Source organism: Streptacidiphilus sp. EB129 (assembly GCF_041262645.1).
GTDB lineage: Bacteria > Actinomycetota > Actinomycetes > Streptomycetales > Streptomycetaceae > Streptacidiphilus.
On the sequence record NZ_JBGCCS010000017.1, the window covers coordinates 57672 to 173014 of the forward strand.

Annotated in this window: 91 protein-coding genes, 1 tRNA gene and 1 pseudogene (2 of these 93 cut by a window edge); 31 read left to right on the forward strand and 62 right to left on the reverse strand. The window is 72.3% G+C overall.

Annotated features, from left to right (window positions below):
* On the forward strand, nucleotides 1-274 hold the end of the coding sequence (locus ABH925_RS21415; protein WP_370150215.1) for a glutamate synthase subunit beta. The gene continues 1190 nt to the left of window position 1, outside the view; the window shows 274 of its 1464 coding nt (coding positions 1191-1464); the start codon falls outside the window, past its left edge; it ends in the stop codon at nucleotides 272-274.
* Nucleotides 275-504: 230 nt separating this feature from the next.
* On the opposite strand, the gene ABH925_RS21420 is transcribed toward ABH925_RS21415, so the two are convergent.
* The 3 genes from ABH925_RS21420 to ABH925_RS21430 form a co-directional block, all read right to left on the reverse strand.
* On the reverse strand, nucleotides 505-2358 hold the full coding sequence (locus tag ABH925_RS21420; RefSeq protein ID WP_370150216.1) for a phospholipase C: 1854 nt from the start codon (nucleotides 2356-2358) through the stop codon (nucleotides 505-507).
* A 134-nt stretch (nucleotides 2359-2492) separates the two neighbouring features.
* The gene (gene efeB / locus ABH925_RS21425) at nucleotides 2493-3752 is read right to left on the reverse strand and encodes an iron uptake transporter deferrochelatase/peroxidase subunit (protein ID WP_370150218.1); all 1260 of its coding nucleotides are present in this window, start codon (nucleotides 3750-3752) and stop codon (nucleotides 2493-2495) included.
* Nucleotides 3749-4960: an imelysin family protein gene (locus ABH925_RS21430; protein ID WP_370150220.1), complete on the reverse strand. Its 1212-nt coding sequence runs from the start codon at nucleotides 4958-4960 to the stop codon at nucleotides 3749-3751. The genes efeB and ABH925_RS21430 overlap by 4 nt, the downstream gene beginning before the upstream one ends.
* Before the next feature lie 272 nt (nucleotides 4961-5232).
* On the opposite strand from ABH925_RS21430, the gene pyk reads away from it, so the two are divergent.
* Nucleotides 5233-6675, forward strand: coding sequence for a pyruvate kinase (pyk, locus tag ABH925_RS21435; RefSeq protein ID WP_370150221.1), 1443 nt, complete (start codon nucleotides 5233-5235; stop codon nucleotides 6673-6675).
* Between the two features lie 107 nt (nucleotides 6676-6782).
* Here pyk and ABH925_RS21440 read toward each other — a convergent pair whose 3' ends face one another.
* The 3 genes from ABH925_RS21440 to ABH925_RS21450 all read right to left on the reverse strand — a co-directional run bounded on the left by ABH925_RS21440 (nucleotide 6783) and on the right by ABH925_RS21450 (nucleotide 9745).
* Nucleotides 6783-8435, reverse strand: coding sequence for an APC family permease (locus ABH925_RS21440; protein WP_370150223.1), 1653 nt, complete (start codon nucleotides 8433-8435; stop codon nucleotides 6783-6785).
* Nucleotides 8436-8790: 355 nt separating this feature from the next.
* On the reverse strand, nucleotides 8791-9294 hold the full coding sequence (locus ABH925_RS21445) for a hypothetical protein (protein ID WP_370150225.1): 504 nt from the start codon (nucleotides 9292-9294) through the stop codon (nucleotides 8791-8793).
* Between the two features lie 376 nt (nucleotides 9295-9670).
* Nucleotides 9671-9745 (reverse strand) — tRNA-Leu (locus tag ABH925_RS21450).
* A 95-nt stretch (nucleotides 9746-9840) separates the two neighbouring features.
* Here ABH925_RS21450 and ABH925_RS21455 point away from each other — a divergent pair.
* Entirely contained in the window at nucleotides 9841-10497 is a 657-nt protein-coding gene (locus tag ABH925_RS21455) for an ANTAR domain-containing response regulator (RefSeq protein ID WP_370150227.1), read from the forward strand.
* Between the two features lie 116 nt (nucleotides 10498-10613).
* Here ABH925_RS21455 and ABH925_RS21460 read toward each other — a convergent pair whose 3' ends face one another.
* The 7 genes from ABH925_RS21460 to ABH925_RS21490 form a co-directional block, all read right to left on the reverse strand.
* On the reverse strand, nucleotides 10614-11330 hold the full coding sequence (locus tag ABH925_RS21460) for an ABC transporter ATP-binding protein (protein WP_370150228.1): 717 nt from the start codon (nucleotides 11328-11330) through the stop codon (nucleotides 10614-10616).
* Nucleotides 11327-12172: an ABC transporter ATP-binding protein gene (locus tag ABH925_RS21465; protein WP_370150230.1), complete on the reverse strand. Its 846-nt coding sequence runs from the start codon at nucleotides 12170-12172 to the stop codon at nucleotides 11327-11329. Before ABH925_RS21465 ends, ABH925_RS21460 begins: the two co-directional genes overlap by 4 nt.
* A gap of 5 nt (nucleotides 12173-12177) precedes the next feature.
* A complete protein-coding gene (locus ABH925_RS21470) occupies nucleotides 12178-13956 on the reverse strand; it encodes a branched-chain amino acid ABC transporter permease (RefSeq protein ID WP_370150232.1) in 1779 nt (592 codons plus the stop codon).
* The gene (locus ABH925_RS21475) at nucleotides 13953-14882 is read right to left on the reverse strand and encodes a branched-chain amino acid ABC transporter permease (protein WP_370150234.1); all 930 of its coding nucleotides are present in this window, start codon (nucleotides 14880-14882) and stop codon (nucleotides 13953-13955) included. Before ABH925_RS21475 ends, ABH925_RS21470 begins: the two co-directional genes overlap by 4 nt.
* A 121-nt stretch (nucleotides 14883-15003) precedes the next feature.
* Nucleotides 15004-16248: a branched-chain amino acid ABC transporter substrate-binding protein gene (locus ABH925_RS21480; RefSeq protein ID WP_370150235.1), complete on the reverse strand. Its 1245-nt coding sequence runs from the start codon at nucleotides 16246-16248 to the stop codon at nucleotides 15004-15006.
* 245 nt (nucleotides 16249-16493) lie between these two features.
* Entirely contained in the window at nucleotides 16494-17189 is a 696-nt protein-coding gene (locus ABH925_RS21485) for a hypothetical protein (protein ID WP_370150237.1), read from the reverse strand.
* A 146-nt stretch (nucleotides 17190-17335) separates the two neighbouring features.
* Nucleotides 17336-17803, reverse strand: coding sequence for a PaaI family thioesterase (locus tag ABH925_RS21490; RefSeq protein ID WP_370150239.1), 468 nt, complete (start codon nucleotides 17801-17803; stop codon nucleotides 17336-17338).
* 262 nt (nucleotides 17804-18065) lie between these two features.
* On the opposite strand from ABH925_RS21490, the gene polA reads away from it, so the two are divergent.
* The 3 genes from polA (at nucleotide 18066) to ABH925_RS21505 (ending at nucleotide 22141) form a co-directional block, all read left to right on the forward strand.
* Nucleotides 18066-20741: a DNA polymerase I gene (gene polA, locus ABH925_RS21495; protein ID WP_370150368.1), complete on the forward strand. Its 2676-nt coding sequence runs from the start codon at nucleotides 18066-18068 to the stop codon at nucleotides 20739-20741.
* Nucleotides 20742-20902: 161 nt separating this feature from the next.
* Nucleotides 20903-21037, forward strand: coding sequence for an SPW_0924 family protein (locus ABH925_RS21500; protein ID WP_370150240.1), 135 nt, complete (start codon nucleotides 20903-20905; stop codon nucleotides 21035-21037).
* A gap of 12 nt (nucleotides 21038-21049) precedes the next feature.
* A complete protein-coding gene (locus ABH925_RS21505) occupies nucleotides 21050-22141 on the forward strand; it encodes a DUF3068 domain-containing protein (protein ID WP_370150241.1) in 1092 nt (363 codons plus the stop codon).
* Here ABH925_RS21505 and ABH925_RS21510 read toward each other — a convergent pair.
* Nucleotides 22022-22900, reverse strand: coding sequence for a class I SAM-dependent methyltransferase (locus tag ABH925_RS21510; RefSeq protein WP_370150244.1), 879 nt, complete (start codon nucleotides 22898-22900; stop codon nucleotides 22022-22024). The two genes, ABH925_RS21505 and ABH925_RS21510, sit on opposite strands and share 120 nt — an antisense overlap.
* Nucleotides 22901-23271: 371 nt before the next feature.
* Between ABH925_RS21510 and rpsA the strand changes: the two genes are divergently transcribed.
* From rpsA to ABH925_RS21525, 3 genes are all read left to right on the forward strand, one after another.
* Nucleotides 23272-24789, forward strand: a complete 1518-nt coding sequence (rpsA, locus tag ABH925_RS21515) for a 30S ribosomal protein S1 (protein WP_370150245.1) — start codon at nucleotides 23272-23274, stop codon at nucleotides 24787-24789.
* Nucleotides 24790-24967: 178 nt separating this feature from the next.
* Entirely contained in the window at nucleotides 24968-25567 is a 600-nt protein-coding gene (gene coaE / locus ABH925_RS21520; protein ID WP_370150247.1) for a dephospho-CoA kinase, read from the forward strand.
* Between the two features lie 279 nt (nucleotides 25568-25846).
* On the forward strand, nucleotides 25847-27196 hold the full coding sequence (locus ABH925_RS21525; protein ID WP_370150249.1) for a nucleobase:cation symporter-2 family protein: 1350 nt from the start codon (nucleotides 25847-25849) through the stop codon (nucleotides 27194-27196).
* Nucleotides 27197-27279: 83 nt separating this feature from the next.
* Here ABH925_RS21525 and treZ read toward each other — a convergent pair whose 3' ends face one another.
* The 3 genes from treZ to glgX form a co-directional block, all read right to left on the reverse strand.
* Complete coding sequence (gene treZ, locus ABH925_RS21530) at nucleotides 27280-29019, reverse strand: malto-oligosyltrehalose trehalohydrolase (RefSeq protein ID WP_370150371.1); 1740 nt, start codon at nucleotides 29017-29019, stop codon at nucleotides 27280-27282.
* A 94-nt stretch (nucleotides 29020-29113) separates the two neighbouring features.
* Nucleotides 29114-31624, reverse strand: a complete 2511-nt coding sequence (gene treY / locus ABH925_RS21535; protein ID WP_370150374.1) for a malto-oligosyltrehalose synthase — start codon at nucleotides 31622-31624, stop codon at nucleotides 29114-29116.
* Nucleotides 31625-31787: 163 nt separating this feature from the next.
* Nucleotides 31788-33959, reverse strand: a complete 2172-nt coding sequence (gene glgX, locus ABH925_RS21540; protein WP_370150377.1) for a glycogen debranching protein GlgX — start codon at nucleotides 33957-33959, stop codon at nucleotides 31788-31790.
* Nucleotides 33960-34294: 335 nt separating this feature from the next.
* Here glgX and ABH925_RS21545 point away from each other — a divergent pair, with 335 nt between their 5' ends.
* Nucleotides 34295-35545, forward strand: coding sequence for an SAV2148 family HEPN domain-containing protein (locus ABH925_RS21545; RefSeq protein WP_370150380.1), 1251 nt, complete (start codon nucleotides 34295-34297; stop codon nucleotides 35543-35545).
* 159 nt (nucleotides 35546-35704) lie between these two features.
* Nucleotides 35705-36430 carry an exonuclease domain-containing protein gene (locus ABH925_RS21550; protein WP_370150251.1) on the forward strand — a complete coding sequence of 242 codons (726 nt, stop codon included), beginning with the start codon at nucleotides 35705-35707 and terminating at the stop codon, nucleotides 36428-36430.
* A gap of 51 nt (nucleotides 36431-36481) precedes the next feature.
* Here the strand turns inward: ABH925_RS21550 and ABH925_RS21555 are convergent, their stop codons facing one another.
* Entirely contained in the window at nucleotides 36482-38713 is a 2232-nt protein-coding gene (locus ABH925_RS21555) for an MMPL family transporter (RefSeq protein ID WP_370150383.1), read from the reverse strand.
* Nucleotides 38714-39193: 480 nt separating this feature from the next.
* On the opposite strand from ABH925_RS21555, the gene ABH925_RS21560 reads away from it, so the two are divergent.
* The gene (locus ABH925_RS21560) at nucleotides 39194-41371 is read left to right on the forward strand and encodes an MMPL family transporter (protein WP_370150252.1); all 2178 of its coding nucleotides are present in this window, start codon (nucleotides 39194-39196) and stop codon (nucleotides 41369-41371) included.
* A gap of 295 nt (nucleotides 41372-41666) precedes the next feature.
* Here ABH925_RS21560 and ABH925_RS21565 read toward each other — a convergent pair whose 3' ends face one another.
* The 16 genes from ABH925_RS21565 to ABH925_RS21640 form a co-directional block, all read right to left on the reverse strand.
* The gene (locus ABH925_RS21565; protein ID WP_370150254.1) at nucleotides 41667-42239 is read right to left on the reverse strand and encodes an RNA 2'-phosphotransferase; all 573 of its coding nucleotides are present in this window, start codon (nucleotides 42237-42239) and stop codon (nucleotides 41667-41669) included.
* A 186-nt stretch (nucleotides 42240-42425) separates the two neighbouring features.
* On the reverse strand, nucleotides 42426-43157 hold the full coding sequence (locus ABH925_RS21570) for a sirohydrochlorin chelatase (protein WP_370150386.1): 732 nt from the start codon (nucleotides 43155-43157) through the stop codon (nucleotides 42426-42428).
* 182 nt (nucleotides 43158-43339) lie between these two features.
* On the reverse strand, nucleotides 43340-44281 hold the full coding sequence (locus tag ABH925_RS21575) for an ABC transporter permease (RefSeq protein ID WP_370150256.1): 942 nt from the start codon (nucleotides 44279-44281) through the stop codon (nucleotides 43340-43342).
* Entirely contained in the window at nucleotides 44268-45068 is an 801-nt protein-coding gene (locus ABH925_RS21580) for an ABC transporter ATP-binding protein (RefSeq protein WP_370150258.1), read from the reverse strand. The genes ABH925_RS21575 and ABH925_RS21580 overlap by 14 nt, the downstream gene beginning before the upstream one ends.
* 123 nt (nucleotides 45069-45191) lie before the next feature.
* On the reverse strand, nucleotides 45192-46349 hold the full coding sequence (locus ABH925_RS21585) for an aliphatic sulfonate ABC transporter substrate-binding protein (protein ID WP_370150260.1): 1158 nt from the start codon (nucleotides 46347-46349) through the stop codon (nucleotides 45192-45194).
* Between the two features lie 141 nt (nucleotides 46350-46490).
* The gene (locus ABH925_RS21590; protein WP_370150262.1) at nucleotides 46491-46613 is read right to left on the reverse strand and encodes a hypothetical protein; all 123 of its coding nucleotides are present in this window, start codon (nucleotides 46611-46613) and stop codon (nucleotides 46491-46493) included.
* Nucleotides 46614-46675: 62 nt separating this feature from the next.
* A complete protein-coding gene (locus ABH925_RS21595) occupies nucleotides 46676-47986 on the reverse strand; it encodes a sulfate adenylyltransferase subunit 1 (RefSeq protein WP_370150264.1) in 1311 nt (436 codons plus the stop codon).
* A gap of 1 nt (nucleotide 47987) precedes the next feature.
* A complete protein-coding gene (cysD, locus tag ABH925_RS21600; RefSeq protein ID WP_370150266.1) occupies nucleotides 47988-48929 on the reverse strand; it encodes a sulfate adenylyltransferase subunit CysD in 942 nt (313 codons plus the stop codon).
* Nucleotides 48926-49507, reverse strand: coding sequence for an adenylyl-sulfate kinase (gene cysC / locus ABH925_RS21605; protein ID WP_370150268.1), 582 nt, complete (start codon nucleotides 49505-49507; stop codon nucleotides 48926-48928). The genes cysD and cysC overlap by 4 nt, the downstream gene beginning before the upstream one ends.
* 63 nt (nucleotides 49508-49570) lie before the next feature.
* Nucleotides 49571-50323 (reverse strand): phosphoadenylyl-sulfate reductase, encoded by a 753-nt coding sequence (locus ABH925_RS21610; protein WP_370150270.1) that lies wholly within the window; start codon nucleotides 50321-50323, stop codon nucleotides 49571-49573.
* Nucleotides 50307-50495, reverse strand: a complete 189-nt coding sequence (locus ABH925_RS21615; protein WP_370150271.1) for a hypothetical protein — start codon at nucleotides 50493-50495, stop codon at nucleotides 50307-50309. The genes ABH925_RS21610 and ABH925_RS21615 overlap by 17 nt, the downstream gene beginning before the upstream one ends.
* Nucleotides 50492-52201 (reverse strand): nitrite/sulfite reductase, encoded by a 1710-nt coding sequence (locus ABH925_RS21620; RefSeq protein ID WP_370150272.1) that lies wholly within the window; start codon nucleotides 52199-52201, stop codon nucleotides 50492-50494. The genes ABH925_RS21615 and ABH925_RS21620 overlap by 4 nt, the downstream gene beginning before the upstream one ends.
* Nucleotides 52202-52778: 577 nt before the next feature.
* Entirely contained in the window at nucleotides 52779-54677 is a 1899-nt protein-coding gene (locus tag ABH925_RS21625) for an SDR family oxidoreductase (protein ID WP_370150273.1), read from the reverse strand.
* On the reverse strand, nucleotides 54674-55546 hold the full coding sequence (locus tag ABH925_RS21630) for a M24 family metallopeptidase (protein WP_370150274.1): 873 nt from the start codon (nucleotides 55544-55546) through the stop codon (nucleotides 54674-54676). Before ABH925_RS21630 ends, ABH925_RS21625 begins: the two co-directional genes overlap by 4 nt.
* 4 nt (nucleotides 55547-55550) lie before the next feature.
* Nucleotides 55551-56633: a 2Fe-2S iron-sulfur cluster-binding protein gene (locus tag ABH925_RS21635; protein ID WP_370150275.1), complete on the reverse strand. Its 1083-nt coding sequence runs from the start codon at nucleotides 56631-56633 to the stop codon at nucleotides 55551-55553.
* 75 nt (nucleotides 56634-56708) lie between these two features.
* Complete coding sequence (locus tag ABH925_RS21640; protein WP_370150277.1) at nucleotides 56709-57596, reverse strand: metal-dependent hydrolase; 888 nt, start codon at nucleotides 57594-57596, stop codon at nucleotides 56709-56711.
* A 72-nt stretch (nucleotides 57597-57668) separates the two neighbouring features.
* On the opposite strand from ABH925_RS21640, the gene ABH925_RS21645 reads away from it, so the two are divergent.
* The 3 genes from ABH925_RS21645 to ABH925_RS21655 all read left to right on the forward strand — a co-directional run bounded on the left by ABH925_RS21645 (nucleotide 57669) and on the right by ABH925_RS21655 (nucleotide 61534).
* Nucleotides 57669-58334, forward strand: a complete 666-nt coding sequence (locus tag ABH925_RS21645; protein WP_370150279.1) for a TetR/AcrR family transcriptional regulator — start codon at nucleotides 57669-57671, stop codon at nucleotides 58332-58334.
* 160 nt (nucleotides 58335-58494) lie between these two features.
* Nucleotides 58495-59703: a YihY/virulence factor BrkB family protein gene (locus ABH925_RS21650; protein WP_370150281.1), complete on the forward strand. Its 1209-nt coding sequence runs from the start codon at nucleotides 58495-58497 to the stop codon at nucleotides 59701-59703.
* A 91-nt stretch (nucleotides 59704-59794) separates the two neighbouring features.
* The gene (locus ABH925_RS21655) at nucleotides 59795-61534 is read left to right on the forward strand and encodes a class I adenylate-forming enzyme family protein (RefSeq protein WP_370150283.1); all 1740 of its coding nucleotides are present in this window, start codon (nucleotides 59795-59797) and stop codon (nucleotides 61532-61534) included.
* Between the two features lie 79 nt (nucleotides 61535-61613).
* Here ABH925_RS21655 and ABH925_RS21660 read toward each other — a convergent pair whose 3' ends face one another.
* The 11 genes and pseudogenes from ABH925_RS21660 to ABH925_RS21710 all read right to left on the reverse strand — a co-directional run bounded on the left by ABH925_RS21660 (nucleotide 61614) and on the right by ABH925_RS21710 (nucleotide 77353).
* On the reverse strand, nucleotides 61614-63260 hold the full coding sequence (locus tag ABH925_RS21660; protein ID WP_370150284.1) for an APC family permease: 1647 nt from the start codon (nucleotides 63258-63260) through the stop codon (nucleotides 61614-61616).
* A gap of 150 nt (nucleotides 63261-63410) precedes the next feature.
* A complete protein-coding gene (locus tag ABH925_RS21665; RefSeq protein ID WP_370150286.1) occupies nucleotides 63411-64061 on the reverse strand; it encodes a class F sortase in 651 nt (216 codons plus the stop codon).
* The gene (locus ABH925_RS21670; RefSeq protein WP_370150289.1) at nucleotides 64051-64632 is read right to left on the reverse strand and encodes a hypothetical protein; all 582 of its coding nucleotides are present in this window, start codon (nucleotides 64630-64632) and stop codon (nucleotides 64051-64053) included. The genes ABH925_RS21665 and ABH925_RS21670 overlap by 11 nt, the downstream gene beginning before the upstream one ends.
* Before the next feature lie 251 nt (nucleotides 64633-64883).
* Nucleotides 64884-65255: pseudogene (locus ABH925_RS21675) on the reverse strand (transglycosylase family protein); the annotation flags it as partial.
* 459 nt (nucleotides 65256-65714) lie between these two features.
* Nucleotides 65715-68723, reverse strand: a complete 3009-nt coding sequence (gene fxsT, locus ABH925_RS21680; protein WP_370150290.1) for an FxSxx-COOH system tetratricopeptide repeat protein — start codon at nucleotides 68721-68723, stop codon at nucleotides 65715-65717.
* A gap of 74 nt (nucleotides 68724-68797) precedes the next feature.
* Nucleotides 68798-70057, reverse strand: coding sequence for an FxsB family cyclophane-forming radical SAM/SPASM peptide maturase (locus ABH925_RS21685; RefSeq protein WP_370150292.1), 1260 nt, complete (start codon nucleotides 70055-70057; stop codon nucleotides 68798-68800).
* A gap of 56 nt (nucleotides 70058-70113) precedes the next feature.
* Entirely contained in the window at nucleotides 70114-70455 is a 342-nt protein-coding gene (locus ABH925_RS21690) for a hypothetical protein (protein WP_370150293.1), read from the reverse strand.
* Between the two features lie 161 nt (nucleotides 70456-70616).
* Complete coding sequence (locus ABH925_RS21695; protein ID WP_370150294.1) at nucleotides 70617-73808, reverse strand: SAV_2336 N-terminal domain-related protein; 3192 nt, start codon at nucleotides 73806-73808, stop codon at nucleotides 70617-70619.
* Nucleotides 73809-73814: 6 nt separating this feature from the next.
* On the reverse strand, nucleotides 73815-74840 hold the full coding sequence (locus tag ABH925_RS21700) for an AAA family ATPase (RefSeq protein ID WP_370150296.1): 1026 nt from the start codon (nucleotides 74838-74840) through the stop codon (nucleotides 73815-73817).
* 112 nt (nucleotides 74841-74952) lie between these two features.
* Entirely contained in the window at nucleotides 74953-76845 is a 1893-nt protein-coding gene (locus ABH925_RS21705) for a trypsin-like peptidase domain-containing protein (RefSeq protein ID WP_370150298.1), read from the reverse strand.
* Nucleotides 76846-76852: 7 nt separating this feature from the next.
* On the reverse strand, nucleotides 76853-77353 hold the full coding sequence (locus ABH925_RS21710; RefSeq protein WP_370150300.1) for a CU044_2847 family protein: 501 nt from the start codon (nucleotides 77351-77353) through the stop codon (nucleotides 76853-76855).
* Nucleotides 77354-77708: 355 nt separating this feature from the next.
* On the opposite strand from ABH925_RS21710, the gene rsgA reads away from it, so the two are divergent.
* On the forward strand, nucleotides 77709-78806 hold the full coding sequence (gene rsgA, locus ABH925_RS21715; RefSeq protein WP_370150301.1) for a ribosome small subunit-dependent GTPase A: 1098 nt from the start codon (nucleotides 77709-77711) through the stop codon (nucleotides 78804-78806).
* 93 nt (nucleotides 78807-78899) lie between these two features.
* A complete protein-coding gene (locus tag ABH925_RS21720; RefSeq protein WP_370150302.1) occupies nucleotides 78900-79589 on the forward strand; it encodes a DUF4230 domain-containing protein in 690 nt (229 codons plus the stop codon).
* Nucleotides 79590-79603: 14 nt separating this feature from the next.
* Here the strand turns inward: ABH925_RS21720 and ABH925_RS21725 are convergent, their stop codons facing one another.
* On the reverse strand, nucleotides 79604-80095 hold the full coding sequence (locus ABH925_RS21725; protein WP_370150304.1) for a rhodanese-like domain-containing protein: 492 nt from the start codon (nucleotides 80093-80095) through the stop codon (nucleotides 79604-79606).
* Nucleotides 80096-80316: 221 nt separating this feature from the next.
* Here ABH925_RS21725 and ABH925_RS21730 point away from each other — a divergent pair, with 221 nt between their 5' ends.
* Both ABH925_RS21730 and ABH925_RS21735 read left to right on the forward strand, forming a co-directional pair.
* Entirely contained in the window at nucleotides 80317-81861 is a 1545-nt protein-coding gene (locus ABH925_RS21730; protein ID WP_370150306.1) for an AlkA N-terminal domain-containing protein, read from the forward strand.
* The gene (locus ABH925_RS21735; RefSeq protein WP_370150307.1) at nucleotides 81858-82355 is read left to right on the forward strand and encodes a methylated-DNA--[protein]-cysteine S-methyltransferase; all 498 of its coding nucleotides are present in this window, start codon (nucleotides 81858-81860) and stop codon (nucleotides 82353-82355) included. Before ABH925_RS21730 ends, ABH925_RS21735 begins: the two co-directional genes overlap by 4 nt.
* A 38-nt stretch (nucleotides 82356-82393) precedes the next feature.
* Here the strand turns inward: ABH925_RS21735 and ABH925_RS21740 are convergent, their stop codons facing one another.
* Together ABH925_RS21740 and ABH925_RS21745 are read right to left on the reverse strand one after the other, a co-directional pair.
* Complete coding sequence (locus tag ABH925_RS21740; RefSeq protein ID WP_370150310.1) at nucleotides 82394-82894, reverse strand: MarR family winged helix-turn-helix transcriptional regulator; 501 nt, start codon at nucleotides 82892-82894, stop codon at nucleotides 82394-82396.
* Nucleotides 82895-82936: 42 nt separating this feature from the next.
* The gene (locus ABH925_RS21745) at nucleotides 82937-84019 is read right to left on the reverse strand and encodes a helix-turn-helix transcriptional regulator (protein WP_370150311.1); all 1083 of its coding nucleotides are present in this window, start codon (nucleotides 84017-84019) and stop codon (nucleotides 82937-82939) included.
* A 274-nt stretch (nucleotides 84020-84293) separates the two neighbouring features.
* Between ABH925_RS21745 and ABH925_RS21750 the strand changes: the two genes are divergently transcribed.
* Nucleotides 84294-85892 carry a protein phosphatase 2C domain-containing protein gene (locus ABH925_RS21750; RefSeq protein WP_370150312.1) on the forward strand — a complete coding sequence of 533 codons (1599 nt, stop codon included), beginning with the start codon at nucleotides 84294-84296 and terminating at the stop codon, nucleotides 85890-85892.
* Between the two features lie 11 nt (nucleotides 85893-85903).
* On the opposite strand, the gene ABH925_RS21755 is transcribed toward ABH925_RS21750, so the two are convergent.
* On the reverse strand, nucleotides 85904-87007 hold the full coding sequence (locus tag ABH925_RS21755; protein WP_370150313.1) for a DUF4328 domain-containing protein: 1104 nt from the start codon (nucleotides 87005-87007) through the stop codon (nucleotides 85904-85906).
* Between the two features lie 184 nt (nucleotides 87008-87191).
* Nucleotides 87192-87731, reverse strand: a complete 540-nt coding sequence (locus ABH925_RS21760; protein ID WP_370150389.1) for a TetR family transcriptional regulator C-terminal domain-containing protein — start codon at nucleotides 87729-87731, stop codon at nucleotides 87192-87194.
* A 252-nt stretch (nucleotides 87732-87983) separates the two neighbouring features.
* Between ABH925_RS21760 and ABH925_RS21765 the strand changes: the two genes are divergently transcribed.
* A complete protein-coding gene (locus ABH925_RS21765) occupies nucleotides 87984-88274 on the forward strand; it encodes a hypothetical protein (RefSeq protein ID WP_370150315.1) in 291 nt (96 codons plus the stop codon).
* A 20-nt stretch (nucleotides 88275-88294) separates the two neighbouring features.
* On the opposite strand, the gene ABH925_RS21770 is transcribed toward ABH925_RS21765, so the two are convergent.
* Together ABH925_RS21770 and ABH925_RS21775 are read right to left on the reverse strand one after the other, a co-directional pair.
* Nucleotides 88295-89620, reverse strand: coding sequence for a DUF1501 domain-containing protein (locus ABH925_RS21770; RefSeq protein ID WP_370150317.1), 1326 nt, complete (start codon nucleotides 89618-89620; stop codon nucleotides 88295-88297).
* A 63-nt stretch (nucleotides 89621-89683) separates the two neighbouring features.
* The gene (locus ABH925_RS21775) at nucleotides 89684-91096 is read right to left on the reverse strand and encodes a DUF1800 family protein (protein ID WP_370150319.1); all 1413 of its coding nucleotides are present in this window, start codon (nucleotides 91094-91096) and stop codon (nucleotides 89684-89686) included.
* 293 nt (nucleotides 91097-91389) lie between these two features.
* Here ABH925_RS21775 and ABH925_RS21780 point away from each other — a divergent pair, with 293 nt between their 5' ends.
* From ABH925_RS21780 to ABH925_RS21795, 4 genes are all read left to right on the forward strand, one after another.
* Nucleotides 91390-94917: a DNA polymerase III subunit alpha gene (locus tag ABH925_RS21780; RefSeq protein WP_370150320.1), complete on the forward strand. Its 3528-nt coding sequence runs from the start codon at nucleotides 91390-91392 to the stop codon at nucleotides 94915-94917.
* Entirely contained in the window at nucleotides 94914-96620 is a 1707-nt protein-coding gene (locus ABH925_RS21785; RefSeq protein WP_370150321.1) for a hypothetical protein, read from the forward strand. The genes ABH925_RS21780 and ABH925_RS21785 overlap by 4 nt, the downstream gene beginning before the upstream one ends.
* A 7-nt stretch (nucleotides 96621-96627) precedes the next feature.
* Nucleotides 96628-96999, forward strand: coding sequence for a hypothetical protein (locus ABH925_RS21790; RefSeq protein WP_370150323.1), 372 nt, complete (start codon nucleotides 96628-96630; stop codon nucleotides 96997-96999).
* A gap of 325 nt (nucleotides 97000-97324) precedes the next feature.
* Nucleotides 97325-98089 (forward strand): hypothetical protein, encoded by a 765-nt coding sequence (locus tag ABH925_RS21795; RefSeq protein WP_370150324.1) that lies wholly within the window; start codon nucleotides 97325-97327, stop codon nucleotides 98087-98089.
* 152 nt (nucleotides 98090-98241) lie between these two features.
* Here ABH925_RS21795 and ligD (ABH925_RS21800) read toward each other — a convergent pair whose 3' ends face one another.
* On the reverse strand, nucleotides 98242-99132 hold the full coding sequence (gene ligD / locus ABH925_RS21800) for a non-homologous end-joining DNA ligase (protein WP_370150326.1): 891 nt from the start codon (nucleotides 99130-99132) through the stop codon (nucleotides 98242-98244).
* 47 nt (nucleotides 99133-99179) lie between these two features.
* Between ligD (ABH925_RS21800) and ABH925_RS21805 the strand changes: the two genes are divergently transcribed.
* Together ABH925_RS21805 and ligD (ABH925_RS21810) are read left to right on the forward strand one after the other, a co-directional pair.
* Nucleotides 99180-100283 carry a Ku protein gene (locus ABH925_RS21805; RefSeq protein ID WP_370150328.1) on the forward strand — a complete coding sequence of 368 codons (1104 nt, stop codon included), beginning with the start codon at nucleotides 99180-99182 and terminating at the stop codon, nucleotides 100281-100283.
* Nucleotides 100283-101278, forward strand: coding sequence for a non-homologous end-joining DNA ligase (gene ligD, locus ABH925_RS21810; RefSeq protein WP_370150392.1), 996 nt, complete (start codon nucleotides 100283-100285; stop codon nucleotides 101276-101278). Before ABH925_RS21805 ends, ligD (ABH925_RS21810) begins: the two co-directional genes overlap by 1 nt.
* 23 nt (nucleotides 101279-101301) lie before the next feature.
* Here ligD (ABH925_RS21810) and ABH925_RS21815 read toward each other — a convergent pair whose 3' ends face one another.
* A complete protein-coding gene (locus ABH925_RS21815) occupies nucleotides 101302-102141 on the reverse strand; it encodes a class I SAM-dependent methyltransferase (RefSeq protein WP_370150330.1) in 840 nt (279 codons plus the stop codon).
* Nucleotides 102142-102322: 181 nt separating this feature from the next.
* Between ABH925_RS21815 and ABH925_RS21820 the strand changes: the two genes are divergently transcribed.
* Nucleotides 102323-103057, forward strand: coding sequence for a DUF899 domain-containing protein (locus ABH925_RS21820; protein WP_370150331.1), 735 nt, complete (start codon nucleotides 102323-102325; stop codon nucleotides 103055-103057).
* A 74-nt stretch (nucleotides 103058-103131) separates the two neighbouring features.
* Here ABH925_RS21820 and ABH925_RS21825 read toward each other — a convergent pair whose 3' ends face one another.
* Complete coding sequence (locus ABH925_RS21825; RefSeq protein WP_370150333.1) at nucleotides 103132-103677, reverse strand: NUDIX hydrolase; 546 nt, start codon at nucleotides 103675-103677, stop codon at nucleotides 103132-103134.
* Nucleotides 103664-104947: a hypothetical protein gene (locus ABH925_RS21830; protein WP_370150334.1), complete on the reverse strand. Its 1284-nt coding sequence runs from the start codon at nucleotides 104945-104947 to the stop codon at nucleotides 103664-103666. The genes ABH925_RS21825 and ABH925_RS21830 overlap by 14 nt, the downstream gene beginning before the upstream one ends.
* 699 nt (nucleotides 104948-105646) lie before the next feature.
* Here ABH925_RS21830 and ABH925_RS21835 point away from each other — a divergent pair.
* Both ABH925_RS21835 and ABH925_RS21840 read left to right on the forward strand, forming a co-directional pair.
* A complete protein-coding gene (locus ABH925_RS21835; protein WP_370150336.1) occupies nucleotides 105647-105853 on the forward strand; it encodes a hypothetical protein in 207 nt (68 codons plus the stop codon).
* Nucleotides 105850-106254 (forward strand): hypothetical protein, encoded by a 405-nt coding sequence (locus tag ABH925_RS21840; RefSeq protein ID WP_370150337.1) that lies wholly within the window; start codon nucleotides 105850-105852, stop codon nucleotides 106252-106254. The genes ABH925_RS21835 and ABH925_RS21840 overlap by 4 nt, the downstream gene beginning before the upstream one ends.
* A 33-nt stretch (nucleotides 106255-106287) precedes the next feature.
* Here the strand turns inward: ABH925_RS21840 and ABH925_RS21845 are convergent, their stop codons facing one another.
* From ABH925_RS21845 to ureA, 3 genes are all read right to left on the reverse strand, one after another.
* Nucleotides 106288-107331 carry an agmatine/peptidylarginine deiminase gene (locus ABH925_RS21845; protein ID WP_370150395.1) on the reverse strand — a complete coding sequence of 348 codons (1044 nt, stop codon included), beginning with the start codon at nucleotides 107329-107331 and terminating at the stop codon, nucleotides 106288-106290.
* A 34-nt stretch (nucleotides 107332-107365) separates the two neighbouring features.
* The gene (locus ABH925_RS21850) at nucleotides 107366-109063 is read right to left on the reverse strand and encodes an urease subunit alpha (protein ID WP_370150397.1); all 1698 of its coding nucleotides are present in this window, start codon (nucleotides 109061-109063) and stop codon (nucleotides 107366-107368) included.
* A 62-nt stretch (nucleotides 109064-109125) separates the two neighbouring features.
* Nucleotides 109126-109875, reverse strand: a complete 750-nt coding sequence (gene ureA, locus ABH925_RS21855) for an urease subunit gamma (protein ID WP_370150338.1) — start codon at nucleotides 109873-109875, stop codon at nucleotides 109126-109128.
* Between the two features lie 289 nt (nucleotides 109876-110164).
* Here ureA and ABH925_RS21860 point away from each other — a divergent pair, with 289 nt between their 5' ends.
* On the forward strand, nucleotides 110165-112579 hold the full coding sequence (locus tag ABH925_RS21860; RefSeq protein ID WP_370150340.1) for a SpoIIE family protein phosphatase: 2415 nt from the start codon (nucleotides 110165-110167) through the stop codon (nucleotides 112577-112579).
* Here the strand turns inward: ABH925_RS21860 and ABH925_RS21865 are convergent.
* The 3 genes from ABH925_RS21865 to ABH925_RS21875 all read right to left on the reverse strand — a co-directional run.
* Complete coding sequence (locus tag ABH925_RS21865) at nucleotides 112570-113745, reverse strand: DUF2637 domain-containing protein (protein WP_370150342.1); 1176 nt, start codon at nucleotides 113743-113745, stop codon at nucleotides 112570-112572. The two genes, ABH925_RS21860 and ABH925_RS21865, sit on opposite strands and share 10 nt — an antisense overlap.
* Nucleotides 113746-113962: 217 nt before the next feature.
* A complete protein-coding gene (locus ABH925_RS21870) occupies nucleotides 113963-114682 on the reverse strand; it encodes a hypothetical protein (protein ID WP_370150399.1) in 720 nt (239 codons plus the stop codon).
* A gap of 278 nt (nucleotides 114683-114960) precedes the next feature.
* Nucleotides 114961-115343, reverse strand: partial view of a hypothetical protein gene (locus ABH925_RS21875; protein ID WP_370150343.1) — the final stretch only. The gene runs 499 nt beyond the window's last position; only the last 383 of its 882 coding nucleotides appear in the window; the start codon falls outside the window, past its right edge; its stop codon occupies nucleotides 114961-114963.

Consider the following 115343-nt stretch of genomic DNA (forward strand, 5'->3'; position numbering starts at 1 on the left):
CATGGGCTTCACCGGCACCGACGTCCGCAACGGTCTGGTCGAGCAGCTCGGCGTGGACCTGGACGCCCGCGGTAACGTGGGCCGTGACTCCCGGTTCGCCACCAACGTCGACGGCGTCTTCGTGGCCGGCGACGCCGGTCGCGGGCAGTCGCTCATCGTCTGGGCCATCGCCGAGGGCCGCTCCGCGGCCAAGGCCGTGGACAGCCACCTCTCCGGCCGCGCCTCCACGCTGCCGGCCCCGATCCGCCCGACGGACCGCCCGCTCACCGTGTGAGCGAGCGGCCCGCACGGGCTGCACCACCGCGACCCCGTCAGAGCCGCCGGATCGCCGCGGCAGGCACCTGCCTCTCGTCCCCGACCAAGGGAGAGGCAGGTGCCTCTTGGTTTGCACGCGTGTTCAGTTGCACGACCTCAGGGGCGCGAGGAACTGCGCTGCCAACCATGCACCTCCGTAGAGGGCTGGTCGCGCCGTTCCTCGCGCCCCTGTTGTGGTTGCGCGTGTGCTTAGGCGTTGGCCGCCTGGCGGCGGTTACGGTTGCGGCGGGAGACGGCGAAGCCGGTACCCACGGCGGCGAGTGCCGCGGCGCCCAGACCGGCCGAGGTCAGCGCCGACGAACCCGAGGACGGAACCGTCGCGGCCGTGTCCTGGACCGCGAAGCTGGTCACGGTGTCGCTGTCGTCACGGTGGTGGATCGGCTTCACCGACGCCACGGTGCCGTTGGTGTTCAGCAGCACCTGCTTGTTGTTCGGGTCGCCGAAGTCGAAGGCCGAGCCCAGCGAGCCGGCCTTCGCGTCGAACGACGCGTCACCCAGCCGCCCGGTGCGCCAGTTGTCCTCGATGAACTTGGTGATGGACGCCTGAGTGGTGAAGGTGTGGTCCACGTGGTTGGTCTTCGCGTAGGGCGAGATCACCAGCAGCGGCTGGCGCGGGCCCGGGCCGCAGCGGTCGGCGTAGCCGCCGGCCGCGGCCTTACCGGCCTGGCAGGCCGCGGCGTCCTGGGTGGTGTCGGTCGAGCCGTTGGTGGGCGTGTGGTAGACGTGGTCGTACCAGCCGTCCGAGTCGTCGTACGCGATCACCACGGCCGTGGAGGACCAGGACGGCGACTTCTGCAGCGCGTTGATCTCCTTGACCAGGAAGTTCTGCTCGTCGATCGGGTCGGAGTAGCCCGCGTGGCCGTCCTGGTACTCCGCCGCCTTCACGAAGCTGACCGCCGGCAACTGGTTCTTCGCCACGGCCTTGTCGAAGTACGACAGGTCGTAGTTGTGGTTGGCCTGGCCGTTGTGGCCGACCTCGGCCTGGCTGGCCGGGGCCACGTGGTGCGGGTTCGAGGTCGAGGCGTAGTACGCGAACGGGTTGTGGTGCGGGCTGTAGTCCTCGACCGCCGCGCCGCCCACGTTGGTGTGGGTGGTGCCGCCGCACTTGGCGTAGCTGCCGGCCGCACCGGTGTACGGGGTGCTCGGGGTGAAGCCGCCCTGGAACCAGCCCCAGGTCACGTTCTTGGCGTTGAGCAGGTCGCCGACGTTCTTGCCCTGCATCTCCGCCAGCGGGGAGCCGCTGGTGTGGTCGCCGTCCGCGCAGTCGTCGTAGGCCGGGTCCGGGTCGCCGATGACCGTGCCCACGCCCTGGGCGTTCGGCGAGTGCACCGTGTAGGAGTCCGGGGTCGGCGTCTGCACCGGGTTGGTGGTGCTGCCGGTGCCGCTCACCGAGATCACACCGTGGGTCTGACCCGCGATCAGGTTCAGCGCGCCGGGGGTCGAGGGACCGTAGGTGCTGCTGAAGGAGTTGTCCCCGAGGGTGTACTGCTGCGCGTAGTTCCACAGCGCCGTGGTGGTGTTGCCGTCGTAGTAGTCCATGGCCAGGCCGGGCGCGCCGAACAGGCCGCCGGAGCAGGTGTCCTTGGACGTCTTCTGCACGAACAGGTCGGCCTTGCCGCCGTCGTACGCCTGCTGCTCCGGCAGGTAGTTGTGGTTCTGGTCGCAGGTCATGACCTGCGAGGAGGTCAGCCGCTTCGGCGGGTACAGGTTCGGGTTCGTGGTCAGCAGGCCCGAGTTGACCAGGTTGTTGACCTGCTTCGCCGGGGTGTGCTTCGCCGCCGTGAAGGGAACCCCGTCGGTGTTGGCGGCCTGCGGGTAGGTCCCGAAGTAGTGGTCGAAGGACACGTTCTCGTCATAGAGCACCACCAGGTGCTTGATCGGCGTCGCCGTGGACGTGTGTCCAGGACGACCACCATGACCGTGGTCCGAACCGCCGCCCCAGGCCCACGCCGGGGACGTGCTCGCCACCGCGACCAGAGCCGCCGCACCCGCCAGGGCCGCCCAACGGGCGCCCCTCCTGCCACCGATCGTCGTACTCGCCATATCCAAGCCCCTCCGCAACAGCTGAAAACCGATCGCGCACTGTCCCGCATCCTCGGGCGCATGCACGACCACCCGAGTGCCCGGGGGTGTACGCCCGGTGAACGAGCGGAGACAACACGGTCAGCGCGCGTAGATCACGTCAGCAGACTGCTCCCGAACCAGTCCGAACCGTCCCTCACGCCCGGCAGGACGAAGAAGTACCCGCCGCCGAACGGCGTCACGTAGTCCACCAGCGGCTCCCCGGCCAACCGCTTCTGCACGGCCACGAACTGACGGTCCTGATCCTGCTGGAAGGAGCAGAACACCAGCCCCATGTCCAGGTTGCCGTTGCCGTCGGTGCCGCGGTCGTAGTTGTAGCCGCGGCGCAGCATCCGCAGCGCGTCCGACCCCGCGCCGCGCGGGTTGGCCAGCCGCATGTGACTGTCCATCGGGATCACGTCACCGGTCGGGTCGGCCGCGTAGTGCGGGGGATCCGACTCCACCCGGCCGTCCAGCGGCGCCCCGGAGTCCTTCTGCCGGCCGAACATCCGCTCCTGCTCGTTCAGCGACACCCGGTCCCAGAACTCCACCAGCATCCGGATCAGCCGCACCGCCAGGTAGGACCCGCCGGTGGCCCAGGCCGGCTCACCCAGCGACGGGACCACCCAGACCACCTGGTCCATGGTGCGGGCGCTGGTCACATCGGGGTTGGCGGTGCCGTCCCGGAAGCCCAGCAGGTTGCGCGGGGTCCCGGACGGGCGGGGCGGCGAGGCGAAGCCGTCGATCCGCCAGCGCACCTGCATCGCGCCGCGGGTGTGCTGCGCCAGGTCGCGCAGCGCGTGCGCGACGGTGTCCGCGTTGTCGGCGCAGAGCTGGAGCAGCAGGTCGCCCTGGCACCAGGCCGGATCCAGCTCGTCGTCGGCGAAGGCGGTCATCGGCCGCAGCCGCAGCGGCGCGTGGCCGGACAGCCCGAACCGCCCGTCGAACAGCGAGGAACCCACCGCCAGCGTCGCCGTCAGCCCGTCCGTGGGCAGTACCGGACCCAGCACCCCGGAGTCCGAGGGCGGCGCGGATATGCCCAGCGGCTCCGGCACCCCGCCGGTGGCCAGGAACCTCAGCCGGGTGGTCAGCGTGCGGAACAGCCCGGTCAGCCCGGCGCGGTCGGCCGCCGTCACGTCGAAGGCCACGAAGGCGGCGCAGCGCTGCTTGTCGGTCAGCACACCCGCCTGGTGCACCCCGTGGAAGGACGGCTCGGTGGTGCTGCTGTCGGCACCGGTGGGCTGCGCACCGCCGGCGGCGGCGGTTCCGGCCGACGCCGACACCGCGCCCGCCACCGTCGCACCCACCGCACCGGCCGCCACCGCGCTCCGCAGTACCGACCGACGGTCCACCCCGCCCGTTCCCCGTCCCGTCACGACGTCCTCCGCACATCACAGATCGCCGCCACCGGCGCCAGCTCCGTCACCAACTGCCCGAACACCGCGTTCAGCCGCTCCCGCCGGCCGGTCGGGAGACCGGACAGCGGCACCCCGCCCAGCCCGGCCAGCTCGCTGTCGGCCGCCGCCATCGCCGCGTCCAGCTGCGCCAGCCCCGGCAGCCGGGTCTGCAGCAGCGGCCGCAGCAGCGTCAGCGTCTCGGCCGTCCCCTGCAGGTTCGCCCGCGCGGTGGCCAGGCTGGACGCGCTGCCGAAGTCGGTCCGGCCGGTCAGCTCGAACTGGATGGTGTTCTCCACGATCTCGTGCGCCCGCAGCCCGAGGTCCTTGGGGTCCATCTGGGCCTGGGCCCAGGACGACTGCAGCGTCCGGACGTCGGTGGCCAGCTGCGCGGCGACCGGCCGCAGCGTGCCGGCCGGCTCCCCGTGCCACAGTCCGTACTCCAGCCGGTGGAAGCCGGTGAAGCCGGGGTCGGCCGTACCGCCGGGCAGGCCCCGGGTGGTCCCGTTGATGCTCCGGTCCAGATCGCCGAAGGTGCCGTAGGCGGCCCCCAGCCGCTCGTAGTCGAGATGCGCGGGCAGCCAGGCGGCGCGCGCGGCGGCCAGGTCGCCCCGGTCCACGGCTGCCCGCAGCGTGTCCACGTCGGCGATCAGCGACGGCAACTGCCGGGACACCCACGCCTGGTAGGCCAGCGTGGGAGGGATCAGGTCCTGCTGCGTCACCGGCACCACGGCGGGCCCGGAGCCGGCCCCGCCGGTCACCGTCACCGTGGGCCCGGTCACCGCGTCGGTGTCCTGCGGCAGGCACTGGAACCGGTAGCTGCCCGCGCCCAGCCGGACCGGCACCGGCCGGGTCCGCCCCGGGGCCAGCCCCTCCACCTCGGCCAGCACCGCGCCGGCCGTGGTCTCCAGATACGCGTCCTCGGCGGCGGTTCCGGTGTCGGTCAGGTCGAAGACCTGCAGTCCGGCGGCGGGCCGGGTCCAGCCCACCCCGCAGCTCCCCGGCGACACCTGGACCGCCGTGTGCGGAAGGCCGCTGTAGTCCGCGTCGGCGCCGCCGCCCGGGGCGCCGACGGCCGCCGCCGAGGCCCCGGCCGGTCCGGCGCCGCCGCCGTCCGCCACCGCGCCGATCCCGGCGGCGAGCAGCGCGGCCACCCCGCCGACCAGCACCAGCCGATTCCTGCTGACCACTCCGCACCCCGCCCGCTCTTCGTCCCGGCTGCCGCTCCGGCTGCTCGTCCCTGCTCGTCAGCGACTCGGGCACGATGGTAGGCAGGCCCGACCGGCGGCAGATACCGCAGAGCCCCAACCGCCCCGGACGTTCGCCCGCCGTTCATCCGCGCGCCCGCTGCGGGGGCGCGCCGGGGGCGCATCGAAGAGTTCAACCACCGGTCACGCACAGGCCATCTGACGCCCCATGAGCGCCTCTTCACTACTCACCGGTAAGACCTACGCTCGGAGTCATGCGCCGAGCAAAAATCGTCTGTACGCTAGGCCCCGCCACCGATTCGTACGATCAGATCAAGTCCCTGGTCGACGCCGGTATGGATGTGGCCCGCTTCAACCTGAGTCACGGCAGTCACGCCGAGCACGAGGAACGCTACCGTCGGGTCCGCAAGGCCGCCGACGAGACCGGCCGCAGCGTCGGTGTCCTCATCGACCTGCAGGGCCCCAAGATCCGCCTGGAGACCTTCGCCGAGGGCCCGGTCCTGCTGGAACGCGGTGACACGTTCACCATCACCACCGAGGACGTCCCCGGTGACCGCCACAGCTGCGGCACCACCTACAAGGGTCTGAGCGGGGACGTCAGCCCCGGCGAGCGGATCCTGGTCGACGACGGCAGGGTGTGCCTGCAGGTCACCGCCGTCGAGGGCCCCCGGGTGCGCTGCACCGTCCTTGAGGGCGGAATGGTCTCCGACCACAAGGGGCTCAACCTGCCCGGAGTCGCCGTCAGTGTCCCCGCGCTCAGCGACAAGGACGTCGCCGACCTGCGCTGGGGACTCCGCATCGGAGCCGACCTGGTCGCGCTCTCCTTCGTCCGCAGCGCCGCCGACATCGTCGACGTGCACGCGATCATGCGCGAGGAGGGACGCGTCGTCCCGGTCATCGCCAAGGTCGAGAAGCCACAGGCCGTCGAGAACCTCGACGGCATCGTCAACGCCTTCGACGGCGTCATGGTCGCCCGCGGCGACCTCGGCGTCGAGATGCCGCTGGAGCAGGTGCCCCTGGTCCAGAAGCGTGCCATCAAGCTGTGCCGCCGCAACGCCAAGCCGGTCATCGTGGCGACCCAGATGCTCGACTCCATGATCAACGCGTCCCGGCCGACCCGCGCCGAGGCCTCCGACGTCGCCAACGCCGTTCTGGACGGGGCGGACGCGGTGATGCTCTCCGGCGAGACCAGCGTCGGCAAGTACCCGACCGAGACCGTCCGCACCATGGCCCGCATCGTCTGCGCGGCCGAGGAGGACATCATCGAGGCCGGGCTGCCGCCGCTCACCGAGAGCAACAAGCCCCGTACCCAGGGCGGCGCGGTGGCCCGGGCGGCCGCCGAGATCGGTGACTTCCTCGGGGCCAGGTACCTGGTCGCGTTCACCCAGTCCGGTGACACCGCCCGCAGGCTCTCCCGCTACCGGTCACCCATTCCGGTGCTCGCCTTCACCTACGAGCCGGCCGTGCGCAGCCAACTCTCGCTCAGCTGGGGCGTGGAGACCTTCATGGGCCCGCTCGTCGACACCACCGACGAGATGGTCGAGCAGGTCGACGCCGCGCTGCTGGCCATCGGGCGCTGCGAGCCGGGCGACATCGTCGTGATCACGGCGGGCTCCCCGCCGGGGCTGGCCGGTTCCACCAACCTGGTCCGGGTGCACCACGTCGGCGAGGACGACCACCCCGCCAACCGCCACTGACCGCTGCGCGGGAGCCGCACCGCGCGGGGGGTGCAGGAGCGGAAAGGGCAGGGCCCGGCCGGTGGAGGATCCCACCGGCCGGGCCCTGCCGTCGTTCCCACGGTCCGTCAGTGGCCGCCCTCGTCGACGACGGTGACGTCCGCGATGTTCCGCTCGATCTCCTCGGTCCGCAGACCCACCGCCATCGCCCAGTAGTAGATGGCCAGCGAGAACACCGCGACGATCCCCATGTCCCACCAGAGCGGGATGTTGTTGGTGGCGCCGCAGCCCGGGTTGGTGCAGAAGCCGCCCTGCCATGAGACGACGCCCATCCCGACCAGGTAGACCGGCAGCCACTGCGCCGCCCGCCAGTCCAGCTGCGGGGCGTTCGGCAGCTGCTTGGCCCGGGCGTACATCGCGTAGGAGCCGAGCAGCACGTAGCCGATGACGATGGCCACGCCGAGCCGCCACAGGGTGTCCCAGCCGGCCCAGTAGATGATCAGGCTGGCGACGACGAACGACAGCGGGGAGATCACCCGGCCGCCGGGCAGGCGGTAGGGGCGCTCCCAGTTGGGCAGCTGCCGCTCCATCACCCCGTAGGCGAGCGGCGCGCCGGCGTACATCAGCACGCTGGCCGAGGTGATGAAGCTGACCAGCTGGTGCCAGCTCGGGAACGGCAGGAAGCAGATCACGCCGGTGACGAAGGCGATGATCAGGCCGAACCAGGGCACGCCGCGCTTGTCGGTCGCCTCGAACAGCTGCGGGGCGTAGCCGTTGCGGCTCAGCCCGTAGGAGATCCGCGAGGTGGAGGTGGTGTAGATCAGGCCGGTGCCGCCGGGGGAGATCACCGCGTCCAGGTAGAGGATCGTGGCCAGCCAGCCGAGGCTGACGATCGTCGCCAGGCCGGCGAACGGACCGCTGATCCCGGCGTAGGCGAGGTTGGCCCAGCCGTGGACGAAGGTGGAGCCGGGCAGCGCGCCGATGTACACCACCTGCAGCAGGATGTAGATCACCGCGCCGATGGCCACCGAGCCGAGGACCGCCAGCGGGATGTCCTTCTTCGGGTTGCGGCTCTCCCCGGACAGCTGGATCGCCTGCTCGAAGCCCAGCAGGGCGAAGATGATGCCGCTGGTGCTGATCGCCTCCAGGATGCCCTTCGCGCCGAACGGGGCGAAGCCCTTCGAGGTGAAGTTGCTGCCGTGGAAGTGCGTGATCGCCAGGACGAAGATGGTGAACAGCGGGATCGCGATCTTCCACCAGGTCGCCGCGCTGTTGGTGTGGGCCAGCAGCCTGATCCCGAGGAAGTTGACCGCCACGAACACGGCCATCAGCAGCAGTGCGACGAGGAAGCCGGACGCGGTCAGCGTCCCGTTGGCGTTCTGGAAGCCGGAGGCCCAGGACCAGTGCTGGGCGTAGCCGATCATGGCCTCGACCTCGATCGGCGCCACGGTGGCGGCCTGCAGCCAGGAGAACCAGCCGAAGGACATCCCGGCCAGTCCGCCGAAGGCGTAGTGCGGGTAACGCGCGGTGCCGCCGGCCACCGGGAACATCCCGCCCAGCTCGGCGTGGACCAGCGCGAGCAGGACGATCGCGACCGCGCCGATCACCCAGGAGATGATCGCCGCGGGGCCCGCGACGACGACGGCCTCCTTCGCTCCGAAGAGCCATCCGGATCCGATGATCGATCCGACGGATGCCCACATCAGCCCGATCAGGCCGACTTCGCGGCGCAGGCTGCGGCCGGTTTCGGTGGGCGGGGACGTGTGGTCAGTGATTGCCATGAGCGAGAGCCCCTCGACTATTCGGCAGGTCGGTGAGAGTGGCCCCAAGGTTAAGGCTGAATGACGCCCACGCATAGACAGCTGTACTGAATAGATACGTTCTTAGGGAAGTTTTCACATCCGCAGTACAGGAGATTCGCAGTCCTGGTCAACCCCTGTAGGGTTCGACATCTGTGCTGGTCCAGGCCTTGGATGGATGCGACGATGCTGAGAGTTAGAATCAATCCAATATTTGAGGATTACTTGAGCTTAATCGCCGGCGTGGGCCTCTGGAATGCCATCCATTCCTATGATCGCATCGCGATAATGCACCGCCGGAACGGTTTAACTACCGCTTGGTAGTCCTGACTGGCCGTCAGTACTTCGCCCCGATGTGCTCATCCATCAGCTCCACCGAGGCGCGCCTTGCGACGGAGTTGTTCCAGTCGTTGGCCTGCTTCCACTCGGCGCCGACTGCCTCCAGGGTGTCCGTGAAGAGGCGCCGGATGTCGTTGGACTTGTTGGTGAAGAAGTAGCGCGGGTACTCGTAGCGTCGAACCCCTGTGGTCAGCCTCCGGGTGGTCCAGTTGGTCACTCTGGCTCCGTCCGAGTGGATGAGGCCGCGAAGGAGGTCCCATGGGTGCTCGCTGACGATCTGCTCTTGCCACGGTTCCAGGGCTGTGCGCTGGAGGTCCTTCCGTCCGGGCCCGTGCTGGGGGAACAGGCAGGGAAGGTGCTTGGAGTAGACCTTGACTCCGGTGCAGCCTCGGACCTTCACTCGGCATACCGAGTTGTGCGGCAGGACGGCGCGGATCGCGGCCTCGGCTGCGTCCATCAGGCCCGGCCAGGTGTTCGAGCAGGCGATTGACAGGTTGCCCACCCGATGCTGTTTCGGGAAGGCGATGTGGCCATCGCCCAGGTAGAGGCCCAGCAGGTAAGAACAGGCAGGCCTGTCCAGCTCGTCTCGGTCGCAGCGATGACAGCTTGACCGATGCGCTCCCGGGAGTTGGCCGCGCCTGGCGCGGTCCTGGTGAAGCCACCAACCGATGGTTCCGGCGGGGATGTTGAACTGCCGTGCCACGGCAGCGCTTGGCTGCCCGTCACGGACGAGTGCCATCGCCTGCATGCGTGTTTGGATGTCGTACGCAGGGGCGATCCTGTCGTAGGGTGCGCCGGGCCTTGCTCAGAATGCGAGACGAGCGCTCGATGTGATGAAGATCGCCAACTTGCTGACGCCCTTCGAATCGAAGGAAAGGTGCCCCGAGTCGGATTCGAACCGACACTGTATGGGTTTTGAATCCATTGCCTGCTGCCAATTGGGCTACCGGGGCCTGCAGAACGAAGGTCATGACCTTCACTCTGTGACCCAAACATACCGTGTCTGGGTAGGCTCGTGCACGCAACCCCCGCGTCAACGAGGAGCACCGTGACCGCCGACGACGAGCAGCATGAGCAGCATGTCCCGCCGACGACGACCCGTGTGGTCATCGCCGAGGATGAGGCCCTGATCCGGCTGGACCTCAAGGAGATGCTGGAGGAGGAGGGCTACACCGTCGTCGGTGAGGCGGGAGACGGCGCCGAGGCCGTGAAGCTCGCCACCGAGCTCCGCCCGGACCTGGTCATTCTCGATGTGAAGATGCCGATCCTGGACGGCCTCTCGGCCGCCGAGCAGATCCACGAGGCGCACATCGCCCCGACGCTGATGCTCACCGCCTTCTCGCAGCGCGAGCTGGTGGACCGGGCCAGGGACGCCGGCGCGATGGCCTACATCGTCAAGCCGTTCAACAAGAGCGACCTGGTTCCGGCCATCGAGATGGCCGTTTCCCGCTACAGCGAGATCCGTGCGCTGGAGGCGGAGATCGCCGACCTGAGCCTGCGTCTGGACACCCGCAAGCTGGTGGACCGGGCCAAGAGCGTGCTGCAGACCAAGTTCGGGCTGACCGAGCCGGCGGCGTTCCGCTGGATCCAGAAGACCTCGATGGACCGCCGGATGACCATGAAGGCCGTGGCCGAGGCCGTCATCGAGGAGGGCGCGGCCCAGGACGCCAAGAAGAAGGCCCCGGAGAACCCCGCCGGGGCGTGACCGGATACCGGCCCGGCCCGGCCAGGTGCGGACATGCGTGGAGGGGCGGGAGCCGACCAGCTCCCGCCCCTCCGCACGTCCGACGTGGCGTCAGTCCTCGCGCCTGGTCCTCCCGGTCAGTCCTCGCCGAGGTAGGCCTTGCGGACCGACTCGTCGGTGAGCAGCTCGGCGCCCGGCCCGGACAGCACGATCCGGCCGACCTCCATGACGTGGCCGGTGTCCGCGAGCGACAGCGCCGCCTGGGCGTTCTGCTCGACCAGCAGGATGGTGGTGCCCTGCTCGCGCAGCTCGACGATGGTCGCCATGATCTTCTGCATCATGATCGGCGAGAGCCCCATCGACGGCTCGTCCAGCATCAGCAGCTTCGGACGCGACATCAGCGCCCTGCCCATCGCGAGCATCTGCTGCTCACCGCCGGACAGGGTGCCCGCGGCCTGCTTTCGGCGCTCCCCGAGGATCGGGAACAGGTCGTAGGCACGCTGGATGTCCGCCTGGATGCCGTCCTGGTCCTTCCGCAGGAAGGCGCCGAGGAGCAGGTTCTCCTCGATCGTCATCCTCGGGAAGATGTGCCGGCCTTCCGGGGAGTGCGCCAGGCCCAGCGACACGATCTTGTGCGCGGGGACGGCGCCCAGCGGCTGCCCGTCGAAGCGGATGCTGCCGCCGACCGGCTTGAGCAGCCCGGACAGGGTACGCAGGGTGGTGGTCTTGCCGGCGCCGTTGGTGCCGATCAGGGTGACCACCTGGCCGGCCTCGACGGTGAAGGAGATGCCCTTGACCGCTTCGATCTTGCCGTAGGCGACGCGGAGGTCCTCGACCTCCAGAAGGGCGGTCACTGCTGCTCCTCGGTGGTGCGGGAGGGGGTCTCCTCGTAGGGGGTGCCCAGGTACGCGGCGACGACGCGCTCGTCGGCCTGGACCACGTCGCTGGTGCCCTCGACCAGTTTCTGACCCTGGACCAGGACGGCGACGCGGTCGCAGAGGTTGAAGATGAAGCGCATGTCGTGCTCGATGACCAGGACCGAGATGCCCTTGTCCCGGATCGCGAAGACCAGTTCCTCGGTGACCCGGGTCTCCTGCGGGTTCATCCCGGCGGTGGGCTCGTCCAGCAGCAGCAGCCCGGGCTCGCTGGCGAGCGCGCGGGCGATCTCCAGCTTGCGCTGCTCGCCGTAGGGGAGGTTGCGGGCCAGGTGCTGGGCCTTGGCCGCCAGTCCGGTGAACTCCAGGAGTTCCATGGCCTTCTCGCGGGCCTCGGCCTCCTGCCGGTGGTAGCCGGGACCGCGCACGATCGCGGCGATGATGCCCTGCCGCATCCGGGTGTGCCGGCCGACCAGGACGTTCTCCAGGACGGTCATGTTGTGGAACAGCCGGATGTTCTGGAAGGTGCGGGCCATGCCGGCCTGGGTGACCTTGAACGGCTTGGGCGGCAGGACGGCGCCCTTGTAGCTGACGCTGCCCTCGGTCGGGACGTACAGACCGGTGAGGCAGTTGAAGAAGGTGGTCTTGCCCGCGCCATTGGGACCGATGAGTCCGATGATCTCACCGGTGTTGACCGTGAGGTCGACGTTGTTGACCGCGGTGAGGCCGCCGAAGCGCATGATCACGCCGCGGGCTTCGAGCAGTGGGGTGCCGGGTGCGGGGGCGTTGTCGGTGGCGGGTGCGATGGTGGTGTCGGTCATGGGAGTCACGCCCCTGCCGTGCTGAGTTCGGGTGTGGCGGGCTCGTCTGCCTCGTGGAACTCCAGCTGGTTGCGCCGGCTGGCGATGATGCCCTCGGGGCGGAAGCGCATGAACAGGATCAGCGCGATGCCGAACATCAGCAGCTGGTAGCTCTGCAGGAACTCCAGCTTGGCCTGCAGCAGGTAGAACAGCGAGGCACCGACCAGCGGGCCGGGGACGGTGCCCATCCCGCCGATCACGACGGCGGCCAGCAGGAAGGCGGAGTTGGGCGGTACCGGCCCGGCGAAGACGAACGGGTCGGGCACCACACTGAAGTTCACGTGCGCCATGACGGTTCCGGCGAGGCCGGCCAGGGTGGCGCCGAGGGCGAAGGCCAGCAGCTTGAAGCGGAAGGCGTTGATGCCCATGGCGGTGGCCGCGGTCTCGTCCTCGCGGATGGCCACCCAGGCGCGGCCGATCCGGGAGTTGCTGGAGCGGCTGAAGACCAGCACGATCACGCCGATGAACAGCAGCATCAGTTCGAAGTAGTTGGCGAACCGGCCGAGGGTGATGCCGCCGATGGTGTGCGACGCCCCGAGGTTGAAGCCGAAGAGGTTCAGGTCCGGGATGTTCGCGATGCCGTTGGGGCCACCGGTGACGTTGGGCCCCGAGGTGCCGTCGAGGTTGTTGACGACGATGCGGAAGATCTCCCCGAAGCCCAGGGTGACGATGGCCAGGTAGTCGCCGCGGACCCGGAGCGTGGGTGCGCCGAGGATGACACCGAAGATGCCGGCCACGGCGGCGCCGGTGAGGGCGGCCGCCCAGAACGGGAACTGGGTATGGATGGAGGAGGTCGCGGCTCCGGAGACCAGGGCGGCCGTGTAGGCGCCGACGCCGAGGAAGGCGACGTAGCCGAGGTCGAGCAGTCCGGTGAGGCCGACGACGACGTTGAGCCCGAGGGCGGTGCCGGCGAAGATGAGGATGTTGACGCCGATGGTGGCGTTGGCGTCGCTGCTCTGGGTGAAGGGGAAGACCGCCGCCGCGACGAAGGCCCCGAGCGCGAGGAACACCCGTCGGCGGTTGGCGATCTCGGAGAAGCGCTGGAACGCCCCGGAGCGGGACAGAGCCCAGGCGGCGAAGCCGAGGGTGATCAGGAAGCCGATGAACAGCTCGCCGTAGCTGGTGTCGATGCCGTAGGTGAAGACGCCGAGCCCGAGGGCCAGCACCAGGGTGACGACCACCAGGTCGAGGACGACGGGCAGGGCCGGCGCGGGGCGCAGGTCGGGCCGCGTGCCGGGGTAGCCGATCAGGCGCTTGGCGACGTTCTCCGCGTCGTCGGACTGCCTGCCGTCGCGGGGGAGGCCGAGTGCGCCGACCAGGCCGAGCACCGAGGCGACGCCGGCGATCCAGCCGCCGCCGGTGAGGTTGGCCAGACCGCCGAGTTCCACACTGATGGAGATCAGGGTGTACCAGGTGGTGGCCAGCGCGCCGACGGCGACGATGACGGCGGGGCCGTCGGCGCCGCCCGGGGCGAGCCAGCGCAGACCCGGCAGCCGGTAGCCGGCCACGGCGAACAGCAGCACGAGCACGCCGGCCACCAGCGTGATCCACTGCAGGCCGCCGGGGTAGCCGCTGACGGTGAGGTCGCCGGGGAAGGTGGAGCTGTAGGTCCAGGCCAGGAACGCGGAGGCGGCGGTGAGGAGACCGCCTGCGGCGGTGAGGCCCCGCGCCACGGTGACCGGCATCGCAATGGCCGGGCGGGGCACAGCGGTTGCTGTGGGCTGGGTGTCGGTCATGGTGGTCACGCCCTGTCCGCGACGCGCTCGCCCAGCAGACCCTGTGGTCTGATCATGAGCACGAGGATGAGGATGACGAAGGCCCAGACGTCCTGCCAGGCGGCGCCGCCGAACTGGCTCATGCCGGGGATCTTCTGGATGTAGGAGGCGGCCAGCGACTGGGCGAGGCCGAGGACGATGCCGCCGAGCATGGCGCCGTAGATGTTGCCGATGCCGCCGAGGACGGCGGCGGTGAACGCCTTGAGCCCGGCGAGGAAGCCCATGTCGAAGGAGACCTGGCCGTAACGCAGACCGTGGGCCACACCCGCCACGGCGGCGAAGGTCGCGCCCAGGGCGAAGGCGATCACGATCACCCGGTCGGTGTTGATCCCCATCAGCTTGGCGGTGTCCGGGTCCTGCGCGGTGGCCTGCATCGCGCGCCCGGTGCGGGTGCGCTGCACGAAGTAGGCGAGGAAGACCATCGAGGCCACGGCCGCGACCACGACGAAGATGTCCGCGGACTGGAAGGTGACCGAGAGCAGGTGGAACGGTCCACCGGGGAGGGAGGGGAAGATCCGCGGCGACTTGGCGCCGGGGAAGAAGCCCCAGACGAGCTGCTGCAGGGCGATGGACAGCCCGATCGCTGTGATCAACGGGGCCAGACGTGGTGCGCCGCGCAGTGGCCGGTAGGCGAATCGCTCAGCGAGGACGGCGATGACAGTGGCCGTGAAGATGCCGCCGATGAGCATCAGGGGCAGTGCTATCCACATCGAGGTGCCGGCACCGAGACCGAGGTAGACGGTCAGGGCGCCGAAGGCACCGGTCATGAAGATCTCGCCATGGGCGAAGTTGATGAGCTGGACGATGCCGTAGACCATGGTGTAGCCGACGGCGATGAGTCCGTAGGTTGCGCCGAGTAGCAGGCCGTTGGCTAGATTTTGCGGCAGTTCGTGCACCGCAGGCCTCCGTTGTCATGGCGGCGGGGAGCCGTCAGGGGTGGTTGTGGAACCGCGCGGGGGCACTGGCGACGCAGTGCCCCCGCGCGGTGGGCGTGCTCCGGGGGTTTTCAGGCTGATGTCAGCCGGAGAAGGTGCCGGTCTTGACGGTGGTCCACTGGCCGCCCTTGACGCCGTAGACGGTGAGCTGCTTGTTGGTGGCGTCGCCGTACTGGTCGAAGGAGACCGTGCCGGTCACACCGCTGAAGCTGACCTGGGCCATGGCGGTCTCGATGGCCTTGCGCGGGTCCGCGGGCAGCTTGCCGCTGTTGGCGGCGGCCACGGCCTTGACGGCCTCGATGATCGACCAGGCGCTGTCGTAGGAGTAGCCGCCGTAGGCCGCGTAGGGGTCGCTGTAGCCGCCGGCCGCGTAGTCGGCGATGAACTTCTTGGCCGAGTCCAGGGTCTCCACCGGGGCGCCGACGGAGGTCGCGTAGTCGCCCTCGGCCGCACCCTGGGCCAGCTTGATGTAGGTCGGGTCGTACATGCCGTCGCCGCCGATCAGCGGGATCTTGTCGCCGGCCGCCTTGAGCTGCTTGGTGAGCGGGCCGGAGTCCGGGTACTCACCGCCGAAGTAGACGAAGTCGGCGCCGGAGTTCTTGATGGCGGTGACGGTGGAGGAGAAGTCGTTGGCGCCGCTGGTGACGTGGTCCTGGCCGACCACGGTGCCGCCGAGCTTGGTGAACTCGTCCTTGAAGGTGGAGACCAGGCCGACACCGTAGGTCAGCTTGTTGTCGACCAGGAAGACCTTCTTCTTGCCCAGGGTGCTGAAGGCGAACTGGGCGGCGAAGGGGCCCTGGATGGCGTCGGTGGTGGCGGTGCGGAAGTACGAGGCGAACGGACGGACCTTGGTGCCGGTCTGCCAGTTCGGGCCCTGGGTCAGGGTGGGGTTGGTGTTGGCCGGGGAGACCTCGACCAGGTTGGCGTTGTTGAAGATCTGCTGCATGGAGACGGCGACACCGGAGTTGAGCGGGCCGACCACGCCGACGACGCTGTTGTCGCCGACCAGCTGGGTGGCGTTCTGCTGGCCCTGCTGCGGCGACTTCTTGTCGTCCAGCGCCTCGATCTTGAAGGTGACGCCGGGAACCTCGTTGGTCTTGTTGGCGGTGTTGATCGCCAGGTCGACCGAGTTCTTGATGCCCAGACCCAGGGCCGAGAGCGACCCGGTGAGCGGGGCGTCGACGCCGATGGTGACGGTGGTGGCGCCCGCTGCGGAACTGGAGCTGTTGCCGGAGCTCGAAGTGGAGGCGCGGGAGCCGCAGGCCGTCAGGCTGAGGGCGCTGGACACGGCAAGGGTGGTGATGACGAGCAGCGAACGGTTTCGCACGTTCAGTCCTTTCCTCTGGGCGAGGGTCGAACCGCGCGCAGGCCCCGACCTGTCGATCCGATGGCGCGGTGACTGGCCGTGACTTTAGGCCTCCATCAGCGCCTAAGGCAGAGCTAAGCAGCTTTATGTGATGGTCTTGTTATGACCTGAGCGAAACTTGAGGCTCGGACGGTGGCCGGCCGCGTACCTTTGTGAAATCTTCCGCCGGTTCTGCATTACCCTGTCGTGTTCGTCGATGGCGCTGGTCAGTGCGGGAGCGTTGGGGCCGCAGCGGCAGGGCTGGCTGAAACCGTGCCGTCTTCTCGGCAGGCGGCGGTGATAAGCCGGCTCAGATCCCGGGCGTATGCGTCCCCCAGGATTTCACTTTGCTGCTGGATTGCACGCGTGTTACTCATCGTGACATCCAGGAAGGGCAGTCGGTCGCCCACCGGGGTGTAGCGGCAGTCCCGGATGTCCACGGCCAGCGGTACCACCAGCGGACGGCCCGGGCGGAGGGTGAACGGCAGGCCCGGCGGCCGGGTGACGGTGAGTGCCACGCCCCGGTAGGGCTGCGTGATCTGAGTGACCGTCACCGCTGTTGAGCTGGTGTCGGAGAAGGTCGCCAGCACGGTGAAACGGTGCCCGGTGGGGTCGCTGCTGGTGCCGATCCCGCTGTAGACCACCCTGGTGATCTGGGCCGGCCAGGGCTCCGGTGCCGGGCCGGCCGAACCGCCCTGCCGCGTACCGGGGGTGACCAACACGGCCAGCAGGGCGAGGGCGCCGAGCAGACCCGCCGCGCCCAGTGGCAGGGCCCGCCGGCGACGGTGGCTCAACGAGCGCCACCAGTCGCCCAACCGGCGCTCCCAGGCCGGGACTTCGGAGGTGCTGAGCACGGTCGGGCGCAGCGTCGGTTCGTCCCCGGCGCCGGGCGCGGGCTCCTCGACCGGGCCGATGCCGCTCATCGTCCCCCCGTCTCCGATCACCGTCGTCGAGCCCCGGGCCATCGGCCTCGTGCGGCTTCCGTGGGGCAGGCGATGCCCGGCGCGGGGAGGGGTCAAACGTCCGCGCCGGGCCGGGGGCGGCTCGGTGGCCGATGCCCGGAGGCTGCTCAGGTGTCGCGCAGCATGCAGGTGAGCCGGCAGCTGGTGATCCGGCGGCCCTGGTCGTCGGTGATCGCGATCTCGTAGGTCGCGGCGGTACGGCCCCGGAAGACGGCCGTGGCCACGCCGGTCACCAGGCCGGAGGTCGCCGAGCGGTGGTGGGTGGCGTTGAGGTCCACGCCGACCGCGTAGCGGCCGGGACCGGCGTGCAGCATCGCGCCGACCGAGCCGAGGGTCTCCGCCAGCGCCGCCGAGGCACCGCCGTGCAGCAGCCCGTACGGCTGCTGGTTGCCCTCGACCGGCATGGTGCCGACGACCCGCTCGGGGGAGGCCTCGACCAGGCGGATGCCCAGCCGCTCGCCGAGGTGTCCCCCGGAGAAGGTGGCGGCGTCCACGCCCAGCTTGGCGAAGTGGTCGATCACGTCCTGGGGGACGTTCAGGCGGAGGGCGGGCTCCGGCTGCGGTTCGGCGGACATGGTGCTCCTGGTGATCGGTGATCGGGCTGCCTTGCGATCGTACGACCCCGCCGCGCGGTGTCAGTGGGCGGCGCTGTCAGTGGCGGGCCATAGGATTTCCAGCGGCAGTGAAGCTCCAGTGCGGGAAGCGGTGGCAGTGATGGTGAGCAGTTCAGGCAGGGGCTCCGGTACCGGGGGTACCGGTGCGGGCGGTGCTGCGCCGGGCAGGGGCGGGAAGGGTGCCGCGGCGCGGCCCCGGCTGCTGCTGCTCGACGGCCACTCGATGGCCTACCGCGCGTTCTACGCCTTCCCTGCGGAGAACTTCGCCACCTCCACCGGCCAGCCCACCAACGCGGTCTACGGGTTCGCGTCGATGCTCGCCAACATCCTGCGGGACGAGGCCCCGACGCACTTCGCGGTGGCCTTCGACGTCTCCCGGAAGACCTTCAGGGCCGGGATCTACCCCGAGTACAAGGCCACCCGCTCGGCCTCGCCGTCGGAGTTCCGGGGCCAGGTCGAGCTGGTGAGCGAACTGCTGGACACGATGCGGGTGCCGCACCTGCGGCTGGCCGAGTTCGAGGCGGACGACATCATCGCCACGCTGGCCACCCGCGCCGCCGCCGAGGGCTTCGAGGTGCTGATCCTCACCGGCGACCGGGACGCGCTGCAGCTGGTCAGCGAGGACGTCACCGTCCTCTACCCGACCAAGGGCGTCTCCGAGATGACCCGCTACACCCCGGAGAAGGTGGAGGAGAAGTACGGCGTCACCCCCACCCAGTACCCGGACCTGGCGGCGCTGCGCGGCGACCCCTCCGACAACCTGCCCGGCATCCCCGGCGTCGGCGAGAAGACCGCCGCCAAGTGGATCGGCCAGTACGGCTCCTTCGCCGCGCTGGTGGAGCACGCCGACGAGGTCAAGGGCAAGATCGGCGAGAAGCTCCGGGCCGGGCTCGACGCGGTGAAGCTCAACCGCGAGCTGACCGAGCTGGTCCGCGACGTCGAACTGCCGCTCGGCGTCCAGGATCTGGACCGCAAGCCGTACGACCGCGAGGCCGCCCTGGTGCTGCTGGACGCGCTGGAGTTCCGCAACCAGGCGCTGCGGGACCGGCTGTTCGCGGCCGACCCGGGCGCGGCCGAGGGCGAGGCGGTGGCGGCCGGGGCGGCCGGGCCCGGAGTCGAGGTCGAGGGCGAGCTGCTCACCGAGGCGGGCGCGGCGGCGGCCTGGCTGGCCGAGCACGCCGCCGGCGCGGCCCGGATCGGGCTGGCCGCCGACTACACCTGGGCCCTGGGCGAGGGCCGGGTGACCGCGATCGCGCTGGCCGCGGCCGGCGGGCCGGCCGCCTGGCTGGATCCGTCCGCGCTGGCCGAGGCCGACGAGCAGGCCTTCGCCGGCTGGCTCGCCGACGCCGGGCGGCCCAAGGCCCTGCACATCGCCAAGCAGGTGATGCGGGCCTTCGCCGAGCACGGCTGGACCGTGCGCGGCGTGGTCTCGGACAGCGCCCTGGGCGCCTACCTGGAGAAGCCCGGCCGCCGCACCTTCGGTCTTGACGTGCTGGCCGAGGAGTACCTGGGCCGGCAGCTGGGCGCGAGCACCGCCGCCGACAGCGGCCAGCTGGCCTTCGGCGAGGACGCCGACGACGAGGCGGCCGCCGCCGCGCAGGGCCTGATGGTGCAGGCGCGCACCGTGCTCGACCTGGCCGAGGTGCTCGACGAACGGCTCGCCAAGGACCAGGCACTGACCCTGATGCAGGACGTCGAGCTGCCGATCGCCGAGCTGCTCGCCCGGATGGAGCGCTCCGGGATCGCCGCCGACCTGGACTGGCTCACCCAGCTGGAGATCCAGTTCGGCGCCGCCGTGCAGCAGGCCGTCAAGGAGGCGCACCACTCGGTCGGCCACGAGTTCAACCTCGGGTCGCCCAAGCAACTGCAGGAGGTCCTCTTCGGTGAGCTGGAGCTGCCGAAGACCAAGAAGATCAAGACCGGCTTCACCACCGACGCCGACGCGCTGACCTGGCTGGCCGCGCAGACCACGCACGAGCTGCCGGTGATCCTGCTGCGGCACCGTGACCAGACCCGGCTGCGCAGCACGGTCGAGGGCCTGATCAAGACCGTCGCCGCGGACGGCCGGATCCACACCACCTTCAACCAGATGGTGGCCGCCACCGGCCGGCTGTCCTCCACCGATCCCAACCTGCAGAACATCCCGGTGCGCACCGAGGAGGGCCGGATGATCCGCCGTGCGTTCGTGGTCGGCGCGGGCTTCGAGGAGCTGCTGACCGCCGACTACAGCCAGATCGAGCTGCGGATCATGGCGCACCTGTCCGAGGACGAGGCCCTGCTGGCCGCCTTCGACAGTGGCGAGGATCTGCACACCACCGTCGGCTCGCAGGTCTTCGGCGTGGAGCCGGCCCGGGTCGACGCGGAGATGCGCCGCAAGATCAAGGCGATGTCCTACGGACTGGCGTACGGGCTGTCGGCCTTCGGCCTGTCGCAGCAGCTCGGTATCGAGGCCGCGGAGGCGCGGCGGCTGATGGACACCTACTTCGAGCGCTTCGGCGGGGTCCGCGACTACCTGCGCCGGGTCGTCGAGGAGGCCCGGCACACCGGCTACACCGAGACGGTGCTCGGCCGTCGCCGCTACCTGCCCGACCTGACCAGCGACAACCGGCAGCGCCGGGAGATGGCCGAGCGGATGGCGCTGAACGCGCCGATCCAGGGCTCGGCCGCGGACATCGTCAAGATCGCGATGCTGAAGGTGGACGCGGCGCTGTCCGGGTCCGGGCTGAGCTCGCGGATGCTGCTCCAGGTGCACGACGAGATCGTGCTGGAGGTCGCGCCGGGTGAGCGCTCCCGGGTGGAGGAGCTGGTGCGCCGGGAGATGGCCGACGCCTACCCGCTGCGCGCCCCGCTCGACGTCTCGGTCGGCTCCGGGCACGACTGGGAGGGCGCGGCGCACTGAGCCGGGCTCCGGGGCGGGCCGCGGTGCGCGGCGGGGCCGGTGTGCGGCGAGGCCCCATACATGTCGAGGGCCGATGCCTGGCGAGGTATTCGAGTAGAACCTGTTCTCATTTGGCCGGGCCGGGGTTACGGTGCGGGTCGGCCGAATGAGGGAGGTGGCGGATGCGTGCACTGCTGGCCGCGCTCGCGGGGGTGGCGCTGGCGCTGGTGATGGCCCTGGTGCTGGTGCCGTTGGCGCAGCAGGGCGGTCCCACCTCGGCCAAGCCACTGCTGACCAGCGCTCCGGCGCATCCGTAACGGGCGGCCGCGATGCACCGGAGATCAAGCCTCGTCCTGGTCGCCCTCGCCGCGTTCCTCGGCGCCCTCGGCCCGCTGCTGCACTGGTACGTCTACCCGCGCGTGGTGAAGGTGCCGGCCAACCAGTACCAGGCCGTGGTGCTGCAGGCGAAGGACGCCACCCTGATCGACTACAGCCGGATGGTGGGCGTCCCGCACCAGACCGTCACCATCGTGCAGACCCTGCGCGGCGACGCCGCCGCGGCCGCCGCGGAGAAGAAGCGCACCGGTAGGGACGTGGTGGTCTGGGACGCCCTGTCCTACGTCGAGGGCACCAACGGGACGATGATCTCGGAGATCCCGGAGGTGTACGTCTTCGACGCGCACACCCAGGCCCCGGTGCACTGCTGTGGCGAGAGCGTCGACGGCGACCCGGTCGCCCGGGACGGCATCGAGTACAAGTTCCCCTTCGACACCCAGCCGCGCGACTACCAGTACTACGACCCGCAGACCAGGGCCTCGGCGCCGATCCTCTACAAGGGCACCCAGGTCTACCGGGGGATGAAGGTCTACTACTTCGAACAGACCATCCCGTGGACCAAGGTGGTCTTCCCCAAGACCATGCCGGCCGGGGTCGCCGGGATCACCCCGGCCACCATCGCCTCGCTGGGCTACCAGCGCTGGTACACCACGGTCCGCAAGTTCTGGGTGGACCCGGTCACCGGCGCCCCGGTGCGGGGCGAGGAGGACCACCACGAGGAGCTGCGCTTCCCGGCCTCCAGCGGGATGGCCCCGGTCACCGTCTTCGCCGGTCAGGTGAAGATCCGCCCGGACTACCTGGACGCGGCCGCCTCGCTGGTCAAACAGCAGCGCACCCTGGTGCTGATGATCGACACCTACCTGCCCTGGGGGATGCCGATCACCGGGCTGCTGCTGCTCGCCGGGGCGTTCCTGCTGGAGGCCCGGCGGCGCCCGGCCCGCGCCGGGTCGGCCCCGGACGGTGGGTCAGGTCCGGACGGTGACGAAGATCGCGGTGCCCGGAAGGTGCCGCCCCCGCAGCGGGCTCCAGCCGCCCCACTCGGCGGTCAGGTCCTCCGGCCACTCGGGCTCGACGAGGTCGACTAGCCGGAACCCGGCGGTGGTCAGCTCGCGCACCCGGTCGCCCAGGGTCCGGTGGTGCTCGACGTAGACGGCGCGGCCCTGATCGTCCTGCTCCACGTAGGGGGTGCGGTCGAAGTACGAGGCGGTGGCCGTCAGGCCCTCCGGCCCCGGCTCGTCCGGGAAGGCCCAGCGGACCGGGTGGGTCACCGAGAACACCCAGCGCCCGCCCGGTCGCAGCACCCGGTGCACCTCGCGCATCAGCAGGGCGGTGTCCGCCGCGAACGGCACCGCGCCGTAGGCCGAGCAGGCCAGGTCGAAGCAGCCGTCGGCGAAGGGGAGCACGGTGGCGTCGGCCTGCACCAGCGGGACCGGCGGCAGCCCGAGCTGCTGGTCGATCCGCAGCGAGTGCTGCAGCTGACGGTGCGACAGGTCCAGCGCCACCGGGCGGGCGCCCTGCGCGGCCAGCCAGCGCGAGCACTGGGCGGCGCCGGCGCCGATCTCCAGTACGGTGCGTCCGGCCAGTCGGGAGCGGTCGCCCAGGAGTCGGGCCTGCTCCTCGTCCAGGCCCTCGGGGCACCAGGTGAAGCGGGCGTCGCCGAGAAAGCCGCCGTGTTCGTCCTGGTACTCGTCGGCGTTGCGGTCCCACCAGTGGCGGTTGGCGTGGCTGCTCTCGGCGGTCCCGGCGCTGCGGCGCACGGCCTCGGACTCGTCGTCCTCGTAGCCGTCGAGGCCGTCGTCGAGGTCCGGAGCATCGTCTGAGGGGGTATCGGTGTACTGGGTCATCTCGGAGGTAGCGTAGCCTTGCCCCCGTAGCGTCTGGTGCGTCGCCGGAAGGGTCGCCACGCGAGTGCTGTGCTGACCGGTTCATTCCGGTTTGTGAGGGGCTTTCCCGTCCTGTGGTATCTCGCATTGACCGTGCATGGCTGTCCCCGTATGCTACAAGTTGCGCTGCGGGCCTGCGCGCCTCGGACGGAGCAGGTCGCGCTCGCATCTGTTGAAGACCCCACAGTCACAGCCCGGGGTATCGGGTTCCCGTAGAGGTATGGGAGTTGCGATACACCGGCTCAGCCCTGTCTGGTCCTTGGTGGAGCGATAACGGGTCCCCGGCGTAGTAGTACCTACGACTTCATGTCCGTACCGGAGCCCTTTTCCTAATGACGACCAGCAGCACCGAGGCCCGTACCACCCCGCAGGTGGCGGTCAACGACATCGGCGACGCAGAGGCCTTCCTCGCGGCGATCGACGAGACCATCAAGTACTTCAACGATGGCGACATCGTCGACGGCATCATCGTGAAGGTCGACCGTGACGAGGTTCTCCTCGACATCGGTTACAAGACCGAGGGCGTCATCCCGTCCCGCGAGCTGTCCATCAAGCACGACGTCGACCCGCACGACGTCGTCGCCGTTGGCGACAGCATCGAGGCCCTGGTTCTCCAGAAGGAGGACAAGGAGGGTCGTCTCATCCTGTCCAAGAAGCGTGCTCAGTACGAGCGCGCCTGGGGCACGATCGAGAAGATCAAGGAAGAGGACGGCATCGTCACCGGTACCGTCATCGAGGTCGTCAAGGGTGGTCTCATCCTCGACATCGGCCTCCGTGGCTTCCTGCCGGCCTCGCTGGTCGAGATGCGTCGTGTCCGCGACCTCCAGCCCTACGTGGGCAAGGAGCTCGAGGCCAAGATCATCGAGCTGGACAAGAACCGCAACAACGTGGTCCTGTCCCGCCGTGCCTGGCTGGAGCAGACCCAGAGCGAGGTCCGCCAGACCTTCCTCACCACCCTGCAGAAGGGTCAGGTGCGCTCCGGCGTCGTCTCCTCCATCGTCAACTTCGGTGCCTTCGTGGACCTGGGTGGCGTCGACGGCCTGGTGCACGTCTCCGAGCTGTCCTGGAAGCACATCGACCACCCCTCCGAGGTTGTCGAGGTCGGCCAGGAGGTCACCGTCGAGGTTCTCGACGTGGACATGGACCGCGAGCGCGTCTCCCTGTCGCTGAAGGCGACCCAGGAGGACCCGTGGCAGCAGTTCGCCCGGACCCACCAGATCGGTCAGGTCGTCCCGGGTAAGGTCACCAAGCTGGTTCCGTTCGGTGCGTTCGTCCGCGTGGACGAGGGGATCGAGGGTCTGGTCCACATCTCCGAGCTGGCCGAGCGCCACGTGGAGATCCCGGAGCAGGTCGTCCAGGTCGGCGACGAGATCTTCGTCAAGGTCATCGACATCGACCTCGAGCGTCGTCGCATCAGCCTCTCGCTGAAGCAGGCCAACGAGTCCCTCGGTGCCGACCCGGCGTCGGTCGAGTTCGACCCGACCCTGTACGGCATGGCTGCCTCCTACGACGATGCGGGCAACTACATCTACCCGGAGGGCTTCGACCCCGAGGCGAACGACTGGCTGCCCGGCTTCGAGAAGCAGCGTGAGGAGTGGGAGCGCCAGTACGCCGAGGCGCAGACCCGCTTCGAGCAGCACCAGGCCCAGGTCATCAAGAGCCGCGAGGCCGACGCCGAGGCCGCTGCGGCGGGCGAGGGTGCGGCCCCCGAGGCCGGTGCCTCCGCCGGTGCCGGTGCCGCTCTGTCCGGTGGCTCGTACTCCTCGAGCAGCGACGAGACCTCGGGCGCCCTGGCGACCGACGAGGCCCTCGCCGCGCTGCGCGAGAAGCTTGCGGGCGGCCAGAGCTGAACGCTTGGCGCTGAGCTGTAGCTGAAAGGACCTCCACCCTTCGGGGTGGGGGTCCTTTTTTGCGTTGCTCCAGGGGGAGCGGGGTGCTGTGGTGCCGAGGCTGCGGGAGCGTTGATGGTCGGTCGCGCAGTTCCTCGCGCCCCTGAGGGGGTTTCTGGCTGTGGGTAGGCTGCGGGGCATGGTGAAGGTGGGACTTACGGGTGGGATCGGGGCCGGGAAGAGTGCGGTCTCGGCGTTGCTGGCCTCGTACGGGGCGGTGGTCGTGGACGCCGACCTGATCGCCCGGGAGGTGGTGGCCCCCGGGACGGCGGGGCTGGCGGCGGTGGTGGCCGAGTTCGGCGACGGGGTGCTGCTGCCGGACGGGGCGCTGGACCGGCCCGCGCTGGGCCGGATCGTGTTCGCCGACCCGGACCGGCTGGCCGCGCTGAACGCCATCGTGCACCCGCTGGTGGGCCGGCGCTCCGCCGAGCTGGAGGCGGGCGCCGGGCCGGGCGACGTGGTGCTGCACGACGTCCCGCTGCTGGCCGAGAACGGGCTGGCGGCGCTGTACGACCTGGTGGTGGTGGTCGACGCCGCCGAGGAGACCCGGCTGCGGCGGCTGGTGACGCTCCGGGGGATGCCGGAGGACGAGGCGCGCGCCCGGATGGCGGCCCAGGCGTCCCGCGAGGACCGGCTGGCAGTGGCGGATCTGGTGATCGACAACGACGGGCCGCTGGACCGGCTGGAGCCGCAGGTGGCGGCGCTCTGGCAGGAACTGCGGCGGCGCGCGGCGTCCTGAGCGGGCTCCGACCGTGCTGTAGGAAGCCACAAATTCCTCAACAGTCTGTTGACGGTGCGGTTGTGTGGATCTACGTTTCCTGCAAGCGAAAAGTAGTTTTCGAATAGCGGAAACTCCGTCGAACAAGGTCGCCGCCTCGTCCTGCCCGCAGGCCGTCCCCTGCCCCAGGTCAGCTCCGCATCCCCCCTTCGGTGAACGCACCGCACCTCTGGAGGCACCAGCGTGGATTCCGCATGCCCGGACGCACCTGACGCACCCGCCACATCCACAGTCCACCCGGTGGACGAGCTACTGCCCGCTCCCCGCCTCGTCGCCTACGGGCTGCAGCACATCGCCGCGATGTACGCGGGCGTCGTCGCGCCGCCGCTGATCGTCGGTGCCGCCGTGGGGCTGTCCACCGCCGAGATGACGGTGCTGATCGGCGCCGCGCTGCTCACCTCGGGACTGGCCACCCTGCTGCAGACCCTGGGGGTCTGGAAGGTCGGCTCCCGGATGCCCTTCGTCAACGGGACGACCTTCGCGGCGGTGGCGCCGATGCTGTCGATCGCCGAGAACACCGCGCACGGGCACGCCCTGCCGGTGATCTACGGCTCCATCCTGATCGCCGGGGCGGTGACCGTCCTGGCCGCACCGTTCTTCGGCAAGCTCGGACGCTTCTTCCCGCCGGTGGTCAGCGGCACCGTGATCAGCCTGATCGGGCTCTCGCTGTTCCCGGTCGCGTTCGGCTGGATCACCGGCAGCGACCCGACCGCCAAGGACTTCGCCTCGGTCCACCGGATCGTCCTGGGCGCGGTGACCCTGCTCGTGGTGCTGCTGCTGAACCGCTTCCTGACCGGCTTCCTCCGCAGCATCGCGATCCTGCTGGGGCTGGTCATCGGCACCCTGCTGGCGGTCCCGTTCGGTCTGTTCGACGCCTCCGCGCTGAACAGCACCCCGGTCTTCGCGGTGCCCTCGCCGTTCCACTTCGGCGCACCCGAGTTCCAGGCCGGTGCGATCATCTCCATGCTGATCGTGATGGTGGTGTCGATGACCGAGAGCACCGCCGACATGCTGGCGTTGGGCGAGGTCGTGGAGATGCCGGTGACCGAGGACACCATCGCCGCCGGTCTGCGCGCGGACGGCGCGGCCACGGTCGTCGCCGCCCTGCTGAACGGCCTCGCGGTGACCGCGTTCGCGCAGAACATCGGGCTGATCGCGCTGACCAGAGTGCGCAGCCGCTACGTGGTCGCGGTCGGCGGCGGCATCCTGATCCTGCTGGGCCTGTTCCCGATCGCGGGCGCGATCATCGCGATCGTGCCGCAGCCGGTGCTCGGCGGCGCCGGGTTCGCGCTGTTCGGCACGGTCGCCGCCAGCGGGATCAGAACGCTGACCCGGGCGCGGCTCGACGACAGCGACAACCTGCTGATCGTTGCGGTGGCGCTGGGCTTCGGGCTGCTGCCGATCGCCGCCCCCGGCTTCTGGTCGCACTTCCCGCAGGTGGTGCAGACGGTGATGGGCTCAGGCATCAGCGCGGGCTGTCTGGTCGCCATCGCGCTGAACCTCTTCTTCCACCACCTGCCCGGACGGCGGCAGCCCGGCGCGCCGACGGCGGCGCCGCTCGTGGAGGAACTGCCCACGCCGGTGCACTGACCGCACGGCACTCACCCCCCCCGGGACTCACCCCCCCCGGACTCACGCCTGCGGACTCACACCGCTGGATCGGCCGCGCCTGCTCAGGTGCGGCCGATCCAGGTGGAGCGAGGCGGCAGCAGCAGGGACGCGCCGTCCGGCGCGCCCACCGTGGCCGGGAACGCGGCCAGCGTCGCGCGCGCGGGCGCTCCCAGCGGGACCAGCCGGGGTTCGTCGCCGAGGTTCACCGCGGTGCGGTGGCCGCCCCGGTGCAGCACCAGCCAGCGCTGCTCCTCGTCCGCCTCGGCGTGGACCGCCGCGAGGCGGGGGTCGGTGAAGGCCGGGTGGGCGCGGCGCAGCGCCAGCAGGGTGCGGTACCAGGCGAGCAGGTCCGCGTGCGGCTTGCGGTGCGGCTCGGTCCAGTCGAGTTTGGAGCCGAGGAAGGTGGACAACGCCTGCGGGTCGGGGACGTCGTCCGGGGCCCAGCCGTGGCCGGCGAACTCGCGGCGTCGGCCGGTGCGGACCGCCTCGGCGAGGGCGGGGTCCTGATGGTCGGTGAAGAACTGCCAGGGGGTGTGCGCGCCCCACTCCTCGCCCATGAAGAGCATCGGGGTGAACGGTCCGGTCAGCACCAGCGCCGCCCCGGCCGCGAGCAGCCGGGGGTCGAGGCCGGCCGAGATCCGGTCGCCGGTGGCGCGGTTGCCGACCTGGTCGTGGGTCTGCAGGTAGCCCAGCAGCCGGTGGGCCGGGGTGCGCTGACGGTCCAGCGGGCGGCCGTGGGTGCGGCCCCGGAACGAGCACCAGCGGCCGTCGTGGTACCAGCCCCGGGTCAGCGTCCGGGCCAGGCCGGTCAGCGGCCGGACGGCGAAGTCGCCGTAGTAGGCCTGGTCCTCGCCGGTGAGTGCGGCGTGCAGGCAGTGGTGCAGGTCGTCGCTCCACTGGGCGTCCAGGCCCAGGCCGCCGGCCTCGCGCGGGGTGATCACGCGCGGGTCGTTGAGGTCCGACTCGCCGATCAGGAACAGCGGTCGGCCGGTGCCGGCGGCCAGCGACTCCACGGCGGCGGACAGCTGCTCCAGGAAGTGCACGGCCCTGGTGTCGACCAGGGCGTGCACGGCGTCCAGCCGCAGCCCGTCGACGCGGTAGTCCCGCAGCCAGGACAGGGCGCTGCCGACCAGGTAGTCGCGCACTTCGTCGGAGCCGGGGGCGTCCAGGTTCACCGCCGAACCCCAGGGCGTGTGGTGACGGTCGGTGAAGTAGGGCCCGAAGCGCGGCAGGTAGTTGCCGGAGGGCCCGAGGTGGTTGTGCACTACGTCCAGCACCACGCCCAGGCCCCGGCGGTGGGCGGCGTCGACGAAGCGCTTGAGCCCCTCCGGGCCGCCGTAGGGCTCGTGCACCGCCCAGAGCGAGACACCGTCGTAGCCCCAGCCGTGGCTGCCGGGGAAGGGGCAGACCGGCAGCAGCTCCACCAGGTCGACGCCGAGGTCCACCAGGTGGTCCAGCCGGGCGGCCGCGGCGTCGAAGGTCCCCTCGGGGGTGAAGGTGCCGATGTGCAGCTCGTACAGGACGCTGCCGGGCAGGGACCGGCCCTGCCAGGGGGTGTCCGACCAGCGGAAGGCCCGGTGGTCGACCAGCTGCGACGGGCCGTCCGGCCCGTCCGGCTGGCGTGCCGAGCGAGGGTCGGGGAGCAGTTGCGGGTCGTCGTCCAGGCGGAAGCCGTAGCGGCTGCGGTCCGGGTCGGCGGGCGCGTCGGCGAGCCACCAGCCCGGGCGGTCCGGGTCGCGGCGCATGGGGTGGGCGGCGCCGTCCAGTTCCAGCAGCACCCGGTGGGCCACCGGGGCCCACAGCTCGAACCGGTGCTGCGGCCCGTGGTCGCCGTCCTGATCGCGGTCGGTGTCGGTGCTGGTGACGGCGTGGGTACCGGTGCTGCGGGAGGGCACGTCAGGGCTCCTGGGGGTCGCGGACGAGGAGGGCGACGGGGAGTTCGGCGAGCAGAGCGGCCAGCGGGGCCCGGTCGGCGGGCGCGGGCCGGCCGGTCAGGACGTCGGTCCAGCGGCCGGGTGGCAGCGGCAGCGCGGCGTCGCCCCAGCCGCCGTCCCTTCGCAGACCGTACGGGAGTCGGGTCGCGGCGGCCAGCACCTCGGTGCCGCGCAGGAAGGCGACCAGGTGGTCAGCGGCAGGGCGGTCGGCGGCAGGGTGGTCGGCGGCAGGGTGGTCAGGGGCTGGAGGCTCGGCGGCAGGGTGGTCGGGTGCGGGGTGGTCGGCGGTGGAGACGGGGGTGTACCCGTCGGCGAAGGCGTCCGGGCGCTTCCGGCGCAGCCGGAGCACGGTCGCCGTGAGTTTCAGCTTCTCGGCGGCGAGGCCGTCCACCGGGTCGCCGGCGTCCAGCGCGGCCAGGCGCGCGGACAGGCCGTCCAGGTCGACCGGGCGGCGGTTGTCCGGGTCGACCAGGGTCCGCAGCGGCTCCTCGCTGCCCTGGTAGAGGTCGGGGTTGCCGGGCATGGTCAGGTGCAGCAGGGCGGCGGAGAGGGTGTTGACCCGGGCGTGCGGGTCCAGCCGCGCGACGAACGCCCCGATCCGGGCGGCCAGCGCCGGGGTCCCGGGGATCGCCCTGGCCAGCTGTTCGACGGCCTGCTCGTACCCGGCGTCGGGCTCGGTCCAGGTGGTGCGCAGCTTGGCCTCGCGGACCGACTTCAGCGCGGTGGCGGCCAGCCGGTCCGCGTCGATCGGCCAGGCCGCCACGGCGGTCTGCCACAGCAGGTAGGCGGCGTGCGGGTGTTCCCGCGCGGCGGGGGCCAGCTCGGTCCAGGCGGCGAGCTCCGCGTGCCACTCCTCGGGGGCCTCGGCGAGGACGGCCAGCCGGGCCCGGGCGTCGGCGCTGCGCTTGGTGTCGTGGGTGGACAGCGCGGTCATGGTGCCGGGCCAGTCGCGCCGCATCCGGACGCAGTAGGCGTGGAACTCGGCGACGGTCACCCCGGCGTGGCCCGGGTCGCCGCCGACCTCGTTCAGCGAGAGCAGCGGGTAGCGGCGGTAGAACGCGGTGTCCTCGACCCCCTTGGCGGCCACGGCCGACGCAGTCTGCGCGAAGCGGATCCGGAACTCGTCCCTGGCCGGGCCGCGCCCGTACCGTCCCAGCGCCAGGTCCCGCACCAGGTCGGCGCCGGCGGCGTGGGCGGGTTCCAGCAGGGTGCGGGCGTCGGCGGCCGCGGCGGTGATCCGCTCGATGTCGGCGGGGTTGTCGGGCTCGCCGGGGACCGGGTAGGGGCGGTAGAGGTGGTAGGCGGCGAGGGTGTCCGCGACGGCCTGGCGCAGCGCCCAGGGCGGGTGGTCGCGCAGCGCCGGGTCCTCGCGTCCGGCCGCGATGGCGACCCGCACCAGCCGGTTCACCTCGGCGGCGAGTTCTCCGGTGGGTGCGGTCATCTCCTGGCGTCCACGCCGGGCCGCCGCGGTGGCGCTCTCCACCTCGATGCCAGGGCTGTTGCCGGCATTGCCGGACGCGCCGCCGTCGCAGTAGGCGGCGTACCCGGCGGTGAGCGCGGGCAGGCCCGCCGCGTCGGTGAGCACACCGTCGACGCGGCGCAGCGCGTCGTAGCCGGTGGTGCCCGCGCACGGCCAGTCCGGCGGCAGCCGCTCGTCCCCGGTGAGGATCTTCTCGACCACCACCGGGGCCCCGTCGGTGGCGTGCCGCAGCCGCCGGAGATAGCCGCGCGGGTCGGCCAGCCCGTCCGGGTGGTCGATCCGGAAGCCGTCGATCAGGCCCTCTGCGCGCAGCCGCAGCAGGGTGCCGTGCGTGGCCTGGAACACCTCGGGGTTCTCGACCCGGACCGCGACCAGCTCGGCGACGGTGAAGAAGCGCCGGTAGTTGAGTTCGGTCCGGGCCAGCCGCCACCAGGCCAGCCGGTAGTGCTGACGGTCCAGCAGTTCGGCGGTCGGCAGGCCCTCGGTGCCGGGGCGCAGCGGGAACACCTGGTCGTAGTAGCGCAGCACCGGCTGCCCGTGCCACCTGTCGGCCTTGAACCGGTCCAGCTCGGCGCCGAGCCGGTCGCCCAGCACCGGGAGCAGGATGCGTCCGTCCTGTGCCTCCCAGTCCACGTCGAACCAGGCGGCGTAGCGGGACTGCGGTCCGTCCCGCAGCAGGGAGAACCAGGCGTGGTTCAGGTGCGCGGGGACCGGTGCGGCCATGTGGTTGGGCACGGTGTCCACGATCAGCCCGAGACCGTGCGCCCGGGCCAGGGCGGCCAGCGCGCGCAGTCCGTCCTCGCCGCCGAGCTGGGCGCTGATCCTGCTGTGCTCGACCACGTCGTAGCCGTGGGTGGAGCCGGGCACGGCCTCCAGTACGGGGGAGAGGTGCAGCCGGGTCACCCCCAGCCGGGCCAGGTAGGGCACGGCCAGCCCGGCCTCGGCGAATCCGAAGCCGGGCTGGAGCTGCAGCCGGTAGCTCGCCGCCGGCATGTGCACTCCCGGGTCCTCGGCCTGTGGCTCGGCGACCTGTGGTTCAGCGGCCTGTGATTCGTGCACCTGCGCTGCGGTCATGCACCACGCTTACCCCGATCCGGCGGATCGCACGACCGCAGCGCGTACAGATGCGCCACCCGCGGCCGGTCCGGGGCGGGAATCAGGCCGGGCGCTGCAGCACCATCATCGAGCGGTCCGCCAGGTGCAGCCCGTCGCCGGCCCGGACCTTGGCGCCGGTGCCCGGCGGGATCACCCAGGGCATCGCGGTGTCCACGATCACCTGCCACTCGCGGCCGTGGTTGATCGGGACGGTGAAGTCCATCCCGGTCGCCCCAGCGTTGAACAGCAGTAGGAAGGAGTCGTCGGTGATCCGGCCGCCGCGCCGGTCCGGCTCGGAGATGGCGTAGCCGTTGAGGAAGACCGTGAGCGACTTGGCGAAGGACGCGCTCCAGTCCCGGTCGGTCATCTCCTCGCCGCCCGGGGTGAACCAGGCGATGTCGGTGAGGTCGTCGTGGGTGCCGGAGACCGGGCGGCCGTGGAAGAACCGGCGCCGCCGGAACACCGGGTGGTCCCGGCGCAGCCAGACCATGTGCCGGGTGAACTCCAGCAGCTGGGCGGTGTGGTCCTCGACCTCCGGGGTGTCCTCGTCGGCCTCGCTGGACATCCGGACCGGGCCGATCGCCGCGGACGGCCACTGCACCCAGGAGATCTCGCTGTCCTGGCAGTAGGCGTTGTTGTTGCCGCCCTGGCTGCGCCCGAACTCGTCGCCGTGCGAGAGCATCGGCACGCCCTGCGAGAGCATCAGCGTCGCGATGAAGTTGCGCTGCTGACGGGCCCGCAGGGCGAGCACCGCCGGATCGTCGGTGTCGCCCTCGACGCCGCAGTTCCAGGAGCGGTTGAAGCTCTCGCCGTCCCGGTTGCCCTCGTGGTTGGCCTCGTTGTGCTTGGTGTTGTACGAGACCAGGTCGCGCAGGGTGAAACCGTCGTGGCAGGTGACGAAGTTGATGGAGGCGATGGGACGGCGCCCGTCGTCCTGGTACAGGTCGGAGGAGCCGGTCAGCCGTGAGCCGAACTCGGCCAGCGCCGCGTTGTCGCCGCGCCACAGGTCGCGGACCGTGTCGCGGTACTGGCCGTTCCACTCGGTCCACAGCGGCGGGAAGTTGCCGACCTGGTAGCCGCCCTCGCCGACGTCCCAGGGCTCGGCGATCAGCTTGGCCTGGGAGACCACCGGGTCCTGCTGGACCAGGTCGAAGAACGAGGACAGCCGGTCCACCTCGTGGAACTGGCGGGCCAGGGTCGCCGCGAGGTCGAAGCGGAAGCCGTCCACGTGCATCTCGGTGACCCAGTAGCGCAGCGAGTCCATGATCAGCTGGAGCACGTGCGGATGGCGCATCAGCAGGCTGTTGCCGGTGCCGGTGGTGTCCTCGTAGTAGCGGCGGTCGGCCGCGAGGCGGTAGTAGGCGGAGTTGTCCAGCCCCCGGAACGCCAGCGTGGGGCCCAGGTGGTTGCCCTCGGCGGTGTGGTTGTAGACCACGTCGAGGATCACCTCGATGCCGGCCGCGTGCAGCGCCTTCACCATCGACTTGAACTCCTGCACCTGCTGGCCCCGGTCGCCCAGCGAGGAGTACGCGCCGTGCGGCGCGAAGAAGCCGATGGTGTTGTAGCCCCAGTAGTTGGCGAGGCCCAGCTCGACCAGGCGGTGGTCGTGCACGAACTGGTGCACCGGCATCAGCTCGATGGCGGTGACGCCCAGCTTCACCAGGTGCTCGACCACGGCCGGGTGCGCTATTCCGGCGTAGGTCCCGCGGATCTCCTCGGGGATGCCGGGGTGCAGGAAGGTCAGGCCCTTCACATGCGCCTCGTAGATCACCGTGCGGTGGTAGTCGGTGCGCGGCGGGCGGTCGTTGCCCCAGTCGAAGAAGGGGTTGACCACCACCGAGGCCATGGTGTGCGGGGCGGAGTCCAGGTCGTTGCGCTGCTCCGGCGAGCCGAAGTGGTAGCCGTAGACGGACTCGTCCCAGTCGATGGTGCCGCTCATCGCCTTCGCGTAGGGGTCGAGCAGCAGTTTGGCGCCGTTGCAGCGGTTGCCTCTGGCGGGCGCGTACGGGCCGTGCACCCGGAAGCCGTAGCGCTGGCCCGGCTGGACGCCCGGGAGGTAGGCGTGCCGGACGAAGGCGTCCGTCTCGCGCAGCTCCACCGAGGTCTCCGAGCCGTCCTCCCCGAGCAGGCACAGCTCGACGCGCTCGGCGACCTCGGAGAACACCGCGAAGTTGGTCCCCGCGCCGTCGTAGGTGGCGCCCAGGGGGTACGGCTGTCCCGGCCAGACCTGCATCGTCGTCAACAACTTCCGCTCGCACCGCACCGCGCCCTGCCCGCCAGGGACGGTAATCGTCACGTGGCCTATGCCCACGGGAAGGGCCTGCCATGTCCCTTGGCATGGTGTCGCAGCCGGGGGGAAACCATGGTGCTTTCACCGGTTCTTCGCCCGAACGGGTGTACCAGTACCTCCTGGTGACGGACCGGCACCGGGCCGAGGCCGAGAGCCGGACTGCGGCAGTCGGCGTATTCTTGATCGTCCGGAGTCACCCGGACGGCCTACCCGGCGGCCTCCGGCGCGGTACGTTGTCGTCGGCGAGCCACACGGGTGCGCACGTGAGGCACATGAGGATGGTGAGGTCCGGGATGGTCGTCCCCGACGGGGGTGCCGCAGGAGGCACGGCGCGGGGAGACGCCCCCACCGCCGTCGTCCGCAGCGGATCGGGCCGCACGGTACCGCACCAGCCGGGATCGATCGAACCCACGCTCGCCTGGCCCGCGGCGGCCTGGGACGAGGCTCGGACCAGGGTCCGCCGGGCCGGGCGTGCGTACGTCTGGCTCAACCTGGTCGAACAGCGGCTGCGCTCGGTCGTCGCCGAGGTGCTGCGCCCGGTCTACGAGCCGGTGCACGGCGAGGACTGGGTGATCGCTGCGGCGGGCCCGGCCGGCGAGGAGTGGGTGCAGCGGGCCGGCGCGGTACGCGAGGTCAGCCGCCGCAAGGGCTATCTGCTCGACCCGGACGACGACAGCCTGGTGGTTTTCCTCACACTCCCGCAGCTGCGCGAACTGATGGTGCAGCACTGGCCCTGCTTCGAGCCGTTCCTGAGCGACCGCAGGGAGGTCGAGCTGGCCCTGGACGAGCTGGAGGTGGCCCGGCACGTCGTCTCCCGCAACCGTGCGCTGTCCGAGAACGTGCTGGCGCAGGCCGAGCGCTCGGCGGCGCGGCTGCTGCGGCTGCTCGACGGGGGAGCGGACGACGGGCTGCTGCGCGCCCCGGTGGACGTGGTGGAGGAACTGGTCGGCGACCGCTACGCGGACGTGATCGGGGTGCACCCGGACCGGGTCCGGCTGCAGCGCGGCCTCCCGGTCGAGGACCTGCTGGCCGGCGCCCGCAGGGTCGACGCGGTGGGCATCTCGCTGAGCCTGCTCTGCCAGAACTTCACCGGCCGCCGGCTGGTCACCCTGGCCGACACCGGCTGCCGGATCCGGCTGCTGTTCCTCAACCCGGCCAGCAGCGCGCTGCGCCGCCGCGAGCGGGAACTGGGGATCGGCCGGGGCGAGTTGGGCAAGTCGGTGGAGACCAACATCATGCATGTGCGGCGGGTGCGGGCCCGGCTGCGGGACGCGGGATCGTTCGAGATCCGGGTCTACGACGAGATGCCCCGCTTCACCGCCTACCTGGTCGACGGTGACGGCCCGGACGGCCTCGGCGTGGTGCAGAGCTACCTGCGCCGGGCGCGCGGCATCGAGTCCCCGGCCCTGGTACTGCGCGGCGGCACCCCGGGACCGATCGTCTCCGGCCGCGTCCCCGAACCGGGCCTGTTCCAGGTGTACCAGGAGGAGTTCGAGGGCGTCTGGACCGACTCCCGTCCCGTCTCCTGACGTCCCGTCGCCGGTTCGCCCCGCCCGCACGCCCCGCGCCGGTGCCGGGCACGTGCGCGAAGCGCCCGTGCGGGGGCGGTGGCCGACCACGTACCCGGGCCGGGGCGTTGTCAGTGGGGCACGCGATGATGGGGGACCTGGACGAGAGGACGCGATCGTATGAGCTGGCTGCACGAAACGCTGGTCGGTTTCGACATGGAGACGACGGGGACGGATCCGGCGCAGTCCCGGATCGTCACGGCCGCGCTGGTCGAGGCGAAGGGCGGCGTGGTGGTGCGACAACGGGACTGGCTCGCCGACCCCGGCGTACCGATCCCGGCCGAGGCCACGGCGATCCACGGGATCGCCACCGAGCGGGCGGTGGCCGAGGGGCGGCCGGTCGCGGAGGTGGCCGACGAGGTGGCCGAGGCGCTGTGCGGCTACTGGCGGGCCGGGGTGCAGGTGGTGGTGTTCAACGCCGCGTTCGACCTGAGCCTGCTCAGCGCCGAGCTGCACCGGCACGGCCTGCCCTCGCTGGCGCAGCGTCTCGGCGGCGCCCCGGTGGGCCCGGTGCTGGACCCGCTGACGGTGGACCGCGCCATCGACAAGTACCGCAAGGGGTCCAGGACGCTGCAGAGCGCCTGCGGTGTCTACGGGGTGGAGCTCGCCGACGCGCACCGGGCCGGTAGCGACGCCCTGGCCGCGCTGCACGTGGCCCTCGCGCTGGGCCGCGCCTACCCCGCCGAGGTCGGCGACCTGGCCCCGGTCGATCTGCACCGCCGTCAGATCGACTGGCACGCCCACTGGGCCGAGGGCCTGCAGAGCTGGCTGCGCCGCAGCAAGGAGCCGCAGGCCGTGGTGGACGGCAGCTGGCCCCTGCGGGCTGTCCCCGCAGAGGCCAACTGAACACCTGAATCATCGGGAGGGATGACCTCGGGGGTCACTCTGTGGTGGGGGTCACACCGCGCTGGGTAGGGACGGCTCCAGCGGCGCGGGGGCGTCCGTCGGCTCAGCAGCGGCCTCGCCGTGCTCCAGCCGCGGCAGCCAGCCGAGCCAGCGCGGCAGGTACCAGTTGCGCTCGCCGAGCAGGGTCATCACGGAGGGCAGCAGCACGGCCCGGATGACGGTGGCGTCGATCAGTACCGCCACCGCGAGGCCGATGCCCATCTGCTTCATGGCCTGCAGGTCCAGGGTGCCGAAGACCGCGAACACCGCCACCATGATCGCCGCGGCGCTGGTGACCACACCGGCGGTGCTGGTGATGCCGTGGGCGACCGCCGCGCGGGTGGGCACGCCCTGGTCGTGCGCCTCCTTGATCCGGGAGACCACGAAGACGTGGTAGTCCATGCTCAGCCCGAACAGGATCACGAACAGGAACAGCGGAACCCAGGTCTCGATCGCGCCGACCCCCTCGGTGCCGACCAGCGACGCCCCCACGCCGTGCTGGAAGATCAGCGTCAGCGCCCCGTAGGAGGCGGCGACCGAGAGCAGGTTCAGCGCCAGTGCGGTCAGCGCGATGGCGATGGAGCGGAACGAGAGCAGCATCAGCAGGAAGGCGAATCCCAGCACGAAGGCGAAGACTGGCAGCATGCTGGCGCTCATCTGCTGGTTGAAGTCCTCCGAGCCGGCCGTCTGCCCGGTCACCTCGGCGTGGGCGCCGGGGACGGCGCCGAAGGTGTGCGGGACGACCGTGTCGCGCAGCGCGGCCAGGGCGTTGCTGCTGGCGGCGTCGTTGCCGGTGCCGGCCATCGGCACATCGACCAGTTCGAGGTGCTGGGCCGGGTAGGGAGTGACCGTGATCGGGTCGTGCAGCAGCCCGGTGGCGACGGCCTGCTGCTTGAACGAGGCGAGCGCCCGGGTCATCGCGGCGGAGTCGACCGGGTCGGCGCTGACCACCACGGTGGCCTGGTTGGGGTTGCCCGGGAAGGCGGCCCCGATCTGCTGCTGGGTCGCCACCAGCGGGGTGCCCTTGGGCAGTTGCTGGGCGAAGGTCAGGTTCGCGGTGTGCATCGACAGCATCGGCGCGGCCAGCGCCAGCAGCAGCGCGGTGGCGATCGCGGCCGACCACAGCGGCCGCCGCAGCACCCGGCCGAGGACGGCACGCCATACGCGGTTGCCGACCGGGGTGCCGGCGGTGCCGGGAGTGCCGGCCGGGGCGGGGGCGGTCCGGCGGCGCAGGAACGGCACCCGGCCCTTCTCGACCCGGTCGCCCAGCATGGAGAGCAGGGCGGGCAGCACCGTCACCGAGCCCAGCACGGCGGTGATCACCACCAGGATGGTGGCCATGCCCATGGCCTCGAAGTCGGCGATCCCGGTGAAGAACATCCCGGCCATGGCGACCACCACGGTGAGCCCGGAGACCATCACCGCCCGTCCCGAGGTGGCGGCGGCGATCTGCAGGGCGGCCTGCGGCGACCGTCCCCTGGCCCGCTCCTCGCGCTCGCGGCGCAGGTAGAACAGGCAGTAGTCGACCCCGACGGCCAGGCCGACCAGCAGCATCACCGAGGAGGCGTCGTTGCTGGTGTGCAGCAGATGGCTGCTCAGTGCGACCAGTCCGCCGGCCGCGATGAAGGCGGTGATCGCCAGCAGCACCGGCAGCACGGCGGCGACCAGCGCGCCGAAGGCGATCAGCAGGATCCCCAGCGCCAGCGGCACCGCGGTCCACTCGGCGCGGGCGAAGTTGTCGCCGAAGGCGTCGTTGACCGCCTTGACGGCACTGGCGTCGCCGAACTCCGAGACGGTCAGGTCCGGGAGGTGCGCCTGGACCCCGGTCACGGCGGCCAGCACCGGGGCGACCTGGTCCGGGGCCCTGTCGGGGTCGCCGGCCATGGTGACCTGGACCAGCGCCGAGTGCTGGTCCGGGGAGACCGCTCCGGTGTCGTAGGGCGACTTCACCGCGGAGGCCTTGCCGGTGCCCTGGACCGCGCTGACGGTCTCGGCGACGGCGGCGCGGAACCGCGGGTCGGCGACGGTGAAGCCCTTCGCCTGGATCAGGACGGTCTCATCGGCCGGGGAGGTGATCCCGGCCCGGTCGATCATCTGCTGGGCCCGGCCGGAGCCGCCGACGCTGTTGTCCTGGTTGGTGGTCTGGACGCTGCCGGCCATCCCCCCGAGGACGGTCGCCAGGACGACGAAGAGCAGCCAGCCAAAGACGGCGGTCTTGCGGTGCTGGGCGCTCCAGCCGCCCATTCTCGCGGCCAGACCCAGCCGCCGGTCCTTCCTGCTGCGGGTGCGGGCGTGCGTACCGGTACTCACGGTGTGTCCCCCTGGACTGGTCGGCGCGGACTGTGTGCTGCGCAGACATGACGCTACGAACTCCGCGTTCGACCGGACATCCGGCCAGCGGGCCGGGCGGCCCTGGACTTCTCCCCAGGGGGAGTAGGGGGATACCCCTACCCCGGCGGGCCGCGGATCTCCGCCCTGAGGGGGAGACGACTCCACCCGGGGGACGAGGAAATCCCCGGTCAGCGTGGGTGAAGATGGTGTGCGATCGGGATAGGGATCCGATCAGGGGGACAGGGTCCAAGGTAACGACTTGCCGCGCGGCTAGTTGCCTTCCTAGGATGCCTCGACAGCACTTACCTGCCGACCGGCTAGCTGGTCGGTCCAATCGCGCTGCCCGTGCGCCCTTGGCGGGCGGGGTGGTTCACGCCTTGGAGGCGCACTCGCATGTTTCACCGGATAGGACGCACCGTGGTGCGTCACCCGATCTGGACGATCGTGGCGTGGATCGTCGCCGCCGTCGTGATCGCCATGACCGCACCGACGCTCGCGTCCAACAGCGACGAGAGCAGCTTCCTGCCCAAGAGCTACGAGTCCATCCAGGCGATGGACCTGCAGCAGAGGGCGTTCCCGGCCGCGTTCACGCCGGCGGCCGAGATCCTCTACCAGCGCACCGACGGGCAGGCGCTGACCGCGGCCGACAAGGCCGAGACGGCGACCATCAACAAGGAGCTGGCCGCCAAGGGGGTCAACCTGGTCGAGGGTGTCATCCCCGGTCCGTTCTCCGCTGACGGCAAGTACGGCCTCGGCCTCGTCAAGATGGACCCCAAGAGTGCCGGCCAGCCCTCGCAGGCGGACGCGGCCAAGGCGCTGCGCACCGATCTGGGGACGCTGACCCAGGGCACCTCGCTGAACGCCAAGCTCGGCGGCTCGGCGGCGCAGGTCCTCGACCAGCAGGACGCGTCGACCCGCGGACAGGCGCTGATCGGTATCGGCACCTTCGTGATCATCATCCTGGCGATGCTGCTGATCTTCCGCGCCCCGCTGATGGCCATCCTGCCGCTGCTGCTGATCGGCGTGGTGGCGACCGCCGCGAACGGCCTGATCTCCGACATCACCAAGCTGCTGGGGCTGTCCTCGAACAGTTCGGTGTCCGGCATCCTGATCGTGGTGCTCTTCGGCGTCGGCACCGACTACATCCTGTTCCTGATGTTCCGATACCGAGAGCGGTTGCGCGCGGGCGACGAGGCCAAGGAGGCCATGATCACCGCGGTCGGCCGGGTCGGTGAGGCCATCGCCTCCGCCGCCGGTGCGGTCATCATCGCCTTCCTCGCGCTGTCGCTGTCCTCGGTCTCCTTCCTGAAGCAGATGGGTCCCGCGCTGGGCATCGCGGTCGGCGTCACCCTGATCGCCGGGCTCACCCTGGTGCCCGCCGTGTTCTCGCTGATCCCGCCGCGGGTGCTGTTCTGGCCGTCGAAGAAGTGGAAGATCGAGCCCACCGGTTCGACCTTCGCCTCGCTCGGCCGTGGCGTGCAGCGTCGTCCCGCCCTGGTCGCCCTGGTCTCCGGCCTGCTGATGGTCGCCCTGGCCCTGGTCGCCACCAGCTACAAGGCCAGCTTCGACTTCGCCTCGGGCTCGATGCCCAAGACCAAGGAGTCGATGGTCGTCCAGGACACCCTCGGCAAGGCCTTCAGCGCCGGAGCCGCGCAGCCCACCGACGTGTTCCTGACCACCAACAACGGCAGCCCGGTGGACCAGGGCGCGATCAACGCGCTGGAGGCCAAGCTGCGCGACGTGCCCGGGGTCGCCTCGGTCTCCCCGGCCCGCCTCAACACGGCCGGCGACACCGCCGACATCTCCGTGGTGCTGAAGTACGACCCGCAGAGCTCGCAGGCGATGAGCACGGTCGACAGCATCCGCACCGTCGCCCACGCCAACACCCCAACCGGGGACACGACCCTGGTCGGCGGCATCTCCGCGATCTACAAGGACATCAACAAGGCGATCAACCACGACTACCTCGTGGTGTTCCCGATCGCCGGTCTGCTGATCATGCTGATCCTGGGGCTGATGCTGCGCAGTGTCGTCGCCCCCTGGTACCTGATGGCCTCGGTCGGCCTCGGCTTCGCGGCCACGCTGGGCGCCACCGTGCTGATCTTCCAGCACCTGCAGAACCAGTCGGGGCTGATGTTCATGCTCCCGGTGTTCATGTATCTGTTCGTGGTGGCGATCGGGACGGACTACAACATCCTGATGATCGCCCGACTGCGGGAGGAGGCCCGTGAGGGCCGCAGTCCGCGTGAGGCGGCCGCACAGGCGCTGCGCCACGCGGGTCCCACGGTCGCGGCGGCCGGCGCGATCCTGGCCGGCACCTTCGCCAGCATGATGCTGGCCGGGAACACCCTGTTCGCGGAGATGGGCTTCTCGATCAGCTTCGGCATCGTGATCGCGGCCTTCGTGATGGCGATGTTCTTCACCCCGTCGCTCACCGCGCTGATCGGCCACGCCGCTTGGTGGCCGGGCCACGCGGACCGCGCCTCGGGCCACGGAGAGAGCCGCGTGATCGCGTCCCACACCGCGGTCCACGGTGACTCGGTCGGCGACGAGGTTGACTCCCGCCGCTGACCCGCACCCGAAGGGGCGCGGGGAACTGCGCGACCGGCCCTCCCCGGAGGTGCCTGGTCCGCACAGTTCCCCGCGCCCTTTTCGCTTGCGATGAGGCAGCCCGGATCGCCGGAAGCGGGGTCGAAAAGCGGACCTTCTCGTTAGAGTCGCAGCATGGACAGTGACAACCTCGACAACCTGATCAGGGACTACGAGGACCGTCACGGAGTGATCAGTGATCGCGACGTCGCGGCAGCCGAGGCCGAGCTGTTCGGCACGTCCACCACCGCCAGTGACGGGTCTGGCCGGCCGCCGGCTACCCCGGTCGCTGGGCGAGGTAGTGCGGGGGGACCGAGTCGGTGAGCCAGACGCCGTTGGCGCTGACCCGGAAGCGGTGGCCGTCGGCGGACATCGCTGCGGCGTCGACGGCCAGCAGCACGGGGCGGCCCCGGCGGGCGCCGACGCGGGTGGCCGTCTCGCTGTCGGGTGAGAGATGGACGGCGTGGCGCTGCATCGGGCGCAGCCCCTCGCGCCAGATCGCGGCCAGCGCGGCGGGGTGGGTGCCGTGGAACAGCACGGCGGGCGGTTCGGAGTCCTCGTAGCCGAGGTCGACCTCGACGGTGTGGCCCTGGCTGGCACGGATGCGGGTGCCGGTGGGGTCGAAGGCGAAGCGGCGCTTGTTGTTCTCGGCCACGATGCGGTCGAGCTGGGCGCGACTGAGCGGACGGCCGCGGGCTGCGAGAGCAGCGAGGAGGACGGGGACGTCGACCCAGCCGGCGGAGTCCAGGGTGAGGCCGAGCTTGCCCGGGTCGTGCCGCAGGACGAGTGAGAGGAACTTGGAGGTCTTCACCAACCACTTGCTGTGGTCGGGGTCGTGGGAACTGGACATGGCCGCGACGATAGCCCCGGCGGCGCGGTCCGTCCTCCGGTTTTCGCCCGAGTGGATCCAGGCGGGTGCACGGCGCGGCGGTGGTGGGGCGGACGCGGGCGGCGGTGTCGGTGCGGGCGGCGACGTGCGGGCGGCGTCGGTGCGGGCAGGCCGTGCCGGGGCCGGACTTGGACGGCGGGGGCGGGCTCAGGCGCTGACGGCCAGTGGGGGGACGGTGGCGGCGGCCTGGGTGGCCTGGTCGTGGCGGAGGAGCAGGAGCTGGGCCAGTTCCGGGGCCGCGCCCAGTGGGTCGGCGACGGTGTCGACGCCGGCGGCGGCCGCCTCGGCGGCGATGCGGTCCGGGAGCAGTCCCGGCGCCAGCAGGTACGGGGCGACGGCGATGTGCCGGACGCCGCGGGCGCGCAGCGCGGCGGCGGCGTCGGCGAGCCGGGGCGGGGCCGCGGAGGCGTGCGCCACCTCGACGCCGGCCCAGCCACGCAGCCGCTGCCAGTCGGCGGCGACGGCTCGGGTGACCGCGTTGGCGGTCGGGTCGGAGGAGCCGGCCGCGGCCAGGATCACGCCGGTGCCGGGGGAGGGGCGCACGCCCGCCTCGGCCAGCCGGCGGTCCAGGGCGTCCAGCAGCAGCGGGGCGGGCCCGAGCACCGCGGCCTGGCGGATCGTCAGCCGAGGGTGCCGGGCCGCTGCCTCGGCGAGCGCGCCGGGGATGTCGCTGCGGGCGTGGAACGCGTGGTTGAGCAGCAGCGGGAGGGCGGTGACCGCGCCGTCCAGGCGGCTGAGGATCTGGCCGATCCGGGGCGTGCAGTGGTCCAGGTAGCCGATCTCGACCGGCAGTCCGGGCCGCAGCGCCCGCACCCGCGCCGCCAGCGCGGTGACCGTGGCCGCGTGCCGCGGGTCCCGGCTCCCGTGGGCCACCAGCAGCAACGTGCCGTCCGCCGACCTGCCGGCCGCGGACGCACCCGCCGTCGACCTGCCCGATGCCGATGCACCCGCTGACCTGCCACCCGCCGCCGACCTGCCGGCCGCAGACGTGCCCGGCCCGGGCGATGCCGCGGGCGGGCGCGCGTCGGCGGCGGCGTGGGTGCGGGGGAGCGGTGCGCGGGTCATCGGCGGGTGACCAGGAGGCCGCGGGAGCGGAGCACCCGGCGCTCCAGCGGTGCGAAGATCAGCAGCTCGATGCCGACGCCCACGAGCAGGATCAGCAGGATGGTGGACAGCACGCCCGGCATGTCCTGGGCGTCGCGCGCGGTCTCCAGCGACTGGCCCAGGCCGAAGCCGAGCGCGGGCGAGCTGGCGATCAGCTCGGCGGCCATCAGCGAGCGCCAGGCGAAGGCCCAGCCCTGCTTCAGTCCGGCCAGGTAACCGGGCAGCGCGGCGGGCAGCAGGACGAACCAGACCCCGCGCAGCCCGGTCGCGCCGAGGGTGCGTCCGGCGCGCAGGTAGAGCGGCTGGATCTGGTCGATCCCGGCGACCAGGCCGTTGGCGATCGAGGGCACCGCGCCCAGCAGCACCACGGCGTAGATGGTGGCGTTGCTCAGCCCGAACCAGATGATGGACGCGGGGACCCAGGCGACCGAGGGGATCGACTGCAGCCCGGACAGGATCGGGCCGATCGCCGCGCGGATCGGCTTGACCTTGGCGACCAGCAGGCCGATCGGCGTGCCGATCACCACCGAGGCCAGGAAGCCGAGCGCGCCACGGGAGAGCGAGGTCCAGATGGTGCCGAGGATGGTGCCCTGCAGCCACTGGTCGCGCAGGCTGTTCCACACGTCCAGCGGGCTGGGCAGCAGGTCGGGCCGCTTGAGGTGGGCCGCGTAGGCGCCCTGCCAGAGCAGCAGCACCAGCGCCACGGCGATCAGCGGCGGAACGGCCTTGGTCAGCAGCACCCGGCCGAAGGGGGCGCGTTCGACGGCCTGAGTCTCCAGGGCGTCGAGCCCGGCGCCGAGGTCGGCGGCCTCGTCGCCCACCGGCGCGGGTGCGGCGGCCCCGTCGGGCGGGGTGGTCACGTCAGTGCTGGACGCGGTGGTCACATCAGTGCTGGACATGGCGGCGGATCTCCCCTCGGAGCTGGTCGGTGATCTCGATGGAGAGGTCCGCGACGGCGGCGTCCTCGATACGGCGCGGCTGCGGCAGGTCGATCCGCCACTCCCGGGCGATCCGACCGGGGCGTGAGGAGAGCAGCACCACGCGCTGTCCGAGGCGGACTGCCTCGCGCACGTTGTGGGTCACGAACAGGACCGAGACGCCGGTCTCGGCCCAGATCCGGGTGAGCTCCTCGTGCAGCACGTCCCGGGTGATGGCGTCCAGCGCGGCGAAGGGCTCGTCCATCAGCAGCACGCTGGCGTCCTGGGCCAGGGCGCGGGCCAGCGCGACGCGCTGGCGCATACCGCCGGACAGCTCGTGCACGCGCTTGTCGTGCGCGCCGCGCAGCCGGACCAGTTCCAGCAGCCGCTCGGCCTCGGCGCGCCGCTCGGCGCGGGGCAGGCCGCGCAGCCGCAGCGCCAGTTCGACGTTGCGTCCGGCGGTCAGCCACGGGAAGAGCGCGTGTTCCTGGAACATCAGCGCGGCCCGGCCGCCGGGCACCTCGATGCTGCCGCTGGTCGGCCGGTCCAGGCCGGCGACCAGGTTGAGCAGGGTGGACTTGCCGCAGCCGGAGGCCCCGAGGAGGCAGACGAACTCGCCGGGCGCGACGCTGAGGCTGATGTCGTCGAGCACCGGGAGCGCGCCGGCCGCGCTGCGGCCGAAGCTCTTGCTGACGTGGTCGAGCGTGACGGCGGGGAGTGCGGTGGCGAGTGCGGGGCTGGGCAGTGGGTCGGTGACTACCGGGGCCATCCGGTCACCTCCTGGGCTGGTACTGGCTGACGAGTGGGGGGAAGGGGGTTGCCGGGGCCCGTCCCGGCCCTTGGTGACTGGGCATCGACGCGGGGTCGGGACGGGCACCGGAGTCGGGCGGACCTACTGCGCGCCGAGGCCGGCCGCCGAGACGGGCTGCTGGCCCGCCGCGCTGAGGACCTTGTTGAGCAGGGTCAGGTCGTAGATGCCGGAGAGGTTCGGCTGGGTGATCAGGCCGGCGGTCACCGCGTGGTCCGCCTCGGTCTTCAGCGAGGCGGCCAACGGGTCGTTGGTGACGCTGAGTTCGGCCCAGGCGGTGTCCAGCTGCTTGGTGGGCAGCGGCTTCTTGGTCAGCACCGTCAGCGCCGCGTTGGCGTCCGCCTTGGCCTGGGCCGGGTTGGCCAGGATCCAGGCGTTGGTGTCGACCGAGGCCTTCAGCACGGCCTGGACCACGTCCGGGTGGGCGGACAGGAAGGTCTGCGAGACGATCACGTTGGTCGACACGAACTGGCCGCCGGGCCACAGGCTCTTCTCGTCGACGAGCACCTTCGCCCCCTCCGCGACCAGCTTGGAGGCGGTCGGCTCGGGTACCCAGGCGCCGTCGATGGAGCCGGAGGAGTAGGCGGTCGGGGTGAGCGAGTTGTCGGTGCGGATCACCGAGACGTCACCGGCGCCGGACTTGGCGTTGACCTTGTAGCCGTTGGTGGCCAGGAAGTTGAGCAGCGCCACGTCCTGGGTGTTGCCCAGCTGCGGGGTGGCGATCTTCTTGCCCTTGAGGTCGGCCACCGTCTTGATGGTGGCCGGGTTGACCACCAGTTCGGCGCCGCCGGTGGTGGCCCCGGAGATGATCTTCAGCGCCGAGCCCTTGGACTTGGCGTAGGCGTTGATCGCCGGGGACGGGCCGATCCAGGCGATGTCGACGGCGCCCGAGTTCAGCGCCTCGATCTCGGACGGACCGGCGTTGAAGATCTGCGTCTTGATCGTGGTCGCGCCCAGGTCCTTGGCGAACTGGCCGTTCTGGATGCCGATCAGCGGCGTCGCATGGGTCAGGTTCGCGAAGTAGCCGATGTGCACGGTGTCCGCCGACAGCTTCGCCCCCGAGGCGGAGCCGGATGCGGCGGAACCGGAGGAGCCCGCCGGGGCGGCGGCACCGGTGTCGGCCTTGGAGCCATAGCCGCAGGCGCTCAGCAGGCCGACGGCGGCGAGGCCGACGGCCACGGTCGACAGGGCACGTCTGGCGCGGAGGTGGTGACGGGTACGGGGCCGGGACAGGGCGGTCATGGGAGGCGTCCTCACGAAGGGGCGGAAGGGGCGGTCCGCGCGGCGCAGCCCGTTACGGGGCGGCGGCGGACCACGGGAAGGCGGTGCTCGGCGGCGGCGTCGTCGGGACGTCGCGGTGCCGGGGGTCTGTGCGGACCCGGTTCAGCAGCCGGTAGCCCGACAGCGGCCGATGCCGCCCTGGCCCGCCCCGAGCACGCCGCTGCCGACGCGCCCGCCTTCCTTCGCCATGCGGGAGAACGCCTCGCCGCCCATCGTGTGTCCCATCGTCGGTGGATCCTGGTCGTGCTGAGGTCCCTGAGGTCCGGTCATGCTGGTGCCCGGTGGGGCTAGAAGGCCTCGCCGGCCATGCCGGCGGTGAGGGTGGAGCCGTCGGCCTGGTCGATCAGCAGGAAGGAACCGGTGGTCCGGTTGGTCGCGTACGGGTCGAGCGCCAGCGGTTCGGCGGTGCGCAGCACCACCTGGCCGATGTCGTTGACCTTCAGGCCCTCGGGGCGCTCGACGCGCTCCAGGGTGTCGATGTCGATCCGGTAGGGGATGTCCTTGACGATCGCCCGCACGGTGCGGGTGGTGTGCTTGAGCAGCACCTTGTCGCCGACGGTCAACGGCCGCTCGTGCAGGTGCGAGACGGTCGCGGTGACGTCCTGGGTGGACTCGGGCGCCGGCCCGGAGGCGATCAGGTCGCCCCGGGAGACGTCGATGTCGTCGGTGAGCCGGACGGTGACCGACTGGGGCGCCCAGGCGATGTCGCTCTCGGTGCCCAGCACGTCGATGCCGGCCACGGTGGTGGTCAGCCCGGACGGCAGCACGGTCACCGCGTCGCCGGTGCGCAGCACGCCGGAGGCGAGCTGGCCGGCGTAGCCGCGGTAGTCGCGGTGCTGCTCGTCGACGGCGCCGCCCTGGGGGCGGATGACGTACTGGACCGGGAAGCGGGCCGGCTCGACCGAGCGGTCGGTGCCGACCGGCACCGTCTCCAGGTGCTCCAGCAGGGTGGGGCCGCCGTACCAGTCCATGTGCGCGGACGGCTCGACCACGTTGTCCCCGGCCAGGGCCGAGATCGGGACGGCGGTGACGTCCGGGACGCCCAGCGAGGCGGCGTAGGCGCCGAACTCCTCGGCGATGGCCGCGAAGACCGGCTCGGCGTAGTCGACCAGGTCCATCTTGTTGACCGCCAGCACCACGTGCGGGACGCGCAGCAGGGCGGCCACGGCGGCGTGCCGGCGGGTCTGCTGGACCACGCCGTTGCGGGCGTCGACCAGCACCACGGCCAGTTCGGCGGTGGAGGCGCCGGTGACCATGTTGCGGGTGTACTGCACGTGGCCGGGGGTGTCGGCGAGGATGAACCGCCGCCGGGCGGTGGCGAAGTAGCGGTACGCCACGTCGATGGTGATGCCCTGCTCGCGCTCGGCGCGCAGGCCGTCGGTGAGCAGCGCCAGGTCCGGCGCCTCCTGGCCGCGCTGCTGGGAGGCGTGGGTGACCGCCTCCAGCTGGTCGGCCAGGATCGACTTGGAGTCGTGCAGCAGCCGGCCGACCAGGGTCGACTTGCCGTCGTCGACGGACCCGGCGGTGGCGAAGCGCAGCAGCGCGGTGGCCGAGCCGGTCTCCAGCGTGGGAGCGGTGGGGTGCAGTTCGGTCGACATCCTAGAAATACCCCTCGCGCTTGCGGTCTTCCATGGCGGCCTCGGAGACCTTGTCGTCGGCCCGGGTGGCGCCCCGTTCGGTCAGCCGGCTGGCGGCCACCTCGGCGACCACGTCGGCCACCGTGGTGGCGTCGGAGTCCACCGCGCCGGTGCAGGACATGTCGCCCACGGTGCGGTAGCGCACCTGGCGCAGCTGCACCGGCTCGTCGTCCCTCGGGCCGCCCCAGGCGCCGGCGGTCAGCCACATCCCGTCGCGCTGGAACACCTCGCGCTCATGGGCGTAGTAGATCTCCGGGAGCTCGATGCCCTCGCGCTCGATGTACTGCCAGACGTCCAGCTCGGTCCAGTTGGACAGCGGGAACACCCGCACGTGCTCGCCCACCGCGTGGCGGCCGTTGTAGAGCGACCACAGCTCGGGGCGCTGGCGGCGCGGGTCCCAGGCGCCGAACTCGTCGCGCAGCGAGAACACCCGCTCCTTGGCGCGGGCCTTCTCCTCGTCGCGGCGACCGCCGCCGAAGACCGCGTCGAAGCGGTTGGACTCGATGCCGTCCAGCAGCGGCACGGTCTGCAGCGGGTTGCGCAGCCCGTCCGGCCGCTCGCGCAGCCGTCCGCTGTCGATGAACTCCTGCACCGAGGCGACGTGCAGCCGCAGCCCGTGCCGGGCCACCGCCGCGTCGCGGTAGGCCAGCACCTCGGGGAAGTTGTGGCCGGTGTCCACGTGCAGCAGCGCGAACGGCACCGGCGCGGGCCAGAAGGCCTTCAGCGCCAGGTGCAGCATGACGATGGAGTCCTTGCCGCCGGAGAACAGGACCACCGGGCGCTCGAACTCGCCGGCCACCTCGCGCATGATGTGGACGGCCTCGGCCTCCAGCGCGTCCAGGTGCGACAGGGTGTAGGGGCTGTCGGCCTCGCCCCGGGTGCGGATGTCGGCTGCGGTGGTCACGCCAGTCCCCTCTCGGTCAGCAGTGCGCGCAGGGCGGCGGCCGACTGGGCCACCGACTGGGTGTGGGCCTCGATCCGCAGGTCGGGTGCGGTGGGGACCTCGTAGGGGTCGTCGACGCCGGTCAGTCCGGAGATCTCGCCCGAGGCCTGCTTGGCGTACAGGCCCTTGACGTCGCGCACCGAGCAGACCTCGACCGGGGTGGCCACGTGCACCTCCAGGTACGCGGTGCCCTGTTCGGCGTGGCGGGCGGCGACGGCCGCGCGGGAGGCGGCGTAGGGGGCGATCACCGGCGCCAGCACGGTCACTCCGTTGGAGGCCAGCAGCTCGGCGACGAAGCCGATGCGCTGGATGTTGGTGTCACGGTCGGCGGGGGTGAAGCCGAGACCGGCGGAGAGGAAGGTCCGGACCTCGTCGCCGTCCAGCACCTCCACCCGTCGGCCCTCGGAACGCAGCTGCTCGGCCAGTGCCAGGGCGATGGTGGTCTTCCCTGCGCTCGGCAGTCCGGTCAGCCACACGGTGGCGCCGCACTGCTGCACGGCGGCCGCCGTGGCGGGCGGTGCGTCGGCAGTGGTGGTCATCAGGTCTGCTCCAAAGGTCGTGCGGTCGGCAGGAGGTGAGTACATGTCAGATATGAGCGTAGGTCAGAGATGAATGCCGCATTCGGTCTTGCCGACTCCCGACCAGCGCCCGGAGCGGGCGTCGGCCCCGGCCAGGATCCGCCGGGTGCAGGACTCCGGTGCGCAGCCGACGGACGCGTAGCCGTCGCTGAGCAGCAGGTTCAGCAGGATGCCGTGCTCGGCGACATAGGCGTCCACGTCCTCCTGGGTCCACCGGGCGATCGGGGCGATCTTGACCTTCTGCCGCTTCGGGTCGAAGGAGACGACCGGGGTGTTCGCCCGGGTCGGCGACTCGTCCCGGCGCAGGCCGGTGGCCCAGGCGTCGTAGCCGGCCAGGCCGCGGTTGAGCGGCTCCACCTTGCGCAGCGCGCAGCACAGGTCCGGGTCCCGGTCGTGCAGCCGGGGTCCGTACTCGGCGTCCTGCTCGGCCACGGTCTGACGCGGCGTCAGCGTGATGACGTTGACCGGGTAGATCTCGGCGACCGCGTCCCGGGTGCCGATGGTCTCCGGGAAGTGGTAGCCGGTGTCCAGGAAGATCACGTCCACGCCGGGCAGCGCGGTGGAGGCGAGGTGGGCCACCACGGCGTCCTCCATCGAGGAGGTGACCGCGAAGCGGCGGCCGAAGGTTTCGGCGGCCCAGCGCATCACCTCCTGCGCGGAGGCCTCCTCCAGCTCGCGCCCGGCCCGGGTGGCCAGGGCCTCCAGCTCGGCCGGCGTGTACCGGCCTGTCTCACTCGTCGAAGTCTCACTCGTCGAAGTCTCAGTCGTCGCGGTCATCTGACGGCCCCCCAGATGTGGATGAATGGGCGGAAAGCAGGCCAAGGAACTTCAGCGAGAACGCCCGACGGCAGCTCGCGCATTCCCAGCTCCCGTGGCCGGCCTCCGCGCTGGGGCGCAGATCCTGGTCTCCGCAGTAGGGGCAGAAGAACGGTGCGGCACGTTCACTCACGTGAGAGCCTCCTCGTTCGCACGCAGCGCCCACTCGGCGAAGCGCTCGCCCTCGGTGCGCTGCTCGTCGAAGCGCCGCAGCACCCGCTCCACGTAGTCGGGGAGCTCGTCGGCGGTGACCTTCAGGCCGCGCAGCTTGCGGCCGAAGCCGGCCTGGAAGCCCAGGCTGCCGCCCAGGTGCACCTGGAAGCCCTCCACCTGCTCGCCGTCGGCGTTCAGCACCAGCTGGCCCTTGAGGCCGATGTCGCCGGTCTGGATCCGGGCGCAGGCGTTGGGGCAGCCGTTGATGTTGATGCTGACCGGCTGGTCGAAGTCCGGCAGGCGCTTCTCCAGGTCGGCGATCAGGTCCGCGCCACGGCCCTTGGTCTCGACGATGGCCAGCTTGCAGAACTCGATGCCGGTGCAGGCGATCGTGCCGCGCCGGAACGGGGACGGCTTGACCTGCAGGTCCAGCGACTCCAGGGCGGCGGTCAACGACTCGACCTGGTCCGCCTCGACGTCCAGGACGATCATCTTCTGCTCGACCGTGGTGCGCAGCCGGTCCGACCCGTGGGCGGCGGCCACGTCCGCGATCCGCGCCAGGGTGGCACCGTCGACGCGGCCGACCTTCGGCGCGAAGCCGACGTAGAAGCGGCCGTCGTTCTGCGGGTGCACGCCGACGTGGTCGCGCCAGTCGGTGCTGGGCTCGGCCGGGGCCGGGCCGTCGACCAGCTGGTACTTCAGGTACTCGTCCTCCAGGATCTGGCGGAACTTCTCCGGGCCCCAGTCGGCCATCAGGAACTTCAGCCGGGCCCGGGTACGCAGCCGGCGGTAGCCGTAGTCGCGGAAGATGCCGACCACGCCCGCCCAGACGTCCGGAACCTCGTCCAGCGGCACCCAGGCGCCGAGGCGCTCGGCCAGCCGGGGGTTGGTGGACAGTCCGCCGCCGACCCACACGTCGAAGCCGGGGCCGTGCTCGGGGTGGACCACGCCGACGAACGCGATGTCGTTGATCTCGTGCACCACGTCCTGGACCGGCGAGCCGGAGACGGCGGTCTTGAACTTGCGCGGCAGGTTGGAGAACTCCTGGTTGCCGATGTAGCGGCGGTGGATCTCGTCGACGGCGGGGGTGCCGTCGATGATCTCGTCCTGGGCGATGCCGGCCACCGGGGAGCCGATGATCACACGCGGGCAGTCGCCGCAGGCCTCGGTGGTGGACAGCCCGACGGCCTCCAGCTTCTGCCAGATCGCCGGCACGTCCTCGATCCGGATCCAGTGCAGCTGGATGTTCTGCCGGTCGGTGATGTCGGCGGTGCCGCGCGCGTAGGTCTCGGAGACCTCGCCGATGGCGCGCAGCTGCGCGGTGGTCAGCCGGCCGCCGTCGATGCGGACCCGGAGCATGAAGTGTTCGTCGTCCAGCTCGTGCGGTTCCAGGATCGCGGTCTTGCCGCCGTCGATGCCCGCCTTGCGCTGGGTGTAGAGGCCCCACCAGCGCATCCGGCCGCGCAGGTCGGCCGGATCGATGGAGTCGAAGCCGCGCTGGGAGTAGATCGTCTCAATGCGTGTCCGCACATTGAGACCGTCGTCGTCCTTTTTGAACTGCTCGTTGGCGTTCAGCGGCGTGAAGTGGCCCATGGCCCACTGGCCCTCACCGCGGTGGCGGGTCACCTTGCGGGTGGCCGCCGGGCGGCGCGCGGCGGCGTCGTCAGCTGTGGGGGTGGTGGCCATGGTGCGATCCTTCTGCTTGGGAGGCGGAGCCTTCCCGATCGGCACAGCAGCACTGACCTGCATGGATACATGCGGATCGCGGGCGGTGACCTGACCGGGCCGGCTAGCGGCGGGCGGAGCGTCGAGGTGGGCTCAGGTCGCCGGACAGATGGCGCTGGACATGCGGCCGAGATCGACGTGAAGTCGACCGACCAAGGCAGTTCCGGCACCAGACATGGCAGAAGAGTCGCACGCCGATCTTTGCGGCGTCCACCACCATCCAGATACTGAACAGATCAGTCTCTGTATCTGGGACCCGAACGGGAAGTGCCGGGTGCGGGGCCCGGCGGGGGCCGTCGAGGACGATCGGGGATCGGCCCTCGGAGGCCCGCGCGGCGGGCTGTTCCCGCTGCTCAGGCAGGATGCCACGGCAGGCCGTCCAGTATGTGGACACGACGGTCGGTGAAACCTGGACACTGCGGCGGCGGGTGTGGGCTGCGCCACTGCAGGTTCCCGCAGGCCCAGCGGGTCACCACAGGCCGCTGCCCGCCACTGCGGGCGGGCAGCGGCGGGCAGCAGGGGGCACTGGCGTGCGGCGTCAGCCCAGGTTGAAGCGGGCGGCGGTGCGCAGCAGGCCGGGGGAGATCCGGCCGATCAGCCGGGCGGCCCTGGCCTCGACGGTGACCGGGACGAACGGGCGGTCCCGCCGTACCGCGCGGACGATGGCGGCGGCGACCTTCTCCGGGGGGAAGTTGCGCCGCGCGTACATCCCGGAGACCTTCTGCCGCTGCGCGGACTGCGCGGCCTCGTCCAGCCCGGAGAAGGTGGTGCTGCGGGTGATGCCGGTGTTGACGATGCCCGGGTAGATCGCGGTGACGCCGATGCCGGAGTCGGCGAGTTCGGCCCGCAGGCAGTCGGAGAGCATGGAGACCGCGGCCTTGCTGGTGGCGTAGGCGGCCAGCATCCGGGACGGCAGATAGGCGGCGGCCGAGGCCAGGTTGACGATGTGCCCGCCCTCGCCGCGCTCGGCCATCAGCGTGCCGAAGGCCCGGCAGCCGTGGATCACGCCCCACAGGTTGACGTCCAGCACCCGCTTCCACTCCGCCTCGGTGGTGGCCAGGAAGGTCCCGGAGTGGCCGATGCCGGCGTTGTTGACCACGACGTCGGGGACGCCGTGCTCGGCCGCGACCTTCGCGGCGAAGGCGTCCACGGCGGCGCCGTCGGAGACGTCCACCTGGTAGGCGTGCGCGTCGGCGCCCAGCAGCCGGGCCAGTTCGACGGTACGGGAGGCGGCCTCCAGGTCCAGGTCGCAGACCACCACCGCCATGCCCTCCTCGGCGAAGGCCAGCGCGGTGGCCCGGCCGATGCCGCCACCGGCCCCGGTGACCACGGCCAGCCGCCGGGGGCGCGGTGGCAGGACGGCACCGCGGTCCGGTTGCGTGCCCTCCGGCCGCGCGCTCTCCTGTTGGGCGACGAACTCGCGGACCATGCGTGCCACGGTGCTTCCCTTCTCCAGCAGTGCCGCCCAGTGCCCGGCGGGCAGGGTGCGCCGCCAGAGCTGCGGCGCCCACCGCTCCAGGCCCTCGGTCAGTGCCGGGCTCACGTAGTTGTCCCTGGTCAGGGTGACGACCTGGACCGGGATGTCGGTCGGCCGCTGCCCGGGCCGCAGCAGTCGCGGCAGCATGTTGGCCCGGTACAGCGAGATGCCGCGTACCGCGTCGCCGACGAGTGTCGACTGCGGGTGGGCCCGTTCTCCGTCCTCGGGGCGCGCCCGGACCCCCTCGACGACCCGCAGCACGGTGTCCCAGCGCCGGCCCAGGCCGTGCTGCCAGGCGGCGGGGGCCAGGCCCGGCAGGTGGAACGCCACGATGTACCAGGAGTGTGCGGCCTGGCCGAGCAGCTGGGCGAGGTGGCGCGGCGTCGGCCTGGTCAGCCGGTGCCGGGCCCAGTGGCCGATGTGGTCCAGGCAGGGCCCGGAGATCGAGGTGTACGAGGCGATCCGGTCCCGTGCGCCGGGCCGGGTCACCGCCTCCCAGGACTGGATCGAGCCCCAGTCGTGCGCCACGACGTGCACCGGGCGTCCGGGGCTGACCGCGTCGGCGACCGCGAACAGGTCGTCGGCGAGCAGCTCCAGCCGGTAGTCGCGGGTGCGCTCCGGATGCCCGGACCCGCCCGCGCCCCGCACGTCGTAGCGGACCACGTGGTGGTCCCCGGCGAGGGCGGCGGCGACGTCGTCCCAGACCCGGTGGGTGTCGGGGTAGCCGTGCACCAGCAGCACGGTGGGGTGGGCGGGATCGCCCTGCTGGTGCACGGCGAGCGGCAGCCCGCCGCCGCCGAGCACGGTCGACCGCCGCACCGCTCCCGCGCCGGCGGAAGTCGCGCCGGCGGAAGTCGCGTCGGGGGTGATCGCTGCGGGGGTGGCGGGGGTCCCGTCGGGGGTGGTCGTCGCGCGAACGGTGGGCGCCGCGTCGTCGGGCGTGGCTGCGTCGGGGGTCATCGGGTGGCTCCGGCGGACTCCCAGCGGCGGACGTGCGGGAGGTCGTCGTCGAGCCAGTAGGCGTCGTCCTCGGTGACCACCAGCAGCTCCTCGAACTTCAGGCCCACGTCGCGGAAGCCGACATGCGGTTCGACCGCCCACAGGCCCGGCGTCGGCGCGTGCCGCGAGGAGCGGCCGTCCGCCCACAGCGGGGAGCGGCCCTGCAGCCGCTCGCTGACCAGCTCGCGGCCCAGCGTCTGCAGGGTGCGTACGCCGAAGCCGAAGAGGTTGACCCCCGCCGGGCCGCGTGCGGTCATCCGGGTCACCTGGTGGCCGATGACCCGGCCCGGGTAGACCCGGTGCCGGTTGTCGTAGCCGTGCTTGGCGATCAGCGCGTCCACGGCCGCGTACACCTCGTTCAGCGGCCGCCGTTCGCGCACCTGCTGGACGATCAGTTCGCGGTACTCGCGCAGGTCCAGGGCGATCCGGTCCCAGATCGGGTTGTCGCCGATCTTCCCGGCGTAGCCGATGTCGGCGGTGTAGCCGTCGACGACCGGGGCGCAGTCCAGCACGAAGCACATGCCCTCCTCCAGCCGTCGGCCGCTGGCGAAGAACTGCAGCGGCGTGCGGAAGTGCCGGAAGGCGGTGCGGTCGCCGAACCAGGCGAACGGGACGTGGAAGAAGTCCTGCACGCCCGCGTCGACCAGCTCCCGGCGCAGCCGCCGCGCGGCCTCGCGCTCGGTCACCCCGGGCTCCAGCCAGGCGGCGACGTTCTCGGCGCAGCGGTACGCCAGTTGCTGGAGTTCGCGGAAGCGGTCCAGGTCCTGGGCGTCGAAGGGGAAGCGGGGGGTGTCGGCTGTGGCGCCGGTGGTGGGGGTGGTGGCAGTCATGGGGTCATCCGTCCAGTTCCAGGCATTCGCCCTCGGGGGCGCGGGACACGCAGACGAGCATCTGGCCGGCGGCCCGCTCCTGGTCGGTCAGCTTGCGGTCGCGGTGCTCCACCGTGCCGGACCTCACCTGCCGTCGGCAGACACCGCAGAAGCCCTGCCGGCAGGAGTAGGGGGTGGCCGGGTCGTACTCCCTGAGCACGTCCAGGGCGGTGCGGTCGGCCGGGACCGGCAGCTCGGTGCCGCTCCGGCGCAGCCGGAGGGTGAACGGGCGGCCGTCGGTCACCGGGGCCGCGGCGAAGCGTTCGAAGTGCAGCGCGGTCGCGCCACTGGCGTCGAACGCGGTCCGTACCGCGTCCAGCATCGGCGCGGGTCCGCAGACGTAGACGGCGGCGCCGGGGGCGGCCCGGCCGAGCAGGTCGGCGCCGTCCGGGGTGCCGTGCTCGTCGTCGGCGAGCAGTTCGACGCGGTCCGCGCCGAGTCGGGCGAGCTCGTCGGCGAAGGGCATCGAGGCGCGGGAGCGCCCGGCGTGGACCAGCCGCCAGTCCAGGCCGCGGGCGGCGGCCTCGCGGGCCATCGGCAGGATCGGGGTGATCCCGATGCCGCCCGCGATCAGCAGCACCGAGCGGTCGCCCGCGAACGGGAAGGCGTTGCGCGGTCGGCTGACGGTCAGCCGCGCGCCGGGGTGGAGGGCGTCGTGCACCTCGACCGACCCGCCGCCGCCGTCCGGCAGCCGGCGTACCGCGATCCGGTAGCCGCTGCGGTCGGCCGGGTCGCCGCAGAGCGAGTACTGCCGCCGCCGGCCGGAGGGCAGGTCCAGGTCCAGGTGGGCGCCGGGCTGCCAGGGCGGCAGCGGTCCGCCGTCCGGCGCGGCCAGCCGCAGCGCCACCACGTCCTCGGCCGCCGCCTCGCGGTCGGTGACGACCAGGCGCAGCGGGCCGGGCTCGGGCGGGAAGACGCGGCGCCCGTAGCGGTCGCTCCTGGTGCTGATCGGCAGGTAGAAGCGGGTGACGGCGTCGAGGAAGCGCAGGAAGCGGTCGTCGCGTCCGCGCCCGTAGAGGTCGGGTGGCAGCGGGACTTCGTGGCTCATGGGGTAGTGGTCCTTGTCCGTGCGCCGGGGCGGGGTCCTGGGTCCCGGGGCGGGGTCCTGGGTCCCAGGGCGGGGTCAGACGGCGGCGGCGCGGGCCGCGGGGGAGCTGCCGAGGTAGGCGACGGCCTGCCGGGTGGAGCCCTCCTGGGTCGGGTGGTACCGCGGGCGGAGGTAGCGCGCGGCCGAACGCGAGGCCCGGCCGAGTTGGGGCAGCAGCCCGCGCCGGGAGGCGTCGACGTACCCGCGCCAGGTGGGCCCGCTGCCGGGGGCGAGGTCCGGGTCGGCGGCCATCAGGAAACGGGTGCCGCGGATCCAGAGGTGGAACAGCACCGGGCCGGTGATCGTCATGGCGCGGATCCGGCGGACGTAGCCGGGGTCGAGGTGCTGCAGCAGGTCGTACGCCACGCTGCGGTGCTCGACCTCCTCGGCGCCGTGCCAGCGGATCAGGTCGAGCATGGTCGGGTCGACGCCGGCCCGCTCCAGCCCGTCGGCGTTGAGCACCCAGTCACCGAGGAAGGCGGTGAAGTGCTCGACGGCGGCGATGATGGCGACCCGTTCGACCAGGTTCTCCCGGGCGGCGGTCCCGGTCAGCTCCGGATGCTCGCCCAGCACCCGGTGGAACAGGAACTCGGCCTGGCGGACGTACGGGCGCGGGTCAAGCCCCTTGGCCAGCAGGTGGTCCAGTACGCCCTGGTGCGCCTCGGCGTGGATGGCCTCCTGGCCGACGAAGCCGAGCACCTCCTCGCGCAGCCGCTCGTCCCTGATCAGCGGCAGCGCCTCCTTGAAGGTGCGCACGAACCAGCGCTCGCCCTCCGGGAGCAGCAGGTGCAGCACGTTGACGACGTGGGTGGCCAGCGGCTCGCCCGGGATCCAGTGCATGGGCAGCGCGGACCAGTCGAACCGGACGTCCCTGGGCTGCAGCACCAGGCCGTGGTGCTCGTCCTTCGGCGTGATCGGGGACATCGGCACCCGCCCTCCTTATTGATGGTTACTCAACAGTAGGGCCTATTGAGGGCAAGTCAATAGGATGGGCGCATGGCCCGTATCGAAAGTGCCCGGCTCGCAGGTGCCCGGCTGTCGCCCACCGACCGCAAGGTCCAGATCCTCGCCGCCGCACGCGGCCTGCTGGAGCGGCGGCCCATCGACGCGCTCTCGGTGGAGTCCGTGGCCGAGGAGGCCGGGGTGTCGCCGGGACTGCTGTTCCACTACTTCGGCTCGCAGCGGAAGCTGCGCCAGGCCGTGCTGCGGGCGGTGGCGGACGAACTGCTGGACCACGTCCGCCCCGATCCCGCGCTCAGCCTCGGCGAGCAACTGCGCTCCGGCATCGAGGCCTTCGTCGACCAGGTCTCCCGGCACCCCTCGGTCTACCTGGCCGTGGTCCGGCTCACCAGTACCAGCGGCAACCCGGAGACGCGTGCGCTGCACCGGGCCATCCGGGCCACCTTCACCGTCTGGATCACCGACGGGCTGACCGGCGCGGGGCTGCCGCCGACCCCGGCGGTGGACCTGGCCCTGCACGGCTGGCAGGCCTTCGTCGAGGAGGTGGTGGCGGCCTGGCTGGACCAGCCGGCCGGCGACCGGATGCCCCGCGCGGACCTGGTCGACCTCTGCGAACGCGGCTGCTACCAGCTGGTCATGCTCGCCGTGGACGATCCGGGGCACTGGGAGCGGATCGTCCCGCTGCTCGGCCGCCGCGCCTGACCTTGGCCGGGTGGGGGCGGGGTCCTGGCGGGGTCGTTCGGCGTCGTTCGGGGGACCGATCGGGCGGTGACGTGGCGAGGGTGTGGCGAAGTCCGGGCGGGGCCGAGAAGTTCCAGGTCGTGGGCTTGGACGAGGTGCCGGATTGGATACCCTCACAGGTGTGCGACCAGCAGGCGAGAACCCACCGAGAGCCCGGCACCGGGCCCGTGCCCGGCGTGCCGCCGGGCGCCGGGCCAGGGTGCCGTACCGGGTGGTCGCCTGGCAGCTGGTGAAGGACACCACCAACACCTGCATGGAGTACCGGGTCACCGGGCTGGCCGCCGAGGTCGCCTTCTTCACGCTGATGTCCGTGCCGCCGCTGCTGCTCTGCGTGGCCGGGACGCTGGGCTACCTCAGCGCGGGCACGATCAGGGTGGTGGAGCAGGACATCCTCAACGCGGCCAGCACCGTGCTGTCCCAGTCCTCCATCGACCAGACCGTGAAACCCCTGCTCACCAGCGTGTTCAGCGGCGGCCGGCCGGACCTGATCTCGATCGGCTTCCTGCTCGCGCTGTGGTCCGGATCCCGCGCCCTGTACGTCTTCGTCGAGACCGTCACCATCATGTACGGGCTGGAGGGCAAGCGCGGCATCATCCATACCCGGCTGCTGTCGCTGGGCCTGTACGTGGTCGCGCTGATAGTCGCCACCGTCGTGCTGCCGTTGCTGGTGGCCGGCCCCGGCATGGTGGTGGAGGCCGTCCCGATGGCCGAGGGCACCGTGCACGCGCTGTACTGGCCGACCGCGATGGTGCTGTCGGTGGTCTTCCTCACCACGCTCTACCACGTGGCCGTCCCGGTGCGGACGCCGTGGCGGGAGGACCTGCCGGGGGCGCTGGTCGCGCTGATCATGCTGGTGGTCGGCAGCGGGGTGCTGCGCTTCTACCTGGTGCACGCGGTCGAGGGCCCCACCGTGTACGGGTCGCTGGCCGCACCGGTCGCGGTGCTGCTGTGGATCGGGGTGACCGCGTTGTCGGTGCTGATCGGCGCGGCGATGAACGCCGCGATCGACCGGATGTGGCCCAGCCGCGAGACCGCGCTGGCGCGCGCCGAGAACGAGGCCGCCCGCGAGGAGGCCGCGGCCGAGCTGATACGGCGCGCCGAGGCGCGGCGCGCCGCGGTACGGAACCGGGCGGCGAACCCGCCGCCCGAGGGGGAGGAGGCCGAGGGCGACGCCCCGGCCGAGTACCCGGAGCGCTGGGCGGACTTCCTGGCGCCGGGCAACCTGCGCGGCAGGTTTCAGCACCGTGGCCAGAGCCGTCGCCGGATGCCCTACCCGCCGCCGGAGTCCCCGGAACCCCCGGACACCCCGCGCAAGCCCCCCGCCCCCTGACGCTCCCGCGCCCCCTCGTGCAGCGGGGTTCCGCTCGCGCTGTGACGGGACGATCCTGGGCTGACGCCCCGTCGTGAAGGGAAGTCGCCCGGTGACCCTGCTGCCGCCCGGAATGCCACGCCGCATCAACTACCCGCCCTGTTCCGTCGGAGACATCCTGGCGGGAACCGCGCGCCGGCACCCGGACCGGGTGGCGCTGTGGGACGGCGAGGAGGCGCTCGACTACGCCGAGCTGTACCGACGGGCGCTGCGCCTGGCGCGGGGACTGCGCGAACGGGGGATCGGGCCGGGTGAGGTGGTGGCGCTGCACCTGCCCAACTCGCTCTGGTTCACCGTCGGCTACTACGGCGTGCTGCTGTCCGGCGCGGTGGTCACCCCGATCAACCCCGCGCTGCCGCCCGCCGTCCTGGCCGAGCAGCTGACCGAGGCCGGTGCGGTGGCGGCGATCAGCCATCCGGCGACGCTCGCGGCGCTGGCCGCCGCGGCGGTGCCGCTGCGCCTGGTCGTCACCGTGCCGGCCACCGAGGCCGCGCCCGCCGGGGCGGCGCCCCCCGAGACGGCGCCTGACACGACAGCGCCGGACAGGACGCCGTCCGGGGATCTCGCGGAGCGGGCGGTGCGGGTGGAGCGGCTGCTCGCCGGTCCGGCGCCGGCCGCGCTGGAGCCGGTCTCTCCGGAGGCCCTGGCCCATCTGTCCTTCACCGGCGGCACCACCGGCCGGTCCAAGGCGGTCCGGGTGCTGCACCGCCAGGTCGTGGCCAACTCGCTGCAGATGGGCTGCTGGCGCAGCGCCTCGCTGCCGCACCTCGACGACCGGGGCGGGCTCTACCTCGACCACGTCCCCGGGGCGATCCGGCCGGACACCGTGCGGATCGCCGAGGGCAGCCTGCTCGCGGTCGCGCCGATGTTCCACGCGATGGGCCTGGTCACGCAGAACCTGTGCACGGCCGGCGCGGTGACCGTGGTCGTCGCCGGGCGGTTCGAGCCGGGCCGCTACCTCGCGCAGCTGCAGCGGCACCGGGTCAGCACCCTTGCGGGTTCGCCCGCGCTGTTCCACGCGCTGCTCGCGGTCCCCGGCATCGAGCGGGCCGACCTCTCCTCGGTGCGCCTGGTCAGCTCCGGCGCCGCGCCGATGGACTCGGCCACCCTGGCCCGGCTGGGTGAGCTGATGCCGGAGGCGGCGGTCACCGAGGGCTACGGCCTGACCGAGTGCACCATGGGCCTGACCAGCCATCCGCCGCTGCTGGACGGGACCGCCCCGCTCGGCAGCGTCGGGGTCCCGGTGTTCGACACCGAGATCGAGATCCGCGACCTGGTCGACGCCAAGCCGCTGCCGACCGGCGAGGTCGGCGAGGTCTGGGCCCGGGGCCCGCAGGTCGCCGACGGCTACCACGGGCACCCGGAACTGACCGGGCAGCAGTTCCAGGACGGCTGGCTGCGGACCGGCGACCTGGGCCGGACCGACCCCGACGGCTGGCTGTTCCTGGTCGGCCGGGCCAAGGACATGCTGCTCTACAAGGGCTACAACGTGTATCCGGGCCCGCTGGAGGAACTGCTGCACCGGCATCCGGCGGTGGCCCTGGCCGCGGTGGTCGGCGAGCCCGACCCGGAGGCCGGGGAGATCCCGGTCGCCCATGTGGTGCCCCGGCCCGGCCACCCGCCCACCGAGGGCCTGGCCGGTGAGCTGATCGCCTTCGTGGCCCGGCAGGTCGCCCCCTACCAGCGGGTACGGGTGATCAGGTTCGCCGAGTCGCTCCCGGTCTCCGCCGCCGGGAAGGTCCTCAAAACCGAACTGCGGCGCGGCAAACCCGAGTCGGACGGGTCGGCCTGAGCACCCGGCCGCCGGTCCCGCGGCTGTTGCGGGACCGGCGGCGCGTGCGGGCCGGAGCGTCGGTTGACCAGCCGAGCGGTCAGGAGCCGGACGGGCCCTCGACGTCGACGGTGCCGATGTACTCCTGGGTCTCGGCGGCGGGAAGCCGCACGGCCTGGGCCCAGTAGTAGATGACCAGGCTGAACACGGCGACGACGCCGATGTCCCACCACAGCGGGATGCTGTTGGAGGCGCCGCACGAGGTGGTGGAGGCCGGGCCGCCGCTGCAGAAGCCGCCCCGCCAGGAGATGATCCCCATGCCGAGCAGGTAGACCGGCAGCCACTGCGCCGACCTCCAGTCCAGGTGCGGGGTACGGGGGTTGAGCTTGAACAGGGCCGAGCCACCGAGCAGCAGGTAGCCCAGCACGATGCCGATGCCGAGGCGCCACAGGGTGTCGAAGCCGGACCAGTAGATGATCAGGTTGGCGACGATGAACGCCACCGGGGACCAGAAGCCGCCTGCGGGCAGCCGGTAGGGACGGATCCGGTCCGGGTCGGACTTGCGCAGCACGCCGAAGGCCAGCGGGGCTCCGGCGTACATCAGCACGCTCGCCGAGGTGATGAAGCCGACCAGCTTCTGCCAGGTCGGGAAGGGCAGGAAGACCACCAGTCCCATCACGAAGGCGAACAGCAGGCCGAACCACGGCACTCCGCGCTTGGTCGTGCGCTCGAAGACCTCGGGCACATAGCCGTTGCGTGACAGTCCGTAGGAGACCCGGGAGGTGGCGGTGGTGTAGATCAGGCCGGTGCCCGCCGGCGAGATGACCGCGTCGATGTAGAGCAGGGTGGCCAGCCAGCCGAGGCCGATGGTGGTGGCCAGTCCGGCGAACGGGCCCGCCTTGGCCGTGAAGGTCAGGTTCGCCCACCCGTGGGCGAAGGCGCTGTGCGGCAGTGCGCCGATGAAGGCGACCTGCAGGGCGATATAGATGAACGAGCCGATCAGGATGGAGCCGATGACCGCCAGCGGGATGTCCCGGCGCGGATTGCGGCTCTCGCCCGCGAGTTGGTCGGCCTGCTCGAAGCCCAGCAGGGCGAAGATGATGCCGCTGGTGCTCACCGCGGAGAGCACGCCCTTGGCGCCGAACGGGGAGAAGCCCTGGTAGCCGAAGTTGCTGCCGTGGAACTGGGTGATCGCCAGCGCGAAGATGGTCAGCAGCGGAATGCCGATCTTCCACCAGGTTGCGGCACTGTTCGTGTGCGCGAGGATGCGGATGCCGAAGAAGTTGACGATCACGAAGAATGCCATGAAGGCGACGGCGAGCGCATAGCCGCCACCGGTCAGGTGGCCCTTTCCCGATTGGATCCAAGTGGCGTGCACGCTCAGGTAGTTGAGTGCTGCCAGAACCTCGATCGGGGCCACGGTCACGGCCTGCAGCCAGGAGAACCAGCCGAAGGACGCGCCGGCCGCGGTGCCGAAGGCGTAGTGCGGGAATCGGCCGGTGCCGCCCGAGACCGGATATGCGGCGCCCAGTTCCGCGTGCACGAAGGCGAGGATGATGATCGCGACCGCCCCGATACCCCAGGAGATGAGAGAGGCGGTGCCGGCGGCCTGGGCGGCGAAGAGTGCTCCGAACAGCCAACCCGAGCCGATGATGGAGCCCACAGAGGTCCAGGTCAGACCAATAAGACCAATGTCACGCTTGAGGCCCACCGGGCTGTTCCCGGTCGGCGCTGTCGTTGTTGCCATGAGCGGGGTACCCCACTTCCGACCCGTGTTCCAGTCGGCGATATCAGCGATATCGGAGTAGGGAATAGAATATGCTCTGTATAAAGGCAGCGCGACCCATGCCGTCTGTGCAATTGCATGACATCCGGTTAGACCCCGCCCCGAGCGCCGTCAGCCGGGCGTGGAGTCGACCAGATGTGCGAAGACCACGACGTTGCCCTGGTACCCGGTCGCCGTGCTGTATCCGCCGCCGCAGGTGATCAGCCTGAGCTCGGCGCGCCGGGTGGGCCCGTAGACCAGCCGGTCGGGGAAGGCGGTGCGGGGGTAGACGGCGACCCGGTCGATGACGAAGGTCGCGGTGCGGTGGTCGCTGCGCAGGACGTCGACGGTGCCGCCGGGCTGCAGCGAGCCCAGGCCGTAGAAGACGGCCGGTCCGTGGGCGTTGTCCACGTGACCGGCGATGATCGAGGCCCCCGCGCTGCCCGGGGCCGGGCCCGCGCGGTACCAGCCGGCCAGGTCGCGCTGCTCCGGCGGCGGCGGGATCAGATGGTGCCGGGCGTCCAGGCCGAGCCCCGCCAGCGGGGCGTCCACCCCGATGGCGGGGATCCGGATCCGCTGCGGCACCGAGGGCGGCAGCGGCGGCGCGGCCGGCCCCTGGGTCCAGTCGCTCTGCGACAGCGCGTCCTGGGCGGCCGAGGGCTGCGGGGGGCCGCCGCCGACCAGTCCGTGCTGGATCAGGACCAGGCCGAGCAGTACCGCGCCGACCAGCTTGCCTGAGCGCCTCCCCGGTCCGGTGGTGCGGCCGGCGTGGTCAGCCGGCACCGCCACCGCCCTGCGCCCGGCGGCGCCACAGCATCACCCCGCCGGCGCCGACCACCAGCGCTCCGCCCAGGGCCACCTGCAGCGGGCTGCCGGCGTTGCTGCCGCCGACCCCGGTGTGCACCGGTCCGGTGATCGACTGGTCGTCGCCCTTGGGCTCGGGCCGGGGGTGGCCGCGTTCGCCGCGCACGGTCAGCGTCGCCTGGAACGCCGAGGCCCGCTCGTCGGAGCGCTGGCAGGAACCGGTCACCGTGTAGTCGCCGGGGTCGATGGCGTTGTTGATGGTCGCCGCCGCGGCGAACATCCCGTTCTGGCCCGGCACCGGGTTCAGTTCCACGCTGGTGCTGAACGCCTGCGAGGAGACCAGGGTGGGCACGGGCGTGCTGTACGCCGTGCAGTCGACGGTGATCGCGACGGTGGACTTGTCGCCCACGGTGGAGGGGCGCAGCGTGATGGTGGCCGCGCTGCCGCCGCTCGACGCGACTGCGGCGGGGACGGCCGCACCCACGGCCAGGAGCGCTGTCGCCGCGCCCACCGTCACCGCTCTGGTGGTCGCTGTGTGTATCCGGTGCATCCGGACCTCCGACGCCCGGCGCGGACCACGGGCACCAGGCCCGGGTACGGGGGACGCGCCACGGCAATCCCGAAGACCATCACCATCGGTGATCGGCGGATAACAGTATGGTCATATGCATCACCTGTATGGTCCAGCGATGCGACGACGGAGCCCGCCGCCCCCGGGATCCGGGGCGGCGGGCTCCGTCAGTGCGGTGCTCCGTCAGTGCGGGGCGGTGTTGCGGGCGGCGATCAGAGGCCGGCGGCGGCGCCGCAGACCGGCCAGGCGCCGGGGCCCTGCGCGGCCAGGACGTGCTCGGCGACGGTGATCTGCTGGTCCTTGGACGCCTGGAAGGCGTTGGCGGAGAACTGGGTGCCACCGAACGCGGCCCAGGTCGAGGGGGTGAACTGCAGGCCGCCGGAGAAGCCGTTGCCGGAGTTGACGGCCCAGTTGCCGGTGCTCTCGCACTGCGCGACGGCGTCCCAGACGGAGGGGGTGGCGGCGGAGGCGGTGGTCGCCGTGACGAGTCCGGCCACCGGCAGGACGGCGACAGCGGCGCCGGCCAGGATGACGCGCAGGCGCTTCGGCTTGCGGGTGCTGGTGGTGGTGGTGGCCGTGGTGGTCTCGTTACGGAAGATCATGCGTGTCCTCTCGGCAGTCCCCGGACGGAGGCAGCCGGAACCAGGCCCCGGGGAAGGGGCCGGTTTCGATTCGGCTGCTGTGCTCGGTCAGCGGTCGGTCACGGTGTGGACCGTGTCGCCGCACCGGCCGCTCCGTCTGGCGCCACTGGAAGGGGGCTGCCCTGGAGCGGGATCCGGGAGGTGCTCGTTGCACCGGGATCCAACGTAGGATCCGGGTCGGACGAAGTCGAGCCTGTCCGCATAACAGCAGCTCAGAGCGCTGTTACTGCCGGTAACTCAGTCGGAGTTAGGGATGGCCGCCCGGTTCTCCCAAGGGCCCGCGAATCGGCTAAACCTGCCAAAGTGCCGCAGACCACAGGAAAATCTGCCAAATCCCTCACGCACCGTGCATCAGGAACCACGCAGCGCGGTACCGCCCTCCTCGGGGAGCCCCACGCCGGTGGCCTGGGCCACATGCGGTCAGATCGGCTGCGGTTCGAAGTCCCAGTACGGGCGGTCGCGCCGGCGTACGGCCACCGTGTGCGGGTGCTCCGGGCCCAGCACCGTGGACATCTGCTCCAGCACCTCGCGCTCCCGCGCTTCGGCCTCGTCGGTGCGGCGAACCGCCCGCAGGTCGGCGGAGAGCGCCGCCGCGCAGGCGAAGGCGAGCGGGTGGTCCGGGCCCAGCGCGGCCCGGGCCCGGGTCACGGTGTCCTCGCTGAGCGCCAGTGCGCCCTGCTCGTCGCCGGCCAGGTGCCGGGCACCGGCCGCGTTGACGGCGCAGCCCAGCGTCCACGGGTGGTCCGCGCCGACCGCGGCGACCATGCCCTGCCAGGAGGCCTCGCCGATCCGCAGCGCCTCCTCGCGCTCGCCGTAGGCCCAGTGCACCAGGCCGATGTTGCCCAGCGTCCCGGCCGCGTAGGGGTGCTCCGGGCCGACCAGGTCGCGGTAGCGGTCCGCCACGGTACGGGACAGCTCGGCCGCCTCGGCCAGGTCGCCGCGCTGGCGCAGGAAGGACGCCCAGTCGGCCTGCACCATCAGCGTCTCCGGGTGGCGCTGGCCCTGGACCCGGCGGGAGCGGGTCACCACGGTGCGCATCAGCCGGGAGCCCTCGGTCAGGTCGCCGCTGCGGCGCAGGCACTGGGCCAGGTTGTGCTCGGCCCGCAGGGTCTCCGGCGCGTTGTCGTCCAGGAGCTGGCGGTGCAGCCGGGCGTTCAGCTCCTGCCGGGACACCGCCTCCGGGTAGCGGCCCAGCAGCCGCAGCAGCCAGGCGTAGGCCTGGCCGGACTGCAGGGTCAGCAGGTGCTCCCGGCGCAGCAGCCGTTCCCGGATGGCCAGGATCTCGCCGTGCACCACCAGCGCCTCGCGGTAGCGCCCCAGCAGGCCCAGTGCCAGGCCCAGGTTGCTCCTGGCCTGGAGGGTGCTCGGGTCCTCGGGGCCGAGCCGGTCGCGGAACTGGGTCCAGATCTCCTCGTAGAGCTCCGCCCCCTCCTTCAGCTCGGCCAGCGCGAGCAGGGTGCCGCCCAGGCCGTTCTTGGCGCGCAGCAGCTCGGTGTCGTCGGCGGGACGGTCGGCCAGCTGGCGCAGCACGGCCCGGCCGATCGCCTCGGCGGGGCGGTAGCGGCCCAGCCGGCGCAGCAGGTTCGCGTGCTGGTACTCCAGCAGCAGCATGTCCCGGTCGGTGGGCGGCAGCCGGCGCTGCCAGTGGCTCCGCGCGCGCTCGCACAGCTCCTGGCCGGTGGTGAACTCGCCGCGCAGCTTGAGGTAGTCGATGCAGTTGAGGATCAGCTCGCGGACCGCCGGGTCCGGGCTCTCGAACGCGCCCGAGGGCTCCAGCTGCGGGATCAGCTCCGCGTAGATCGGCCACTCGCGGTTGTCGGCGGGCCGGCGCGGATCAGCGCCCACCAGAACCTGCCAGGCGGTGGTGGTCATCGCGTCGCGTTCCTCATCAGGTAGTTCCGTGCGCAGGAAGGTGTGGTAGAGCCGGTGCATCCGGACGCTGTCGACGCCGGCGTCGGTGGTGGGCCCCGCCTGGTAGTCCAGCCGTACGGCGGTGGAGTCGGAGATCCGGGCCAGTGCCGAGTGCCAGCTGATGGGGTTGGCCGCCAGCGCCGCGAGCGGGGCCGGCAGGTCACCGGGGCGGGCCTGCTGGACCAGGTGCACCGGGATCCGGTCCGGGGAGAACTGCGAGAGCAGCTTCAGCAGTTCGGCCGCGGCGGGATGCTGCTCGCGCAGCGTGTTCAGGGTTATCGACCAGGCCGTCTGGAAGCCCTTGGGGTAGTCCTCGTCGATGCCGAAGCCGATCCGGGCCAGCTCTCCGCCGCGGATCTGGGTCACGTAGTCGGCCACCGGCATGGTGTTGGTGTTCAGCCAGGAACTGGTCTGCGCCAGCATCAGCGGCAGGTCCTCGACCGCGTCCGCCAGCAGGTCGGCCTCGTCATGGGTGAGCCGTGGGGCGCGGCGCCGGGCGTAGGCGACGCTCTCCTCGCGCAGGAACGGCCCGACCGCGATCTCCGGGAAGCCGCTGGCGGCCAGCCAGGCCCGGTTCAGCGTCGTCAGCAGCACATGGCCGGGGCCCTCCGGCAGCAGGTCGGTCACCGACTCCGGGGTGTCGGCGCCGTCGAACACGATCAGCCAGCGCTGGTACGGGCGGCCGACCCGCAGCGACTCCTGGACCGCGCGGGTCCGTGCGCCGATCTCGCGCCCGGCGGACAGCTGCAGCGGTACCGCCAGGTCGGCCAGGTGCTCGCGGGCGGTCGGCCGGGAGCGGGCGTCGATCCAGTGCACCACGTCGTAGTGGTTGCCGAAGCGGTGCGCGTACTCGACCGCGATGGCGCTCTTGCCGACGCCGCCGGGCCCGTGCAGGGCCAGCCGGGACCCGCCGGTCCCGCCGGCGCTCAGCCGCTCGTACAGCTGCTCCAGCAGCGGGTCGCGGCCGGTGAAGCTCTGCGTGCGGCGCGGGATCCGGCGTACCACCGGCGGGTCGAGCGGGAACTTGGGCGCGCCCGCGGGCACCCCGTCGGTCCGTGCCGGGGCGCCGGCCGGGCGCAGCCCGAGCCGCTGCAGCAGCAGCCGGCGTGCCTCGGTCTCCTCCAGGTCGCGCAGGTCCACCGGCCGCAGCACGGCGACCGCGGTGGGCATCGCCTGGGTCGCCACGCTGACCGCGGCGAAACGGTCCAGGTGCTGCGGGACGACCTCGTGCAGCGCCGCCGACCACTCCTCGGCGCTGCGCGGACCGAGCCGGAAGTACCAGTCGTCGAGGACCAGCAGCACCCGGCCGTCGGCCAGCAGCAGATCCCGCAGCGACTCGGCGAGCGGGGGCTTGGAGCCCGGGTCCCAGCGCAGCATGGTGGTCTGCTGGCCCAGCACCGACAGCTGGTGCGAGATCCAGGCGGCCCAGGGCCGGTTGAAGCCGGCGTAGCTGATGGTGAAGTGCTGGCCGGGGCCGCTGGGCAGCGGGTGCGTCTGGGCCTGGGACTGGTCGGCCACGTCACTCACTCCTGAGGCTGCGGGCGGCTCGGCCACCGGATCGGGTGGCCAGGTTAGGGCAATCTGGCTGGGGGTCAAAAATACCGCTCCAGCGGCGTTTTGGGGTGTGGCACGGGGCCTGCCGGGCCCTCTTGCAGTGCTTTTTCGAGCGACTGCGCCACATGGCGGATCAGCCGTTCGAGATCGGCGCAGTACACGGAAGGGTTAAGGAAACCCTCCCCCCGGCGGTAGCGGTGGGTGTAGTTGCCGCCGCCGCAGACCCGCACCAGCGAGCACTGCCGGCACTGTGCCGACAGGCCCGCCAGGCCGAGCTGTCGGGCGGCGACTCCGGGATGCTCCAGGGCGGCGTCGAAGCTGTGCCGGAACACGTCGAGACCGGTGCCGGCGGCACCGTGGTACGCCGAGCGCAGCGCGTCGACCTGCTCGATCGATCCGTCGGTGTCGACGATCACCGCGGCCACCGGGGAGAGCCCGACCGCCTCGGTGGTGCTGGGGCGGCCCAGCAGCAGGCCGACGATCTCGCGGAACAGCCGTATCGGCGGCCCGGGAAGCTCCGCGCCCCACCACAGGTCGAACACCTCGGCCAGCCAGTCCCCGTACCGGCCCGGAGCGCCGGGCGGCCGCGCGCTCCAGTTGGCGTGCGGCAGCAGCAGCGCCAGCGACGGCGGACGCAGCGCCAGCAGCGAGGTGAGCACGGCCTCGGGGGGACTCTCCACGTCGATGGTGGTGAGCACCCCCGCGTAGCTCTCCGGGTGTCGCTGCAGCAGCCGCGCGGCGCGGGCGGCCGCGGGCCAGGACGGGCGGCCGGCGTGGTCGATCCGGTGCCGGTTCAGCTCGGCGGTGCCGCCGTCCAGGCTCAGTCCCACCCTGATCCCGGCCTCGGCCAGCCGGGCCAGGCCGCGTTCGGTCAGCAGTGTCCCGTTGGTCTGCACGGTGATCCTGGCCGTGCACCAGGGCGGCAGCGCCGCGCGCAGCTGGTCGGCCAGCGCCACCAGCGGGCCGGCGCCGCGCAGCAGCGGCTCGCCGCCGTGCAGTTCGACCCGGATCGCGGTCAGCCGGTGCGTCCTGACGTGCTCGGCGATCCGGGCCACCGCCCGCTGCCCGGTGCGGGCGGACAGCTGCACCGGGCGGTCCCGCCAGGTGTGGTCCGCGCTCTCGTAGATGTAGCAGTAGTCGCAGGCCAGATTGCAGCGGCTGTGCAGCTTGAGCACGAACTGGTTGAACGGCACCGGGGCGGTGCCGGCCCGGCGCAGTGCCGGTACGTCCAGCAGCGTGAGCGGCCAGGGCGCGGGGGAGGGCCCGGTACGGTCGTCTGGCGCGGATGGACCGGACATGCCGGACTGGCCCCCCGTCGGTGTCGGTGCGGCCGGTCCCGTCCCGGCCGCGGACGTCAGCCGCGCGGTGCCGCGGCGTGGTCGGACGGGCCGTCGGCACGGGCGGTCGCGGCACGGGCGGTCGCGGGGCGGGCCGGAGCGGCGTCGGTGGTGGCGCCGTCGTCGAACTCGGCCACGGCCTCCTCGGGCGCGGGCCACCACGACAGCAGGTCGGTGAGCACGGCGGACAGCACCGGGTGGGGGGTGTCGTCGGCCACCGCGGCCAGCGGCACGCCGCTGAAGTCGGGCAGCGGCTCCCGCAGCCCGGTCCGCAGCCCTGTCCGCAGCCCCGTCGGCGGCTCCGTCCGCACGTCCGCCTCCGGCTCTGTCGTCGGCCGTTCGGTCTGTGCTGTGCTCACGGCGTCCTCCCCCGTACCTCGATGCTCCCGCGTCCGGACACTCCGGCGCCGCGACGCCCTGACGCACCGTCGCAAGAACGTTTCTGTGCCTCAGCGTTTCGGTGCCCCGCTGACCGAACGTTCCGACGGCTCGGCGTCTCAGCCTTCATGTTCCCCGTACATCAGGGTTCCAGTCCGCGAATGCGCTGTTCGGTCAGCAGCGCCTCCGGGTCGCCGGTCGCACCGGCCGCCTGCCACTGCTGCCAGGCCCTGCGGTAGGCCTCCCTGGCCCGCCAGGGACCCGCGACCACCTCCAGGACCACGCCGCGCCGGTGGTGCGCGCGGGCGGCGAGCAACGGCAGGCCCGCGCGCTGGGCCGCGTCGGCCGCGCGCAGGTAGCCGAGCGAGGCCGCCTCCAGCAGTTCCCCGGAGTCCGCGCGCCGGCCCAGCTCCCAGCGCACGTCGCCCAGTTCAAGTCCGGCCCGGGCCTCGATCGCGGGTTCGGGGGCGCCGCGCTCGGCCTGCTCCAGCGACCACTGGGCCTCGTAGAGGTCGGCCAGCCGCCCCGCGGTCCGGTAGCGGGTCCGCAGCGCCTGGGCGAACATCAGCCGCCTGGCGGTCAGTTCGGGGTCCTGCTCGGTGGTCGCGGAGACCGCCTCGCGCAGCGCCTTGACCGCCTCGTCCAGGCCGGGACCCGCCGGGTTCAGCTCCAGCAGCACCCGGCCCCGGCTCGCCAGCAGCTCGGCCCGTTTGGGCGCGTCCAGCGGCACCAGCAGCAGCGCGTCGGTGAGCACCTGTTCCGCCGTCAGCAGCCGGTCCCGGTCCACCGGGTGGCTGCCGTTGGCGAGCAGCAGCCGTCCCAGCCGGTGCAGCGCCTCGGCCTGCAGCGCGTCGTCCGCGCGCTCCCGGGCCAGGTCGACGACCCGCCACAGCACCTGCTCGGCCCGCTCCACGGCCACCGTGCCGGCCGGCAGCAACCGGTCCTGCAGCAGCAGCGCCTCGGCCAGGTCCAGCAGCGCCTCACCGTCCTCAGGGCTCCGTACCGGTGCGGAGCCGTCCGCCGGTTCGGGGTCCTGCTGCTCCAGCCTGGCCGCGCCGGGGAAGCTCAGCCCGAGCCCGGAGCCCAGCAGCGCGACCGCGCGGAGCACCAGCTCCTGCTGTGCGCCGGGGTCCGGCTCGGGCTCCGCCGCGCGTACCCGGTCCAGCAGCACCCGCCCCAGCGTCAGTGCCAGCCGGGGCGGTCGCGCCGGCGGCGGCCACTGCGGCAGCAGCGCGTTCAGCGTCTCCTCGGCCTGCTCCAGCAGCCGCAGCCGCTCGCGCCGGTCCGCGGCCGACTCGCCGTCGCCGGCCAGCAGTTGCTCCTCGGTCCGGTACTGCAGCCGCAGCACCTCGGCGTAGCCGACGCCGGCGGCGGCCAGCCGCGGCGAGGACGGCTCGGCGGCGGCCAGGTCGATCCGCCACAGCTCCTCCGAGCGCAGCAGGTCGGCCTGCGCCGCGTGCCAGTCGCCCGCGGCATGGTGCAGCCCGGCGCGCTCCAGCAGCACTCCGGCCAGCACGCCGGTCACCGCGTCCCGGCGTTCGTCGTCGGCGTCCAGGGCCGCCTGCGCGACCTGCTCCGCCTCGTCCAGGACCGCCGGGTCGTGCCACACCAGCCAGGACGCGGCCAGCGCCTCGGCCAGCGGCAGCTGGCCCCGGGGCCCGGCCGCGCGCAGCAGTTGCACGGCTTCGAGCAGGTCGCGGCCGAAACCGTCGCGCCGGTAGCGGTCCAGCCTGGCCTGGCCGGAACGGGCCCGGTCGTCCAGCGGGGCCAGCGCCGGTTCGAAGCGGCGCAGCACGCTCTCGGAGACCCGCGCGAACGCCTCCGGCACCGCGCCCGCTCCGCTGCGCGCCTCGCGCGGGCTGTCGGAGAGGTAGGCGACGGCGACGGCCGGAAGATTGCGGGCGCCGTGCCCGAAGGTCCGTTCGATGTAGAGCGAGCAGTGCTTGAGCACCAGTGCGGCCTCACTGACCGTCAGCCGGCTCAGCAGCAGGTCGCGCACGCCGGGGGCGAAGTCGAACCAGAGCTCGCCGTCCGGCTGCGGCCCGTTCCCCCGCCGGGGTGTGAGCAGATCGCTGATCAGCACCTCGGCCAGCTCGGTGGGCCCGGTCTGCGGCAGCATGGCGCGCTGCACCAGCAGGATCACCGGCATGGTCAGCGCGGCGGCGGACAGGTGCATCGCCAACTGCCGGGCCGGCGGCGAGGCCTGGCGCTCGAAGCGGTGCAGCAGCTCCTCGGCCTCGTCCGGTACCGGCTCCGGGCGGGGCAGCGGTGTGCCGCCGCCGTTCGCGCCGATCCAGGCCGCGGCGCAGCGCACGGTGAGCCCGCCGCTGCCGCCGGCGAGCCGGGACCAGGCGCCGAGCGCGGCCGGCTCCGGGCTGAGTACCGGCAGCGGCAGGGCCGGCCCGAGCCGCTCCGGCGCGCGTGGGCCGAGGAACTCCGGGGCCCGGTAACTGCCGCCGCGGCGGCGCAGCCGCCCGGCCGCCACCGGCAGCGCGGTGCGGTCCCAGAGCCGCTGCGGCAGCGGCTGGATCAGCGCGACCGGGGTGTGCGCGGCCCAGCGGCAGAGCAGTCGCTGCAGCGCGCCGCCCTGCCACAGCGCCCCCATGCAGTCGCTGACCACCAGGCTGACCCGGCGCCCGGTGGGATCGTAGAGCTCTTCGGCGGAACGGGGCGGCTCCTCCCGGTTCCTGGCCGCGCCGACCCCCTCGCCGTCCGCGGTGGGACGCAGGTAGTGCACCGAGACCTTGCGGAAGGCGCCCACCTGCTCGGCGATGTCACGGAGCTGCCACAGCATCGGCTCCCAGACCGCCATCGCCGTGGAGCCGTCCATCAGCAGCTGCAGTTCGGCCTCGCGCCGCGGCACCTCGCGCAGCACCGGCAGCACCAGCCCCAGCCGGGCACTGCGCTCGGCGGTGGCGTCCTCGTCCAGCTCGGTACGGGCCGGGCGGATCCGGGGCAGGTAGCGCTGGAACGGGCGCAGCGCGCGCTGCAGCGCCAGCGGCGCGGGCAGCGGGGTGCCGGAGGGGACGCCGATGTCGCCGAGCGCGGCCACCGGAGTGGCGGCGAGCAGGCCCGCGGCGCGGCGCGGCAGCAGTCCGATGCCGCGCCGGGACGGCGGGCCGCCGTCCCGGGACCGGCCCTGCTCAGCCGGAACGGCCCCGGTCTCGGCCGACCCGGCCCGGCCCGGGGCCTCCGTCGTCGAGGGCAGATCGGCCGGAAGCCACTGCGACAGCCAGAAGGCGTCGGCCAGCTCCTCCGCGTCGAGGTCGATCCCCGCCTCCCGCAGGGTGCCGACCAGGTCGGACAGGGATCGCCGCGGCGCCGGATCCGGCATCGACGTTCACCGGGCCCGGTCGAGCGGACGGAGCAGCTCCGAGGTCAGCCGTTGCCTGGTGTCGTCGCCCTCGGGCCAGTCCGCCTGCTGGGTCAGGTGGATGGCGTTGAGCAGCTGGTCGATCGCGCGCATGTCGCCGGGGGCCCTGGCCAGGAAGCTGTCGATCACCGGTTCGTGGCGCTCGGCGGCGGTGTCGCCGAAGTGCGCGCGCACCATCCCGGCCAGCCGCTCCTTGTCCGGCGGCTCCAGTTGCAGGTGCAGGCAGCGGCGCAGCAGCGGTATCGGGAAGTCCCGTTCGCCGTTGCTGGTGAGCACGATGAAGGGGAACGCGCGGCAGCGCACCCGGCCCTCGCGTACCAGCACCGTGGTGCCGTCGTCGCAGAGCACCCGCACTTCGGGTGTCCGGTCCGCGATCCGTTCCAGTTCCGGAATCGTGAACTCGCCCTCCTCCAGCACGTTCAGGAGGTCGTTCGGCAGGTCGATGTCGCTCTTGTCCAACTCGTCGACCAGCAGCACCCGGGGCTGCGCGCTGGGCAGCAGGGCGGTGCCCAGCGGACCGAGTCTGACGTACCGTCCGATTCCGCCGTCGGGTTCGTCCGCGTACCGGCCGGGCTGGCCGGCCACCCGCTCGAACTGCAGGTCCTGCAAACGTCCCAGCGCGTCGTACTGGTAGAGGCCGTCCCGCAGCACGGTGCGGCTGACGATCGGCCAGCGCAGCACCCGGCCCAGGCCCAGCTCGTAGGCGACGGAGTGGGCCAGGGTGCTCTTGCCGCTGCCCGGGTCGCCGGTCACCAGCAGCGGGCGGCGCAGGTAGAGCGCGGCGTTGACCAGTTCCCGCTCCCGGGTGCCGGGGCGGTGGTTGCGGGCCTGCCGGCGCTGCACGCCGAGGCGGCGCTCGGTGGCGGCGTCCAGCGGGGCGGCCGGCGGCACCAGCGGGCCGCCGTCGAAGTCACGCCAGGGCGGTGCGGGAGGCAGGTCGGAGATCCCGTCGTGGGGTGCGCCCGTGCCGCGGTAGATCAACCACTCGCTCACATCTCGCTCCTCGTCGCCCACGCCGTCGTCGCTCCCCGTACTCACTACCGTAGGGCAGCGTATGCGCCGTACCAAGACGCCGCCCGGGCACAACTCCGCGACAATCGCCGCGTCACGGCAGCGGGTTGCCCGGGTCGTCGTAGAGCAGCACCAGGCTCCGGGCCCAGGCCTGCCCGGGGTCGTGCCCCTCGTGCGCCGCGCTGCGCAGTTCCTTGAGCCGCCAGGGCAGTTCGCTCACCTTGTGCTGCTCGATCCAGGTGCCGACCAGCTCCTTGAACTCCGCGCAGTGCGGGTCGCAGTCCGGGTGCGCGCCGATGTGCTCGCGCCAGACCGCGACCGCGTGGCCGTCGTCCAGCACCGCCCGTACCGCCGCGGCGTCCGCCCCCGGGCGGTCCCGGTGCCGGCACAGCACCGGGACCTCGCCGTCCAGGAACGACTGGTCCGGATCGCCCATCGCGCGGGCCCGCAGGTGCTCCGCGGCGGCGAGCCGCTGCCAGTGCCGGACCCAGCGGCTGTCCGGCTCGCCCCGGCGCGCGGAGTGCCGCAGCACCACCTCCCGGTCCGTGCCCAGCAGTCCGTCCCTGGTGCGCCAGGTGTGGGCGGGCGTGAGCAGCTGCTCCATCGGCGCGGCGATCTCCAGCCGCACCGGGAAGGCGTCCCCGTCCGCCTGCTCCAGCACCTCGCCGAGCAGGTCGCGGACCTCGCCGAGGGCCTCGTCCAGAGTCAGCTGGGCCCAGTCGTCGCCGACCCGGGCCGGTTTCCACTCGCCCGAGCCGTAGCCGTTGCTGATGCTCCAGCGGTAGTACGTCGGCTGGTTCTCGTAGCCGATCAGCGGTTCGATCTCGACCAGTATCGAGTTCGGCAGCCAGTCCATCGGACCGATCCTGATCCGCTCGGTCCAGTCCAGCGCCCGGCGCCGTTTGCGGATCCAGTCGGCCAGCCCCTGGGTGGCCTGGCTCGGCTGCGCGCCCGAGCGGCGCTCGGCCAGTTCCACCTCGCGGACCACCTTGCGCAGGTAGTTGAGGTGCTCCAGCTGGCGGTCGCCGAGCAGCGCGTAGCCGTCGCGCCAGGTACGCAGCGGGAACGGCCAGTCGCCCACCTCCCGGTCGTGCGAGGCCGGCATCACCCGCTCCACCACCCGGGGATGGGACGGCGGGGCCAGCCGCGACAGCCAGTCGAGCTCCTCCAGCCGGTCCAGCGGGTCCCAGGTGCTGGCCTGCCGGGCCAGCCGGCGCCGTACGTCGGTCCAGGTCGCGCCGGTGCGCCGGTCCAGGTCCTGGAGCTCCACATGCCAGGCGTCGTGCAGCCGCAGCAGCTCGTGGTACGGCTCGGTCCCGAGGTCCGGGGCGCCCGGCCGGCCGTGCTCCGGGCCCAGTCGGCGCAGCTCGTCCAGCGGCAGCACCATGCCGACGGTGGAGCCCTGCCTGGCCTTGACCACGCCCACCAGCTCGCCGCGCAGGAAGTCCACCAGCGGGCCGCCGGAGTAGCCGTTGCGCAGCAGCGTCACGTCGGAGACCAGGGTGGCGCGGCCCTCCTTGCCGCTGACCCGGCAGGTGGAGTCCACCGCGTCGAACGCGGTCGCCCCGGCCCGGTCCTGGTAGCCGAACAGGTGGGCGTTCTCGCACAGCACCGGGTCGCGGTCGCCGAGCCAGGCGACCGGCTGACGCGGCGGCGGATCCCGCAGCGCCACCAGCGCCAGGTCCGGGTCGTGCCGGGAGTCCGGGCCCTCGTCGCCGAGGAAGTAGGCCACCCGGCCGCGCAGCGTCTGTCCCTCTATCTGGACGCCGATGTCCTCGCGCTCGCCCAGGCCGCGGGTACGCCCCTGGTCGGCGAACACATGCGCGCAGGTGAGCACCCAGCCGGGGGCGACCAGCACCCCGCTGCCCCACACCACCCGGTTCGGAGCGCCCGGCGGACCGCCGATGCCGACCGTGGCGGCCCGGGCCAGCCCGACCAGCTCACCCGCCGCCCACTCGGCGTCCTGCTCGTCAGCCCCCGCCCCCACCACGGGCTCAGCCGCCGGTCTGCGGAGGGCCGGACTCCCGGCGCCAGGTGAGGGTGACCGACAGGTTCGCGCCCACGCTGCCGTCGGCGAGCAGGGCCACCGCCTTGCCCGGCCTGGCCGCGAGCTCGACGCCGAAGGTCACCTGCCACTCGTCCGGTGCGGCGTCCTTGGCCGCGTCCCGCAGCCAGTGCGCCACCCCGGTCACGATGTCGCCCAGACCCTCCACCCTGGCCACCACGGTGTCCCAGGCGCCGACGTTCTCCCAGCCGTGCGCGGCGGGCCCGTCGGCCCCCGGACTCCGGCTCCCGGGGACCCCGGCCGCGGGGGCCGGAGTGCCGGGATACGCGACCTCGGGAGGCGCGGGCTCGGAGCCCCAGCCCTGAGAGCCCCCCGCCGCGCCGCCGGCCGCCTGCGCGCCGAAAAGGTCGTCCGGCGGGTCCAGCCGGGTCACCCTGGCCATGATCCGTGCCCCGTCCGGCAGTTCGATGATTCTCGGCTGCTCGCTCATGGCGCTACCCCTCCCACTCCCGCCCCACGTGACGCTCTGTCAGGTTAGTCCACGGACTGTTGGAGTGCGAGGGCGCCGCCACCGCGCCGGAGCCGCCCCCGGAAAACCGGTGGCGCGGTCCGCAGGGGCGCCGGTAGGGTCATCGACGTTCGAGGGGCCGCCTGGGGGCGGCCTTCGTCGGAGCGTTCGGTGACCGAGCGTGGATGCAGGAGGTGAGGACATTGATGACTGTCATTGCGGTGGGCGTTGCCCGCACTGAGGAGTTCGTCATTCCCACCCCTGTGGTCTCCGGTTGACCTGAGCTGACTTCCGCGCGCTGTGCGCGCTGCCGGGGCCACCCTTCGAAGGGTTTCCCGTGTTCAACGCATTTCCCCCATCCGCTGCTTCGCACCCGCTCGCCGGCTACGGCTGGGACGACAGCTGGGCGGCCGAGTTCGCCCCGCACGCGGACGCGGCGCTGCTCCCCGGCCGGATCGTACGGGTCGACCGCGGCCGCTGTGAGGTCGTGGTCGCCGAAGCCGACCGGACGGTCTCGGTCCGTGCGGACATCGCCCCGGTGGTCGCGCACGATCCACTGGACTGGGCCTGCACCGGCGACTGGGCCGCGGTCTCCGTCTCCGCGGCCGGGACGTACGTGCAGGCGCTGCTGCCGCGGCGCACCGCGATGGTGCGGTCCACCTCGTCCAAGCGCTCCGACGGCCAGGTGCTGGCGGCCAACGTCGACACCGTGGTGATCGCCGTCTCGCTGGCCGCCGCACCCGACCTCGGCCGGGTCGAGCGCTTCATGGCGCTGGCCTGGGAGTCCGGCGCGCAGCCGCTGGTGGCCCTGACCAAGGCGGACCTGGCGACCGACGCCGTCCACGTCCGCGAGGACGTGGACGCGATCACTCCCGGTGCGGACGTGATCGTCGTCAGCGCCGTCACCGGTCGCGGCATCGAGGTGCTCGCCTCCTGCCTGCCCGGCACCAGTGCGCTGGTCGGCCAGTCCGGCGCGGGCAAGTCCACCCTCGCCAACGCGCTGGTCGGCGCGGACGTGATGACGGTCCAGTCGATCGCCGGCGACGGCAAGGGCCGGCACACCACCACGGCAAGGGAGTTGCTGCCGCTGTCCGGCGGTGGAGGGGTGCTCATCGACACCCCCGGGCTGCGCGGCGTCGGGATGTTCGACTCCGCGGACGGGCTGCAGCAGACCTTCTCGGAGATCGAGGAGCTCGCCGCGTCCTGCCGCTTCGCCGACTGCGCCCATCTCGGCGAACCCGGCTGCGCGGTCCAGGAGGCGATCGAGGACGGCCTGCTGACGCAGCGTCGACTCGACAGCTACCGCAAGCTGCTGCGCGAGAACGCCTGGATCGCCTCGCGCACCGACCAGCGGCTACGGGCGGAGCGGCTCAAGCACTGGAAGGCCATCGGCAGGGAGGGCGCCGCCGCGATGCGGGCCAAGGGCCGCCGTTGACCCCTGCCCGGTGAGGTCGGCCGCAACGGGGGTAGGTAGACGTCAGGGCGCCGCAACGGTGCCCTGACCGCCTGCCGGCAGAGGAGAGCATCCATGAGACCTGTCCGTGGCGACCCGGCGACCGAGCGGCCGGCCGAGGTCCGCGAGCCCCGGTACCGGCGCCGACGCGTCCCCTGGTACGTCTCCCTCCCGGTCACCTTCGCGGTGATCGCCGCCCTGTTCATCGCGGCCGGGAGGTTCAACTGGCTTCCGGGGCTCCCCAATCCCTTCGGCACCCGGCAGGTGGACCGCAGCCAGCCCGCCGTGCTGCAGTCGATCGAGAACATGAGCCGTTACGACGCGGCGGCGGGCAACTTCCAGATCGTCGTCGACCTCGACTCAGAGGCCAGGTTCCTGCCCTCGGCTCTGCTCGGCCACCGGACCCTGTATGTGGCGGCCGGAACCGTGGACTCCTATGTCGACCTCGGCAAGGCCCAGGTCACCGTCAACGCCGACCGGACCAGCGCCGTCATCGTGCTGCCGCATGCCCAACTCGCCCAGGCGGCGCTGGATCCCAAGCGGTCCTACGTCTTCGCCGAGCAGCGCGGATTCTTCAACCGCGTCGCCGACTTCTTCTCCGGCGACCCCAACGACCAGCAGCAGCTCAACATCCTCGCCGTGCAGAAGATCCAGACCGCGGCCGGTGCCAGCGGCCTCACCGCCCGCGCCGAGGTCAACACCACCGCCATGCTCCAGGGTCTGCTGCGCTCGCTCGGCTTCAGCACGGTCTCGGTGGGCTACTGACGACCCCGTCTGCGTCAGCAGGCGCAGGCGATGCCGGAGGAGGGGGCGGTCAGCGGGTCGATCGGGTTGGTGACGGAGGTGGTGCCGGCCAGGGTGTCGAAGCCCTCGCGGACCCAGTACTCGTAGCCGCCGAGCATCTCCTTGACGCTGTAGCCGAGCCGGGCGAAGGCGAGCGCGGCGCGGGTCGCACCGTTGCAGCCGGGGCCCCAGCAGTAGGTGACGACGGTCAGCGAAGGGTCGACGAGCGTGGGCGCGAGCTCGGCGATCTGCGCGGTGGGGATGTGGATCGCGCCGGGAATCCGGCCCTGGGCCCAGGAGGCCGCACTGCGCGAGTCGACCACGACGATGCCGGGGGCGCCCGAGGCGAGGTCCGCGTGCACGTCGGAGACGTCGGCCTCGAACGCCAGCCGTGCGGCGAAGTGGGCGGCGGCCTCGGCGGGGGCGGCCGGGGCGACGCCGAGGACGGCGCCGGCGGTGTGGGCGGCGGTGGTGGTGTTGGCGGTCATGGTCGGGGCTCCTGGTTCCGTCGTACTGACGAGTGGCGATGTGCCCGACGCTCACTGCGTCGATGGATTGATCGTCGCGTGCCCGGGCCGGGGCGGACGAGTGGCGTGAACGCCCCCGTCCACCAAGATCCCGCCAGCCCGCATCAGGACCGCCATCGGGCGCCATCGCCATGTCCGATCGCCGCTAGTCGCACCCTTCCGGATACCGCAGACTGGACCCTGTGATTGACGAAGAGACCAGCTACCGGGCCGTGAGCAGCCGGGACGCCCGCTTCGACGGGGTGTTCTTCACAGCAGTCCGCACTACCGGCATCTACTGCCGTCCCAGCTGCCCGGCGATGACCCCCAAGCGTCAGAACGTCCACTTCTACCCCTCCGCCGCCGCCGCGCAGGGCGCCGGCTACCGGGCCTGCCGTCGCTGCCGTCCGGACGCCGTGCCCGGCTCGCCGGACTGGAACCTGCGGGCGGACCTGGTCGGCCGCGCCATGCGGATGATCGGGGACGGTGTCGTCGACCGGGAGGGCGTCACCGGTCTCGCCGCGCGCCTCGGCTACAGCGAGCGCCACCTCACCCGCGAGCTGGTCGCCGAGCTCGGCGCCGGGCCGCAGGCGCTGGCCCGCTCCCAGCGCGCCCACACCGCGCGGCTGCTGTTGCAGACCACCGACCTCAGCGTCACCGACACGGCCTTCGCCGCCGGTTTCGCCAGCGTGCGCCAGTTCAACGACACCATCCGCGACGTCTACGGGCTGACCCCGAGCGAGCTGCGGACGAAGTCCGCGCGGCCGGCCGCGACCACGGTGCCCGGCACGATCGCGCTGCGGCTGGCCCACCGCGAGCCGCTGGACGCCGAGCACCTGTTCGACTTTCTGGCGCTGCGCGCGGTCCCGGGCGTCGAGGAGATCGTCCGGCACGGCACCGGGCTGCGCGGCTACCGTCGCACCCTGGCGCTGCCCGGCGGTCCGGGCATCGCCGAGGTGGACGAGCCGCGCGGGCGGCAGGCCTGGCTGGACTGCCGGCTGCAACTGGCCAGCCTCCGCGACCTCGCGGCCGCGGTGCAGCGGCTGCGGGCCCTGTTCGACCTGGACGCCGACCCGGACGCGGTCGACCGCACCCTCGGCGCGGACCCGTACCTCGGCCCGCTGGTCGCCGCCCGCCCAGGGCTGCGCTCGCCCGGGCACGTCGACCCGCACGAGCTGGCCGCCCGCGCCGTCCTCGGCCAGCAGGTCACCGTCGCTGCGGCGCGGACCCTGGCGGGACGGCTGGCGGAGCGCTACGGAGAGCCGCTGGCCGCCCCGAGCGGCGGCCTGACCCGGCTCTTCCCCACGGCGGCGGCCCTCGCCGAAACCGATCCGGCGGACCTCGCCATGCCCGGCGCCCGGCAGCGGGCGCTGCGCGGCATGTGCGCGGCGCTCGCCTCCGGTGACGTCGACCTCCGGCCGGGAGTGGACCGGGAGGCGGCCTCGGCGGCACTGCTCGCCCTCCCCGGCATCGGCCCGTGGACGGTGTCCTACGTGCGGATGCGGGCGCTCGCCGACCCGGACGCCTACCTGCCCACCGACATCGGCGTGCGGCACGGCCTGCGCGCCGCGAACGCACCCGACGCGCCGGACACCGCCGCCTGGCGACCCTGGCGCTCCTACGCCGTCCACCACCTGTGGGCCGCGCTCTCCAGCCCGCAGGCCTCCACTCCGCAGCCCGCCACCGCGCAGCCCGCCACCACGCAGGCCCCCGACCCTTCTGCCACCTCTTCCCGGAGCGACCGATGACCCGCTACACCACCATGGACTCCCCGTTCGGCCCGCTGCTGCTGGTCGCCGACGAGCAGGGCCGGCTCACCCACGTGCTCGCCCCGGACACCAAGGGGCAGGTGAGCAGGCCCGACCCGGACTGGATCGCCGACCCCGCCCCCTTCGAGGAGGCGGCGGCGCAGCTCACCGCGTACTTCGCCGGCGACCTCAAGGAGTTCGACCTGCCGCTCGCGCCCAGCGGCACCGAGTTCCGCCGCCGGGTCTGGGAGGCGCTGGACTCCATCCCGTACGGCACCACCGTCACCTACGGGCAGCTGGCGGCGGCAGCGGGCCAGCCGCCGAACGCGGTACGCGCGGTCGCCGGGGCGATCGGCGCGAACCCGCTGCTGATCGTCCGCCCCTGCCACCGGGTGATCGGTGCCAACGGCTCGTTGACCGGTTTCGCGGCCGGGCTGGACGCCAAGCGCCATCTGCTGCGGCTCGAAGCGGCGGACCAGACACTGTTCGGCTGACCGGACGGGGTCGCCGGATCCACCGACCGACCGGGGCGCTACTCCGACGGATGCTCGACCTGCTGCTCGACCTGTTGCTCAGCGCCGAGCGCCGCGGCGAGACGCTCCAGGCCGCCCAGGGCGTTCATCACCGCCGCGCTGTCCTCCGCCGACAGGGCGGCCAGCGCGGCGGCCATCCGCCGTTCGTGCGCCCGCTGCCAGTCCGCCAGCTGGCGCAGCCCGGCCTCGGTGAGGGCGATCCGCGCGGTGCGGCGGTCGCCGGGGTCGGCCTGACGGTCCACGAAGCCCGCGTCCAGCAGCTTGCCGATCAGCCCGCTCACGGTGTTCGGAGCGAGTCGCTGACGGGTCGCCAACTCGCCCACCCGCAACGGCCCCGCCGCGAGCGTCTGCAGCAGTTCCACCTGCGCCATCGGCAGCGACTCCCAGGGGTAGTCGGTGCGGATGCTGCTCCGCAGCGCTCGGCGCAGCCGGGTCACCACGTCGGTGAGGCGCTGGACCTGATCGGGAGCGGCGGTGATGGCGAGGTCGGGGTCAGACATGCGCAAAGGATAACGACCAGCACCGACAGCAGACGTCGCTGATCAGGTGCGCGCCACCCAGCCGCGTTCGAAGGCATGCCAGCCGAGCTGCATCCGGGTGGTCACCGAGGCGATGTCCATCAGCCGCTTCACCCGCCGTTGCACCGTCCGCAGGCCGAGGTCGAGCTGCTTGGCGACGCTGGCGTCGGTCATTCCCACCAGCAGCATCGACAGGATCTGCAGGTCGACCCCGTCCGGCTGATCCCCGGCCTCGACCACCACCGTGGCCTCCGCCGGACCGGTCCCGTCCGCGGAACCCGACGGGCCCGCGGAGCGTGCCGGGTCGGCAGAGCCTTCCGGGTTGTGGCTGAGGCTGTGGCTGTGACTCAGGCGCAGCGGCAGGGCCTGTGCCCACACCGATTCGAACAGTCCGACCAGGCTCTCCAGCAGGCCACCGGCCCGTACCACCAGGGTGGACGGCTCGCCGCCGGGCGCGGCCAGCGGCCGCAGCGGCACCATGGCCAACGAACGGTCCGCGACCAGCAGCTTGGTGGGCACCCGGTCCGCGACCCGAACCTGCTCGTTGCGCTCCAGAGCCGCCGTCACCACCGGCAGCCCGCCCGGTGCGTCCAGTGCCGCCCGTTCGATGACCACACGGTAGTTGACCCCGCGCGCCACCGCCGCCGGCTCGGCGTTGTTGTCCCGGCCGCTGACCACCATGGGGGAGTGCGTGACCAGCGCCAGCAGTTCGCGCTCCGCGCCGAGTTGCAGCTGCTCGAACCGGTGCCGCACGGCGTCGGCGCCGACCACCGGTTCCACCAGGTCGTTCGGGCCGAGCCCGACGGCGTTGCGGCGGTACTCCTGGGCCAGGCTCTCGACCGCGAGTTCGGCCTGCTTGAGCTCGTGTCTTCGTGCCGACAGCACCGCCCCCAGCGCGACCGCCGGCGGCGCGGCGACATGCTGCCCGGGCAGGGTGGGCGACACGGCGACCAGCCCCAGGCGCTCCAGGCCGGCGAGCGCGCGGGCGACGGCCTCGCCGGGCAGCGCGAGCTTGTGCGCGAGTTCCTCGCCCGAGGCGGCGCCGAGCCCGACCAGGAGGCGGTAGACCTCTTCGCCCTCCTCGTCCAGTCCGACGAAGCCCAGCATCTGATCACCCGGTTCAGGATGTGGCCGCGGGCTGATCCCTGCGGCGCCTTGCAGCACGAGGGTGGTGCCGGTCGTCATCATGCCTGCTGGGAGCGGTTTTGCGTAGCCGGACGGGCGCGCCGGGAGTGTCAGCGGGGAGGTGCGGGGAAGGCTGGACGGGGGTCCGGTGCTGCTCCGTCGGTGTTCTGATTCGTCAGTTCGCCCTGGCTCGGCGGGGTCCTGCATGGAGAATGGCATCGGTCCAGGCATCCCACGGATCGCTGAGGAGACGCAGATGAGCAGCCAGGGAGCACGGCCGCCGGGAGAGGCGGACGGCGCGTGGTGGGACGCGGTCTACGCGGACCCGGAGGGCGAGGCTCCGGACGCTCCTGGGGCGGATTCCGGGCCGGGGAGCCTGGACGACTGGTTCGAGTCCGCCAGCGGCATGATCGCGGGCATCCATGCCGCGGACGCCGAGGCCCCGCGCGGACGTTCGACCCAGGACGGCCCGCCGACGCTGGTGGACGAACCTGTTCCCACCCTGCCCCTGCGCCCCCCGGCCCAGCGGCCCACGTCCTCCCCGTCCGCACCCCCCGTGGCGCCCCCGAGGGGGGTCCGGCCGCCGGACGCCCGCCCAATCGTTCCGCCCCAGGCAGCACCGCCCCAGACTGCACCGCCCCAGGCAGCGGCCTCGCCGGACGCCGAATCGCCTTCCACGCCCAAGGCCCCGTCCGCGTCGTCCGCCCCGTCCGCATCCTCCGCGCCGTCCGCGGCGTCACCGTCACCGTCCGCATCGCCCTCGGCGGAGTTGCCGCCGCTGCCGGTGCGGCCGCCGCGCATCCCGGCGGTCAGGGCGGACCCGCGCATCGTCGCCGCGCGTCCGCCGGAGCCGCCGACCGACGCGGTTCCGCCTGCCTGGGACGACGACGCCCCTGACGATCACGAGGCCCCTGACCAGTACGACGACGGCCATGACGGATACGACGACCGCGACGCGCACGAGGACGGCGACGGCGACGCCGACGTCCAGCCGGCCGCCCCCGCAGCGCCGTTGCCGCACGTCGGCGACCGCCCGCCCACCTACGACCCCGAGCCCACCGCGCTCCCCGCTGCCGACCCGGACCAGCTCGCGGGCACGGTCCCGGACACCGCCCTGGACGGCGCCCGCTACGGCACGATGACCCTGCGCGCCGCCTCGGTCCGCGGCGACTCGGCGCGGCACCGGGGCGACCCGCGCACCGACCGGCTGCTCGTGGTGCGCTTCGGCGAGGGCAGCGACGCACTGCTGCTGGTCGTCCTGGCCGCGCCCAGCGTCACCGACGACCCCGCCGCAGCGGAGGAGGCATGCCGACAGCTGGCCGCGTCGGTCGGACGCAGCCGACCGGAACTGCTGGCCGACCTGCGCGTGGGCGCGCAGGAACGGCTGCGCTACGGGCTGCAGCGGTTGACCGCGCGCGCCGCGCTGCGGCTGCAGCGATCGGAGACCGCGGGGGCGCTGCATGCGCTGATCGCGCCGCTCGACCCGACGAGCCGGCTGCGCGCCGGCTTCGGCCTGGGCCCCGGCGGGCTGCTGCTGCTCGGTGACGACGCCTGGTACGACGCCTACGCGGGCCGCCGACTCGCACCGCAGACCCCGCGCAGCGTGGCGCCGGATCCGCAGGAGACCGACCGCTTCCGCTTCCGCGTGGTGGTCCCGGAGCCCGGCGACGTGCTGCTGCTCTGCACCGACGGGCTGGCGCTCCCGCTGCGGGAGGAGCCGGCGGTGTCCGACTTCCTCGCCGAGCACTGGGCGCACCCGCATCCACCGGGCACCGTCGACTTCCTCCGCCACGTCCAGGTCCGCGCGAAGGGCTACGCCTCCGACCGTACGGTGGCGGCGATCTGGGAGGACTGACGAGCCGTCGGTCAGCCCTCCCGGGGCTCGGCCTCGGGCTCGGCCTTCCCGAGCTCGACGGCAGCAGCCGCAAGCTCGGTCTCGGCCGGAGCGTCGGACACGGCCGCAGTCTCGGCTTCGGCGGGGACCTTGGTGAGTACGAGCGTGGCGGGTACCGGCTCGGCGGCAGCCGCGGGGTCGGCGACGGCCTCCGGCGCGGGCGCCGCGACGGGCGCGGGCGGTGCGTCGGCGGGCGTGGTGGCGGGGACCGTGACCGGGGCGGGGACCGCGTCGGCGGGGGCCGGGGTCAGCGGGCCGGTCAGCGGGGGGACGGCCTGGTACGGCTGGGCGACCGCCGGGGCGCTCTGCGGCGGCACGGGGTACTGCGGCTGCGGGTAACCCTGCGGGTAGCCGGGGGCGGCAGGCATCTGCATCGCGTAGGGGTGGCCCACGCCGGGCCCCTGCAGGATCCGCAGCTGCTGCATGGTCGTGATCTTGCGGATCATCAGGATCGCGAGGACCGCCGCCGCCGGGTTCACGAGGTCCACCGCGACGCTGAAGCAGATGCTCGCCTGCTGCTGGCCCAGCGACGGGGACGCGCCGAAGGCCAGCCTCGCAACAACGCTGGCCACCGCGCAGACCCAGTACAGGCACCAGCAGGCCCACCACGCCGAGACCAGCCCGGCCCGGCGGTTGAAGCGCTCATGGGCGGCCGTCGACCCCAGCGGGCGGCTGGACACCCAGATGTCCCCGGCGACCAGGCGCGGCAGCCAGCAGAAGCCGACCGGTACGAACCAGCCGCCGATCGCCCAGCCACGTCCCAGGCGGCGCGGCATGTTCGGCTCCAGGACCTCCGAGAGGACCCGCGCCTTGTGGAACCAGACGATGAACACGATCACGGTGGCCAGCGCCGACGGTGCGGCCAGCAGCGCGCCGAACCCCTCGACGAAGGGCCCGGCGGTGCCCGGGACCCCGTCGTTGTGCAGGGATATCTCGGTGAAGGCGTCGCCGACGACGGCCATGACACTCGTGAACACCTGGACGGCCAGCAGGATCTGCGTCGCCAGCCCGACCCCGCTCGGCGCGCTCGGCGCGGTGTAGGCCACCGGGTAGAGCCCGGCCCCCTGGGCGCCCATCGGCGGCGCGGAGGCGTATCCGCAGGCGGGGCACCGTCCGTACGGATCGAGGTACGCGGACGAACAGGACGGACAAGGCACCGGGGGCTCCACCTGGAAGGCCCGCTCCTGAGTGGCGGGGCGGCTCAGGCTATGCGACCGGTATGACAACAGTCCATCGACTTGGCAGGCCCTCGAAGCATCGTCAGGGCAGGTGCAGGGTCTCGTCCAGGTATTCGCCGATGTGTGTCAGGGCCGCCTCCCGGCTCGTCTCGGGCAGCCCCGTGACGATGGGCGTCCCGAAGCCGTCCAGCAGCGCGCTGAACCGCACCGCGAACCGGTCCACGTCCACCGCGCGGAACTCACCGCCGGCGATCCCCTCGCGGAGCAGCCCGATCAGGTCGGCGCGCCAGACCGCCTCCAGTTCGACCTGGCCGCCGCGCATCGCCTCGACCGAGAGCGAGCGGCCCCACACCTCGATCCACAGCGTCCAGCGCGGGTCGCCGGTCCCGGTGGGGAGATAGAGCGCGACATAGCCGGCCAGCCGCTCGGCGGCGGGGACCGGCCGGGCGAGTACGGCGCGGCGGCGTTCGCCCAGCTGGCCCTCGCTCCAGCGCAGGGTCTCCAGCAGCATCGCGTCCTTGCTGCCGAAGTAGTAGAGCAGATGGCCGCCGCTCATCCCGAGCTGGCGGCCGAGCCCGGCCATGGTCAGCCCGGCGAGCCCGTGCTCGGCGATGGCCGCCATGGCGGCCGCGAACACCTCCTCGCGCGGGCGTGCGGGACGGCGACTCGCGCCCTGCTGCGGATGCTCCGCCACCACCGCACCTCCCTCGGGCCCGTCGGCCGGCTGCCGGGACCCGCAGCCTGGCTCACCGGTTCTCTGTCGACCGCCGTTCGAATGTCGTTCAAACCAGTAAACCAGCAGTCCAGAACCCGTGGCTCAGCCATCCGGCTCCCGCCCGCGCAGACACCGTCGGTCTGACGCACAGTGGAGAGCATGAGCCAGGAACTGACCCAGGAACTGACCGAGTACGTGAGCGGGGAGCAGATGAACGAGCAGGACATGGGCGGCGACCACCTCGATCAGTCGTCCGAGCCGCACCTCGTCGAGGTCGCGGCCTACCAGACCGACAGCCGGTACCGGCTGGTGCGGTTGAAGGGGATCGGCTGGGAGCCGATGGGGGAGAACGAGTTCCGGCTCAGGGTCCGGCAGGTGTTTCCCGAGATCGACTTCGACGATCCTGAACAGGTCCACTGGGCGGATCGCCCAGGCGAGTGGCCCCGCTGAAACGGCTCCGCTGAGACGGCTCACACGAACGCGAGCTGCGGATACTCCTGGCCGAGGACCTGGGCCGGATCAAAGTCCAGCACCTGGTGCAGCAGGGTGGCGTAGACGGATCTGAAGTCGGTGCTGTACTTGAGGTCGCCCGCGTCCAGGTCGGTGAGGCTGGGCTGGGCGCCGTAGAAGCCGCCCCGTACCGGTGAGCCCGCGATCAGCACCGGCCCGGCCGTGCCGTGGTCGGTGCCCTGGTTGGCGTTCGCCTGAACCCGGCGGCCGAACTCCGAATAGGCGGCCAGCACCACGGGGTTGGGGCCGTTCGCCACCTGGCCCAGGAAGGCGGTGACGGACTTGTCGAACTCGCCGAGCAGCTGCTCCTGGGTTCCCCGCTCGGCGGCGTGGGTGTCGAACCCGCCGAGGCTGACGGAGTAGACGCGGGTCGGCACCCTGGCCTGGATACAGGCGGCGACGATGTCCAGCTGGGACGCCAGCGGGTTGGTGTACTGCGTCGTCGCCAGGGTGAGGGTCGCGGGTGTCGAGGGCGTCGAGGGCGTCGAGCCGCTGGGCACCGGTCCGGTCGACGGCGTCGCGGACGGTGCGCCGGCCGCCTTCCCGGCCTTCGCTCCGGCCTTCGCTCCGGCCTTCGCCCTGCTGTCGAGCACGGCGCCGAAGGTGTGCGCCACCGTGAGCAGGTCGCGGTCGCTGGTCGTCGCCTGGGCCTGCGGCCCGGCGTCGGCCGCCGACGGCGTACCCAGCGCGGTGAAGGCCCGCAGGCTCTGCCCGCCGGGCAGCCGGAACGCGCTGGTGGGCAGCGCGGACCCGGCGGTGGACGCCCCCGCCAGCAGCGGCGGCAGCACCCCGCCGAGGGAGACCGCGCGCAGCGGGTCCTTGCCGGTGGCGTCCAGCCAGCGGCCCAGCCAGCCGGTGCTCTGCGGAGCCTCCGGGGAGGCGGTCTGCCAGATGTCCATGGACTGGAAGTGGCTGTGGCTCGGCGTGGGATAGCCGACCCCGCGCACCACCGCCAGCTGCTTCCGGCCCCACAGCCCGTGCAGGCCCTTCATCGCCGGGTTGAGGCCCAGGCCGTCGCCGAGGTCGAGCACCTGCTCAGGGGAGTAGGCCAGGTCGGGCCGGGCGTCCTGGTAGGCGTGGTCGGCGGCCGGGACGACCGTGCCGAGGCCGTCGTTGCCGCCGTACAGGGTCACCAGCACCAGGACGGCGGACTGGGCCGGCAACGGGTTGCTCGCGGCGCCGTGCGCGAGCTCCCGTATGCCGATGACGGTTCCCCCGGCGGCCAGCGCACCCGCGCCGACCACTCCGGAGGCGAGCAGGAACCTGCGCCGGGTCCACCGGTCCATCGCAGTCCTCATTTCTCTCCCCGCGCCGGGGGATGGTCACTGGGGAATCGTCGCTCGGGGTCGTCACTGCACCGCGTACTCGGGGGAGACCAGCGCCAGCAGCACCAGCTCCTTGGGATCCGCCGCGACCTGCTGCAGCGCGGCCCGGGTGCGCGGGGTCCACGCGCCCAGTCCGAGCAGCCGCGCTGCCGCGTCCACCCGCGAGGCGGGCGGGGCCGAGGCCACCGGCCCCAGGTCCCCTCCGGACACCGCCCAGCGGGCGAAGCCCAGCCGGGCCTGCACCGCCGCCGAGGTCAGCCAGGCGTTCCCGGCCGGCCAGCCGCCGACGTTCGGGGGCGCGAACGGAAGCTGCCCGAGCGCGTTCAGGGTTCCGAGCAGCGTGCTGCGGCTCCGTCCCGGTCCGGTGTCCACCCGGATGTTCAGCGCCCGCAGCGTGCCCACCACGTACTCGACCGGCTGCTTCACCAGCGCGCCGCGCACCTGGGTGCTGCGGAACACCGGGTCCAGCAGCAGCGCCTTGATCAGGGCGGTGACATCGCGCCCGGTCCCGTACGCGGGGAGCAGCCGCCCCAGCACGTCCGCGGGCACCGGTCCCGGCGCCGCCAGGCGGTTCCACAGCCGGGTCAGCAGGTAGGCGTGGGAGGCGGGCTGACTGATGATCAGGTCGACCAGGGAGTCCGCGTCGAAGTCGGCGGTGTGCCCCAGGATGGTCTTGGTTCCGTCGTCGTGTGCCGCGGGCACGAAGACCAACTGGTCGTTGGCGCGGTCGAGTCGCCAGCCGGTGAGCGCCCGCGCGGCCTCCCGTACGTCGGTCTCGGTGTAGTTGCCGACGCCCAGGGTGAACAGCTCCATCAGCTCGCGGCCGAGGTTCTCGTTCGGCGCCTTGCGGGTGCTGCCGGACGCGTCCAGCCACAGCGCCAGTGCCGGATCGCGGACCATGGCATGTGCGAGCACCCCGAAGTCGCCGCCGCCGAGGGTGCGCAGGGTCTGGTTCTGTCGGAGCATCAACTGCGGGCTGCGGACCTTCTGTTCCGAGGTGGCCCAGTGGCCGTGCCAGAAGAAGGTGCGCTTCTCCACCAGCGGGGCGGTGACCCGGGTCATCCGGTCCAGCCACCAGGCGACCAACTGCTGCTCCTGCTGCGCCCGTTGCTGGTCGGCGGCCTTCCGTGTGGCCGGATCGCGCCCGGTGTCCCGGATCTCGGGGCCGAGGTCCGGCAGCGGCGTCGCCGCAGCGCCCGGATCCCCGGCCGCGCCCGGTCCGGCGATCAGTGCGTCCACGGTGGCCGCGTAGCCGTTGCCGGCTGCGGCGTCGATCTCCTCGGGTCGCCCACCGAACCCCGCCCTGCGCAGCAGATGCGCGGCGTCGCCCCACGGATCCCCCGCCGGCGCGCCGGACGACACACCGGCTGTCGGTGTCGGTGCCGGTGTCGCCGCCGTGGTGCTCGCCGCAGCCGTCACCGTCGTCGCCGTTCTCATCGTCGCAGTCAATGCCACCCACCCCGCCGCCGCCACGCGCACCCGTCGCCGGGCAACCACCCGACGCGCCACCGACGTTAGGTCGCCTTCTTGTGGCTTTCCTGTGGCCCGCTGACCTTCCCGGAGGGGGTCGGCCCGCTGCTGAGCTGGACATTCGGGCACTGGACCGCCGCTCGCCCGGATGGTTCACTACTACCCTTGCGTTCGAATATCTGTTCGAGAGTGGCGTAGGCTGAGAGGGTCGAAAGGGATATGTCGGGCATCCGGTGGACTGGAAGGAGGGAGGCGCTGGTGTGTTTACGCATCTGCAGGTCGCCTCCGGCTTCTCCCTGCGCTTCGGTGCCTCCCACCCGGACGCCCTGGTCCGCCGGGCCGCCGAGTCCGGCATGGAAGCGCTGGCACTGACCGACCGCGACACCGTCTCGGGGGTGGTGCGGTTCGCCAAGGCGTGCCTGAAGGAAGGGGTGCGTCCGGTCTTCGGAGCGGAGCTGGCCGTCACCGCGTTCGAATCCGACCGGGGCACCGGTGCCCCGGTCCGCTCGCCGGCCGGTCCCCCGCGTCGTTCGCCGGTGCGGGGCGGGACGTTCGTGGACGAGTCCGCGCCGCGGGTCACGCTGCTGGCGCGGGACCGGACGGGGTGGGCGGCGCTGTGCCGCCTGCTGACCGCCGCCCACGCCGACCCGGACTCCCGGCGCCCGCTGCTGCCCCGTGCCGCCCTGGAACGGTACGCGGACGCCGGCGGCCTGACCGTGCTGCTCGGCCCGGACTCGGAGCCGCTGCGGGCGCTGGCCGCCGGGCGCCCGGACCGCGCCACCGTCCTGCTCGCACCCTGGCGCGAGCTGTTCGGCGACCGGCTGCGGCTGGCCGCGGTCGCCCACCACCAGGGTGATGCCGGGCCCGGATCACTGCGCCTGGCCGCGCGGACCGTGGGGCTGGCCGCCGACCTGGGCATCGAGGCCGTGCTGAGCAACGCGGTGCGCTACGCCGACCGCTCCCAGGCCCCGGTCGCCGACGTCCTGGACGCGGCCCGTCGGCTGGTGCCGATCGACGAGCGGCACCGTGACCGGGGGCAGCGCTGGCTCAAGCCCGAGACCGTCATGGCGCAGATCGCGGAGCGCGTCGCCGCGGCGGCCGGCCAGGAGTACGGGGGCGCGGCCCGGCTGCTCGCGGCGACCGAGCGCACCGCGCTGGAGTGCCGGATGGATCCGCACGCGGACCTGGGTCTGGGCGAGACGCACCTGCCCGAGCCGTTCATGGTGGGCGCGGACAAGCGCCCGGCGCACCGGGTGCTGCGGTCGAGGATGGTCACGGCGATGCTGCGGCGCGGCTACCACCACGACCACGACATCTGGGAGCGGCTGGAGGAGGAACTGAGGATCATCCGGAACCGGCGCTTCGAGACCTACTTCCTCACCGTGGCGGCCGTGGTCGACGACGCCCGCGGCCGGGGCATCCGGACCGCCGCCCGGGGCTCGGCGGCCGGGTCGCTGGTGGTGCACCTGCTGGGGATCGCCACCGCGAACCCGGTCGAGCACGGCCTGCTGATGGAGCGCTTCCTCTCCACCTACCGCCGCACGCTGCCGGACATCGACGTCGACGTGGAGTCCGCGCGGCGCCTGGAGGTCTACCGGGCCGCGTTCGAGCGGTTCGGCCCTGAGCGGGTGGCCGCGGTGGCGATGCCGGAGACCTACCGGGTCCGCCACGCGATCCGCGACGCCGGTGCCGCCCTGGGCATCGACCCGGACGAGACCGGGCGGCTCGCGAAGGCGTTCCCGCACATCCGGGCCCGCGACGTGCGCTCGGCGATGGCGGAGCTCCCCGAACTGCGCGCGGTGGCCGCCGACGCGGACCGGTACGGACGTCTCTGGGACCTGGTGGAGGGTCTGGACGCGCTGCCGCGCGGCATCGCCATGCACCCCTGCGGGGTGCTGCTGTCGGACGCCACCCTGCTGGACCGCACCCCGGTACTGCCCACCCCGGGGGAGAACCTGCCGATGAGCTTCTTCGACAAGGAGGACGTGGAGGATCTGGGCCTGCTCAAACTGGACATCCTGGGAGTGCGGATGCAGTCGGCGATGGCGCACGCCGTCACCGAGATCGCCCGCACCACCGGCCGTCGCGTCGACCTGGACGACCCCGCCCAGGTCCCGCCGGAGGACCCGGCCACGTTCGAACTGATCCGCAGCTCCCAGACGCTGGGCTGCTTCCAGGTCGAGTCGCCCGGTCAGCGGGAGCTGATCGGGCGACTGCAGCCGGAGACCTTCCACGACCTGGTCGTCGACATCAGCCTGTTCCGGCCCGGCCCGGTCGCGGCGGACATGATCAGCCCGTTCATCGCGGCCCGGCACGGCAGACGCCGCCCGTACTACCCGCATCGGGACCTGGTCCCCGCGCTGGAGGGCACGCTGGGGGTGGTCGTGTTCAACGAGCAGGTGATGCAGATCGTGGCCACCATGACCGGCTGCGACCTCGGCTGGGGGGACGTCACCCGGCGCACCATGGGCGACACGGAGCGTCTGCCCAAGGTGGAGGCCTGGTTCCGGTCCTGCGCCAGGGAGAAGGGCTACTCGCGCGAGGTCGTCGACGAGGTCTGGGAGATCCTGCGCGCCATGGCCTCCTACGGCTTCGCCAAGGCCCACGCCGTGGCGTTCGCGGTGCCCACCTACCAGTCCGCGTGGCTCAAGGCCCACCACCCGGCCGCGTTCTACGCCGGACTGCTGACCCACGACCCGGGGATGTACCCGGCGCGGCTGATCCTCTCGGACGCGCGCCGGCGCGGGGTGCCGATCCTGCCCCTGGACGTCCAGTACTCGCAGGCCGACTACCGCACCGAGCCGGTCGACACCCCCGAGGGCCGCCGCTGGGGGGTGCGGCTGTCGCTCTCCGAGGTACAGGGCATCTCGACCGAGCAGACCGCCCGGATCGTGGCCGGCCAGCCCTACGTCTCGGTGTCGGACTGGTTCACCCGCGCCCGCCCCGCCCTCCCGGTGGCCGAACGGCTGGCCCGGGTGGGCGCCCTGGCCTCCCTCGGCCAGGGCCGGCCCCGCCGCGACCTGCTGCTCCAGGTCGCCGAACTGCACCGGCAGCACCGCGGCACCGCCATCCCCACCCAGCTCACCCTGGCCGACGACGACAGTCACGGTCACGGCGGTCACGGCGGCCACGGTCACAGCGGCGGTGGCGGACCGGCCCCCACCGGCCTGCCGGTGATGACCGCCAAGGAGGAACTCGGGGCGGAGCTGTCCGTCCTGGGCCTGGACGCCTCCCGGCACCTGATGACCGACCACCACCGGCTGCTCACCGAACTCGGGGTCGTCCCCGCCCACCGGCTGCCCGAACTGCGGACGGGCGAGCAGGTCCTGGTCGCCGGTGCCAAGGTCGCCAACCAGACCCCGCCGAACCGGACCGGCAAACGCATCCTGTTCGCGACCCTGGACGACAGCACCGGCCTGGTCGACCTCGCCTTCTTCGACGACGCCCAGCACTGCGCCCACACCGTCTTCCACAGCTTCCTGCTGCTGGTGCGCGGCACCATCGCCCGCCGCGGACCGCGCAGCCTCAGCGTGGTCGGCGCCCAGGCCTGGAACCTCGCCGAGCTCGCCGCCGCACGTGAGAGCGGCGGCCTGGACGAGGTCCGCCGGCTGCTCGCCGCCCACCCGGCGCCGAACGGCGCGACCGCCGCCCCGACCCCGGGCACGGACCGGGTGCTGACGCTGCCCAGCGGCTACACCCTGGCGCCCTGGGCAGACCTGCAGCCCGCCGGTGACGACGCCGCGGCCACCCGCAAGCTGTGGACCTCCAGCCCGGGGAGCGCCGGATGACGCACTCCGCAATGACGCACTCCACAATGACGCGAACCGCCAGGACCGTTGCCTACATGCACCTGCACCGGGTCTCCGACGAGACCTACCGGCAGCTGTTCGGCGTGCTGGCGGACGTCACCCCCGTGGTCCAGGCGCTGCCGTCCGACGCCGCCCTGCTGGACCTCACCGGCGCGCTGCGCTACTTCGACAGCACTCCGGCCGACCTCGGCATGCTGGCGCAGATCAAGGTGCTGGCCCGCTACGGCGTCGAGAGCACCGTGGGCATCGGCCCCAACCGCATGCTGGCCACCCTGGCCGCGCAGACCGCCGACCCCACCGCCGTCCGGGTCCTCCCCGACGACCCGGCGACGATCGCCGCCTTCCTCGGCCCGCTCCCGGTCCAGGCCCTGCCGGACGTCGGCCCCCGGACCGGCCGCGCGCTGGCGACCTACGGGCTGACCACCGTGGCAGACCTGCGCACCGTGCCACTGGCCACCCTGCAGCGAATCACCAGCGCCGGCACCGGGCGCCTCCTGGCCGAACGCGCGCACGGCCACGACCCCCGGACCGTCCAGCCGGGCGGGCCGCCCTCGACCCTGTCCGTACGCCGCGACTTCGACCGGGACACCCTCGACCCCGACACCACCCGCAGGGCCCTGCTCTCCTGCGCGCTGGAGCTGGGGGCCAGGCTGCGCGGCAGCGGCCAGGTGACCGGCCGACTCGAACTGGAGATCCGCTTCGCCGACCGTTCCAGCACCAGCCGCTCCCGCACCCTGCGTGAGGCGACCGACCACACCGCCACCCTCCAGCTCCAGCTCTACGACCTCTTCGAGAGCCTCGGCCTGCAGCGTGCCCGGCTGCGGACCATGAGCGTGCGGGCCCGGGGTCTGCGCCCGGTGGAGTCCGCGTCGGTGCAGCTCACCTTCGACCGCCGCACCGAACTCAGGCGACGGCTGGACCCGATCATGGACAAGGCCACCACCTGCTTCGGCCCCGGCGCCCTGACCCGGGCGGCGCTGCTGCTCGGCGGTGCGAGGCCCCGTCCCGCCGGTCACGCCGGGGCGTTATCCGTGACCGGAATGCTGTCGTCCACCACCGGGGAGCTGACGCTTCGTCAAGAACTGGTACGAACAAATGTCGCTGATCGTGCAACGGAACTGTGGTCCATGGGAGTCGTGGTGAACGGGGGGCTGTTGGTACGGAGCTCGTCCGCTGCGCGGCAGATCCGGATCAGCTCTCCCGGCCGCGAGCGGGCGCCACAGCAAGGACACGACAGTGACGCATGTCATCCGGAGGCGCCTGGCCTCCGCCGCGATCGTCGCAGGGCTGGTCTGGACCGGGGGTGCAGCGCTGACCGCGCCGGCGTTCGCGGCCCAGCCGGTCGCGGCACACAAGACGGTCGCGGCGCACAAGACGGCCGGCCGGTCGGCCACCGCCGAGTCGCCGCTGGACGCCGTGACCCGTGCCATCGCCGTCAACTACGCGCAGCAGCACTGGAACTGGACGTCCTGGAACGACAGCACGCCGGTGGCCTTCGGCAGCGGGCAGCCCAACTACCAGTGCGCCGAGTTCGTCGCCCGGTCGCTGGCCGCCGCCGGGCTGATCCCCGGCCTGTCCGCGGACGCCCCGCAGAGCGACTACTTCACGTACGCCGCACCCAATGGGAAGACCTACGACCTGCTGCTGATCTCGGATCTGCCGCAGTACCACAACCTCTATGACTTCCTGATGGACAGCGGTCTGGGCACCGACGTCGGCGACCACCCGGAGCAGGCCCTCCCCGGCGACATCGTCGTCACCTACGCGGGTCCCGGTGGCACCAAGAGCCACACCGGGCTCGTCGACACGGCCGCGACGGCGACCACCGAGCCCACCGTGGACGCGCACAACAACGCGCGCCTCCAGTACGGCTACCACTACTACGCCCCCTCGCACCTGGTCCGCCTGGTGCCGAACGCACTGGAGGAGGTGTGGGCCTGGGCCGCCGAGCAGGAGCTCGTGCACGGCACGCCCACCCAGCCGGCGCCCACCGCGCCCACCGGGCCGCAGAAGCTGCTCCGCAGCCCGGTCATGTCCGACCCGGCCGGCCCTCAGGTCTGAGCCGGGCCCGAGCAGGTCTGAGCAGGGCCTGAGCGGGCTCCGAGAGAGCCCGAGCAGGGCCGGGCAGGTCTGACTGTGAGTCTCCGGAGGCCCGGAGGTTCCCGCGGCGGCGGGACCTCCGGGCCTCCGGCATGTCCGAGGCCGCCGACCCGCCCTCCCGGCCCGACGTCATGATCCGGCGTCATGGTCCGGCCTCATGATCTATCGGCATGGCGACAAGTCGACGCACCGTCACGTTTGGTCGTCGCCCGGTTGCGGAGGGTGGTCGTGGCTCGCACTGTGATCACGTCACCTGCTTACCGCTGTGAAGGGAACCCCCATGCTCATGTCCCGCAGAGCCGGCATCGTCGTCGCCACGATCGCCTGCGGCGCGCTCACCCTCGGCACGGCCGGAACGTCCGCCGCTGTCGGCCACCGTCCCGCGCCCTCCTCTGCCGTCCCGACTACCGGTACCCGGCTGCCGACCCCGGACGCCTCGTCGGCCGTCGCGCTGCTCAGCAACCTCGGCGTGGTGGGCCCGGTGGCCGACGCGCTGAAGGCCGCCCTCGCGGTACCGCCCGATCCGACCAAGGTGACCGGGCTGGTCGCCACCGCGAAGACGGCGCTCAACGCGCTTCTCGCCGTCGCCCCGGTCCCAGTGCCCCCGGTTCCCGTCCCCGCTCCGCCCGTTCCGGTCCCGCCGGCCGCGGCCCCGCACCTGGCGCCGAAGGGCGGTGCCGTGGTGCCCAAGGGCGGTGCCCACGTGGTGTCGAAGGTCAGCACCCATGTGACGCCGCCGGTGCCGGTCCCGACGCCGCCGACCCCGGACCCGCAGGCGCTGATCACCCAGGCGGTCGCCCAGGTGACGTCGGCGCTGGACGCGGTCGTCACCGCGGTCACCTCGCTGGACCCGACGAAGATCCTCGCAGCGGTGACGGCCACGGTCCAGGCCGCGGTCAACCTGGTGACGTCCGTGCTGCTCGGCGGCGGCCTGCCGGTGCCGAACCTGCCCGGCCTGCCGCCGCTGCCGGTCTCCGTGCCGCCGCTGCCGGTTCCGACGCCCCCGCTGCCCGTCCCGGTGCCGCCGCTGCACTCCGCGCCGGGGCACTGACCACACCGCGCGAGCACAGCCGGACGCGAGCACGGCCGGACCTGAGGGATCCGGCCGGCCGCATCGAAAGCCCCCGTGGTCGAGCGGGGGCTTTCCCGCGCACTGGCCGGCCGCCGGAAGGCGCCGGGACCGCGACGGCTGACGGCTGACGGTCAGTCGGGAAGCGGGCGTGCGGAGTCGGGGGCGAGCAGGCCGGCCAGCTGGTCGCCGAGGTCGGCGAGGCGGGTGAGGACCTGGGCGGGGGTGAACGCCAGCTCCGCCGGTGAGCCGCAGCGCTCGATCTCGGGCCAGGTCAGCGGGGTGGAGACGCCGGGTTCCGGGGTGGCGCGCAGGGTGTAGGGGGCGGCGGTGGTCTTGCTGGTGGCGTTCTGGCTGTAGTCGAGGAAGACCCGGCCCCTGCGCAGCGCCTTGGTCATCTTCGCCACGACGAGCTCGGGGTGGTCGGCTTCGAGACGCTGGGCGACCGTCCTGGCGTACCCGGCGGCCTCCTCCCCGGTCGAACCGGTGATCGGCGCGTACAGGTGCAGGCCCTTGGAGCCGGTGGTCTTGGCCCAGCAGCCCAGCCCGTCCTCGGCGAGCCGCTCGCGGACCAGGAGGGCCACCCGGCAGCAGTCGGTGATGTCCGCCCCGTCGCCCGGGTCCAGGTCGATGACGAGCCGGTCGTGCCGTTCCGGCCCGGCGGTGGCGGTCCACTGCGGGACGTGGATCTCCAGGGCGTAGAGGTTGGCCATGACGACCAGTTCGGCGAGGGTGCCGACGACCACGTGATCCTTGGGGCCCTCCTTGCCGGGCACGGGTGCCGTGGTCACCCAGTCGGGCAGGCCGGCCGGCGGGGTCTTGGCGTAGAAGCGGGGGCCGTCGACGCCGTCCGGGAAGCGCACGAAGGAGGCCGGGCGGTCGGCCGTATGGGGGAGCAGCGCGGGGGCGATCTGCGCGTAGTAGTGCAGCGCCTCGCCCTTGGTGAAGGTCGGCCACAGGGGCTTGTCGAGGTGACTGAGCGTGAGCGTGCGGCCGTCGACCTGCACGGGTACCCGATCCGGCATAGCGTGATAGATCCCCGCAGAACGCAGGAACATGCAGTGGAGCGGCCATGCGGTCCATGTGGAAGGGCTCGATCACGTTCGGCCTGGTCAGTGTGCCGGTGGCGCTGTTCAAGGCCACCGAGGAGCACGCGGGCCCGGCCGCGCACATGGTGCACGAGAAGGACGGCGGACGGATCAAACTGAAGCGGTTCTGCGAGGCCGAGGACACCGAGGTGCCGTACTCCGAGATCGCCAAGTGCTACGAGTCCGACGACGGCCGCGAGGCGGTCATCACCAGCGCCGACCTGGCCGAGCTCCCGCTGCCCTCGAAGAAGGTCATTGACGTGCTGGCGTTCGTCGACGCGGACAGCATCGACCCGCTGCGGCTCTCCTCCCCGTACTACGTCGCCGTCGCGGACAAGTCCCCGGCCAAGCCGTACCTCCTGCTGCGGGACGCGCTGACCGAGGCAGGCCAGATCGCGGTGACCAAGGTGACCCTGCAGACCCGGGAGTCCCTGGCCGTCCTGCGTGTCTACGGGGAGCTGATCGTGCTGCAGACGCTGCTGTGGCCGGACGAGATCCGCGAACCGGAGGGGCTGGCGCCGCAGGGCGAATCCGAGGTGCGGCCGCAGGAGCTGAAGATGGCGCGCTCGCTGATGGACACCCTGTCGGAGGACTTCGACCTGGACGCGCTGCACGACACCTACGGCGAGGCGCTGCAGCAGGTCATCGAGGCGAAGCTGGAGGGCGTCCCGGTCGTGGCCGGGGAGCCGGCGGCGACCGGCGGTGCCAAGGTGCTGGACCTGATGGAGGCGTTGCGGTCCAGCGTGAAGGCGGCGAGCGCGGGCCACGCCAAGGCGTCGGCGCGGGCGGAGTCCCCTGCGGGGACGGAGGCGGCAGCCGAGCAGCTCGCTGCGCCGAAGACCACTGCGGCGAAGGCACGTACGTCGACGGCACGAGCCTCGACCGCGAAGGCCCCGGTGGGGACGGCGACCAGGACTGCGGCCACGAGCAGGGCCAAGGCGGCTCCAACGAAGACCACCGCGAAAACGGCCACCAAGACCGCCGGCGCCAAGACCACTGCCACCAAGACCACTGCCACCAAGACCGCCGCCAAGGCGGACGCGGCGAAGTCCACGGCCAAGAAGTCCTCCCCACGCCGGGCGTCGTGATGCCGCGCCGGACCGCACCCGTCGTACCGGTGGACCTGCCGGTGCTGGAGCCGATGCTGGCCTCGCTGGGGACGCTCCCGCTGCCGGGCGACCTGGACGACCGGGCCTGCGAGGTGAAGTGGGACGGCCAACGGGTGCTCGCGTACCTGGACGGTGCCGGTGGGCTGCGGCTGCGCTCGCGCACCGGCAACGACATCACCGCCCGGTACCCGGAACTCGGCGTCCTGGTGGATCTGCTGCCGGGCCAGGACCTGATCCTGGACGGTGAGATCGTCGCGCTCGACGAGCAGGGGCGCCCCTCGTTCGGCCGGCTGCAGGAGCGGATGACGCTGCGCGGCACCGGCGAGATCCGGGCGACCATGCAGGGCGTGCCGGCCACGCTGATGCTCTTCGACCTGCTCTGGCTGCGCGGCGTCCAGATCACCGGCCTGCCGTACGCGGAACGCTGTGCGCTGCTGGGTGAACTGGGGATCCGCGACCACCACGTCCATGTGCCGCCCGGCTGGCCCGGGGGTGCCGCGGCGGAGGCGCTGGCCTGGACGAGTGCGATGGGGATGGAGGGCGTGGTCCTGAAGCGGCTGGACGCGCCGTACCGTCCGGGCGCCCGGTCCGGCGACTGGGTCAAGATCAAGCACATCCGCTCGCTGGACGTGGTGATCGGCGGCTGGGTGCCGGGCGGCCCTCGCGGCACGATGGTCAAGTCGCTGCTGCTGGGCGTGCCGGACTCGGTCGGCCTGCGCTACGTCGGTGCCGTGGCCGGCGGCCTGTCGCAGTCCGAACGCCGGGCGCTGGCCGCCCTGTTGAACCGCCTCACGTCCCGTACCTCGCCGTTCTCCGGCACCCCGACCGGTCTGGAGCGCGGCGAGCCGCTCCGCTTCGTCCGCCCCGACCTCCGCGGCGAGGTGGAGTTCCTGGAGATCACCACCGCCGGCCACCTGCGCAACCCGGTCTGGAAAGGCCTACGCGGCGAACAGGCCGACGAACCGACGTTCTGACTCCGGCGGCGCCGTACGGGCCTTCACCCCAGGGGGCGCTCCGCGGTGACCGTGAAGTAGTCGAGGATGCCTTCGTCGAAGGCTCGCAGGAAGTTGCGGGGCCAGGTGCCCGGCTCCCAGGTTCGCGCCAGCCAGCGGTCCCAGCCAGGCCACACCGACGCCCCGATCGAGGTGACACGCACCCCGGCCAGGCCGGCCCGTTCGAGACTGCCGACCACCGACGGAATGGTGTGTGCGACGTCGAGGCCGCTGGCGAACGTGTCGAGCATCCCGGCCAGCTGACCTGCGCCGGCCGCATCGGCGCCGGGGACGAAGAAGCTGGCCACGACGGCGCGGCCGCCAGGCCGCAGCACGCGCGCGGTCTCCCGGGCGAACGCGCCGAGGTCGCGGAAGTGCTGGGCGGCTTCGACGCTGTACAGAAGATCGAACTCGCCATCGGCGAAGGGCATCTCCTCGGCCGCGCCGTGTGCGAGGCACAGCTGCGCGGGGCGGCGGTCCAGCAGGTCGGCGTTGGCCCGCGCGGCGCGCTCCAGTTGCTGCGGATGGATGTCCATGCCGGTGACGTGCGCGAAGCCGTGCGCCTTGATCGCCACCGCGGCGCCGACCCCCAGCCCGCAGCCGACCTCCAGGGCCCGTAGTCCTCCGGTGGGTGCCAGCGTGTCGAGCACGTGCCGGTACATGGCCTGTTGACTGCTGATCCGGTCGTGTTCGGTCAGCGGCCGGTCGAGGTCGATGCCCTGCCAGTGGCCGAAGTTGATGAACCCTCCGCCGAACAGGGACAGCGAGCTGAGATCGGCCGGACCGTACGCCTCCTGGACCGCGGGCGGGATCGGGTGCTGTGTCGCCCCGGAACGCTGGGTCATCTGCGCCACCTCCATGATGAAGAGCGCGCCGCCGCTCGACGGACCGCACACTCAGGTATCGGCGCTGTCCGGCGCCGGCACAAGGCCTGTGGTGGGTTTTTGCGTGACCGATGAGTTTCCGGGCGCGGGATCGTCTGACGGGTGAGGGCCTGTCCGTCGTCGCATGTCTGGAGTGAGAGAAGTGAGTCTTCCGGAAGTCGTCACCCGAGAGCAGTGGCTCGCCGCCCGCGAGGCTCTCCTGGTCAGGGAGAAGGCGTTGACCAGGGCGCAGGACGCCTTGAACGCCGACCGCCGCCGTCTGCCGATGGTGCGGATCGACAAGCCGTATGTCTTCGAGGGGGCCGACGGGCCGGTCGGCCTGGCGGACATGTTCGGAGCGAGCCGCCAGCTCATCGTCCAGCACGTCATGTTCGACCCGGGATGGGAGGAGGCGTGCGGGGGCTGCACGGCCTCGGTCGACGAACTCAGCGACCGGCTGCTGGCCCACATCGCCGCCCGGGACACCAGCTTCGTGCTCATCGCCCGGGCCCCGTACCCCAAGTTCGTCGCCTATGCGGCCAAGCGCGGGTGGACGGTGCCGATCTACTCGTCCTTCGGCAGCCCCTTCAACTACGACTTCAACGTCTCGATCGACGCCTCGGTGATGCCGATCCGCTTCAACTACCGGGATCTGCCCGCACTTGAGGAGGCGGGCCAGAGCTGGATCGCCGACGGCCCGTCCGAGCAGCCGGGCCTGAGCTGCTTCCTCCGCGACGCCGGGGAGGTCTTCCACACCTACTCGACCTACGGCCGCGGCACCGACTTCGGCGGTTCGTACAGCTTCCTGGACCTGACCGCGCTGGGTCGCCAGGAGGAGTGGGAGGAGCCCAAGGGTCGCGCGGTGGACATCAAGCCCACCGCGCCGATCTTCGACTGACGCTCATCAGTCGAAGAGCGCGCTCCGGCGGGGGCCGAGCAGCCGTGTGCCGGCACGGCTGCGCCCCTGACAGGTCAGGCCCCGCGAGCGAGGCGGTACGGGCCCAGGTAGTAGCAGAGCGCGGTCAGCGACGGACCGTCAGGGACCTCACCGTGCGTGATGAGCTTGACGACCTCGGCCTCCGGGATCCACTCGATGCGGCTGGACTCGCTGGAGTCCTCGGGCTTCCCGACGTACTCGCAGCCCGTCACATGGAAGCTGCGGAAGTGCATGGTTGAGATCCCGGCCAGCGCGTCGTACTCCACCATCGGCACGACGGACCCCGGCCGCCAGCCAGTCTCCTCTTCGACCTCGCGGCGAATGGCATCCGCTGGATCCTCGCCGGGGTCGGCCCACCCGGCCGGGACCTCCCATCCCCACGTGTCGGTGATGAAGCGGTGCCGCCACATGAGCAGGAAGCGGCCCAGGTCATCGGTCACCACGGAGGTTGTCGATGCACGGGGCATCGTCAGGACGTGGTGCTCGACTCGCCCGACGCCTGGGATGTCGACATCGTCGAGCCACACGTTCACGTAGTCGCTGCCGTAGACGAGACGGCGGCCATGGCTAACCCAGCGCACCAGCGGCTTCCTCCCGGTCGAGGATCTGACACTGTGACTCTCTCATGTGCTCGGCCAGCTGAATCACTGGCGCGCTCTGTCGCCATGGCTCCAGCGCTCGTTGTAGAGCCTGAGCTCGGATGATGGTGGGCTGCACGATGCTGGCCGAAAGCATGTCGAGGGCCCTGTGGGCCAGATCGCAGGCTTCGTCGGGTTCGCCCTGGCCGATGCGGCACTCGGCCAGGTCGAACGTGAGCAGCGCGTTGCCCTTGACGTCGGCCCTGTCTCGGCGCAGCAATGCTTCGTCCAGGAGACGGCTGGCAGGGTCATAGTCGCCGAGGAGGAGCCGGGTAGTCCCAGCGATGCCGTCGAGGCGTGCCGGGGTGAAGAAGTCGATGCCGGCCACATCGCCGCCGGCTTCGAGATGGGTGGCGGACTTGTCGAGCGCTCGCAATGCTGCGCTGCGGTTCCCGCAAGCTGCTTCGGCGCGAGCCAGGTTCGCGCTGACCCAGGCCCGCCGGCGTGCTGGGGCGTCTGCGGCCACGAGGTCGGCGCGGTTGAGGAGTTGCGCAGCTTGCGCGGTGCGGTTGGCGGTGTAGAGGCCGATGCTCTGTATGGTCAGTAGCCACGCGGCCAGCGCATCGTCCTCAGCCTCGGTCGCGGCAACCTGCCCAAGGTGGATGAGGGCGCTCGACTGCATGGTGTCGCCGGTGTCGAAATAGGCCAGGCCCATGAGACCGGACAGGATGCCGAGGAGCCGCACGCACCGGCGCCTGGTTGTGACGGCCTGAGGATGGTCCAAGAGCTGGTGCAGCTTGGCGAGTTGCCGCGTCATGGAAGGAAGGAGCCTGTCAGCAGGCATCGAGGGGTAGAGGGCGGCGTTCTGAAGGACGGCAGCCTCCAGATGGAGGAGTACGTCTGAGCTCACGGTTGAGCGGGTGAGGGTGTCCAGGATCTCCCATGTCTCCGTGCTGACATCGTGATCGGCGAGTTGCTCCCAGGGCTGATCGACTTCCCACGTTCGGCGGGCGAGGCCGAGGAGGTGTCCGGGGATGCGCAGTCCGTCGGCGATGCGCTCGATGACCTGCATATTCGTGATGACACGGCCCCCGCTCATGTACTCGGTGACGCGGCTTGTGGTGAGTCCCGTCAGGCGCGCAATGCGGGCAGGGTAGATCCCACCTCGGAGCTTGAGGAGGAGGAACACTTCGCCGATTCGGCGGTTTTGGCAGGCGGCGGTGAACCCGGGGTCGTTGAGGAGTTGTGCGGGGAGGGCGGTGGGTTCACTCATTCCCGGCTCCCTGGTCGGCGGTTGGGGGTGGATTGAGGCTACCGCTCACATGGGGGGACGGAGTAAGTACTCACCGTGGCCTTCCTCGGATCGGGCCGTTGTGACGACTCTGTGTTCATGCACGATGGATCAATGGCCCCTTTGACGCCTGCGGTGGGGCTGCCGGTGACGGTCACTCAGTACACCCATGCCCAACTCCACGCCCTCGCGTGCATGGTGTGCGGCAAGGATGGCGGTGAACTGCTACCGAACGGCCACGTCCGGACGGAGGCCCGTCCGGGCGAGCCCCTGGCGTGGCCTGTGGTGGCGTGCCCGGAGCATCAGGGCGGCGGTTCGTGACCGTGCTGGATCGGCGGTCGGTCGAGGCCGGGGTGTTCTGGGATGTCGTGGCGATTCCCGCCGACCGTGGCCTGCCGCTGTTCGGGCGGCTGTTCGCCGACGACAACGATCGGCAGCACCTTGGTCCCGTCGCTTACTCCGAGCGCTCCGCCATGACGTACTGGCAGATCCCCACTGGCAGCGGCCCCGCAGCGTGGCTGCCCGGCTGCCGTTCCTCACTCGCGGCTCGTTCGTGGCCCTGCCGATGCTGGGCCTCGACCGGAGCGTGGCGTGCTGGCTGTACCGGTCGGCCGCCGACAACCTCCTCACCGGCGCCGTATGGCTCGCCGCCGCCCTCCATCACACACCTGGGGATCCCTCATGAAGCTCCACCCCGACGACACGGCTGCCCTCGATGCCCTCCGCTGGTCGCAGGGCGCCTGCGGCATCTGCTCCAAGTCGCGCTCGGTGGCTGGGGCCGGTGAGGGCCCTGCGTGCCGCTCCTGTCTGGAGTACCGCCTGTTCCTCGACCGGGACTCCGGGATGGCCCTGCGGTCCCTCGCCCAGGCCGCCGGCGGTGCCCGGTGACGGACTCCAATAACCTCCCTGTCCCCTCGGCCGGCCACGCCGAGCCGGACACCCACGGCGTGGCGCGGCTCGCGCCCTCGTCACTGCAGGGCGCGATCGGTGACCTGCAGCAGGTATGGAACGCCGTCACCGCCCTGGATGCCAGCGGCTCCACGGCGGACGTCTCGACCATTCTGCACGCCGGGGTGGAGTGCGTGGGATCGACGGTCGCTGAGGCGCTCCAGGTGGCGCTGGCTTTCGTGCTCCGGTCGCCGCACGTCGAGGTCACCTCCCTTCCCTATGCACGCGTGCCCGGCCCGGTCGAGGGCACGTGGGAGTACCGGGTGACGGTCTTGGTGTCGTATCCAGACGCCAACGGCGAGATCGGCGGGGCGACGCATGTGGCGGACAGGCGACGGTGAAGCGTGCGCCTGTCGGCCTAACATGCCAGTTTGCTAGGCGCGGGGCTGCTGTTGGGTGATGCAGTGGATGCCGCCGCCGTTGGCGAAGATCTCCCTGGCGTCGACGAGTTCGACCTTGCGGTCCGGGAAGTGGTGCGCGAAGACCTCGGCGGCCTGCTGGTCCCGGGGGTCGCCGAAGGCGCAGAGGATGACGGCGCCGTTGCACAGGTAGTGGTTGATGTAGCTGTAGTCGACCGGTTCGCCGTCCTCCTCGAAGAGGACGGTGGGGGCCTGGAGTTCGACGACCTCCAGCCGGCGGCCGCGGGCGTCGGTGGCCTCGCGGAGCTGGGCGACGATGGCCTTGGTGACCTCGTGGTCGGGGTGCGCCGGGTCGGGCTGGCTGTGCACCACGACCACGCCGGGCTTGAGGAACGCCGCGACGATGTCGATGTGGCCGCGCGTGCCGAAGCGCTGGTAGTCGCGGGTCAGGCCGCGCGGGACCCAGATCGCCTTGGTGGTGCCGAGGTGGGCGTGGATCTCCGCCTCGACCTGCTCCTTCGTCCAGTCGGAGTTGCGGCCCTCGCCGAGCTGGACGGTCTCGGTGAGCAGCACGGTGCCCTCGCCGTCGACGTGGATGCCGCCGCCCTCGTTGATCAGCCGGGAGGCGAAGTTGCGCACGCCGGTGAGGGTGGTGATCTCCTCGGCGATGTGCTGGTCGTGCTCCCAGCTGGCCCACTCCTGGGCGCCCCAGCCGTTGAAGATCCAGTCGGCGGCGGCCAGGCCGCCCTTGCCGTCGGTGAGGAAGGTCGGTCCGATGTCGCGCATCCAGGCGTCGTCCAGCGGCCGTTCGACGATCTCGACCTCGCCGGCGACATAGCGCCGCGCGTCCTCGGTCTCGCCGGTGTTGACGATCAGGGTGACCGGCTCGTAGCGGACGATGGTGTTGGCGACGGCGGCCCAGGCCTCGCGGGCGGCGTGCAGCTCGTCCCCGGCGAAGGTCTCGTTGGAGGTGGGGAAGGCCATCCAGGTCCGGTCGTGCGGCTGCCATTCGGCCGGCATGGAGAAGCCCAGCTCGGCCGGGGTCTGTGCGGGGGACATCAGCATGAGGGGGTCCTTAGCGGAATGCGGGGGGTCAGAGGAAGTAGAGGCGGCTGAGTGAGACCGAGTCGGCGGGTTCGGAGCGCAGCGGGTCGCCGTCCAGTGAGACCAGGCCGGTGCGGGGGTCCACGTCGACCTGGCCGAGCCGGCCGTTGCGGAGCATGTCGCGCGGGCCGATGCCCCGGGTGCCGCGCACCGCGACGCGGCGGCGACGGGTCGGCATCAGGTCGCCGTTGTCGACGGCCGCCTGGGCCACGAAGGCCACCGAGATGTCGGCGGCGGTGGCGCCGTGCGCGCCGAACTGGGGCCCCAGTACCAGGGGTTCGCAGCGGTCCGTGGAGCCGTTGGGGTCGCCGGTGACGCCGTAGGCGGGGAAGCCGGACTTCAGCACCAGCTGCGGCTTGGCGCCGAAGTGGTCGGCCCGCCACAGCACGATGTCGGCGAGCTTGCCGACCTCGATCGAGCCGATCTCGTGCGCCAGGCCGTGGGCGATGGCGGGGTTGATGGTGAGCTTGGCGATGTAGCGCAGCACGCGCTCGTTGTCGTCGCCGCCGCTCGCCTCGCCGAACGATCCGGTGCCGTCCAGCGGGCCGAGGTCCGCCTTCATCTTCCCGGCCATGGCGAAGGTGCGGCGTACGGTTTCGCCGGCCCGGCCCATGCCCTGGGCGTCGGAGGAGGTGATCCCGATGACGCCCAGGTCGTGCAGGATGTCCTCGGCCCCCATGGTCCCGGCCCGGATCCGGTCCCGGGCCATGGCGGCGTCGCCGGGCAGGTCGATCTTGAGATCGTGCGAGGTGACGATCATCCCGAAGTGCTCGCCCAGGGCGTCGCGGCCGAAGGGGAGGGTGGGGTTGGTGGAGGAGCCGATGACGTTGGGGACGCCGGCCATCTTCAGGACGTTGGGGACGTGGCCGCCGCCGCAGCCTTCGATGTGGAAGGCGTGGATGGTGCGGCCGGCCAGGACGGACAGGGTGTCCTCGACGGACAGGCATTCGTTGAGGCCGTCGGTGTGCAGGGCGACCTGGACGTCGTGGTCCTCGGCGACCCGCAGGGCGGTGTCCAGGGCGCGGGTGTGCGCGCCCATGTCCTCGTGTACCTTGAAGCCGGACGCGCCGCCCTCGGCCAGCGCCTCCACCAGCGGCGCCGGGTCCGAGGAGGAGCCGCGGGCCAGGAAGCCGATGTTCACCGGCCAGGCGTCGAAGGCGTTGAACGCGTGCCGCAGCGCCCAGGGCGAGTTGACCCCCACCCCCCAGACCGGGCCGAACTCCTGGCCGATGACGGTGGTCACCCCGGAGGCCAGCGACGCCTCCATGATCCGCGGCGAGAGCAGGTGGACGTGGGTGTCGACGGCCCCGGCGGTGGCGATCAGCCCCTCCCCGGAGACGATGGTGGTCCCGGTGCCGACCACCACCTGCACCCCGTCCAGGGTGTCCGGGTTCCCGGCCCGGCCGATCGAGCAGATCCGGCCCTCCCGGATCCCGATACTGGTCTTGCGGATCCCCTGCACCGCGTCGATCACCAGCACATTGCTGATCACCACGTCGCAGGTGTCCCGGACCGCGGCCGCCTTCAGATGCAGCCCGTCCCGCGCCGTCTTGCCGAACCCCGCCAGGAACTCCTCACCCGGCACCTGCGAATCCGACTCCACCCGCACGATCAGACCGGAGTCGCCGAGCCGCACCCGGTCCCCGGCACGCGGCCCGTGCACCGCGATGTAGTCGTGCGCCGTCACGGCCCCGCCGGCGGGGACGGCCGGGCGGCCGTGGCAGCCCTGGGCGTCGAAGATGCTTGCGCTCACTGTCCTGCCTCCTCGGCCGAACCGGCCTGGTCGTCCGCACTCTGTCGGCTGTCGGCCGGATACTCGGTCAGGTAGCCGGTGGCCCGGGCCTTCTCCAGCGCCGCCTCGCGTGCCCCCGGCGCGTCCAGCGGACCGTCCACCAGCCCGGCGAAGCCCACCGCCACCCGGGCGCCGCCGATCGGCAGCAGCGCGACCTCGACGGTCGCCCCCGGATCGAAGCGCACGCTGGAGCCGGCCGGTACGGCCAGCCGCATGCCGTAGGCGGCGGCGCGGTCGAAGGCGAGCCGGGGATTGGCCTCGAAGAAGTGGAAGTGCGAGGTCACCGTGATCGGCACCGGCGCGGTGTTGCGTACCGGCAGGTGCAGCGGCGCGGGCGTCGGCTCGTAGCCGACCCCTTCGCCGGGAAGTGCGGCGCCCGGGGCGTCCACACCGAGCGAACCGGCGCCGCGGAACGGGTCGTCGATCACGCAGAGCCGGGTTCCGTCGTCGAACACCGCCTCCACCTGGAGCGTCGTGACCACGTCCGGGACGCCGGGCAGCACGTCGTCGGCGGTCAGCACGCTGCGCCCGGCCTCGATGGCCTCGGCCAGGCGGCGGCCGTCGCGGGCCGCCTCGCAGACGGTGTCCGCGATCAGCGCGGTGGCCTCGGGGACGTTGAGCCGTACGCCGCGCGCCCGGCGGGCGCGGGCCAGCTCGGCGGCGGAGAAGAGCAGCAGCCGGTCCCGCTCGGTGGGTGTCAGTCGCACGGTGCCTCGCCATGGTGTTGCGTGCCGGAGTCGAAGGAGTTTAGAACGGCGTTCAAACCTCTGCTCGCATTGAACCCCGGTCGCGTCCCGGTGTCCAGCCTGACCACGATGTGGGAAGGGTTCGCAGGTGGGGAGAGTGTCCTGTGGGGGACACGTGTGCGCGCGGCATTGCCGTCGCCCGGTTCATCCGACAGGATGAAGTCCGGATATATATCCGAAAGCCCTGAGCATTCCGTTGGTGGCCCTGCGACTGGACGGGACCCGGCTAGACAAGAGCGGCAGGAGACCCATGGCGTCCACACCCCAGTCGCCACGGCCCGCGCTGACCGCCCTCGACCCGACCGCACAGGCGTTCGGCATGACGGACCCGTCCGGGCGAACGCCGGACTGGCTGGAGCCGGCCATGGCCGCCAACGGCATCGGCTCCTTCGACTGGGACATCGGGTCCGACGTCATCGCCGGTGACGCCCGTGCGCGCCGGATCCTGGGCCTCGACCTCTACTACGACACCCTCGGCAGTGCCACGGGCCCCGGTAGCGGCCCGGACACGGGCCCCGGTACCGCTCCCGGCTCCGGTGACGGCCACATCGCACCCGCCCGCTCGGGGAACGGCAACAGTCCCGGCACCGGCACCGGCACCGGCACCGGCACCGGCACCGGCACCGGCACGGCCCTCGGCACCGGCACCGGCACCGGCACCGGCACCGGCACGGCCCTCGGCACCGGCACCGGCACCGGCACCGGCACCGGCAGCGGCACGGCCCTCGGCACCGCCTCCGGCCGCAGCATCCCCGAGCACTTCGGGTCGGAGGCGTTCCTGGCGCTGCTGCACCCGGAGGACGCGCCGATCGTGCGACGACGGGTCGAACGCGCGGTCCGGGACCTCGGCCAGTGCGGCGCCTACTACCGGACCGTCTTCGCCGACGGCGAGATGCACGCGGTCAGGTTCCGTGGCCGGGTCCTCGCCGACGAGCGCGGCAAGCCCGGTCATATGGTCGGTTTCGTCTGGGACGCCACGGCTGAGCTGAACAAACGCGTCCGAGCCGATCATCTCGCGCTACTGCGGGAAGAGCGCAGCCGCTTCATCAAGGAGGCGGCGCGGGCCCTGTCCGAGGCCACCAGCATGCAGGACGTGGCCCGGGTCTTCACCGAGCTGCCGCTGCCCGGGATTCCCCCGGACGGGCTGATCCTGGCGGTACTGGAGAGCGGCCGGATCCAGATCCTCCGCTCCTCCGGCTACGACTCCGAGCAGGCCCCGCCGCCGCCCGACCACATTCCGCTGGACGCCGACCACCCCGCCGCCCTGGCCCTGCGTACCCGTACCCCCGTGTTCCTGGGCAGCAGGGAGCAGTACCAGGAGCGCTTCCCGGCGGCCTGGGAACAGGTCGTCCCCTCGCCGCGCAGTGCCTGGGCCTTTCTGCCGCTGGTCGCCAGCGGCCGGCCGCTGGGCATCTGCGTCGTCAGCTTCGACGAGGACCGGGCGCTGGACATCGAGGACCGGACCCTGCTCAGCACCCTGGGCGGCATGGTCGCGCAGTCGCTGGCCCGGGCCCGGCTGCACGACGCCGAGCACGAGCTCGCGGCGGGGCTGCAGCGGGTGCTGCTGCCCCGGCGGGTCCCGCCGCTGACCGGATTCACCACCGCCGTCCGCTACCTCCCGGCCGGGACCGGGCTGCAGATCGGCGGTGACTGGTACGACGTGGTGCCGTTGCCCGGGGGCCATGTCGGCGTGGTGATCGGCGACGTGCAGGGCCATGACGTGCATGCCGCCGGGGTGATGGGCCAGCTGCGGATCGCGCTGCGCGCCTACGCCGCCGAGGGCCACCCGCCCGCCGCGGTGATGGCCCGGGCCTCCCGCTTCCTCGCCGACCTCGACACCGGTCACTTCGCCACCTGCCTCTACGCCGAGGTGAACGTCGACTACGGCGCCGTCTACGCGGTCCGGGCCGGGCACCTGGACCCGCTGGTCCGCCGCGCCGACGGCAGTAGCGCGGTGCAGCCGGTGGCCGGCGGTCTGCCGCTCGGCATCGACCCGGAGAGCTCCTACCCGGTCACCCGGTTCACCCTGGACCCGGGCGAGCTGATGCTGCTCTGCACCGACGGCCTGGTGGAGACCCGGAGCGTCGACCTGGACGAGGGCATGGAACGGCTGCGCCGCGCTATCGCCGGTCCCCACCCGTCCGGTGTGGGCGAGCTGGAGGACCTCGCGGACCGGATCGAGGTGGCGGCGGCCGAGAGCCACGAGCGCGACGACGACATCGCACTGCTGCTGCTCCGCTGGGACGGCCCGGCCGAGAACAGACCCCGGCAGCTGCGCCGGCGCATCCCGCAGGCCGACCTGGAGCAGATCTCCGAGGTGCGCGGCGAGCTGCGGGACGCGGTGCGCCGCTGGGGCGCGGGTGAACTCGCGGACACGGTGGAGCTGTTGACCTCGGAGCTGATCACCAACGCGCTGGTGCACACCGACCGGGACGCGCTGCTGACCGCGCGCCTCTACCAGGAGGGCGGCTCGGCGGGCCCCGCCCGGCTACGGGTCGAGGTCGACGACGAGTCCGACCTGTGGCCCAAGCGCCGCACCCCGGGGGAACAGGCCTCCTCGGGGCGCGGCCTGATGCTGGTGGAGGCGCTGTCCGACGCCTGGGGGGTGGACCCGCGCGGCACCGGCAAGCGGATGTGGTTCGAGCTCATCCACCGTCAGCCGTAGAGCTTCTCCAGATCCTTGAGCTTCTGCTCCAGCGAGTCCAGCCGGAGCCGGGGCATGCTCAGGGTGTCGTCCTCGGCCGTCAGATCGAAGGCCGGCTCCACCTCTGCCGACCGTGCATCGGTCGACCGTGCATCCGTCGACCGTGCGCCGGCCGACCGTGTGCCGGCTTGCCGAGGGCTGGTCGGCTGGATGTCGACGGCGGCCGGGCGCGGCCGTACCGGCAACTCCACCACGTCGGCGTCGGCACGCGGAGCACGGGTCGCCGCACCCGCCCGGAGTGCCTCGGGTGCCGCCGCTATGACGGGCTCCGCGGGGAGCGGCTCGCGTTCGCCCGCACCGTGGTGCCCGGCGGGCAGCTCGGCCTGGCGTCCGCCCCGGTCCCTGGACCAGCCCCGGGTGTTCAACGCCCGCAGCTCGGCCCGCTCGTGGCGGGTGGCCCGGCGCTGCTCGTCGCGGTCCTGCAGCCGCTGCCGCTTGTCGTCGCGGACCTCCTCGACCGCCTCGTCCAGCGTCCGCACGTTCTCCAGGAGCATCAGCGACCAGGCCGCGAAGGTCTCCCGGGGCGCGCGCAGCCAGCGCACGATCCGGATCTGCGGCAACGGCCGGGGCACCAGCCCCTGCTCGCGCAGCGCGGCCCTGCGGGTCTGCTTCAGCGCCCGGTCGAACAGCACCGCCGCCGACAGCGACATGCCCGCGAAGAACTGCGGCGCGCCGTTGTGGTCCACCCCGCGCGGCGCGTGCACCCAGTTGAACCAGGCCGACGCGGCGGCGAACAGCCACACCAGGATGCGCGACCCCAGCGCCGCGTCGCCATGGCTGGCCTCGCGCACCGCGAGCACCGAGCAGAACATCGCCGCGCCGTCCAGGCCGAACGGCACCAGGTACTCCCAGCCCCCGGAGAGGCTCAGGTTCTCGATGCCGAAGCCCACCAGGCCGTGGAAGGACAGCGCCGCGGCGACCGCCGCGCAGCAGAACAGCAGCACGTAGGAGGCGGATCCGTAGAGTGCCTCCTTCTTGCGGCGGCGCTCCTCGTTGCGCTCCCAGGAGTCGGTGCTGTCCCGTGCCGCCGAGCCGCGCGACCGCAGCAGTGTCGCCAGTCCGGCGACCAGGAGGGCGCCCACGACGGCAGCGACGCCCCACCCCAGCGTTATGTCGGAAAGTCTCATGGTCTCTCGGTCCCTCGCCCACACCTCGGCCGACGCCGAAGCGGCCAGGTGTCCTGGCTCTCCCGGCATCCTGGCCCAACCGGCCGTTGCGCATGATGCTTTTGCGATGGATACACCGGGACGGGTGTACGCGGGCGACTCACGGCCGTAGGGTGCAGAGTTCGGTATCGACCCTCGGGCACCCGTACGACTCCGGGAAGCGGCGGGCGGAGGGCGTTCAGGACGGCTGGTGGTCCGACAGCCAGACCGGGACGCCGCCGAAGGCGCGGACCAGGCGCGCGGCCTCGGCCCGCAGCAGCGCCGCCTCGGAGGAGGGGGAGACCTCCGCGAGCGCGGCCAGCGCCGGCGCGATGCCGATGGTGAAGCCGGTGCGCTCGCGCAGCCGCAGCGATTCGGCGAAGCCGTGCCGGGCCCCGGCCAGGTTGCCGTCCCGCTGGGCGATGGAGGCCAGGTGCCGCCAGGTGTAGGAGAGCAGCAGGTCGTCCTGGTGCTGTTCGGCGCCCGCGTGCGCGCGCCGGTACGCGGTGCGCGCGGCGACCGGGTCGTCCAGCAGGTTCTCGGCGACCAGCCCACGCCGGAAGTCCAGCAGCGGCCGGACCGGGGCGTCCGGTGGCAGCAGGGCGGATGCCCGGCCGAGCGCGGCCTGGGCCTCGTCCAGGCGGTCGTGGACCTTCAACAGGGTGGCGCAGTAGGCGAGATAGCCCCGGGCGCAGGCCGCGGCGGCCCGCTCGGGGGCGGTCCCGGCGCCGGCCTCGGCCAGACGCAGCGCGTTCTCGGCCTCGGTCCAGCCGGTGTCCTCGAACAGGGCGCGCTCGATCAGCAGTTCGGCTCGCAGCAGTGCGGTGTCGGGGGCGTGCGCGGCCTTGGCCAGCAGCAGATCCGCCGCGATCTGCCAGCACCCGCGCGCACGTAGCAGCCACACCGTGTCAGCGCCGATGGGAACGGCGTCGGTGGGAACCGCGCCGTTTGGAACCGCTGCGGTGTGCGCGGAGGCGGGAGGAAGGGAGACGGGGGGTGGTTCGGCCGTGCCGTCACGCGGGTCGTCGATCCGGGCCGTTCGTGCTTCCGACGCCGTTCGATAGTCCGACAAGGACGGCTCCCCTCCTTGCTGCGGCCGGTGGTGACGGAATTTCAACATGCCTTCGGGGAGCGGCGCCAGATCAAATACACACCGACATCAAATACTCACCCACATCGAATGCTCACCGGCTTCGCTCAACCGACCGCGCCGGTGCGGACCAGCTCGCGCGCGGTGGAGTTCACCGGCTGCGGCACCCCTTCCAGATCCAGCTCGAACAGCGCGACCAGCAGCTGGTCGGCCCGGTTGCGGGACTCCTGGTTGTAGCCGGCCAGAGTGAACATCACCGGCTGCAGTTCGTCGGCGTGCAGGGTGTTCAGCCACAGGCACTCGACGGCGCGCAGGTCGGCCGGCTCGGTCCAGGTGTCCACCTGCGCGACCACCTGGGCGCCGAGCAGGCAGACCCCTTCGCGGTCCTGGGAGTCGGAGATCTCCAGCGTGCCGAAGCCCAGCCACTCCAGGTAGCGGGCCGCGGCCACCACGGCGTCGTCCGAGGTGCGCACCGGGTGCGGGACGAACG

What these genes read in the sequence shown, in the direction of transcription:
- ABH925_RS21420 (WP_370150216.1), bottom strand. Translation starts at nt 2,358, where the DNA reads ATGGCGAGTACGACGATCGGTGGCAGGAGGGGCGCCCGTTGGGCGGCC.
- pyk (WP_370150221.1), top strand. Translation starts at nt 5,233, where the DNA reads ATGCGCCGAGCAAAAATCGTCTGTACGCTAGGCCCCGCCACCGATTCG.
- ABH925_RS21440 (WP_370150223.1), bottom strand. Translation starts at nt 8,435, where the DNA reads ATGGCAATCACTGACCACACGTCCCCGCCCACCGAAACCGGCCGCAGC.
- ABH925_RS21465 (WP_370150230.1), bottom strand. Translation starts at nt 12,172, where the DNA reads ATGACCGACACCACCATCGCACCCGCCACCGACAACGCCCCCGCACCC.
- ABH925_RS21485 (WP_370150237.1), bottom strand. Translation starts at nt 17,189, where the DNA reads ATGAGCGGCATCGGCCCGGTCGAGGAGCCCGCGCCCGGCGCCGGGGAC.
- ABH925_RS21490 (WP_370150239.1), bottom strand. Translation starts at nt 17,803, where the DNA reads ATGTCCGCCGAACCGCAGCCGGAGCCCGCCCTCCGCCTGAACGTCCCC.
- polA (WP_370150368.1), top strand. Translation starts at nt 18,066, where the DNA reads ATGGCCTACCGCGCGTTCTACGCCTTCCCTGCGGAGAACTTCGCCACC.
- ABH925_RS21500 (WP_370150240.1), top strand. Translation starts at nt 20,903, where the DNA reads ATGCGTGCACTGCTGGCCGCGCTCGCGGGGGTGGCGCTGGCGCTGGTG.
- ABH925_RS21505 (WP_370150241.1), top strand. Translation starts at nt 21,050, where the DNA reads ATGCACCGGAGATCAAGCCTCGTCCTGGTCGCCCTCGCCGCGTTCCTC.
- ABH925_RS21510 (WP_370150244.1), bottom strand. Translation starts at nt 22,900, where the DNA reads ATGACCCAGTACACCGATACCCCCTCAGACGATGCTCCGGACCTCGAC.
- rpsA (WP_370150245.1), top strand. Translation starts at nt 23,272, where the DNA reads ATGACGACCAGCAGCACCGAGGCCCGTACCACCCCGCAGGTGGCGGTC.
- coaE (WP_370150247.1), top strand. Translation starts at nt 24,968, where the DNA reads ATGGTGAAGGTGGGACTTACGGGTGGGATCGGGGCCGGGAAGAGTGCG.
- treY (WP_370150374.1), bottom strand. Translation starts at nt 31,624, where the DNA reads ATGCCGGCGGCGAGCTACCGGCTGCAGCTCCAGCCCGGCTTCGGATTC.
- glgX (WP_370150377.1), bottom strand. Translation starts at nt 33,959, where the DNA reads ATGCAGGTCTGGCCGGGACAGCCGTACCCCCTGGGCGCCACCTACGAC.
- ABH925_RS21545 (WP_370150380.1), top strand. Translation starts at nt 34,295, where the DNA reads ATGGTGAGGTCCGGGATGGTCGTCCCCGACGGGGGTGCCGCAGGAGGC.
- ABH925_RS21550 (WP_370150251.1), top strand. Translation starts at nt 35,705, where the DNA reads ATGAGCTGGCTGCACGAAACGCTGGTCGGTTTCGACATGGAGACGACG.
- ABH925_RS21555 (WP_370150383.1), bottom strand. Translation starts at nt 38,713, where the DNA reads ATGGGCGGCTGGAGCGCCCAGCACCGCAAGACCGCCGTCTTTGGCTGG.
- ABH925_RS21560 (WP_370150252.1), top strand. Translation starts at nt 39,194, where the DNA reads ATGTTTCACCGGATAGGACGCACCGTGGTGCGTCACCCGATCTGGACG.
- ABH925_RS21565 (WP_370150254.1), bottom strand. Translation starts at nt 42,239, where the DNA reads ATGTCCAGTTCCCACGACCCCGACCACAGCAAGTGGTTGGTGAAGACC.
- ABH925_RS21575 (WP_370150256.1), bottom strand. Translation starts at nt 44,281, where the DNA reads ATGTCCAGCACTGATGTGACCACCGCGTCCAGCACTGACGTGACCACC.
- ABH925_RS21580 (WP_370150258.1), bottom strand. Translation starts at nt 45,068, where the DNA reads ATGGCCCCGGTAGTCACCGACCCACTGCCCAGCCCCGCACTCGCCACC.
- ABH925_RS21585 (WP_370150260.1), bottom strand. Translation starts at nt 46,349, where the DNA reads ATGACCGCCCTGTCCCGGCCCCGTACCCGTCACCACCTCCGCGCCAGA.
- ABH925_RS21590 (WP_370150262.1), bottom strand. Translation starts at nt 46,613, where the DNA reads ATGGGACACACGATGGGCGGCGAGGCGTTCTCCCGCATGGCGAAGGAA.
- ABH925_RS21595 (WP_370150264.1), bottom strand. Translation starts at nt 47,986, where the DNA reads ATGTCGACCGAACTGCACCCCACCGCTCCCACGCTGGAGACCGGCTCG.
- cysC (WP_370150268.1), bottom strand. Translation starts at nt 49,507, where the DNA reads ATGACCACCACTGCCGACGCACCGCCCGCCACGGCGGCCGCCGTGCAG.
- ABH925_RS21610 (WP_370150270.1), bottom strand. Translation starts at nt 50,323, where the DNA reads ATGACCGCGACGACTGAGACTTCGACGAGTGAGACTTCGACGAGTGAG.
- ABH925_RS21620 (WP_370150272.1), bottom strand. Translation starts at nt 52,201, where the DNA reads ATGGCCACCACCCCCACAGCTGACGACGCCGCCGCGCGCCGCCCGGCG.
- ABH925_RS21625 (WP_370150273.1), bottom strand. Translation starts at nt 54,677, where the DNA reads ATGACCCCCGACGCAGCCACGCCCGACGACGCGGCGCCCACCGTTCGC.
- ABH925_RS21630 (WP_370150274.1), bottom strand. Translation starts at nt 55,546, where the DNA reads ATGACTGCCACCACCCCCACCACCGGCGCCACAGCCGACACCCCCCGC.
- ABH925_RS21635 (WP_370150275.1), bottom strand. Translation starts at nt 56,633, where the DNA reads ATGAGCCACGAAGTCCCGCTGCCACCCGACCTCTACGGGCGCGGACGC.
- ABH925_RS21640 (WP_370150277.1), bottom strand. Translation starts at nt 57,596, where the DNA reads ATGTCCCCGATCACGCCGAAGGACGAGCACCACGGCCTGGTGCTGCAG.
- ABH925_RS21645 (WP_370150279.1), top strand. Translation starts at nt 57,669, where the DNA reads ATGGCCCGTATCGAAAGTGCCCGGCTCGCAGGTGCCCGGCTGTCGCCC.
- ABH925_RS21660 (WP_370150284.1), bottom strand. Translation starts at nt 63,260, where the DNA reads ATGGCAACAACGACAGCGCCGACCGGGAACAGCCCGGTGGGCCTCAAG.
- ABH925_RS21670 (WP_370150289.1), bottom strand. Translation starts at nt 64,632, where the DNA reads ATGCACCGGATACACACAGCGACCACCAGAGCGGTGACGGTGGGCGCG.
- ABH925_RS21685 (WP_370150292.1), bottom strand. Translation starts at nt 70,057, where the DNA reads ATGTCCGGTCCATCCGCGCCAGACGACCGTACCGGGCCCTCCCCCGCG.
- ABH925_RS21695 (WP_370150294.1), bottom strand. Translation starts at nt 73,808, where the DNA reads ATGCCGGATCCGGCGCCGCGGCGATCCCTGTCCGACCTGGTCGGCACC.
- ABH925_RS21710 (WP_370150300.1), bottom strand. Translation starts at nt 77,353, where the DNA reads ATGAGCGAGCAGCCGAGAATCATCGAACTGCCGGACGGGGCACGGATC.
- ABH925_RS21720 (WP_370150302.1), top strand. Translation starts at nt 78,900, where the DNA reads ATGAGACCTGTCCGTGGCGACCCGGCGACCGAGCGGCCGGCCGAGGTC.
- ABH925_RS21725 (WP_370150304.1), bottom strand. Translation starts at nt 80,095, where the DNA reads ATGACCGCCAACACCACCACCGCCGCCCACACCGCCGGCGCCGTCCTC.
- ABH925_RS21735 (WP_370150307.1), top strand. Translation starts at nt 81,858, where the DNA reads ATGACCCGCTACACCACCATGGACTCCCCGTTCGGCCCGCTGCTGCTG.
- ABH925_RS21740 (WP_370150310.1), bottom strand. Translation starts at nt 82,894, where the DNA reads ATGTCTGACCCCGACCTCGCCATCACCGCCGCTCCCGATCAGGTCCAG.
- ABH925_RS21745 (WP_370150311.1), bottom strand. Translation starts at nt 84,019, where the DNA reads ATGCTGGGCTTCGTCGGACTGGACGAGGAGGGCGAAGAGGTCTACCGC.
- ABH925_RS21750 (WP_370150312.1), top strand. Translation starts at nt 84,294, where the DNA reads ATGAGCAGCCAGGGAGCACGGCCGCCGGGAGAGGCGGACGGCGCGTGG.
- ABH925_RS21755 (WP_370150313.1), bottom strand. Translation starts at nt 87,007, where the DNA reads ATGGGCGCCCAGGGGGCCGGGCTCTACCCGGTGGCCTACACCGCGCCG.
- ABH925_RS21760 (WP_370150389.1), bottom strand. Translation starts at nt 87,731, where the DNA reads ATGGCGGCCATCGCCGAGCACGGGCTCGCCGGGCTGACCATGGCCGGG.
- ABH925_RS21765 (WP_370150315.1), top strand. Translation starts at nt 87,984, where the DNA reads ATGAGCCAGGAACTGACCCAGGAACTGACCGAGTACGTGAGCGGGGAG.
- ABH925_RS21770 (WP_370150317.1), bottom strand. Translation starts at nt 89,620, where the DNA reads ATGGACCGGTGGACCCGGCGCAGGTTCCTGCTCGCCTCCGGAGTGGTC.
- ABH925_RS21775 (WP_370150319.1), bottom strand. Translation starts at nt 91,096, where the DNA reads ATGAGAACGGCGACGACGGTGACGGCTGCGGCGAGCACCACGGCGGCG.
- ABH925_RS21785 (WP_370150321.1), top strand. Translation starts at nt 94,914, where the DNA reads ATGACGCACTCCGCAATGACGCACTCCACAATGACGCGAACCGCCAGG.
- ABH925_RS21790 (WP_370150323.1), top strand. Translation starts at nt 96,628, where the DNA reads ATGGACAGCGGTCTGGGCACCGACGTCGGCGACCACCCGGAGCAGGCC.
- ABH925_RS21795 (WP_370150324.1), top strand. Translation starts at nt 97,325, where the DNA reads ATGTCCCGCAGAGCCGGCATCGTCGTCGCCACGATCGCCTGCGGCGCG.
- ligD (WP_370150326.1), bottom strand. Translation starts at nt 99,132, where the DNA reads ATGCCGGATCGGGTACCCGTGCAGGTCGACGGCCGCACGCTCACGCTC.
- ABH925_RS21805 (WP_370150328.1), top strand. Translation starts at nt 99,180, where the DNA reads ATGCGGTCCATGTGGAAGGGCTCGATCACGTTCGGCCTGGTCAGTGTG.
- ligD (WP_370150392.1), top strand. Translation starts at nt 100,283, where the DNA reads ATGCCGCGCCGGACCGCACCCGTCGTACCGGTGGACCTGCCGGTGCTG.
- ABH925_RS21815 (WP_370150330.1), bottom strand. Translation starts at nt 102,141, where the DNA reads ATGACCCAGCGTTCCGGGGCGACACAGCACCCGATCCCGCCCGCGGTC.
- ABH925_RS21830 (WP_370150334.1), bottom strand. Translation starts at nt 104,947, where the DNA reads ATGAGTGAACCCACCGCCCTCCCCGCACAACTCCTCAACGACCCCGGG.
- ABH925_RS21835 (WP_370150336.1), top strand. Translation starts at nt 105,647, where the DNA reads ATGAAGCTCCACCCCGACGACACGGCTGCCCTCGATGCCCTCCGCTGG.
- ABH925_RS21845 (WP_370150395.1), bottom strand. Translation starts at nt 107,331, where the DNA reads ATGTCCCCCGCACAGACCCCGGCCGAGCTGGGCTTCTCCATGCCGGCC.
- ABH925_RS21860 (WP_370150340.1), top strand. Translation starts at nt 110,165, where the DNA reads ATGGCGTCCACACCCCAGTCGCCACGGCCCGCGCTGACCGCCCTCGAC.
- ABH925_RS21865 (WP_370150342.1), bottom strand. Translation starts at nt 113,745, where the DNA reads ATGAGACTTTCCGACATAACGCTGGGGTGGGGCGTCGCTGCCGTCGTG.